The following is a 115,343-nucleotide window of genomic DNA, read 5'->3' as shown; positions in this document are numbered from 1 at the left end:
GATGCTGCAGGCGGCCCCGGCTTTCGCGAACCACGGAACGGATTGAAGTTGTTCAGTCTTTGCGCGGGTCATAGTAGCTCTTCTGGTTGAGGCTCAGGCCCCACAGTTGGAACATCTTCGGGTGGTTGCGCACGATCAGCCATGCGCACACTGCGAGCGTTGGAAACGCGAGCATGGCGAGGAGTCGAAACCCGACGAGGAAAACCGTCACGCAGACGAATACGATCGCCATCCATGCTGAGAGGTCCAGTCCGAGCTTGGCTCGGGGCCGATTGAGCGCCTGATTGATTGGTGACGGTTCTCCACGACGAGGCATAGTCGATGCACCTCCTACATCGACTGTCCGGTCAGAGAGCCGATCCAACCGGCACCCCAACCAAGCACTCCAGCGCCGAACAGCGCGCCGAAGAGACCAGGGATGGCGTCCTGAAATCGCCCGGACATCATGCGGATGCCAGCAAAGATCAGACCGCCAAGACAGATCACAGCACCCGCGTACATCGCGAAGGTCTTGAAGGTGCCCATCAGGGTTTGAGCACCGGAGAAGTCCATCGTGCCTTGCGCGTGCGCTACGGCTGTGAGGGATAGAACAAGGAGGCTGGGGAACAGAACCCGAACTGCAGGGAGAATCCGTTCCTTGACGATCGCCCGAAAGGCCGTACGGATCGGGCGAACACTGTGGGATGAGCCGAGATGAATAGGCAACCGAACGGTGCCTTCATCCGATCGGAGTATGGGGTAAGGACGAGTCACGTTTGCACCTCCGCTAACTTGAGCAAGTCAGCATGGCGCAAAACGTAAAGTCTGCGGTCACCGCGAGTCCAATAACTTTTGGAAAGGTCACTATTCCGAAACGGAATAGGTCAGTTAGTCGGCATACGTTCGCAAGGCGATTTCACGGCCTTCGGATTGGCGAATCAGAGCGGCTTTAAGAACGGTGGAGGGCTCGACCGTAAGAGAGAAAGCCGTCCCGTCCGTGAACTCGAGATGGAGTTCCTGGCCGCCGGAATCGCTGGTCGCAAGACGTAGGCGATGCACTGTCTTTCCCGTGACTTCAGCACATTCAATCAAGGTGTCTGCCACACGTTTCTCCGTGAATAGACTCATTGCCAAGTGTGTCCCTTATTAGGGGATTGTGCAAGTTGCTACCCACACTTGAATCATGGGGATGCGTCAGGAGTCTGGGATAAGGAGATCGCGGAAGGCGCGCACTGCGCCATTCCAAGATACTTACGACGCTATCCTGCAGCGATTGATCGTGGCCCGGCAAGAGGCTGGATTGAATCAGAGAGAAGTTTCTCTGAAACTCGGGTTCTCCCACTCATTTCTTTCGAAGTGCGAAACCGGAGAGCGTCGCATCGACGTGATGGAGTTTCTGCAACTGGCGGAACTCTACGGGAAGTCCCCGGAGTTCTTCCTCAAGGGCTGAGCAGTCGCTTTAGGGTGTCAGTAAGACATCCATTCTCATGGCCAGGTCCAAGACGGGCGGAATCGCCGAGCCATCCGACAGCAATAGATCCGTGGTTGATCCAACGGCAATCATAGACGGGGTCTTGCATCGGTCTTCGAAAAGAACAATCGCCTCAGCGGGATCTGCTTGGCGGGATGTCCAGAGCAGACCTTCCGCAGCGGGAAATTGGTCATGAAGAGCGAGTGCCCACGCTCTCGTGTCGGGATATTCCGAACCGTCACACTCGATAAGTTCTTTGCGCGAGATTCCGAGCTTGCGCAGGGAGACAGGTGATAGCTCGATCATCTGGAGATCGCGGATCAGAGACAACTGCGAGTGAACCCTGCTGGCAACATGCGTAGCTTTCGAGATCATCTTCGGCCCTGCGACGAACGGCACATCGTGAAAGACGGTTTCCATGAGGGCACAGTCGAGGGACGTGCCCGCATAGAGGGTCGGAATGACCGGCCCGGCAGCAGAGATGAGAGGGCTGAATCGCGCGCTGGCGAGCTTGGAAGGATTGAATTGCAGACTGTCGTAAATCCGCGGATGGACGCGGTAGAGGGTCTTCCCACTACCCCAGGGGATGATGTCGGCTGCGAGTTTGCCTGACGGAGCGTGGATGACGATCTCTCCTAGCCGTGCTGGACGCCAGCGGCCTCGGTTTCCGCAGCCCGGAGTACATCCTGTGGTTTTGACTTGAGCAGGTCCTTGGGAGCCTTGCTCTTCAAATAGCTGTTCGGGCTGGCGAACCAGAAGGCCTTCTGCCAGTCGTCTTTCTCCTGGAGCACGCCCAAGATCTTCTCCATGATGGGAAGCGGCTTTGCACCATTCTGGAGTTCCAGAGCATAGAGGGGATAGAGATCGACACCCTTATAAGGGATCGCAAAGATGAGGCCCGAGTTCTTCCAGCGGTTCGGCTGAGAGCTGGGGTTCTTGCTGCTGAAGTGACCGATCTCTGCGATGTCGGCTGCACGAGCGAAATCCTCGCTCTCAATCACCTTCGTCATCGCCTGGGCGAGCATCTTGGCCTCCAGCACCCGGCTCGAAGTCAGGGGGAGTGTCGGCGTCAGCGCTTCGATGATGGCATCCCAGCTGCTTTGCTGCTTTTTCTCGATCATGACGTCAGCAACTTCCGACGCACGCCGAAGGAAGCCAAAGAGAGCTTTCGTCCTCTCGTCGTCGGGGCGGGCATGGGAGACGAAAACCAGTGCCTGCGCTTCGGACTTCTCAAGTCCGTGGGCAAGGTCCTGAGCCTCTCCTTGTTCAACATTCCAATTCAGATTCCGAGGTGCAAACGCGTGAGCGGGCATGGTGGAAGGAACCTCCATGCGATATAGGTTATCACGATACATAAATCACTTCCATCGCATTTATGGTGACGGAAGAGTGAAATCCAGAGACCCGTGGGGCTAAAACCCAAACTCTGAAATCGACTCCCGATAGACTCCCAATGGGGTGTCCGAAGGGTACTTTTGCGTACTTTTGGGTCGCCATTTGTGCCAGAAAATTCAACAACATACGCGAACTTCCGGTCGCCCATAACCCAAAGGTCGTAGGTTCAAATCCTACCCCCGCAACCAAACACACAATTGAATGGTTTCGAGAGAGTCGGAAGGTCGGTTCACTCCCATTTACTCCAAGCATATTTACTCCACGCATGAAAAAGAGTTATTTTAGGCGCTCGCCCGCAAGGGCTTGAGCACCATTGTGGCTTACTTTCCGGTGGCTTCGTTTCTACACCTCAGGGGTCGTGTTGCGTTAGGTTCGGGGTCGCGGATGCTCGCGTGAGCGGGTCTCCAGCCGTCGCCATTCTTCATGATGCTCGTGACACCAAGACTTGACGGGTTCGGTCTTAAGGTCGAACGCTACAAAGGTGTGCGCTGTTTCCTCCGGGGGTCTCAGGTTTGCACGATTGGCAGTTTGCCCGTTGGATCGCCATTGTTGGTACCCGGCGGGTTATGGCAGGAATTCTGTCGCTTACTGCACGCTTCGATGCAGACGCTGCTTCGCGAGGCGCTGGTCTCACCAGGTGTGATCGATGATCACGCATGCTTGATACGTGACCGCCGTGATCGTTCGACGCGTGAAACCTCATAGGTTTGCTTCGAGAAAGCCTGTTTCCGAGCCGCTTGCGCCACGGCTGTTGGTAGCGATATCGGACGGGTACCCGCCGGCCTCAGCGGGCAGAGTGCTCCTGTTGAGGTCACGCGTCAAGAATTTCTTGACAGGTCCAAAAGCACACCGTTATAAATCGGCCGCTGGAAAGATGGAATCGATTCCATAACTGACCGAGGCCGGAGGCTACACCATGACGGTTCTGTTCGACCCACACTTGTTATCGCTTGATCACGGCAGAAGACCGTGGAAGCGCCCGACTTGCAAGCTGATTCTTCCGGCGCTCGCTACGCTTGCGCTGCTCGCCAGCCCTTCAGCGTATGGCCAGCAGGACACAAGCACCATCCGCGGCACGATCACGGATCCATCGGGCGCGGCGGTGCCAAACGTGCGCGTCACCGTGACGGATACAAAGACAAACCGCTCCTTTGTCACCAAGACTGACGGACAGGGAGAATACGTGGCTCCATCACTTTCCGTCAGCGTTTACAACGTGCAATTTGTAGGGAACGGGTTCAGCACCACCAACGTCGAAGGGATCGTGCTGCATGCCGATGAGACCTTCAACGAGAGTGCGACCCTGCGGGTGGGCGGGGTCGCCGAGACGGTCAACGTACAGGCCGCTGCGGTCCAGGTAAATACGGAATCCGGCACCATAAGCACCACGATCAATGCGGAGCAAGTAGCAAAGCTGCCGTTGAACGGACGTGATGTCACAAGCCTGCTGACCCTTGTGCCTGGTGCGATTCAAAACACGGGGAGCTCCGTGAATGGAGACTCGCTGGGTGGCTTTCCGAGTGGGCAGTTCGGCGCGAACATGCTGGTGGACGGTACCGATGCCACACGCGTGGACGGCAATGTCACCTTCAGCACGTTCGGACGTGGCAACGCCCGCGTCACGCGCTCGAGCATTGACAACGTGCAGGAAGTGCGCGTGTTGTCGTCCGAGTATTCGGCCGAGTATGGACGCGCTGTCGGCGAGATCGTCAACATCATCACCAAGTCAGGCAGCAATCAGCTCCACGGGGAAGTGTTCGACTTCTTCCGAAATGATGCCCTGGACGCCGAGAACTACTTTTACAACGGCACGCACACGCCGCTGCGCCTGAACCAGTTCGGCGGGAACCTGGGCGGCCCGATCCTCACCGACAAGCTGTTCTTCTTTATGAATTACGAGGGTGTTCGCCAGCATATCAGCACGCCAGTGACCGGAACGAACCTGGTGCTGAACCAGCGCATGCGGGCGATGGCGGTTCCGTCCATGGCTCCTGTACTGGCGAAGATCCCGCTGGGGAACGCGGGCCCTGCGCCAACGCAGAATGGCGTCATCTACAGCTACTGGTTCGACCTGATCAATGGCATCACCACGAACGACATCAGCGAAAACACCGCGGCGCTCAAGCTGGACTATGTTCTGAATGCCAAGAACAACTTTGCGGTGCGGTATAACTACAACGCCAGCGATACCTACGGTGTTTACGGACTAGCGGTCGGGCAAAGCGCGGATGCTCCCGAGTTGACGCAACTTGGAAAGGCAAGCTGGAACTACATCGGTTCGGCAAACTTTCTGAACGAGGCGGGCTTCGCGATCAACAGCCCGCATTCGCACCAGAGTGGTGGGGAACCAGGCTTTCCGCTCTTCGGGTGCAACGGCTGCCAGGTTGGCATTGGCAGTGTCACGCCGAGTCCGCAGCTCTTCCAGTCCAGCGAACCTTCTATTTCCTACCAGGCGCTCGACACGGCGACCCTGGTCAAGGGGCGCAACCAGTTCAAGCTCGGGTTCGATATTCGGTGGAATAACGTAGGCCGCGAACTGGATACGCAGGATGCCATCTACTACGCACCGGGTCCGGCGGTTCCGGCGGCGGGCACAAACCCCTGCACCGCGACCAACACACCGGCAGGCTGCTACACGCCCAGCGGAGGACCAGAGGGCTTCCTGAACAACACCGCGACCGGCTGGACCCGTCTCGGCTATCCCCTGACGCACGTGCGCAACGCCATGATGAGTTACTTCTTCAACGACGACTGGAAAGTGACGCAACGGCTTGCGCTCAACCTCGGCATTCGCTACGAGTACAACACGGTGCTTCATGGCGACAATGCCGGGTTTCAGAATGGGAGTTTAGCGAACCTGGCGAACGTTTCTGCAAGCTATCCCGCATCGGCATCGCTGATCCCTGCGAGCACACCACTGTATGCCGCGAATCCCTATGACTTCTCCCCACGCGTTGGCTTCAACTGGGACCCCTTCGGCAAAGGCAGGACAACGCTTCGCGGTGGCGCAGGCCTGTTCTTTCTGCCGATCGCCGCCGGTGCACCGCTCAACGTCGCGCAGAACACCGTGACCAATATCAGCATCGCAAACCTGACGACGGGTGCGTACCAGTGCACACCCGCGCTGGTGACGATCTCCTATCCTCTGCCGGTGCAGGCACCGAACTGCTCTCCGCAGCCGCCGGTAAGTATCACGGTGTTTGACCCGCATCAGCACGATACCTACTCCGAACAGTGGAGCCTCTCTGTCGACCAGCAGGTGGCCAGGAACGTGGTGCTGACGCTTTCGTATCGCGGCAACCGGGGCTTGCACGAGGCGTCGGGCGGCAACTTCAACCTCGAGAACCCAAACGATCCAATTTCCGCGGCGAGCAACACGTATCACAGCTATATCAATGATTCGCTGGGTTCCGTCAATTACTCGGGAGCCGAGGCGTTCTCGACCTCGGAAGCATTCAATGCTTCCATCAAGGCCAACACGCATGGGCTGAGCGTGCAAGCGAACTATAACTGGCAGCACGAGTTCGACGATTACATGGGCCTGTTCGAGGCGTACCAGGATCCCCGCAACATCAAGGGCGATTTCTCACAAGGGGACATCGATATCCGCAACAACTTCGTGATGGGGTTTGTGTACAGCGCGCCGCGCATTCCCAAAGTGCCGGAACGGCTCGGTGCGGGGTGGCAGGTATCCACTATCACGCAGGGGCGCTCGGGAACGCCGATCAACTTCGGGTTCTCGGCACTTGCGAACAATCCGTTTGTTGGTTCGCTGCGGCCTGACTGCGAGGCCGGGCTGAACACGAGAGCGTCGGACTTCAGCCTGCCGAACAATCAACTGAGCTCCGCTGGTTTCTCGACACCTTCCGCCACCGGCGGTAACTGCCCACGCAACCTTGGCCGTGGACCCGGCTTTATTCAGCCGGACGTCAGCCTCCTGAAAACGACTCGCCTGTTCGAGCACGCATCCTGGGAATTTCGCGCCGAGCTGTTCGACATCGTGAACCATCCAAACTTCTCTAACCCGTCGGCGAGCCTGCAGTACTCCGCGACGAGCACTTTGCCCTCAGCCGGCCTGCCGGTCACACCCGGGTTCAACTATGGCATCAGCACCGGTACGATCGGATCGCTGGTTGGCATTGGCACGTCGCGACAGGTGCAGTTCTCGTCGAAGATAGTGTTCTGAGTTACCGGGCGATGTGCTGGCGGCGTCGCCCGGTCCGCGCGCACTCCTTGGGAGCGCTGCTTATGGTGCTTGCTGCTGGCAGAACTACAGGATCATAAAGAGATGGAAAGGTGCCTGGTGAACTTTACGCTCATGCGAGGTGTCGCTCTCGCCACGTGTTTGTTGTTGCCTGCAATGTCGCATGCCCAAGCGACCACTCCGGCTTCTGCCGGCGACTGGGCTGAACTCGCTTCTTTTCATTATGGTGTCGGCGCCAACATTGCATATGGCACGTTCGGGAACACCACGGTGCATCTGGATGTGTGGGAGAACCATGCAGCGAAAAAACCTGTTCCGACATTGATTTACATCCATGGCGGCGGCTGGGTATTCGGAGACAAGGGCGGCTCGCCAAACTCGTTTCTGCCCTACATTGAACGCGGGTGGGACGTGGTCAACGTGGAGTATCGCATGGCGAGCAGTGCGTCGGCGCCGGGGGCGGTGCAGGATGTTCGTTGCGCGCTCCGCTGGGTGTACAACAATGCTGACAAATACCACTTCGACACCAACCGGATTGTTGTCTCGGGGCACTCCGCCGGCGGGCACCTTGCACTTATGACAGGCATGCTGACCGAGGCTGCCGGGCTCGATGACGCATGCCCTGCCGATGCGGTTACGCCTCCGATGAAGGTTGCAGCCATTGTGAACTGGTTCGGCATCTCCGACGTCAATGCCATCCTTGCGGGGCCTGACCGCAAGACGTACGCCGTGGCGTGGCTGAGCGGAGCGCAGGACAAGCAGGCTGTTGCCAAGCAGAGTTCGCCACTGACGTATGTGCACGCAGGACAGCCGCCCGTGATCACGGTCCATGGCGATCACGACAGTGTTGTGCCGTACTCGCAGGCGCAGAAGCTCAAGGCGGCCCTCGACCAGGTGGGTGTGCGGAATGAACTGGTGACAATTCCAGGTGGGGATCATGGGAGCTTCAATGACGCCGAGACGCTGCGGGCATTTCGCGAGATCTGGAAGTTTCTCGATGCGGTGGTTCCGCCTCCGGCGAACTGAGTCGGCCATGCCCGCTGTGTATTGGCAGCGGGCCTCGAAACAGTGCGAGCGCGCGGAGTGAGCATGGCACTGTGGCTGCAAGAGCCGAGTGAGAGGATGCATTGAAGACGAAGCCGCCGGTGGATGCTTGTGATAGCCGGGCAGCGGCGGTGATGGTGGAGTGATGCTGCCACAGGATACGAACGGATCAAGGCGACCTGCGTGGATGACGCGCCGCGAGATGCTGAAGCGTGTGGGTGCGTCGGCCGCCCTGGCTGCACTCCGGCCCGGGTGCCTCGTTGCCGTGACGGCCGATCAGCACACGCCGATCCTGTACTACATGGACGGGTATCACGGGGGCGTGCGTGGCCACATGCCGGAAGGCTGCTGGCGCGACATCCTTCAGGCGCTTGAGCACACTCCAGAGTGGAAGCTCTCGCTTGATGTGGAGGCGGACTCGTGGAGTACGCTCGCGCGGGAAGACCCATCATGCTTCCGCACCCTGGCGACGATGGTCGCAGCCAAAGGGCCGGGCGCACGTGTGGAGATTACCGGGGGCACTTTCTCGCAGCCGTACGGCTGGGCGATCTCGGGCGAAAGCAACATCCGTCAGCTGCAGCGAGGGCTGGAACTGATTCGCCGCAGCTTTCCGCAAGCGCGTGTGGAAACATATGCGGTGCAGGAGCCCTGCTGGGCTTCGTGCCTGCCGCAGATCCTGCGCTCCTTCGGCTTTACGGGAGCGTCGCTCAAAAATGCAAGCACCGCATGGGGCGGCTACACGCAGGGCTTCGATGCGGAGCTTGTGCACTGGATCGGCCCTGATGGCTCGTCCATACCGGCGGTGCCGCGTTACACGCAGGAGCACCTGCTGCACGTGTGGGAGACCGAGGCGACGGAAGTCAGTCCCGACTATGCAGTGCGCTGTGCGGAGCATGGTATCCCGCAACCCGCCGGCATGTGTTTTCAGGACCTGGGGTGGGCCGCCCAGCCGCGCGTTGCGGCGCCCTGGGTGCGCTTCGCGACGTGGCGCGAGTATATCCACGACATCGCACGCACAGAGCCGGTCGATTGGAAGTTCTCGATGGAGGACATCCTGACGGCGCTGCCATGGGGGGACAAGACCCTGCATCGCGCAAGCCAGCAGGTGCGCGAGGCAGAAGTGCAGCTGATCCGTACTGAAAAGCTTTGCGCCATGGCTTACCTGTGGGCCGCCGCGGCATGGCCCACGCAGCTGCTTGAACATGCCTGGGACCAATGCATGTGGTCGCAGGCACACGATGCGTGGATCACGGTGACGACGCGCAGCGGGCGCCAGGCCTGGGCGTTCCAGGTAGCTGCTGAAACGCTGGCAGCGTCGGATACGGCCGCTCAGCTTCGAGACGAGGCGATGACATCGCTGGAACGCACCGCCGGTCCGAAAGCTGACCCGGAACGCGGCGTGCACTTCATCCGTGCCGTGAACACGTTGGCGCATGCGCGGGATGCGATCGTCGAGATCACGATGTCTGCTGACCCGGGGACACGTGCGTTTACGGTGCTGTGCGCCGACGGAAGGGTGCTTGCCTGCCAGGCGAACGTGAGCCGGTGTTACCGGGAACTGCCGCAGACAGGAGCGCTGCGTGAGCCTGTGATGGACACGAGGCTCGCCGCTTCCGGAGCCTCCTCGATCAATGCAGCGACGCTGCTCTTTCGGGACACTCTCCCGGCGTTCGGGTGGAAGACATACCAGGTGCGCGAGCACCAGGATCCGGGTCTCGAGACGATGCCGCACAGCATCTCTGTGCGTATCGAGGCGGACGGAGACGTGTGGGTTGAGAGCGATCTGTATCGCGTGTGTTTCCGTGCCGCGCAGGGAGGCGCTATCGCGAGCCTCTACGCGAAGCAGTTCGCCCGGGAGATGTGCAGGCAGGGCAAGCTGCTGAACGAATTTCGCGGCTTCTTCGCAGAAGAGAAGCAGTGGCACACCTCGTCACAGACACACGCGCAGTTAACGGTGCTCGAGCACGGGCCGCTGCGGGTCAAGGTCGAGGCTCTGGGCACGCTCGGCGGGTGTGCGTTCCGCGCGGTGACGACGATTGTGCAGGGGCAGGCACGCATCGATTGCGACGTGTTGTTTCACTTCGATCAGGACACGTGGATCGGTGATCCGTGGGAGATCGCGCCAGAGGATCGCAACAGGGAGCGGCGGCGTTCCTCCAACGATGGCCGATTCAAGTTGCAGGCGATTTTTCCTATGGCGCTCTCGCAGGAGGCACTCTACAAGAGCAGTGCCTTCGACGTGTGCCGTAGCCGTAACGACTCCACACACTTCCAGCGCTGGGATGAGATCAAGCACAACATTCTTACGACGTGGGTGGACCTGTACGACGAGCAGCAGAAGGTGGGCCTCGCTCTTTTCTCCGATCGCACCACTGCGTATTCGCATGGCGGGGGCGAGCCTCTCGGCATCATCCTTGGCTGGGGAGGCGAAGCCGGCTTCTGGTGGGGCAAGTGTCCGCTGCGTGGAGAGCAGGAGTCGCACTACTCCATTCTTCCGCATCAAGGCGCCTGGTTTGAAGCAGGACTCTGGCGGGAGAATGAAGCACTGCAGGAATCCATTGTCACGCAGGAGATGGACAAGGTGCCCGCAAGCGACGAGCAGACCGCCTCGCTGCTACGCATGGACTCGCCTCGCGTGTCGCTCACGAGTGTGGTTGTGCTGAGGGATGAACTGCAGGCCAGGCTTTTCTGCGCCGCGCCGGAAGCAGAGACCTGCCACCTGGAATTCGGGATGCCGGTCCGCGCAGCGCAGCTTGTCGAGCTCGACGGCCGCGTGATGGAAGCGCTGCCTCTGCGAAGGACGGGCGCAGGGAAGACAGCTGTGCAGGTAACGATGCCGGCCTTCTCCATACGAACGATCCGAGTTATGCTGGCGCGCTCGAAGCCGACGGCGAAAGGAACGGCATGAGCCTCGATCGATGCCGCAGAGCCCTGCTCTTCGCGCATGGCTCTGTCGGGAGCGCGGCCCGCATCGTATCTGCCTTCCGTGGTACCGGTACCTCCATCGTCTCCGCTGTGGAAGCGCCACGCTGTTTCGTTGCGCAAGTACCTGCAAAGGCACAAACACAGTTGCAGTCCGATGGGGCCAGGCCCGTGTTCCGGAACGCAAGTGCGTTATGGTATCGTTACGCCAAATCTGATCCACCACTTACGAGGTCTGAGAAAAGCACATGTCTCGCCTGAAAACTATCGCCGCTGTTCTTTTCGGTCTGGTTGTCACAGGAGCTTCCGCGCAGCAGAGCCCGTTCTACCTGCACGACGGGGATCGCGTGGTTTTTTACGGTGACAGTATCACCGATCAGCGGGTGTATACGATGATCGTCGAGACCTTTGCGATGACGCGCTATCCAAGCCTCAACATAGGCTTTGTGAACTCCGGCTGGGGTGGGGATCGAGTGAGCGGCGGTGGGGGCGGTCCAATCGCGCTGCGACTGCAGCGGGACGTGGTTGCTTACAAGCCAAGCGTGGTGACGGTGATGCTCGGCATGAACGACGGCGGGTACAAGGCGCCGACGGAAGAGTCCGACCAGGCGTACTTCGACGGTATCAAGCACATTGTCGAGACTATCCGGACCGATGTGCCGGGCGTGAGGATTACAGCCATCGAACCCTCGCCTTACGACAACGTCACCCGACCGCCGGCGTTTCCTGTCGCCGACAACTACCCGTATAACAACGCACTGATCGGATACGGACAGTGGCTTGCGGAGTATGGACATACTGCCGGCCTGACGCTGGCCGACGCAAATACGGAGTTTGTGGAGATGCTGAAGAAGGCCAACCAGGCAGACCCCGACAACGCCGCAAAGATTCTGCCGGATCATATTCATCCCTCGTTCGGCGGGCACCTGATGCTTGCCGCGCAGATATTAAAGGCCTGGAACGCGAGGCCGGTCGTTGCCGCGGTCAGCCTCGACGTGAAGGGCTCGAAGATCACCGTGAAGGAGAGTGAGCACACGAAGATCTCTGCTTTGGATGGTGCCAACGGCGTGCGCTGGACCGAGACCGACGAATCACTCCCGCTGCCCTTTGCGCAGTGGGAGACGATGTGGGGCGGCGGAGCGACTGTGCCGCTGGTCATTCATAGTTCCGACATCACCACCGCCCTGAATCAAGAGACCGTACGGGTCACGGGCCTGAAGGATGGCGTCTACGGACTGCGGATTGATGGGACGAAGCTGCGCACCTTCACGAGCGCGGAGCTGGCCGCTGGGGTAAATCTTGCGCCGCTGGCGACGCCCATGTCGGACCAGGCGTTCAACGTGTATGAAGCGGTGGTGCAGCACAACGATCTCCACTTCGACCGCTTTCGCCATGTACAGGTTGCGCTTGACGCGGACAAACTGCCGGAAGCAGACCAGGCTTCGCATGCCATGGACGCACTCGAAGCCGCAGTGGTGAAGAAGGCCAGGGCATTGGCGGTTCCCAAGCCGCACACGTTTGAGCTTGTACCGGTGCAGTAACCGCTGCTGCTTAGTGCAGACATCCACGCATCGGTGTCGTGTTGCGCGCGCAGTGCTAGAGAAAGGTTTGTTTCCCATGGTTCTGAAACCAACGCTGTCGGCGTCTCGCGCCGGCCTCACGGGACATTTGCGGCAGATCCTGACGGGTGCAGCAGCCTTGCTGATGCTGCCAGTTGCGCCACACGCGCACGCACAGATGCAGCAGTCCGCGAACGGTGTGCAGGTGCATGCGGGCAGTGACACAGCGATCATCGAACTGGCAGGCAGGAACCTGGTGCATGTGCACGTGCTGCCAGGCGGACAGGAGAGCCCCCGTGCACTTGTGCTGGATCCGAATCCGACAGTGCCCGACCTGAAGTCCATTGGAGGATCGATCCAGCTTGCGGACGCCACTCACGCCGTGCTCGACGCACCCGCGGTGCGTGTGCGCGTGGACACGAGCCACGGTGCCGCGATCGATTTCTGTGACCCGGAGAACCACTGCCTGCGTCTGGATGATGTGTTCAGCGCTGCCACGCGGGACGAGTTGCCCCTTGAACTGGACCACGCACAGTCTTTGTATGGCATGCGTGGCCTGGAGTTGCTCGACAGCGGTCGCGACCTCACGCGCAACCAGGGGGCCATTGTCGCAGCAGGCGTGCAGGGCGATGGCGGCGCTCCCTTTTTTTTCACCAATCATCTCGGCGTGCTTGTGGACGCGAGCAGCGGAACGTTCAAAGCGACGGGGCCATCTGTTCGGTTTTCCGGCAGCGGACGCAAGGATCTCGAGTTCTACGTCGCATTTGGACCGCCCATGACAGTGGTGTCTGCGATGGTGAAGCTTTCCGGTTTGCCGCCCATGCCGCCGAAGTGGACTCTTGGTTTCATCAATAGTCAGTGGGGCACGGACGAGGCCGATCTGAAGAAGATCGTCGCGGAATATCGACAGAAGCAGATCCCCCTCGATGGCTTCATCCTGGATTTCGACTGGAAGGCATGGGGTGAAGACAACTATGGCGAGTGGCGATGGAACAGCACAACGGGCGCTGGTGCTGCAGGTCCTGACAAGTTCCCCGATGGCGCGTCGGGTGCGTTCGCGTTGGACCTTGCGAAGCAGGGGGTCAAGCTTTCCGGCATCCTCAAACCCCGCATCCTGCTTTCTCCGGAGGGCGCCCCGACAGCGAGAACGGAGGCTGCGGCATATGCAGATGCGCATAATCTCTGGTTTCCGGATGAAGCCCAACAGGATGACTACTTCACAAAACGTATGGCGCGCAATCTGAACTTTGACCTGGCGGAGACAAGGCGCTGGTTCTGGGAACATCTCAAGCCGGCGTTTCAAGCGGGCATGGCTGGGTGGTGGAACGACGAAGCCGACTCTTCGAGCGTTTCCTCCGCTAGCAATCTCCAGTTCCTGAACATGGCGCGGATGCTGTATGACGGGCAAAGATCGGTTGCGGACCAACGCGTGTGGTCGCTGAACCGGACCTACTTCCTTGGCTCGAATCGCTATGGGTACGCGGTATGGTCCGGCGACATTGACTCCGGGTTCCCATCCATGGCGTATCAGCGTCGTCGCATGCTGGCCGCGATGGATCTGGGCGCGAGCCACTGGAGCATGGATACAGGGGGTTTTCACGGACATCCCACTCCGGAAAACTATGCCCGCTGGATGGAGTTTGCGGCTTGGGTGCCTATCGATCGTGTGCATGGCGACTTCGGCGAGAAGCGTCAGCCGTGGATGTACGGGCCCGTAGCGGAGGCTGCGGCGACCCAGGCGATCAAGACACGCTACGCGTTGCTGCCGTACCTCTACTCGTATGAGCATGGTGATCATCTGACTGGTATCGGCGTTGTGCGGCCGATGTTCTGGATGTTTCCTGATGACGAGGAAGCGTCGCGGCTGGATTCGCAGTGGATGTTCGGGGATGCGTTTCTTGTCTCGCCGGTGGTCACTCCCGGAGTGACGAAGCAGAGGGTTTACTTGCCGGCGGGCATGTGGCACGACTTCAGCTCCGGTCAGCAGATTGAAGGGAACCGCTGGTACGACGCGCCGGTCAATGCGCAAACCTGGGGTGACACTCCCGTATTTGTGCGCGATGGATCCATCATTGCGTCGCAGGAGCCGCAGCAGTATGCCGGGGAGCGTCCTGTGGACGAGGTGACGCTGGATGTGTTCCCGGCGGCTCGCAATGCGGAGTTCACGTACTACGACGATGATGGCGTGAGTTACCGGTATGAAGCGGGCGGCTATTTCGAACAGGGCATCTCGGTCCAGCAGAACAAGTTCGGCACACAGCTGCATTTCGCAACTGCATCCGGGACCTTGAAGCCGGCGCTGACGCACTATGTTGTTCGAGTGCATCAGCATGCGCGCAAGGTCACGCTGGATGGACGTACGCTCGCGACGGCTCCTGCCGCAACAACGCAAGGCGACAACACATGGCGAGCAGGAACGGACAAGTATGGCGACGTGACGGTGTTTCGTGTACCGGCGGGAACGAAACTCGACGTGACGATCCACTAGCGTGCCGGAGCGCGGCAAGGGTCTGCTCAGCCGTGCGGCCATGGACGCATGCTCGATGAGGCATGCAGAAGTAACCCTGCACGTGCTGCTGTTGTTGTGGTGGATGGGAAACGGTGTGCGATTTGCGACGGCGCGGAGCGACGCTCAAAGTCGATGGCAGCGCCGCCGATTGTTGTACGGCAGGATGCGGGGAAGCGATACCATGTGCCATGTCTGCCTGTCGCGAGCCCGGCAGTGCCATCGACCTGGAGTGCGCCGCTGAGTAAGAGCAACAATCGTCCGACATTGCACGACGTCGCCAGAATTGCAGGCGTGGGCACCACCACGGTCTCGCGGGTGATCAACGGCGGGGATCGTGTGGCGCCCGAGATGCTTACGCATGTGCGCAAGGTCATGAAGGAGTTGGGCTACCAGCCGAACCAGGCTGCGCGGGCGTTGAAGAGTGCACGCTCCAACACAATCGGCCTCATTATTCCTTCGATCACGGACCCCTTCTTCGCGAGCTTCGCTTCGATTGCGGAGCAGATGGCTCGCGAGCAGGAGTACGCGATCATTCTTTTGACTTCGCAGGATCATGCGGAGCGCGGCGCGATCGATCTGAAGATCCTGGAGCGTCATCGCATCGATGGCCTGCTGATCGTGCCTCCAAGGACAGGATCGAGAGCGCTGCTGGACCAGCTGACGCAGCTGGCGGTGCCGCTGGTCGCGTTCGACAGACCCCTGATTGGGCGCAACTGCTCGCGCATTCTCTGCGACAACCTGCAGGCAGCGATGATGGCAACGAAGCACCTGGTGGCCCACGGACGCAAGCGCATCCTCGTTCTGGGGGAGACCCACGCCTCTACACGATTCAGCAGCGGCTCGCAGGCTACCGGAAGGTGATCGAGGAAGCTGGTCTCGAGGAGCACGTCGAGATGGACGCTGGAGGCGATGCAGCGGCAGAAGCAGCGATCGGTAAGCACATGAAGATGAAGGGCGGCATCGATGCGATCTTTGGCTTGTACAACCAGGCCACGATCAAGGCGTACGAGGTGCTGCAGAACAAGAACATCAGCGTGCCGGAGCGCGTCAGCCTGATCGGCTTCGATGACTTTGCGCTTGCCTCGACGCTGCGGCCGTCGATTACTGTGGTGAGCCAGGCCGTTGAGGAGATGGCCCGCGCAGCGACCCGGCTGCTGCTGCAGCATATGAGCGGCGAGCTGACCGCTCCACAGCAGGTTGAAATCGGCGTGCGGCTGATCGTGCGACAGTCCTGCGGATGCACAGCGACCGCCAGGGTGTGAGTACAAACCGCATCGCTGCTCCGGGGTAGCAACGGCTCGGCGGCCGGTCAGCGCATCGAGGTCAATGGGTAGGTGGTCCTGTAGTCCTATATGTTCTGTAATTGCTGCAGACCGGGTTTTCGAAAGCGGATGACGCGCGGCTGGATACACGGCATTGGCCGAGGTCCTGAGCCCTGATCTAAACCCGACCATCACGCGTGCGGTTGCGATGGTGCGGCTCCCGGGAGAAAAGCGCCCCTCATGTGCAAAGCCGGCCCGGTGCCGCGATTCGCATTGCCCAGCAGATAGCGTTATGGGACACTCTATGCATTCCTTGCGCGCGCCGCGCACTTTGCGGCGGCGCGCATCTGTATCGATCGCTAGTAGGAAAGTGCAGATGAACGAAGCTGAGTCTCGCGCCAGATCAGTTGTTCGACTTATCGTGTTGTCTCTTCCTCTATTGGCATACAACTGCCCGTCGCTTTGTTATCAGGCGGCGAGGGCAGCTGACGGCGTTGAGAGTGCCGAAATGCACCAGGAGACACCAACGAAGCATCTCGCCGCTGACGTTGTCTCCGTATCGCCGACGAAAGATACGGGACGCTGGAAACTGCAGGATATCAGCGTTGGATGGATTGGCCGGAATGTAACACTGCTCATGCTTGTGCAGGAGGCGTACCACGTAGATGGGGCGCATCTCCTGAACCTTCCCGCGTGGGCGCGCAGCGACCACTACGACATGGACGCCAAAGTAGCTGCGGCGGATGTAGCAGTGTTCAGCCAGATGAGCTATGACCAGCATCGCGTCCTGCTGCAGGACGTACTTGCTGATCGCTTCAAACTGTCCGTGCATATTGAAAGCCAGGAGCGGCCGGTGTATGCCCTGGTCGTGGCCAGGGGCGGGGCGAAGTTAGGGAAGCCGCGTCCTGATCAATGGTGTGCACAGCCAGCACAGCAGGGAAGAACATTGTTTGTGCAGGCACGCGCTGGATTGATGAGCGTCGAATGTATCAGGATGAGCGGACTGGCGGACGTGTTATCGCGGGGAAATGATCGGCCGGTGATTGATAAGACGGGGATCTCCGGTTTCTACAATGTTGATCTACGTTGGATGCCCGAGGCGGATGCCGCGAAGGCGCAGGCTGTCAGCTCATCGACGGAAGAGAGCGGACCCTCCCTGTTTACTGCTCTTCAGGAGCAACTCGGATTGAGGCTGGATCCGCAAAAAGGGCCGATTCCCTTTCTCGTGATTGATCGCGTCGAGCCACCTTCCGCCAACTAGCAACCATCTGTTCCTCGACCAGGACGCTTGATTTGTTGCCATCAGCTCTCCCGTATGCCAGCAGTGGCGGCAGGAGCCCTTGTCCGGTTGCTTTATCGACGGTCTCAAGGCTGGCTCCACATCTGCAGGAGGGGGAGCCAGCCTGTCTTCTCCTGAATATCTTGTTGCTGAAGATCGTAACAAGCAGGGCGCCCTTTCAGGTGTTTGCGCCGGAGGCCCACAAACTATAAGTGGGGCGTTGCAAGTTTCTTTCTGCTTTCTCGTGTTTCGACGCACATTGGGGTTTGCGTGAGCGGTGGCTTGAGGCAGAATGGTGCGCATGAGCGCTGGCACTGCTTCGCCGCCATCTACTCCTTCTTCTAAAGCGCGCTACGTGGCCTGGATCGTGCCCGTCGTGGTGATCGTGGCTGCGATCGTGCTGGTGCTGGTGGTTGCGGGCCGATGGAATGCGTGGACGGCGCGCGGCGACAGGCAGAGAACCACGGACGCGTACGTGCATGCGGATGTAGTGCCACTCAGCACCCGCGTGAGCGACACCCTGCGTGCGATCCGGGTGCAGGATTACCAGACTGTGCGCGCGGGGCAACTGGTTGCCGAGCTTGACGATACGGACTATCGTGCCCAGCTTGCACAGGCGCAAGCCGCGCTCAGCGCCGCGCGTGCTGCGCTGCATGACAACCAGGTACAGAAGCAGGTGCAGGCAGCAAAGATTGCGCAGGCGCGGGATCAGCAGCGAGAAGCGCAGGAAGCGGTAACCGGCACAGCGTCTGCCATCGCGGGGGCGGATGCGCAGGTGAAGCAGGCCGCGCAGGAGCGTGCCCGCCAGGAGGCGCTGTTTGCGCAACAGGCGACGACGCGGCAAACGCTGGAGAAGGCTGTGTCGGCTGCTGAGCAGGCCAATGCCGCGCTGGGCTCAGCGAGCGCCAGCCGCTCCAAGGCCGAGGCTGCTGTGCTTGCTGCGGACGCGGCGATCACCGAGGGCGAGGAAGGGCAACAGCTGCTGGACGCAAAGGACCAGTCACTCCGAGCCGACATTGAGGGCAAGGCAGCAGCGGTGCGCGGCGCCCAGGTGCAGGTGGATTACACGCGAATTTACGCTCCTGTGGACGGCCGTGTCACCGAACGCAAAGCGTTCCCGGGGCAGCTCATCTCGCCGGGCATGGAGGTGATTTCTCTGGTCGAGGGTGATGTCTGGGTGCAGGCCAACTTCCAAGAGACGCAGCTCGTCCGCATGCGGGTCGGCGACGCCGCCGACGTGCGCGTCGATGCGGTACCGGGCCGAAGTTTCCACGGCAGGGTTGTGCAGATAGCCCCGGCGAGCGGCTCACAGACGGCGCTGCTGCCGCCCGACAATGCCACCGGAAACTTTACCAGGGTGGTGCAGCGATTACCGGTGAAGATCGCGTTTACGGACGAGCGAGGCACCACGGATGTGCTGCGCCCCGGCTTCTCCTGCGAAGTGACCGTGCACCCATCGGCAACAGGGAGAGGTGGCCGTTGAGTTCGGTGGCACAGTCGGCGCATGCGGGCACTGCACCCACGCCTGCTGCCGCTCCCGCCTCGATCCCGTGGCTCGGCATCGGTGCCGTGCTGATCGGGGTAAGTATCTCAGTGCTGACAGGTCAGTTGCTAAGTACCGGGCTGGCCGATGTGCGCGGCGCCATGCACCTGAGCGTGGACCAGGGTGCATGGCTCGGTGCCGTCTTCAATGCGGGACAGATGTTTACCGGGCCTATGACCGTGTACCTTGGCGGACTGATGGGACCCCGGCGGGTTTTGCTTTGGGCGACACCCCTGGTGTTCCTTGGCAGCATGCTCGCGCCGTTCGCTCCAGGCGTGGGCTGGCTGCTTGCCCTCACCGCCATCACGGGGCTCGGCGCAGGCAGCTTCTATCCATTAACCCTGACCTTTGTCGGCCGGAGCCTTCCTCCGAGGTACGTGCTCTTCGGCGTTGCGGCGTACGCGTTTGACGTCCTTGCGTCGCTGCATGTCGGCAGTTTCCTTGAGGGCCTTTATATGCAGTACCTGTCGTGGCACTGCATTTTCTGGACCGCCTCGGTGCTCTCGCCGCTTATGTGGATGCTGGTCTACTTCGGTATGCCCCCAACGACGGCGCCGGGCATTGAGCAGGCAAGGCTCAGGCCGACGTGGTCCGGCTTTGTGTACGCCAGTGGTGCGTTTGTGTGCTTCTTTCTGCTGCTCACCCAGGGCGAACGGCTGGATTGGTTTCACTCGGGGACGATCGTGGGACTTGCGGCCGGAGGAGTTCTGCTGCTGTTTGCAAGCTGGCTGCGCCATGTGCTGCGCCCCAATCCGCTCGTCAATCTCCGCTTCCTGTTTCGCCGCAACATTGTGCTGTTGAGCGGCTGCCTGTGTGGCCTGCGCTTTTCGCTGCTCTCGTCGGCGCTGCTGGTGCCTGACTTTCTGGGTGGCGTTCGCTCGCTGCTGCCTTTGCAGGCCGGTGTCGTGCTCGCCTGGGTCGGCATCCCGGCTTTGCTGGCCGCGTTGCTGGTGTCGCGCCTGCTGCTGCGCGTGGACCCGCGCCTGGTGCTGGCTACCGGCTTCACCTTGACTGCGAGCGCCTGCCTGTGGAACGCAACGCTCAGCTCCGAGTGGTCGCGTGGAAACTTCTTTCCCGGCGAGTTAACGATCGCAATCGGCGCTGCGACCACAGTGTGTGGACTGATCGGGTGCATCGTGCTTGAACTTGTAAACTCGGGAGCCGCAAAGGACCCGATCAAGACGCTCACCATGGTGGCCTGGTTCCACACCGTGCGACTCTTTGGCGGACAGTTGATGACGACATTGCTTACGCACCTGCTGACAGTGCGGGAGAAGTTCCACTCCAACATCCTTGGACAGTCGGTCTCGCTTGGCAGCCCGCTTGTGCGCACGCAGGTTGGCGCGATGTCCCACATGCTGTTGCCTGCAAGTCCGGGCTCTCAGGCAGCGCTGGGCCGGGCCGGCGCGCTGCTGGGTGGTCGCGTGCACACGCAGGCGCTAACGCTGAGCATTGCGGATGGCTATACAACGGAAGCACTTGGATTGATTGTCTGCCTCGTGCTGATCGCATGCTTGGGCCGCGAGCGTTTGCAGTTCCGCGATCTTGCGGCCTCGCGAGGTGCTGCATGAACGCCGGGCGCAGCCTTGGCAGACCGCGGCAGGTGGTTTTGAGTGGATCCCTTTGCTTGATCCTCCTGGTGGGGTGTGTGCGCTGCACGGCGGCCGAAGCACAGGCGCTGGCACCCGCGCCCGCTCCGCACGCTGCGGCGGTCGAGGCCACGTTCACGCTGACCCAGATGATTGATCTCGCCCTTGCGCGGAACCGCGATCTGCACATGGCGGCGGATGTGACCGACCATTACCAGCAATTGCGCGCGGAGGCGCGTGCCGAGTACTTTCCGAAGATCGGCAATTTCTCCGAGGTAAGTCACATCACCGATCGCCAGGGGATCGTTTTGCCTGCGGGGGTATTCGGCACCCCGCCGGCGACAGGCGCCATCCCGGCGGAAAGTATTCGCGTTGACCAGGGTGCCAGCACTACTTACTTTGCAAGCACACAGATCAAGCAGCCACTTTCGCAACTCTTTGCCATTCGCCAGGCGAATCGCATGGCTGAATCCGATGTTGCGACCTCCCGGCAGAAGGAGCAGGAAACGCGACTCGAAGTTGCCAACACCGTGCGCAGCCTGTTCTACGAGACGCTGGTCTCCGCAAAGAATCTTGAAGCGGTGGAAGCCCAGCTTGCTGCGCTCAAGGAGGCTGAGCATGAAGCTATTGCGGCGACAGCACTCGGCAGCACACTGCGCTCGGACACGCTGGAGGTCGAGGTCGACCAGGCCAAGGCACTCACGGCGGTAGCGCAGGCTCGCGCAAACCTGCATGCTTCGCAATTAAAGCTTTGCGACACCGCGGGGATCGCGCTTGATACGCGGCTGGCGCTCTTGCCCCCGGACCCTCCGCCATCGGGCTTCACCGGTTTCCCGTCGAGGGAAGAAGCGCTGCAGCTTGCGCTCGCGCAGGAACCAAGGGTGTTGATCGCCGAGGAAGCCGTCACCAGGGCGCGGGCTGCGGTCAAGGGTGCGGAACTGGCGTACGTTCCCGGCATCTCTGCGCAGGCGCACGAAAGCTACCAGAGCGGCATCGCATTCTTCGAGCACAACTATGGCGTATTCAGCGGCCAGGTCACGGTGGACCTCTTCGACGGCGGCACACGCAATGCAAAAATTCGCGATGCAAAAGCATTGCTTGCCCAGGCTGAAACTGCGCTGGCTGCCCAGCGTGAATCGACACGCATCGCTGTTGAAGTTACCTATGACCAGGTGGATGAGGCGATGGCCGACCTGGAAGCCAAACAGATGATGGTGAAGGCGCAGCAGGAGAACGAACGCCTTGCTGTTGCGTCGTTTGACAATGGTGAGCTGTTGCCCTCGAAACGGGATACGGCCACGGCAGCACGTACAACTGCCGAGGCAGCGCTGCTCGAGTCCACGCTCAACCTCGCGCTCGCGCGCAGCCAGATCCAGCGTGTGCTTGGGGAGATTCCCCGCTGATGAATCAGGTGCAGCATTTTTCCGGCCAGTGACTACCTGATGAGTTGACGCGTTTTCGTAGGTCGGGCTCCGCACCAGCAGCGCCCTTGTGAGCCTACGCGTCCTGGTCGGTGCTTGTGGAGCTTGATACGACGCGCTCACTCTTCGCTACTCTCGGCAGATTGCTGGTGTGCCTGGGAGCTTTTAAAAGGGGCAAAGGTACTCCATGGACTTGTATTACACCGGTCAGGATTCCCCGACGATTCTGGCTGCAGGTCACTGGTTTCCTGCAATGGCGAGTAACTTACAGCGTCCAGGCGAACGATTCGATGGTCGATGGCGGAAAGCAGATTGCTGCCATCGTCCATCTTCTGCTCCTGCCCGGCTGCGCGGTTGACCCCTGGGTGGCGCCACTGGACACGCATGCCCATCCTGTATCGCTTGAGGCTCCCACGCGCGGCGTTGGACTTCGATGGCCTGAAAGCGCCACGTCACAAGAGTCAGAGATGGCAGCGCTGTTGTCGATCGTGGTTGCCTCACCCGCTTTGTGTCGGATCCGTGGCGATGTGTGGCCAGCGCCGGGGCGTTTGGTTGCGTAAAAGTCAGCTTCGTAGAATGCCGAGTTGCCATAACGGTTTGCGCCGGGCTCCACGGTCAAGGCGGAACGGTGTACGCTCCCGGGTCTATAATTCGACGCGGCATCGAAAAGGAGACCTGACGCTCAATGAGCGGCAGCCCCGGGTGTGCTTCTGTTCATCGCACGCCGCAGGGCGCACCCGATCCGCCGCCGCTGTTGTCCGAAGCAGGTAGGCCGCTAGCCTATAAGCAGTTCGGCTGGCACGCCGTGTCCTCGCGTTTCAAGGACGCGATGCCGGAGGCGATCCATGGTCGATGCACACAATGCCGCAGGTACACACGGCAACGCGCCTGTCGAATCGAACAAATGCGCGGGCAGGCTCCATACCCGGTGGTTCCAGCTGACATCGCTGGTTCTTGGTCTCGCTGTTTTCACCGGACCGACGATGCCGCGTGCAGAGGCACAGGCCGTATTCGGTTCGATCGTGGGTACTGTCACAGACCCAACTGGCGCGGTTGTCCCCAACGCGGCCGTCGTGATCACGGACACAAGCAAGGGCACGAGCCAGTCAGTGCAGACCAATGCCAGTGGGAACTACACGGCATCGCGGCTTATCCCTGATGTGTATTCGGTCAAGGTCACGGCACAGGGATTTGCGCCCACACAGGCCGACGGCATCGCAGTGTCCGCAAATACCTCGCCCGAGGTCAACCTGATCTTTCAGCCGGCTGGCTCAAGCCAGAACGTGACTGTGACGGCAGCGCCTGCTCCGCTGCAGTCGGACCGCGCTGACGTGGCGACGGTGCTCAGCGGGCGCCAGTTGCAGGACCTGCCGAATCAGAATCGTAACTTTACGAGCTTTGCGCTGTTGATACCCGGGGTGCAGCGTGGATCCTTCAACATTGCGCCGACCGAAAATCCGCAAGGCACGCAGTCTCTCGAGGTGAACGGGTCCAACTACGGATCGCTCGGCTACTACCTCGATGGCACCGACAATCGAGAGCCGATCGATGGCATCATCGTTGTCAACCCGACGCTTGATTCAGTTAGTGAGTCGCAGGTGGACACGGAGAACTTTCCAGCCGAGTTTGGCGGCGCGATCGGCGGCTTTGTCGCGGCGCAAACCCGCTCTGGCGGCAACGATGTGCACGGCGCTGTGTTTGAGTTTCGCCGCAGTGCGGCGCTTGAAGCGCGCGACCCGTTTACGCAGTTTCAACCGAATGCTGTCACCGGCAAGTACATCCCGGACGCGCTGTATAACCAGTTTGGCGGTGCGGTTGGCGGCCCGATCAAGAAAGACAAGGTCTTCTTCTTCGGCGATTACCAGGGAACGCGCCAGAAAATCGGCACCAGTCTGCAGCAGACGGTGCCGACACTCGCCGTGCGGAATACTTGCCTGAACGCAGCCTCGGCGACCTGCGACCTGACAGACTACGGCCAGGGTGTGATCTCCAATACGCTCGTCACGCCGCAGGGGCGTGCCTTGCTAGCGGCACTGCCCGCACCCAATGCCGGCTCCGTGACAACCGTCGCAAATAACTACCAGAACTCCGGCAGTGGCAATGACAACGGCGATCAGGCGGACATCCGGCTGGATGACCAGGTGACGGCACCCCTGCATGCGTTTGCCCGCTACGACTACTCGCGCTTCTCGCTCTTCGGGCAACCGGTGTTTGGCGCCGCCGGCGGTACCGGCTTTGGCCTGGGCTACACAACCGGCACCGATACCGTGCAGAACCAGAGTGCCGCGACCGGCTTTGACTATGCGTTGAGTGCAAGCCTGCTGACGGATTTCCGGTTTGGTTTTCTGGCCTACCATGTCTCAGAAAACAAGATAGACAACGGCACCGCGCCCGCAAGTGCCATTGGTCTCCCTAACCTGAACACAGGACTGCTCGACTCCTCCGGCTCACCCACGTACAACGTCACGGATGGCACGCTCAGCAACTTCGGCAACCAGGGTTGTAACTGCCCGCTCAAGGAAAGCGAGCAGGTCTTCCAGGTTGACAACAACTGGACCAAGACGTTCGGCAATCATGCGATCCGGTTCGGAGGCGATCTTCGGTACGCGCTCAACCTGCGCGACGCGAGCGACTCGAACCGTGCCGGGCAGTTGACCTTCAGCAACACAACGGGTGCAGGGTCCGGCATTGCGGCCGTGCTGGAAGGGCAGGTGGCACAGTTCCAGCGCTTCGATGTGTACGATTCCAACGCCGCGACGAGGCAAAAGCGCGGCGCGTTCTACGGGCAGGACAGCTGGCGTGTCACACCCAGGCTGACGCTGAACTACGGCGTTCGCTGGGACATCATTTTTCCAGAAACGGTGAATACCCCGGGGAACGGCGGATTCACTGTACTGCAGGATCGCGTGATTCGCATCGCGGGTGTGGGTGGTATCGGCACCAACGGCGGCGAAAACGTGGATCTTACCAATCTTGGCGGCCGCTTCGGTTTTGCTTACCAGGCAAGACCGGGCACCGTGATTCGTGGCGCCATCGGGCAGGTCTACGACGACGTCGGCTTCTTCGGCACCATCTTCGGCTCGGCGCTCGCGCAGAATGTTCCCGTGGTGAACTCGGAGAACGTCGGCAGCACCAATGCGACCACTCCTACCTACACGTATGCGACACTGCCGGCGCAGGTCGGGCAGATTGCAATCCCGGCCAACGGGCTTATTCCGCTCATTAACGGCCTGGGCTACAACGTGCGCCCGCGCAACCACCTGGTCCTCCCCAAGGTGAACCAGTTCAATGTGAGCGTGCAGCAGCAGATTTCGCAGAACATGACGTTCACCATGGCTTACATCGGCAACATTGGCGAACGCGTGTACCCGGGTGAGACCGAGGGGTACAACGTGAACGAGTACGTGTTGCCGGCGCCGACTACAAACCCCGCTGTGCAGGCCGCCGAGCTGGCAGCGCAGAACCAGCGCCGCCCCTACTACCTGCCGCCCGTCAACGGCGTGGCCCAGTGCTGCACGCAAAATATCAACTCGGTGGCGCCCGCTGCACGCGAGACCTACAACGCGTTGCAGACCAAGGTGGAGCAGCGTTTCGCGCATGGCTTCCAGCTCCTCGCAGACTACACATGGTCACGCGCGCTGAACTACGGCTCCACTTACTTCGCAATCGATCCTTCGGTAGAGAAAGGACCGAGCGATACCAATCGCAACCAGGTGTTCGTGCTGAGCGGGGTGTACGAGCTGCCGTTCGGTAAGGACAAGAGGATCGGCAACACTTCCAACCGCGTCGTGAATTACGCGATCGGCGGGTGGCAACTGGCCGGGACCACTACCTGGGAAAGTGGTTTGCCTTTCACTCCTACGTATGGTGAGTGTGGAGCAGACCAGGATGTGGACAGCAATTTCGGAAGCCCTGGTACCTCGAGCGATTGCCGCCCGAGCGTCGCCTCGCAGGGATCGGCCCAGGCGATTGTGCACCATGCCTCCGGCTATAATCCTGCGACGCACAGCCGCAGTATATTCACGCCCGTTGCTCCGCTGGCAGAGAACGGGGCGCAATCCGGAGCGTTCCTTCGTCCTGCTTTCGGCACCATTGGCGATATCGGGCGTACTTCGTTTCGCGGGCCGACGGAATATTTTGCCGATGCTTCACTCTTCAAAAACTTCTCCATCACGGAGCACGTGAAGGGCCAGTTCCAGTTCCAGGCTTTCAACGTGTTCAACCACGTGCCGCTTGGTCTGCCCAGCTCGACGGACGCACGATGCATCGACTGCAGCCCGGCCAGTGCGGCCTTCGCGAGTTCGGCAGCCGGCCAGATCACCAGCGTCGATAGTGCCATCGCCGGCAGCGGTCAGCCGTACATGCGGCAGCTGCAGTTTGGAGCGCGCATCACCTTTTAGGCTGCGCACACACCGTGACATGCCCGCACGCTTACCAGCGTACCGAGATGGTTTGCTGCTTGTAGCCGGCGCCATCTGGGAAACGCACCTGCAGCGTGTCGAGTGCGCTGGCCGCGTCGGTGCTTTGCGCAGACTGTGCGCGGCTGGCGAGCAGTGCATCGCCGCTGAGTGGAGCCAATGCAGGCATGGGCGCCTGGCTGAGCAACGTCGCGCCTTCCGCATGTGCGGCACGTATGCCGTTCAAGCGCAGGGGCAGCGAGTAGACAGTTCCACCCTGTGCCTCGAGCACCCAGGAGGCGCTATGACCATCGGCGTGCTGCTCAAGCACTTTGAGTTGCTGCGTGGCTGCTCCTGCCAGCGGCAGCTCTGCAGGGATGTCCAGCTCGGCGCCCGGCAAAGGGATGCTCAGCTCGTCTTGCTTGGTCGCGGCACCCGCAGGACCCTGGAGCCGGGGCAGCGGCGCTCCGCCTGCTGCGTTGCTTTCTGCCGTCACCTGTACGATCAGCGCGGTGCGCCTCCGTTGAAACTGAAGCGTTACTCGTTGCCCGTGGGCAACGGGCACGTGGCGCAATGTCGCGTGCTCCCAGGTGGCGGGGAGTTGCGGAGCAAGCGTAAGTGTGTTGCTACCTGCGTCGAAGCTGACGCCGAACAGCCCTCGGAGCGCTGGTGCGATCACCATCGCAGAGGACCAGAGCTGGTGCGTGGTTGAACGGCCGAAGGGTTCGAAATACTGGCCCGAGAGCAGCTCTGTTACCGCGCCAAGATCCTGGGACCAGGTCATGTCGGCGTTCTGCATCAGGTGCGCATAGCCGGAAAGCGAGCGCCCGGTGCGGTACTCCGCGAGCGAAGCCCACCCGGTGAAGAGCGGCCATACTGAGCCCTGGTGATAACTCATCGGGTCGTAAATGGATTCGTGCTCGCCAAGGTCGCGTGTGCCCCAGTCGGTTGAGAATTCGTGCGAGGCCCAGCGGCGAAACATCCCTTCGCTGCCGTCAAGGGTGAATGTTCCGTCCCACCAGGCCACCGATGGATAAATGGTTGCCGTGGTGTCCAGCATGGGCTTGCCCGTCGCGTCTTTCCCGTTGTCGCTGAATGCATACATGCCCCCACCTGCATCGCTGGCCGGTTTGTACTCCGCGCGCAGCGTGGCAGCGACCTGCACGGCGCGAGCGGCTGCTGCTTCGTTGGGCTTACCGGCAAGCGTAGCCAGTTGCGCATAGGCGAGGCTCGCCTGCTCATCCAGTGCCGCAAGGTAAACCTCCTGGTGCGGCATGCCGCTGGGCCAACTCTCTACCCAGCCGGTACCCTGCGCATTGTCGTAGATGCCGTCGCCGTTGCTGTCATGGGTTGTTTCAAACAGCCACGCCTTGTGGACCTGCTCCCAATGCTGTTGCAAATACGCGGTGTCGCCAGAGCGGGTCGCGTAATCGCGAAGTAGCATCAGCAGCAGAGGCGTTGAGTCGGCGGCCGCGTACTCGTAAGGAAGTTTCGGCCAGTTCACAAGCTCGGCTGTTTGCGAGTACTCGTGCATGATTTTGCCGTCGGCTCGTTGGCGCTTCAACAGAAAGTCAAGTTCCTGGCGCGTAAGGCTGAAGTCTCCATAGCTGTCGGCCGCGTAGAGAGTGTAGAGCGAGTCTCGACCGAAGAACCATCCAAAGCCGGGGCGAGTGGAATCTCCAGAGCTGTACAGCCCGGCGATGAGGCCCATCTCGTCGCCGTATTCGGAGCTTTGGTGCCGCACGCGCAGCTGGTCGATGGACACCTCAGCCCACGCAAGCGCCTGATCGATGCGCGGGTCAGGGGTCTCGGCTGTGACACGTGTCTCGAAGAATTTCTCGTAGTACTGGGCTGTTGCCTCGTAGAGAGCAGGGACGCGGCTCCCGGTAAATGCGAGCTGCCGGGTGAGCGACTCTTTGCTCGCATCCACCACCGATGTGCCACTGGCCATCAGCAGAGGGAAATAGTGGTCCCTGTCGCGAGCGGGGTCGTACTGCAGAACGAGTTGCAGCGGATAGTTTTTGGGTCGCTCCTGATAGGGGGCGAGAATGCCCGGCTGTGTGCCGGGCATGGCGATCGCGCCTGCCAGTTCAGCGGAGTCGCTGTGCAGCAGGTAGTAGCCGTCTTTGCCGGCAGTCAGTGGGACCCACTCAGGAGAAGGTGCGTTGTCGTTGGGCGCGGGCCACATGCGCTTGAGCTCCGGAGTAAAAGAAAACGTCAGCTCTACCGGCTTCGTGGAGTCGATCTGAAAGAGAGCAACAACGCCGGGATGGGCCGAGGCGTTTGTTGTGCTTGTCGCGCTGCCTTCCCCAGCCTCGCACCGCGGTGCAAAGAGGATCTCGCGCACGGTGAATGCGGCGTGGGCAAAGGTGATGGTGGTGTGATCCGGCTGCACCGAGATCTCCGCGGACTGCTCGTTGACGTCGATGGGGACGGTGTAGTCCTGCAAGCGCGCGGTGATGTGCATGTGGCTCAGAAGCTTGACGGGCCACGTCCAGGCTTCGAAGCTGCCGTCGCCCTGGCCCACAAAGGCGCCGCATGCCCCGGCCACGGTAAATGGCTGCGAAGCCGCGGTGCGCTGGTGGATCACGAGACCGCCTACCTGAGCAGGGGCAGCAAGGGAGAAGGCAGGAACCGAGGCCAGCCAGTTTGCAGGAGTAGCTGGTAGCTGGCCCAGTGCGGGCGTCGCCGCAAGGAGCAGCGTGATGCCTGCGGCGATGTGCCGACGGGAAATACCGGAAGCAGGATGAATTAGGTTCCGCTGGAAAAAGCATTGAAGCCGTTGTTGGCGGGCGCTCGTTTTCATGCCTGCTCCCTCTTGATCGCGCGTTCTGATCACATACGTCCATGCTACGGCTTTTGTGCTTGCGTCGGAGTGGAAGTATGCAATGCGGCGGGGAAAGCAGGAGCACCTGGCATGGCCCATGCGCTGGTGGTTGGCGCTTACCGCGGTTTGAGTAGTGGGAGAACAAAGCCGGTAAAGGATAGAGCGTTGCATTGCAGGCGAGCACCCTTGTCATTGCGCCGGCGTCGCTTTCCGGAACGGGCAGGCAGATACGCGCGGGTCAAATCCGTAATGCCCGCAGCCGGGACACTGTAAGCTATCGAACCGAATTGCTTACAGCGGCTGCACTGTAATGCGGTCATGTTGATGCGAAGAAAGGGGCTGAGAATTGTCGACGCGGATGTGGTGAACGGAAACGTCATTTTGACGTTCTCCAACGGGTCGACTGTGTTGTATGACGCAGCAATTCTGTACGCATCACGAGCCAGGGAACCAAACGTGGAATTGGCGACACCCGGTTGGGCGAATCGCTTCCTCGACTTCGAAGATGCGGAATGAACCCACAGCAAGTCTTCGGCTTCAGCGGCTGTGTCCATGCCCGCGTCTGCTCCATGCCACCAGCGAGAGCTGTGCGGACACCAGAGTGCATGGGCAACACACTCGAGGTGGTGTTTCCGGCTCTTGTCAGGCGATGGAACTTAGCAGGGTACCGACATTATTTTCTGCAACATGGCAGGCGTTTGCGCAGCCTGGCGGGCGTCTAGCTTCTGCCGTATTGCTCATCGCTGACGTGCTCCAGCCATTCGACCGCTTTGCCATCCAGCGACTCCTGCACGGCGATGTGCGTCATGCTGACTTCTGATGAGGCGCCGTGCCAGTGCTTTTCGTTGGGCGCAAACCAGACGATATCGCCGGGGTGTAGCTCCTCAGTCGGGCCGCCCTCGCGCTGTGCCCGGCCGAGCCCCGCGATAACAAGCAGGGTCTGACCAAGCGGATGCGTGTGCCACGCCGTACGCGCTCCGGGTTCAAAGGTGACGGTTGCCCCACTGATGCGTGCGGGAGCCTCGCCCTGAAACGGTGCGTCTATGCGCACCGTGCCTGTGAACCAGTCTGCCGGTCCTGCTTTGGACGGCTTTGTGCCGACTCGATTGATCTGCATATGTGTCTACCGTACACGAGCCTTCCGCGCTCCGCGAAGCAGCGGGCTGCCTGGCAAAGCCAGCTGCTTCGACACACAGGCATGGCCACTGAAGACCTTGCTGGGAGTGGAGTGCATACGGACGGAAGAGACGCAGCGAAGCAAGGCGCTAAGCGGAGAACGACACGTAGCCGCGGCCAAGATAGAGCCGGAAGCTGTCTGGGGTCGAGCCAGCAAGAACCTGCAGCGGCGTAGGCCGCGGGAGCGCTGTGTCTCTCGCAGCTTCGAGTTCGAAGAGTGTCGCCGCACTTAGATCCAGAAGCAGGAACTTGCCGTTGACGATGCCGCAGCCATAAGCGCCGGGATGCACGAGGTTCGACCCGAAACGTGCCGGGGTATCCAGCAGGAGGTACGCCTGGTAACGCTCCTGTACGCCGCTGCTGTAGCCCGAGGTATCGACCAGGCCGGACAGTACAAAGCCTGACGACAACCTGGCGCCGCCCGTATTGCGGAGCTGCACGGGAGCGACACGGCCCGCGAAGAAAACCGTGGCAGGGAACAGTGTGGAGGCAGCCGTATGGTTGATGGGGCCGGCAGGGACCGCCTGGTTTGTGCTGGCCGGAGTGGAGGAGGTTTGTGCCCGTGCAGCGAGGGTGGCTGTTGCGCCGGTGAGTAAAGCCCCCTGCAGCGTGCTCTTGAGGAAACGCCGCCTAGCCCACATGCGGCACCTCAACAAGCAGGCTGGTGGTGTTGCTCGATGACTGGAGGAGAGCGGACCTGCCAGGTGGGCAGTGATCGAGATTCAGCATCAAGACTCCTTTGCGGTTGGAAGCAGACCAGTTATACCTGCCGGTGCTCGCAATGAGCAAGCGTGGTAATTGCAGTTGTGGCGATGACATTTTGGCTGGTCGTGAAAGATGATCCCCCACGTCTTAGCGACGTGGGCGCGTCTTATGCGGATGCAGCGTCTGCAGGTAGGCGACGAGCGACGCAATCTGGTCTGCATCGAGCAGGTCGCTGAATGCAGGCATGCTCTTGCCGCCGTCGTGTATCTGGGACACGATCTGCGCAGCAGTAAGTCGCTTGCCGACATTGAGCAGGGCGGGCGCGCGCTCGGTGCCCTTGCCGTTCTCTCCATGGCAATGCTCGCAACCGGCGGTCGCGAACTGTTGCTGTCCTTGGCTGGCAGGAGTGCTCGCGGGTGAAGCGGGCGCGGTGGCCTGCACTGCTGCCGCCGAGGCGAACGCCGGGCACATCATCACGAGCGCGAGAAAGCAGAAAAGCGCGAAAGAGCGTTGGGTCATCTGGTTGGATCCGGGGCGACGTGGCCGCTGCGCAAGCCGCTTTGAGCTGCGGCTTGCCAGTGCGCGCTTACTGCATGGTTGCACTGAAGGAGGTGGGACGAGCTGCCGGGTCGGCGATGGTGGCTCCGTTGTGATCGAGGTCATGCACATGCCAGGGTACGCTTTCCTGCGCGACCTCGCTGTGCTTGCTCAGGTACTCCAGAGCATAAACGCTGGCGGTGGGGTCGTCTTTCTTGTCGGCGAAGTACGCAGCCTGTTCCTGCGCCTTGTCCTTGAGACCCGTGCGGCGATAGATGATTGCAAGGTTGTAATGCGCTGCGAGGTCATCGGGATCGATCGCCTGCACGGCTTCGTACTCGGTACGCGCCTGCTCGTACTTGTGTTGCTGGTAGTAGCAGAAGCCAAGCTCGCGGTGGGCGTCGCGCGAACGAGGAAACTGCGCGGCGACAGCAAGCAGATCCGTGATGGACTGATCCATGTTGCCTTCGTTACGTTCCACCAGCGCAAGGTAGTAGAGGGCACGCGCTTTCGGCGTCGAGTCTGCCGGGGCAAGCTGCAGGGCTTTTTTCAGGTTGGGCAAGGCGTCGGCGTAGCGCTCCCACTGAATGTCGGCGATGGCAATGTTGGTCAACGCATCCGGATAGTCAGGTCGGAGTTTCGCAACGTGCTGGAAGGCGGCAACACTCGCGGCATACTGCTGTGCATCCAGCAGGCCGACCCCGTAGTTGTTCCAGCGCATCCACTCCTTGTTTTCATCGGGGCCTGGTGTAGCAGCCTTGTTCGCGCCCGGGTAGAAGGTGCGCGACGCGCTCACCATGTCCACCGTCTGCTGCTCGTAGTGGCGGTCCGCTGGTTCCTTCATCCCGAAGTCCATGAAGTGCTGATTGAAGCGCCGATAGCGTACGGTCGCGGTCGCGGTGATGCCGCCCTCCATCTGTGCGGGAAGCGTGAAGCCGTAGCGCACAATCTGCGAGCGGCCTGACTGGATTGTGTTGTTGTAGGCGACGACGCGATTGTTCCAGACCTCGTGGTGCCCGTTGAGCTCGCCCTGCTTGTTGATGAGCCGGTTGGTGAACGAGTGCGCGGCAGGGTCCAGGTCTTCATTGGGGCGAATGCTGCCGCTCGACGCGATGAGCTTGCCGTGTGCATCGCGCAGGGTGAACTCCACCCAGCTCTCGTACATGTCGCGCTGCTCGGGCACGTGGCTGTGCGCGATGCCCTTGTTCTGGATCACCACAGAGAGCACCGCGTACTGGCCCGGCGTGAGCTGGTAGTTGGCGAGGCCAAGAGGCGCAATCATCGGGCTGCTGGTGCTTGCCGACTGAGTGGGCGCGGTCTCCAGTCCGAACAGGTCGATGTTGAAGACGTTGTTGCGCAGGAAGCGCAGCACCGCCTCGGCCTGATCCGGGTACTTGTAGTACTGCGGCACGACCGTGTTGGCGCCGAGCCAGCGATGCGAGGCGAGCGTGCCATGCTTGGCGCCGTAGTCGACGCCCTGCAATGGGTCCCGCTGCATGTGGCAGGTCTGGCAGTTCGAGACACTGTCTTTGACATAAAAGGGGAGCGGCGACTGCTTCGCGAACGAAGAGTTCTGCCACTCGTCGTAGAGCGAAATGGCGCGCTGCCACTTGTAACCATTCAATGTCTGCGGCAACGCCGCCTTGTGGCAGCTGGCGCAAAACTCGGAGGTGCGATAGAGCGGGCGCATCACGGCGGCCGAGTGGCGATCCAGATGGGCCAGGATTTCGGCATCGGTGACAGGACGCTGGATCGGCGCTCCATTCTCGTCCATGAGCACGGCGGGCACGCCCATCACATAACTGCCGGTGCCGCGCGTGTCCACCTTCTGGATCGAGTGGCAGACCATGCAGGTGACGCCATCCTGGTCGTAAGGGCGCTTCAAGGGCTTGCCTTCAGTCAGCGCACCGGCCATGGTGGCGACGGGGTCATGGCAGCCTTCGCAGTGGCGGGTGAAGCCGACACCTTTCTGATCCGTCAGCAGGTTGACGTTGCGCAGGTACCAGGGTGCGCGATTGCTGTTGCTGTGGGCCGATTCACGCCACTCCTTATGACTTTCCTGGTGGCAGTGGCCGCAGTAGGCGGCAGTCGGCACGGTCTTGGGGTCGATGAACTCGCCAGTATCGGTCGTGGCGTTGGACGGCAGAAACGGGTGGTCCTTGCCGTAAAGGTAGTGATAGGTGGCATCGACGCGAGCAGAGAACTGGTGGCGCGTCTCCTGAGCAACATCGGCGGTGCTTTCCGCCTTAACCACAGCCTCGGGCTGCAGCAGCAGAGGCAGCCTCGACGTGCCGAGCCAGCCGGCTGCTGCGAACAATGCAAGCAGCAGGAGTGCTCTGGAGAGCCTGCCGGAGGCGGGCGACGTTGAGTGGAAGGCAAGGCGTGGCATACGTGGCGAGGAGATATTAGTACTGTAACGCCATCGTTGTCAGCAAACATCCCCTTTGTCTTACCGGGATGAGGCGGGTGCCGCACCGTACAGCGCGGGATCTATGCTCGGCACTGCCTCACCCGTCCCTTCCTTGAGGGTGAGGATGCGATCGACCGCATCCGGCACAAACTTTTCGATGTGTCCGTCCGGCCAGCGCACAAAAAGCGCCTGCACCGAACTGCTGGAACCCAGCCCGAAGTGGGGTCGCGGATCGCTCGACGATGCGAAGCTCGCGCCCGCGAACATGTCTTCGCGCTGCACGTGACCACCGGCCGACAGGGTGACAGTAGCTCCAATGGCACTGCGGGGGCTTTTACCACTCCCGACCAGTTGCAGTTCCAGCCAGTGGCTGGAGCGTGCGTCCGCGTCCACATTGCGCAGCAGGGCCGGCGCGGCATCCATGTTGTTGATCACGGCGTCGATGTGTCCGTCGTTGAAGAGGTCGCCAAAAGCCATGCCACGCGACGGCATAGGCGTGGCCAGGGCGGTACCGGCAACCGCGGGCACCGGCGCCAGGCGCTTGCCGGCCTCGTTGTGGAACAGCAACGGGCGCTCGGCCCAGGTGGTTCCCCAGGTGTTCTGGTCGGCATTGCTGTAGACGTGGCCGTTTACAAAGAACAGGTCTTTCCAGCCGTCGTTGTCGTAGTCGAAAAAGCCAGTGCCCCAGCCCAGGAACGGGATGGTCATCTCGGCAGCCGTTGTTCCATACGAGACGTCGGTGAAGTTGGCATCGCCATCGTTGCGGTACAGCGGCTTGTAGTCGTCAGAGAAGGTGGTGTTGAAGACGTCGAGCAGCCCGGCATTGCGCTGGTCGCCGATCGCAATGCCCATCGATGCCGTTTCTCGGCCTTCCTTGTTCAGGGCATAGCCGGAGGCGTAGCTTGCGTCTTCAAATGTGCCATCTCCCTTGTTCAGGTAGAGGTAATTCGGCGTGGAGTCATCCGCGACGAGCAGATCGGGCTTGCCGTCGTTGTTGACGTCAATGAAGACGGAAGAAAGACCGTAATAGCCAGGCTTGTCAGCCACACCGGCTTTCTGGCTGACGTCGGTAAATGTGCCGTCCCCGTTGTTGTGGAACAGGTGGTCCGGCTCGCCCGCCAGGCCGCGTGGGCCGCAGTAGGTGCGCACTCCACGGTACTGGCAGAAAGATGAGACCGCGTCGTTCGGGTTGCTGCTGGGTTGAGCCTTCAGGTCGTAATGCACGTAGCCGGGCACGAACAGGTCAAGCCGCCCGTCGCCATCGTAGTCACCCCAGGTGGCACCGGTGGACCAGTTGCCGAGCTGCACGCCTGCCTTTGCCGCAACGTCGGTGAAGGTGCCGTCGTGGTTGTTGTGGTACAGGCGGTTCTGGCCGAAGTTGGTGACGTACAGGTCGGGCCAGCCGTCGTTGTCGTAGTCGGCAGCCACCGCACCGAACCCCCACCGGCCGTTGCCGACCCCGGCCGCAGCCGTCACGTTGGTAAAGGTGCCATCGTGGTTGTTATGAAACAACGCAGCCTGCGGGGCAGGTTCAGTGCCGTCCATCGCTGCCTTTGTGGAGCCATTCACAAGGTAGATGTCCAGCCAGCCGTCGTTGTCATAGTCGAGCAGCGCGACGCCGGAACCGATGGTCTCAAGGATGTACTGCTTGGACGGGGTGCCCATCTGGTGTTTCCACGAAGCGAGCCCGGCTGCCTCAGCGATGTTCTGGAAGATGATCGGTCCGGTTTTTACGCTGCCGCCGGCAGTGATCGGCAGCTTGCTTGCGTCCAGGACTGGCGCGTACACGCCGCCCGTTACCGAGCCGCCATGCGCTGGGGCTTGTGCCCCTTCCTGCGGGGCAGATGTACCGGACTGCGCGTTCTGCGCTGAGGATGTCGTGGCCGGCCCCCATGGCATGGCTCCAGCGAGCGCAAGCAGAAACGCTGGTCGGGTCAGCCATCGCTTGCTGGGTTGGCGGTGCATAGGGGCTCCTTGTGCCGGCGCTGGAGTGCTTGTGGCTGTAACCGTGCAAGTGACCGCGCGAGTCGCCACATCATAGCGCGGATGGCTGCCCGCTTGCGCGAGGCAGGCATTCGGAGCGGGTTCTGCTGGTTGGCTGGCTCTCCTGGTGCGACCTTCACACCGTCAACATCACGTTGCCCCGCGCAGCTCCGCCCCATTGAGCAAGCGAACGGGGGCGCATCTAGCCTTACATGGAAACTGACTTCGATACATTGCCCAGGGAAAGCACGAACGCTGCCGGTATTCCCAAGTCCACCGTCATCCCACTCATCACGCTGGTCTCGATCAGCCTTGCCGCGCTGACCGCGGTGATCATCATTCTTGGACGCGAGAAGTAAGACCCACCCTCCCCGCTCGACTCAGCCGGCCGGCGACCTACGCGCCCCACTTGTAATATCAATGTTCCTACCTGAGCTCCCCCTCACCGGGGAGCTTTTTGCCGCCTCGCATCCTCCTGCTACTATCTGGTTGCAACGAGCGGAACTGCCTTGTCCCAGCCACCCGAACCATCGCCACCTGCAGCACGGTTCGACCTTGAGGCCATTGCCCGCGCTTTCCCGGGCGAGGCGTCTACGATGCTGCTCGATCGCTACCTGGTCGATCGGGGGGAGTCGAGCGCGCGCGTCTTTCGCGTGTACCGCGCGACCCCCGCGCACTTTCATCGGCACTGCGATGAGCACCTGTACGTCCTCTCCGGCCGCGGCACCTTCTGGACGGTAGATCGCGCAACCGAGAGCGCGTTCGCCCCGGGCCACTTCCTGTTCTTCGGGCGCGGCACGGTGCACGCAATGCCGACCCTGCTTGAGCATCCGGTGGTCTTCCTCGCCATCGACACACCGCGGCGCCACCCCGAAGACGTGTGCTTCATCGACACGGAGGATGGCACCGCGGCTTCGTTCATTAAGCCCGCATAGCGGCGGGGGCGAACCCCTGCACCGCAGGCTGGTATCGAGGCGTGATTGCCTCTACCATGGGCCATTCCTATGCAGCCTCATGACGACGTAAGCGCACAGCCCGCACCCACTCTCTGGCAATCGGTCCGGGAAGCGGTGCGCGGTTCGCACCAGGACTACACCACCGGCAGCCTGAACCGATCCATCCTGCTGCTCGCGATCCCCATGGTCCTGGAGATGGTGCTGGAGTCGCTGTTTGCCGTGGTGGATGTTTTCTGGGTGAGCCGGCTGGGCTCGGACGCCATTGCCACCGTGGGGCTGACCGAGTCGCTGCTCACGCTGGTCTTCGCGATTGGGATCGGCCTGGGCATGTCAACCACCGCGATGGTCGCCCGGCGTGTAGGCGAAAAGGACCCGGATGGCGCGGCGACCGCGGCGGTGCAGGCGATCCTGCTCGGGCTGGTGACCTCGCTGCTGATCGGGATCCCGGCGTTTCTGCTGGCGCCTCGGCTGCTTGGATGGATGGGCGCCACGCCTGCCATCATCGCCATCGGCTCCGGCTACATGCGGATCGCGCTGGGTGGGTCGGCCGTGGTGCTGCTGCTTTTTCTCAATAACTCGATCTTTCGAGGCGCGGGCGATGCGGCAATTGCGATGCGTTTGCTGTGGGCCTCGAACATTCTGAACCTCATCCTGGACCCGTGCCTGATCTTCGGGCTGGGGCCGTTTCCGCGCATGGGTGTCACGGGTGCGGCGCTGGCGACGTTTACAGGGCGGGGCATCGGGGTGCTGTACCAGTTCTACCGTCTGGGCAAGGGCACAGAGCGGCTTCGGATCCTGGCACGGCACGTCCGCTGGCACGGCGCGGTGCTGGCCAAGCTGGCCAGCGTTGCGAGTGTGGCGGTCGTGCAATTTCTTATAGCCCAGGCGAGCTGGATCGGGCTGGTGCGGATCGTGAGCCTGTTTGGCGCGCCTGGCCTCGCGGGCTACACCATTGCAATCCGCATCGTGATCTTTGCCATCCTGCCTTCGTGGGGACTGAGCAATGCGGCAGCCACCCTGGTGGGGCAGAACCTCGGAGCCGGCGAGGTGCGCCGCGCAAGGGTAGCGGTGTGGCGCACAGGCTTGTGGAACATGGTGTTTCTGGGCTTGGTAGGCCTCGTGTTTATCGCTGCCGCCGGACCGATCGTTGCGCTGTTTACGCAGGATCCTGCCGTGTCGCGCACCGCGGTCGACTGCCTGCGGATCGTAAGCTGCGGCAACATTGCCTATGCCTATGGCATGGTGTTGATGCAGGCGTTTAACGGCGCAGGCGATACGCTGACCCCGACCATCGTGAACTTTTTCGGCTTCTGGATGCTGGAGATCCCTCTCGCCTGGTGGCTCGCCATGCATACCAGGCTGCACGTCGACGGCGTATTTGTCGCGATCGTAGTGGCACAAGCAGCCATCGTGCTGGCGAGTATCCTGTTGTTTCGGCAAGGGCGCTGGGCTACGCAGAAGATCTAGGCAGGTGTTGTTCTCGAGGATTGTTCCATGGCGACGACCCTGCCTGCCCGGCGCTTCTCGTCCGAACGGGAAGCGTGGAATGGTGCGTGTCCGCGATTCCGCGGCGACGGGCCGAAGCCACAAAGTTCGGAACACTCCGGTCCCGCGCTGCATTGTGGTGCCTGCACGATACGAGCAAACACCCGCAGAGCGGTTGCGGGCATGTCAGCCGCTTGAGGCCAGCGCTTTGACAATCCAGGGTTGCCGTCCCAGACTGGTGCAGGCGATTGCAGTTCGAGATGCGCGACCACAAATTGATGGAGATGGATCGATGAAAAATGCGCGATGTTTGTTTACGTTGAGCCTGGGGTGCCTGCTGGCTGCAGCTCCTGCGGCTTCGCCAGCACAGGGTATGGGGCAGATGAGCGGGATGGCGCAGACGGATAAGAAGCCGCTGCCCAGCCCGCCCGCCGACGCCATGGTGACGCTCGAGGGCAAGGCCGTGAGCATTCACTACAATGCGCCTTCCATGCGCGGACGCGCGATCATGGGCGGCCTCGTTCCGTACGGCAAGGTCTGGCGGACTGGTGCCAACCCGGCAACGCTGTTCAAGACGGCAACGGACCTCAAGATCGGCGGCACCATGGTTCCGGCCGGCACCTACACGCTGTACACACTCCCCTCGGAAGGCACCTGGAAGCTGATCGTCAACAAGCAGACCGGGCAGTGGGGGACTGAGTACAACGAACCTCAGGACCTGGCCCGTATCGACATGAAGAAGAGTACGCTGTCGACCCCGCAGGAGTTGATGAGTATCAGTTTCGAAAAGACCCACGGCAAGAGCACGGAACTGCATGTGCGCTGGGAGAAGACGGACGTCTGGGTGCCGGTGGTCGCGCAGTAATCGGCTGAGCATCTCTGAAAACGCGGGGTGAGTGGCTGACCCTGTCGTGAACACGAACGCGCGGCGGCCCGATGGCTGCTGCGCGTTTTCGCTGCGCGGTGTATCCCTGCCATGTTGTTCTGCCCAGCACCTCTGCGGCATGGCGCGCATGCTGGCGCCCTACGCAAGAGCCCGGAATTCTCTCCAAATTGTTGCAACGTTCAAGGCAGCGCCCGCCGTGCGCTGGTAGCGTCGCCCTGCAACCTCACCGCGTCATTCGCCCGCGCGAATGCGTCTGCAGTGCACGTTTCACACCAGCGTGATGCCCCGCACGCCGCACGAAAGGACCGCCATGCCCTGGATGCTCTCTCGCCGATATTGCTTGGAACGCGCAGGCTATTTGCCGCTTGCCCTCCTGGCGCTGACCACCGCCACAGCCGTGGCCCAGACGCAGACCACGCCAGGTGCTGGCAATGCGCAGGCGGTGCTGACCGCGAACAACGCGCCGCTGGTGCAATCCGCGTATCACTTTCTCCAGGCGCAGATCGGCCGCCTGAGCGACGACAATCTTCGGACGCAAACCTACGACGCGATCGTGAACCCCGACACCTGCGTGCTGCACCGCGCCAATCTCAAGCCTGCGGACCGGCAGGCGATTGTGGCGACGCTGCTGGCGCAGGGCCTGCTGAACAAGGCAGACGACGCGACCTTTCCCGGAGGGTTGATCGCGGGAGTGTTTCCACCCGTGCTCAATGACAATTCCGCCTGCCCGCACCTGCCGCAGCCGTTCTACTCCGCGCCCGGCTCCAGCTTCGGTTCGCACCACTCCTACCCTGGCGGACTGCCTGTGCATGAGTCCAACAACGAAACCGCGGACATCAATCTCGCCTCGGAGTACCACAGCGTTTACGGTCAGTACGACGCGAACGGGCTGGACTTCGTAAACGCTGACACTATTGCGCATCCGACACCGCAGAATGTCGCTGCACTCGCGCCGTACCTGTCGCCTGACCTCATTGTCGGCGCGCCCTTGTGGCATGACTGGGCAAAGAGCATCGTTTTCCAGTGGAATGCAGATGGCACGGAGTTCCAGGAGTTGAGCATCGGTGGCGCCGGTGCCAGCATGGACGACTACGGGCAGGCGGGAGATGCGCGCACCGGCGGCCACCACATCCTGTCGATTGCAGAAGCGATGAAACGGGGCCTTTCTCCGGCATTTTTGATCACGCAGGCCTCGGCGCACTCTGCACCCACCAGCGGTAACGAGTTCAAGGTGGTGAACTGGATTCGTGCGGCTGCAATCATCGCGCAGCAGGACCCCCTCGCGAAGGGCTACCTGATCAAGGATGGCAGCGGCAACTATCGCCTGCCCGCACTTGAGCAGACGGGCGAGGTGGACCTTGTCGCTGCAGGACAAACCAACATCCTCACCGAGTACGAACTGCACAACCTGTCCGACTCGGACTTCACGTTTTCAGGGCCTTCAGTGGCAGCGGTGCAGCTGGTGCTTGCCCAGGTAGCGGGTTCATTCGGCTACAACGCAGCGGACACTGCGACGTACAACAACAAGTTCCGCAACGTGGTGCTGGCGAACTTCAGCGCGGAGCGGCTGTACGCGGTGTACAGCGCGAATGGACTGGATGGCGTGCGGATTGAAGTACAGATGCTGCGTAGCAAGGGCAGTCTGTAGCAGCTTGTTCGCGACGATGCCGGAGAAGAGGGCAGGCTCCGGCATCGTCGCGTCTTTCCGGGGTCAGCTGGCGAAGCTGATTGCATCGGACTTCTTGCCGCCAACAAGCACCAGCTCTTCGCCGGGCGCGTCACGACGCGCAACGTCCTGGTAAAAAAACGGCTGCCACTGCTGATCCATCTGCAGCGTGCCCTTGAGGTTCGACAACGAGTTCCACAGGCGACGCCGCAGGCGCATGTGCCAGCGCGGATCTCCCTTGGCTACGGCGGCAAACATGTCCGCTTCCGAGGGGAAAAGATCGATACGGCATCCCGGGAAGCTGGCGGCTTCGCGGGTCCATCGTTCGCCTTCCGGGTAGAAGGAAACGGACGCTTCAAGATCGGGATGTCCGGGTTCCGGAACCGGGGCGCCCGTCCAGTGCGCGTAGAGCAGGCCGGCAAGGTCTGGCTGCCCGGCGACCGCGAGTGGTCCGAGCTGGGTGAAGCGCGGATTAAGTTCGATCAGCAGCGGTTCGCCTCTGCCGTCAATCATGAAGTCGAGACCGAAGCAACCGGATAACTCGAGCTCACGCGCGAGGAGGCGGGCAGCCCGCGTGATGCGCCGGTCGTTCATCAGCTGGATGACGAGCGAAGGACCGGTCTTGCCCTTGGTGACCACCACGCGCGCCTGCACTTCGCCCAGGATGCGCCCGCGATCGCAGACATACATCGAGTTTGCGGGCACCCCCGCAATCATGGCCTGCGCCGTGATCTCCGGTTCCGGCAGGCAGCGGAGCTTCGAGAATGCAGCATAATCGCCATTGCGCAAAAGGCAAAGCAGCTTGCTGCTGAGGCTTTCCGGCTCGAGCAAGCGGGCATACACCTGTTGCGCCTCTTCTGCCGTGCGCACTACCCGCACTCCGCTGCCGCCCCAGGTTCCATCTTTTTTCATGATGAAGCTTGTCTCGCCCGACTCGGACCAGCTGTTGAGATCAGAAGGCTGGTGGATCAGCTCTGTCTCGGGTACCGCGATGCCGAGGCGATGCGCCAGAGCGAGCAGTTCGAAGCGGGAGCGCACGAAGGGCTGAAAACGCGGGTTGCCAAGGGAGCGCTCAACGAGCGGAGCAAGCGATGGATGCTGTTCCATCACCTCATGCAGAGCCCATACGGCAAGATCATCCGCAGGCAGAATGAAATCAGCGCCGCTCTTCTCAATGGCATTGCGTATGGAGCGGACCCGGCCGCCCACACTGTAGGAGAAGCGTTGATGCACGCCAGGCAGGTAGGCCAGGTGAGACTCGCTCGGGCAGAGCACAGATATTTTGCAGCCGTACCACGACAATCGCAGGGCAAGACGCGTGACATGCAGCCAGGTCTGCGTGGTAATAACCAGGATCGAAATGGAAGACTGCATCCGCACTGCCTCGGTTCGCAATAACGTCAATTACCTTATCGGCTGTTCTCGATCTTAGAAGAGTGAGATCGGTTACCCGGGCGGTTTGCAGTAATTGTTACCCGTTTTTTACCGATAAGGTAAAAAGCTCACACTTTATACTGGTCGAACACGCAGGAGTTTATGCAGATACCGGAAACAAATGTCGCAATCATCGGAGCAGGGCCGTACGGGCTCTCCCTCGGGGCTCACCTGCACTCGATGGGCGTGCCGCACAGGATCTTCGGCAGGCCCATGCAAAGCTGGCAGCAGAACATGCCGGCGGGCATGAGCCTGAAGTCGGATGGCTATGCCTCAAGCCTGTACGACCGCAAGCGCTCGTTCACCCTCGAGCACTACTGCGCGGAAAAGGGGCTGCCCTACAAGCGTACCGGAATGCCGATCCCGCTCGAGACTTTTGTCGGCTATGGCCTGGAGTTTCAGAAGCGCCTTGTGCCGCAGTTGGAGCAGGAAGATATTGCCTTCGTCGAGAAACAGGGCAAACGCTTCCTGCTGCGCACAGTTTCAGGCGAAGAGTTCTTCGCACGACGCGTGGTGCTTGCCGTAGGGATTACGCACTTTGGCTACATGCCTGCTGAGCTGCAGGGGCTGCCGGAGTCGGCGGTGACGCACAGCTACTCGCATGGCGAAGTAAGCCAGTTCGCCGGCAAGCGGGTGCTGGTGGTGGGTGCAGGTGCTTCGGCGGTGGATCTTGCTGCGTCGCTCGCGGATGCGCATGCGGACGTGCACATCATGGGTCGTCGTCCCAAGATCGGCTTCTACATGCCCGAGATGGACCCGCGCCCTTTGAAGCGTCGCGTGCTGTTTCCTCGGTCCGGTCTCGGGGTTGGCTGGGAGTACGTGATCTGCGTGGAAACACCACTGCTGTTCCGCGCCTTGCCGGAGTGGTTCCGTCATCGTGTGGTACGACGCCACCTGGGGCCTATCCCGGGTTGGTTTATGCGGGACAAGGTCGAGAATCGTATTCCCATGCACATGAGTGCCCGTATCCAGAGCGTTGAGTGCAAAGACGACAAGGTCCATGTGCATTTCAATCAGCCTGATAAGACTGCGCAGGAGTTTGTGGCCGATCACGTGATTGCTGCCACCGGGTACAAGCCCAACATGCAGTCCCTGCGTTTCCTCGATCCCGCGCTCGCTGCCGCGGTGAAAACGGCCGAGGGCACGCCCGTACTGGGTGTGAACTTCCAGACCAGCGTGTCGGGGCTGCACATGATCGGTCTGGCGTCGGCAAACTGTTTCGGGCCGGCGCAGCGATTTGCAGTCGGCGCCAAGTACACCTCTTGGCATCTCTCGCGGTACCTGAAGCTGCGCTCCGTGGGCCGACGATCGCAGCGCCCCGCCCCACGCGCGAGCGCCGAGGCGCAGCCAGCGTCCGGCGTGTAACTTGGCGGCTTTCTGCTGTGCGGGCCGCGGGTAAAAGATACCAACATGGTTGCAAATAAGAAGGAGCCGTTACGCGGATGCGTACCGGCCCCTTCTCTTTGCGCTTGCTACTGCGTGAGCTTGAAGCTGTAAGCCGGCAGACCAGCCGGTGCCTGTCCAAAAACTGACAGCTCCAGGCCATCCTTGGTCTGGTGGAAGGGCACGGCGGCTGTGCTGCCAACCATCGTAGCGTGGGCTACGTGGAAGCCGCTCGCATTGCCCAGTGTGTGGATCAGCAGCTTGCCATCCTTGGGCCATCCCATCGCCGTTGCATACAGCGCGGAGCCCTTGGCTGTGAAGCGAAAGTCCTGCGCGGTATACGGCTTGAGCTTTGCATCGTTGAAGCTACCGCTCACGAGTTGCGTGGGGCCTTCGCCGTAGGTTGACCACGCATGCGTTCCGTAGATGGCTTCTCCGTTGCGGTGCAGCCAGTCACCCAGCGCGCGCAGCACACTCTGCGTTTCCGGGGTGATGGTGCCATCGGGCTTCGGCCCTACGTCGAGTAGGAGGTTGCCATTCTTGCTGACGATATCGATGAGCTGCCAGAGGATGGTGTCGGGTCGCTTGTAGGTGTCGCCCTTGATATAGCCCCAGCTCTCGTTGGTCACGGGCGTGTCCGTCTGCCAGTGCTCCGGCTGGATCTTGTCGGCCTGCCCCCGCTCGATGTCCATCACCGTCGTGTGTGGCGGGAACGCATCGTTCTTGCGGAACAGCACGACCTTCTGCCCGTGTTCACTCGCCTGGTTGTAGTAGAAGGCTGCGAAGCGCTTCAGGTACGGCTGGAACTCCGGCTGCTCAATCCACCAGTCAAAGTAGATCAGCTCCGGATGATACTTCTCGACGATCTCCGCCGAGCGGGCGAGCCAGTCGTTCAGGTAGGCAGGGTCGGGGTGCCCGGTCTGGTCTTTCAATGGATCGGGACCGACGTGTGCAGGTCCGTAGAACGCCGCGTACTTCGGGTCCTGCACGTCGGAAGGATGTGCGCGGCCGCCGTTCAGGAAGAAGTAATGCTCCGCGCGATGCGACGAGGCGCCGAAGTGAAGCCCATCGGCAAGGATTGCGGTGCGTAGTTCGCCGATGACGTCGCGCTTTGGTCCCATCTTCGCAGCAGACCAGTCTGTCAGGTCTGAGTTGTACATCGGGAAGCCGTCGTGATGTTCCGCAACGGGGATGACGTATCGTGCCCCCGACTCTTTGAACAGGTCAGCCCATTGCTTGGCATTGAAGCCCTCTGCCTTAAACATGGGCAGAAAGTCCTTGTAGCCGAACTTGGTCTCAGCGCCGTACGTGTCGGTCTGGTGCTTGTACTCCTTGGTGCCCTCGAGGTACATGTTGCGCGGGTACCACTCGTTGCCAAACTCGGGCGTGGAGTAGTTGCCGAAATGAATGAAGATGCCGAACTTCGCGTCCTGGTACCAGGAAGGGATCTGGTACTTTTCGAGCGAAGACCAGTTGGGGGCGAATGGTCCCTTGCCGTCCATCACATTCACATCGTGATCGAGCTTGGCGCGTGGCCCGTCGTACTTGGCGACTGCCTTTTCCCAGACCAGGTCGTCGGCGTTGGGCTTGCCAACGGGGGCAGGATCCGGAGTCTTCCAGACATCTTTCTGTGCTTGTGCATGCAGTGCAGTGGGTGCAAGAAGGAGCAGGCACGCGGAGGCGGAGAGGAGAGTGCGGGACGCGCGAAGGCTGGCCATGTCGCCTCTATTTATATCGCAGCGCAGTGACGCAGGGGGCACCCATGCCTAGGCGGGAAGAGCAGCCAGTGCTTCCACCGGCTCCGGCCGCACGCGAAAGTCAGCATGCGCCTTTGCGAACAGGATGGTGCTGTCCTGCGCGACCACATAGGTGGCTGGCAGCGGCAGCCGGTAGCTTGGCTCCCCGTTCATAAACGGGATGTTGACGAGGATGGAGCGGTAGTAGCGCTGCAGGTAGGGCGGCACGGTGTACACCAGGCCGAACTGTTCAGCGACGTGCGCGCCGGGGTCCGCGAGCACGGGGAAGGGAAGCTCGTGCTGCGTGGCAGTGAACTCGTTCTGCCGAGCGGTCTGCGGCGAGATGGCGATCAGCAAAGCATGCTGCAGGCGCAGTGATTCATATTCCGCGCGCCACGCTTCAAGCTCATTCACGCAGTAGGAGCACCACCGGCCACGGAAAAAGTCGATCACCAGGGGGCCAAGTGCCAGAAGGTCCGTTGAGCGGACGAGTCGCCCGCTGCCGTCTTCGAGTGCGAACTCCGGCGCACTGGCGCCGACCGGCAGGATGTGGTCTTCGATGCCCGAAGCAAACAGCTCTGCAACCGCCTGCTCGCCGGGCGCAAGCCGCTCGGGCTGCACCAGCTTGCGCGTCCGCGCCGTGATCGTGTCGAGACGATCCTGCAGCGAAAGCCTGTGCATGCCGGAGCCTTCGCTGTCTGCATTATGCGCGCTGTGCTGGTCGTCATCGAAGGGCATGGAGGGTTACCGGCCGAGGCCTTTCATACCGCCCATCATGCTCATGGCGCGGCGCTGCATCGCTCCGCCGCCCTTGCCCATGCCTTTAAACATCTTGCGCATCTGCGCGTACTGCTTCAGGAGCTGGTTGACTTCCTGCACGCTGGTGCCCGAGCCATCGGCAATGCGCTTGCGGCGCGAACCCGAGATGATCTCGTGGTTGTTGCGCTCTTTGTTGGTCATCGAGTTGATGATGGCCTCAACACGATTGAACTGCTTTTCATCCACCTGGTCGGCCATCTGCTGCATGCCCTGGAACGGGCCGACGGACGGCAGCATCTTGATAATGGACTGCAGGGAGCCGAGCTTGCGGATCTGGCGAAGCTGGTCGCGGAAATCTTCGAGCGAGAAGCCATCGCCCGAGAGCACCTTCTTCGCAAAGTCTTCCGACTTCTTCTTGTCGAGGGTGGACTCGGCGCGCTCGATCAGCGACATCATGTCGCCCATACCGAGGATGCGGCTCACGATGCGGTCCGGGTGAAAGGCTTCGAATGCATCGGGCTTTTCGCCGGTACCGATGAACTTTACCGGCTGCCCGGTGATGTGGCGAATCGACAGCGCGGCGCCGCCACGGGCATCGCCATCCATCTTGGTCAGCACGGTTCCGGTAAGCGCCAGCCGGTCGTGGAAGGCCTTGGCGGAGTTCACGGCATCCTGGCCCGTCATGGCATCGGCCACGAACAGGATCTCCTGCGGAGCAAGCAGGGTCTTCAACATCGCCATCTCGTCCATCAACAGGGAGTCGATGCCGAGGCGGCCGGCGGTGTCGACGATGAGCGTGTCGCAGCCGGTGTTCACGGCTTCACGACGTGCTTCCTTGGCGAGCCGCTCCACCAGGGCAGGGCCTGCTTCCTCGCCCTTGGTGTCACCCTCGTACAGCTTGGCCTTGATGGAGTTGGCAACAACCTTGAGCTGCTCGCGCGCGGCCGGGCGATATACGTCGACCGAAACCAGCATAGGACGGTGACCGCCCTTTTGCAGCCATGCCGCCAGCTTGCCGCTGGTGGTGGTCTTGCCCGAACCCTGCAGGCCCGCCATCAGGATCACGGTAGGCGGCCGGGAGGCAAACTGAAAACGTGCCGTGTCCTTGCCCAGCAGCAGCACCAACTCATCGCGCACGATCTTGACAACCTGCTCGGTAGGCGAGAGCGCTGTCATCACCTCGGTGCCGAGAGCCTTGACGCGGATGTGATCGATCAGCTCCTTGACGACGGACAGGTTCACGTCGGCTTCAAGCAGGGCGAGGCGGATCTCGCGCAGGGCTTCGTTGATGTTCTCTTCGGTAACGGTGCCCTGGCCGCGCAGGTTCTTGAAGGCGCGTTGGAGCTTGTCCTGCAGATTCTCAAACATGAGTTTTCCAGTGGTAAAGGCGCTATGAGCGTCTAGTTTACCAGTGCCGTCAGCTCAACGGCCCCGCGCGAGCTTACGTGCGGCTAGAGCTGGGCAGCGGGCGCATTGTGGTGTAAGCCGCCGGCGAGGCGACGCGTCAGTCGGTGGTAGCGTCGCGCCCTGGCAATGTCGATGCCGATCTGCGCACGCAGGGCCTCAGGCGAGGGAAAGCGCTGCTCTCCACGAAGCCGGTGCAGAAATGCAAGCTCCAGCGGCGTGGACTCGGTGAGCTCGAGTGGTGGCGCGGTGTCAGGATCGAAGTCGAGCAGGTGGCTCTCGATGGCGTAGGAGTCCTCGCCGAAGGTGGGGCGATTGCCCGCATTAGTGATGGCCGCGAAACGACGCGGAGCCATGCCGCTCTCCTGTCCCGAGGCACCGATGGTGAGTTCGGTGACGTAGACGCCGTGACCGGGCTTCAACTCAGGGTAAGCGGCAAGATTTACGGTAGGCACAAGCAGGCGGGTGCCGATGCCACGGCCGCGCGCCGGGCGCGACACAATGGAGAACGGACGCCCCAGCAGGAAGCGGGCCTGCTCCACCTGGCCAGTTGCGACCAGGCTACGGATGCTGGACGAGGATACGGCCACCCCGCGACGACGCAGCACCCCGTGCGCGACTACGGAGAAGCCCAGCTCCGTGCCCAGGGCGCGCAGTTCGGCAAGGCCGGCGCTGGCCTGGTAGCCGAAGCGGAAGTTGTCGCCCTCGTGCACGGCGATCGCGCGTACCCCGTCCACCAGGACGCTGGTGGCGAAGTCGCGTGCGCTTTGCAGCGAGAAGGCCGGTGTAAACGGCAGCACCAGCGTGGCATCCACCCCGGTCTCGGCCAGCAGTGCCAGTCTTTGCGGCAGGGGTGTAAGCAGCGGGGGAGCATCCGCGGGGCGCAGGACGCGCAACGGGTGCGGGTCGAAAGTGATCACCACGGCGCGCGCGTTCTGTGCTTTGGCGCGGGCACAAACATCGCTCAGGATGGCCTTGTGGCCACAGTGCACGCCGTCGAAGTTGCCGATGGCCACCACGCTGGGGCGGCCGGCATGGCCGGGGTTCAGGGCTGCGGAGACCTGGTCGAGTCCGTAAGACACAAGCATGCTAGAGCTCGACCGGGATCTGCTGCCCGTCGTAGCACAGGCGAATATGCGCGGGCAGCGTCGCCTCGGTGGCGGCGTGGGCCAGTTCATGCGACATGTGCGTGAAGAAGGCTCGTTTGGCGCCGATGCGTTCGATCCAGCCAATCGCCTCCTCGACATTGGCGTGGCTGGGGTGCGGTTCATAGCGCAGCGCATCGAGGATCACCACGTCCACCCCGCGTAGCAGCGCCAGGCTGGCATCGGGGATCTGGCTCATGTCGGTGAGGTAGGCTGCAGAGCCGAAGCGGTAGCCGGCAATCGGCAGGCGCCCGTGCCACAGCGGTACGCGTTGAAACCGGGCATCTGCCACAGCGATGGACTGTTCGCCCTCGATCCGCTGGATGGCGACCCGGGCCTTGTTGGGGTAGGGCGAGGCAGGCGAGAAGGTGTAGTCAAAGATGCGTTCCAGCACCACGGCTGTTTCGTCGTCTGCATACAGTGGCAGTGAGCCGGGGCGGTGCCGGAACGAGAGTGGACGCAGGTCATCGAGACCGAGAATGTGATCGGCGTGCGCGTGCGTGTAGAACACGGCATCGATGCGCCGGATCTGCTCGCGCAGCGCCTGCATGCGGAACTCCGGACCGGTGTCGATCACCACGCAGTGCTGGTCCAAGTTACCGGCGCTCGCGGGCCAGCGGACGGCTATGGACGGGCGGGTGCGCGTATCGCGGGGATCTGCGCTGCTACAGGTGGCACAGGTGCAGCCCAGAATGGGTACACCCATGCTGGTGCCGCTCCCGAGCACCGTGATTGTTGCAGATTGCGCCATGCGCTAGCGCAGGATACCGCCGCCACCCGGCGGCGGGGGCTGATGGGCCTGCCGGCTGATGGCATTGGTCAGCTCAAGAAACATCATGCGCAGTTCAAACGAGATGCCCTGGAGTAGCTGCTGCTCGTGCTCGCTCAGGTTGCCCTGGGTTTTTTCCCCAAGCACGGCGAGCATGTCGATGGACTGGCGAGCGCCCAGGATGTCGATGCGGGGCTTTTGCCCCGGTTCGGTGCCGGCTCCCATGGCCATGATGGCCGAGAGGTAGAAGCTCTGGATCACGTGCTCAAAGCGGACCGGGCCCTGCTGCTGTTGCATGTCCGGGTTGGCCTGCGCCAGCATGGCATCGATTTCGCGCGCGCTCTGCTGATACGCGGCGTCCTGTGCGGCGGTCTCCGCGGCGCTGCGCGGTTGGCCGACCAGTTCGTCGCCATCCGAGACCAGCCCTGCCAGGTCATCTTCTATCGGGCCGTCTCCATCCACGTCTGCGCCTGCATTGGCTCCAGGACGGCTGAACGGGGTTACCGAGCCAGCCATCTCTTCATCGCCCAGGTCGTCGGCGTCTTGAATCGCTGTTCCGGTTGTGGCGGTGGCATCGCTGCTGGCCTGTGGGGTGCGTGGCGGCATGGTGACCACCTTGGCGCTCGACCACTCCTCGGTCGCAAGAGCGCCCGACTGCTGCGCAGGTGCTTCGGCCTGGGGAGTCAGATCCGTGCGGGGGAGTTCTTTTTCGGGCTCGACGAAGCCTTCGCGAATCTCGCCTTCTGCAGTGAACTTGCGCTTATCAACAACAACAAAGGCGGGCGGCTTTTCTGCCATGGTGGAGGTTCCCTTTCAAACGTTTTGAAGCGGCGCGTGCAGCAGCGCCTCGGCGCTGCCACCGGCGTAGGTGAGCGACGAGGAGGCTGTGGCAACGGCTTCGGTGCGCACGGTGCCCAGCGCGTAGATGCCGGGTGTAAGCACTGCGATTGGCGCAGTTACCGATGTGATGCTGGTGAGCTCGCCGACCGCGGTCTCCGGTTTGGCGGCGGAGTACAACGCCGTACCCACAGGCGGTAGCTCGCCCGACAGGCGAAACACGCGGATACCCCGGTGTACCGTGGCGCGCGAACGAATCCGTTCCACGATCTCCTGCCCGAGGTAGCACCCTTTATTGAAGTGCAGCGCATGCATCTGCCCGGTCTCCTGGGCGAGGGTTTTCTCTTCGATGTCCACGCCATACCTCGGGATCCCGGCAAGGACGCGAAGCGACTCCACGGCCTGCGAACCGCACGGCGCAGCCCCGGCGGCGAGCAGTCGCTGCCACAAGGCAGCGACACCTGAAGCCTCGACCCAAAGGACAAACTGGTCGACCGGGCCGACGAGGCTCCGCGCAACCAGGAGGCCATCCTGTTCGACGAAGCTTCCCGGCAGGGGTGCGTCCTTGAGTACACCTGCGCGCAGGAGCAAGGCACCAGCCTCGGGGCCGGTCAGTCCCAGTGCCGTCCAGCCTGGTTCGCGCACCAGTTCCACGTCGTCCATGATGATGAAGCGGTCGAGGTGAGCCGCCACCCGGGCGGCTTGTGATTCGTCGGTGGAAAAGAGCAGCGCCTCCGGCAGGGCATAGACGGTGCCGTCACCTTGGATTCGACCCTGCGCGTTCAGTAGAAAAGTGTAGTTATGCTGGCCGGGCTCGAGGTCTTTCACCGTGTTGGTGATCATGCCGTTGAGCCAGCGGACCCGGTCCTCGCCGGAGATGCGAAAGCGCGCCAGGAACCCCAGATCGTAGACGCCCGCGGCTGTGCACAGCGCTTCCAGTTCCGCAGTCGAGGAGGAGAAGGATGCCGGGGTCAGCACGCCGGCGAACGGGGCTGAAGGTTCGTCCAGCACACGGGCAAGCGGCGTCAACTCGGCCTGGACCTGCTCCGGAACGGTGGTGGTCTCTTCGATCATCGGGAAATACCGGCTCGTCCAGTGTGTTTCAACAGGCCTTATTATAAGCAGCCCCCAGGTCTGGTCCGCTGGGGCTACCATGCCGATAGAGCCTGCATGTTCTCCTCCCCAAGGACTACTCCCCCACTGCTCCATCCTCTGCAGCACGTTTGGCGGCCCGCGCGCGTTCTGCGACCGCTGATCGTGCTGCTCATCGTCACGCTGGGTCCCGCTTCCGGCGACCTGCTTCGCGGGCAGAGCTCGCCACAGGCTGCTCCCCAGGGCGTTCCGCAGGTGAAGAGCCCCCCGCACGACGAGGCGCCAAGCTCACCTAAACCCCGCATCAGCGCAGCGCAGGCCCGCGAGCTGTTTCGCTCGGTCGACACGATCCTGGCCTTTGATGCGCGGGACACCGGGTTCCCCGTGCGCCAGAGCGTGAAACGCCGGCTGCTGACCAGGGACCAGGTGGTGGCCTACCTGAAGCAGAAGATGGACGAGGACAAGGACACGGCACGGATCGAGCGCTCGGCCATCACGCTTGAGAAGTTCGGGCTGCTGCCCCAGCATTTTTCGCTCAGGCCCTTCCTGCTCAAGCTGTTGGGCGAACAGGTGGCCGGCTTCTACGACAGCAAGACCCGGACAGTGAACCTGCTGGACTGGCTCGATGCCGACACCCAGAAGCCGGTGCTGGCGCACGAGCTGACCCACGCCCTGCAGGACCAGTACCAGGCATCCCGCCACATCGACCTGGACAAGTGGGAGAACACCAGTCCGGATGGCACGGCCCAGAATATCGACCAGGATCGCGAACATATCCGCACCGATGAGACAGACTCGGCGCGCGAAGCAGTGCTGGAAGGCCAGGCCATGGTCGCCTACCTTGACTGGGGACTCGAAGGCAAAGGCCAAACGCTGCGGACCCTGCCGGATTTCTCGCTGAGCAGCCTGGACGCCGCGGCAGGTGCGGATGACTCGCCGGTGCTGGCCAGCGCCCCGCTGGTGATGCGGCAGTCCCTGCTGTTTCCGTACCAGGAGGGCCTGGTGTTTGAGCAGCGGCTGTTGAAGGATCGCGGCACCGCGGGCGCATTTGCCGAGGTGCTGCAGCGGCCGCCTTCGACCAGCTGGCAGATTCTGCACCCGGCAGGCTTCGAGCATGGCGACCCCATGCCGCTGCTGCAGATGCCGGATCTGCACCCGTTGCTCGACCAGGACTGGGCGCCGTACGACGTGGGCGTCATGGGCGCGCTTGATGTGCGCATCCTGGCGGAGCAGCTCGGCGACAAGGGCGCAGGCGCGGACGCTGCCCTGGCGTGGGATGGCGGCGTGTACTACGCGGCGCAAAGCCGCTCGGCCACAACCGCTGCCGCGCGCGACAGCACGGCGTCAATCGCGATGGTGTACCTGTCACGATGGAAGACGGCCGCGGCGGCGGCAGCGTTTGCACGCGTCTATCGCGACAGCCTGCCGAAGCGCTACCCGGGTCTGAGGCAGGAGCCGCATGCCGCCGAGGGACCGGCGGCAGTGTATGCGACGGTGGAAGGGCCGGTGATCGTAGATCAGCGCGATCGCTACGTATTTGTCAGCCATACGCTGCCTGTAAACGCGGCAGAAGCGGTCGAGGCGCGCATGTTGGCTGCGCAGACAGGAGCGCAGACCAGCGCGGAGGCACAGCGCAGTGAGGGTGATGCGGCATGGGCGCAGGCGGGTCACGCCACTGGCCTGACCGCTCCACTGCGCGCGTTCTTCGCGCAGCAGGGCATGCTGTCTGCCGGCATGCCACGGGTATACTGTGCGAGGCGCCGCGGCCTCTTGCATCCTGAGTGAGCGCGGCCTTCAGGAGCACGCGTTTGCAGCAGCAGGCAGAGATCGGCATCATCGGCGGCAGTGGCTTGTATGCCATGCCCGGCTTAACAGACGTTCGGGAAGTGCACGTGTCCACGCCCTGGGGCGAACCAAGTGACCCGCTGGTGCTGGGTACGCTTGATGGCCGCAGCGTGGCTTTCCTGGCACGCCACGGCAAAGGCCATCGGCTGTTGCCGAGCGAGCTGCCGTTTCGCGCCAACATCTACGCACTCAAGTCGGTCGGCGTGGAGCAGGTCCTTTCTGTCTCCGCCGTGGGCTCGTTGAAGGAAGAGCACAAGCCCACCGACTTCGTGATCCCGGACCAGTTCATCGATCGCACCTTCAATCGTGTCGCCACCTTCTTTGGCGAGGGCGTTGTGGGTCACGTTGCATTCGGCGATCCGGTTTGCGGCGTGGTGGCCAAGACCCTGACCCAGGCCTGTACGGATTCCGGTGTAGTGGGCAAGCCCGGCGGCACCTATGTGTGCATGGAGGGTCCGCAGTTCTCGACCCGCGCGGAGTCCAAGCTGTATCGCTCCTGGGGCGCCGACATCATCGGCATGACCAACCTGCAGGAAGCCAAGCTCGCGCGCGAAGCCGAGATCTGCTACGCCACGCTTGCCATGGTGACCGATTACGACTGCTGGTTTGAAGGCCATGACGATGTGACCGTCGACCAGGTGATCGCCGTGATGCACCAGAACAGCGCCAACGCGGCACGGGTGGTCCGGCAGGCAGTGGGGTTGTTGCCGAAGGAGCGTAGCTGCGGATGCGCAACCGCCGCGCAGTACGCCATCATGACCAGTCGCGAGATGATCCCCGCGGCGACCCGCGAGAAGTTGCAACTGCTTTTCGGCAAGTACTTCTAACTCGCAACAGCGGTACCCAGGAAAAGAGCAGGTATGAGCATTCTGGTTGTGGGCAGCGTTGCGTTTGACGGCATCGAGAGTCCTTCGGGTAAGCGCGACCGCATTCTTGGCGGCGCTGCCACACACTTCGCACTGGCCGCTTCGTTCTTCACGAAGGTGCGGGTCATTGCCGTGGTTGGTGAAGACTTCAAGGCGGAAGAGCAGGCCGTGTTTGATCGCCGTGGCATCGATACCGAGGGCATCGAGCATGTCGCCGGCAAGAGCTTCTTCTGGCGCGGGTCCTATGTCGACGACCTGAACAGCGCTGCCACGCTTGCCACGGAGCTGAACGTGTTTGAAACGTTCTCTCCCAAGATCCCTGCAAGCTACACGGATTCGCAGTACCTGTTCCTGGCCAACATCGATCCCGTGTTGCAGGAGCGCGTGCGCACGCAGTTGTGCGACGTGCGGATGGTCTGCGGCGACACGATGAACTACTGGATCGGGGCGCACCGCGAGAACCTTCTGCTCGTGATCAAGCACCTCGATACGTTGCTGATCAACGACGGCGAAGCGCGACTGCTGGCAGGGGAGAACAACCTGCTGCGTGCGGCAAACAGGATTCTCGAGCTTGGCCCCAAAAGCCTGATCGTGAAGCATGGGGAATACGGCGCGACGGCTTTCTTCAGCGAGCGTTCTTTCCCTGGGCATGGTGGTCCCCAGTCCGTCGCTTTCCGCGTGCCCACCGTGCTGCTCGATGAAGTGGTGGATCCCACGGGAGCAGGCGACTCCTTCGCGGGCGGCTTCTTCGGATCGCTTGCCGAGTCGGGCGAGCTGACGCCTTCTTCGTGGAAGCGCGCGATGTTCTACGGCGCGACCATGGGTGCGTTTGCCTGTGAGCGCTTCGGCACCGAGCGCGTGCAGTCACTGACACGCAAAGAGATCGACAACCGCTTCGCACAGCTGCGCGCTCTCTCACACCTGGACTAAGTGAGTGTCCGCTTGAAGAAAACCGCCAGCACGCATACTCCTGTTGCTTCCACGCTGGGGCAGGAGTGTGTGCTGGCGGCATGCGCGGCAGCAATCCTTTCCTTCATCGCACTGGCTTACTGCGCGCGTCATGGCATGCTGCTTTTGTACGGCGATGCGGTGGCGCACCTCCACATCGCGCGCCGGCTGAGCGACTCGTTGTACCCGGGCTTTCGCCAGCTTGGCTCCGTGTGGCTGCCGCTGCCGCACCTTCTGATCTACCCATTCGCACGCAGCATGGAGTTCTGGCAGAGCGGGCTGGCTGGTGCGCCGCCGTCGATGCTGGCGTATGTGCTTGGCGTCGCCGGCGTGTATCGGCTGGCGCGGGTTGCGCTCGGTGGCGCCGCGTCGTTTCTTGCGGCACTGTTTTATGCCGCAAACCCCAGCCTGCTGTACTTGCAATGCACGGCCATGACCGAGCCGATCTTTCTAGCCGAGATCATCTGGGCTGCGGTCTTTGTCACGGAACACGGGCGGGCCACGCTGCAGCCGCCCACCGCTGCGCGCGAACGCATCCTGCGCAACACGCTGATGGGCGCGGCGCTGGTGCTGTTTGCCGCGGTGTTCACACGCTACGACGGCTGGATCGTTGCGGCGCTGGCCTGGTGCGTGCTCGCATGGAACACATGGAAGTCCGGAGCGTGGCGCGGACGATCGGGCGGCGCGTTCCTGCTGTGCACGGCGATCCTGCTGGCAGCGCCGGCCGGCTGGCTCGCGTACAACGCCAAGCAGTTCGGCGATCCGCTCGACTTTATGCGCGGCCCGTACTCGGCTAAGGCGATTGACGCGCGCACCAGCGCGCATGGGGCAGGGCACTACCCAGGCTGGCACAACATGCCAGTGGCGCTGCTGTACTTCGCCAAGGCCGCGGAGCTCGACGCGACCGACCGCTGGGTTGCCGATCTGCTGATGCTTGCCTCGCTCGCGGGCACCGCGCTGGCGCTGCGTGCGCGGCGAGGTGTGGCTGGCGCGTTCCTGCTGCTCTGGCTTCCGCTGCCGTTTTACATGTACTCGGTTGCATATGGCTCGGTGCCGATCTTTCTGCCGCGCTGGTACCCGCACGGCTGGTACAACACCCGTTATGGCATGGAACTGTTGCCGGCGTTTGCGCTGAGCCTGGGATGGCTCGCGGCCGCTGCACTGGCACGGGTGAAGCAGCGCACGCCGCAGTTCGTAGCGCCCGCGGTGGCAGCCATCGCGCTGCTCTTCGTGGTGAACGATGTGGTGCTGATCCGGGAGCGGCCGCTGGTGCTGGGCGAGGCCTACGTGAACTCACACACGCGCATCCCGTTTGAGACAGAACTAGCGCATGCGCTCAGCGCGCTGCCGCCCGCCGGGCTGATCCTGATGTACACCTCGGACCATGTAGGCGCTGTGCAGCAGGCGGGTATCCCGCTGGTGCGCACGGTCAATGATTCGGACTGGTTGTTGTGGCGCAAGGCACTGAAAGATCCGGCGCACTCGGCAAGCTACGTGGTGGGCCTGGATGGTGACGCGGTGGCCGCCGCAGTGCAGGCGCATGGCGAAGGCCTAACGCTATTAAACGTGATCTGCTCCACCGGCCAGCCCTGCGCGCGTATTTACAAATCAACAGTGCCGCGCACTTTCTAGCGCCAGCACCAGGAGACAGATGCTCGAGTACAGCAAAGCACACGCCTGTGGCAACGACTTCCTGATCGTGGAGCGTGCCGCCGGCGCCGCTGTTGCGCACGATGATCCACAGGAGCACGCGTTGGCCGTCGCCCTGTGCGCACGCACCACGGGTGTGGGTGCGGATGGGGTGGAGTTCCTGGAGTGGACTGGCGAGCGCTCCGGCACGATCCGCCTGCGCAATGCCGACGGCGGCATCGCCGAGATCAGCGGCAATGGCACGCGTTGCGTTGCGGCATGGATGGCGCACCGCAGGCAGGCGGAGCCCGGCGACGCATTCAAGCTGCAGACCGATGCGGGCGAGCGGGTGTGCTTCGTGGAAGCCCGCGATGGCGCCGAGATGCGCCTGCGTTCCGCGATGGGTATACCGCTGGTGGAGCGCGCAAGTGTATCGCTCGATGAGGACGCGATCCTGGTGGAAGGCGCCGTGGTGTCAACCGGCAACCCGCATTTTGTGATCCGCGTGGAGGATGCAAGCTTTCGCGCCTATGGCATGGACTGGGAGACGCTGGGTCGCGCCATCTGCTTTCACCCGCAGTTCCCGGCGCAGACCAATGTGGAGTTCGTGCACGTGCGCGCTCCGGGTGAGATTGCGATCCGCATCTTCGAGCGTGGCGTCGGGCCGACGAGTTCCTCCGGCACCGGTACCTGCGCCACGGCCGCGGCTTCAATGCTGCTGCATGGCTGCAAACGCAGGCTTGCGGTACACGCGCCTGGTGGCATGCAGACGGTGTCATGGCCGGGCGATAACGTCGAAATGGAACTGACAGGGCCGGCCGTTCTGATCGCGACGGGTCTCGCATTCATGCCCGGTGACAACCGGAAGGTATCAGCTTGAGCAGCGAACACGACGAACGGGGCGCCACCGCGCAGCGCGCCGGAGTCGCTGTGCTGACCGAAGGAGCAGCCCAGCGCAAACCGCTCGCGCTGCCGACTCACCCTACCGTGGCGATCGTGGCACCTGCGAGCAGCGCACAGCAGCAGCGGCTCGACGCGGGAGCCGCTGCGCTGGAGAAGCGCGGCTGGCACGTACGCTTTGGTGCGCATGCGCAGGGCAGGCACCTGCCCTACTTCAGCGCCGACCCTGCGGATCGGCTGGCCGATCTGCACGCCGCGTTTGCCGACCGCTCAATCGATGCGATCCTCTGCACACGCGGCGGGTATGGCAGCAACTACCTGCTGGCCGGGATTGATCTCGATCTGGTGCGCGCCAACCCCAAGCCGCTGCTTGGCTACAGCGATCTCACCGCGCTGCAGAGCTGGCTGCTGGACCAGACAGGACTCGTGCAGTTCCACGCACCCATGCTTGCCGCGGACTTCTACCTGCCCGACGGGGTGGACGAGCCAAGCTTATCGGCGGTGCTCTCGGGGCGTACCCATACCTATGGCGCGGCCGAAGGGCTGCGCTGGCTGCGTTCTTCGCGCTCCGCGATCGCAGCACAGCACATTGCCGAAGACGTTGCGGTGGAAGGCGTCCTGCATGGAGGCTGCCTGACCCTGCTCGCCGCTTCGCTTGGAACTCCATTCGCGCCGCAACTTGAGGGCAAGCTGCTGTTTCTTGAAGACGTAGGCACCAAGCCGTACCAGATCGATCGCATGCTGCGACAGCTCGTACTGGCAGGCAAGCTCCGAGGCGTGACCGGCATTGTCTTTGGCGAGATGCAGGGCTGCGCCTCGCCGGGCGCGCCGACGGACCTGTTTGAGCAGGCGGTTCTGCATGCCCTGCGTGACTTCCCGGGGCCGATCGCGACCGGGTTGCGGTCGGGCCACGTGTCGCGCGCCAACGTGACGCTGCCCCTCGGGGTGCGCGCGCGGCTCGCGGGAGCAGGCGAAACACCCACCCTGGAGCTGCTTGAGCCAGCGGCTGCCCTGCGCGTCTGAGCCGGGCCGCCCGGCGGCCCGCAGGCAGGTGCGGGGGTATCAACGAGGACTCCCGTTTGCAGTTCGCCTTTCATGCATACGGCCGGCGAGACGCGACGACAGGGTGGATGTGCGAAGCTAAAGGCACAAGCAATGGACGCCGCGACCCTCGCCCCACAAACCTCTGCAGATCAGCGCAAGCACATCCACCTCATCGGCATCTGCGGAACGGCCATGGCATCGCTGGCCGGGCTGCTGCAGCTGAAAGGCCACCGCGTCACCGGCTCCGACCAGGCCGCATACCCACCGATGTCCGACCTTCTGCGGTCGCTCAATATTCCGGTGGCCGAACCATTTGGCGAACGCAACCTCGAGCCGCGCCCTGACCTTGTGGTTATCGGCAATGCCCTGTCGCGCGGCAATGCCGAGCTTGAGTACGTGCTTGATCAGCGCATTCCGTTCACTTCGATGGCGCAGCTGGTGCGCGAAGAGTTCGTCGTGGGACACGAGTCGCTCGTGGTCTCGGGCACGCACGGCAAGACCACGACCACCAGCATGCTGGCCTGGATTTACGAAGTGGCCTCGCGCACGCAGCCCGAGCTTGCGCCTTCGTTCCTGATAGGTGGTGTGGCGGAGAACTTCGGCACCAGCTTTCAGCTGCGTGACGGCAGGCCTTTCCTGATCGAGGGCGATGAGTATGACACGGCCTTTTTCGACAAGGGTCCGAAGTTCATGCACTACTTTCCGGACGCGCTAATCCTGACCCATGTGGAGTTCGACCACGCGGACATTTATCGCGATCTGGACGCCGTGAAGACCGCGTTCCGGCGCCTGGTCAACCTTGTACCGCGCCGCGGCCGCATCATCGCGTTCGACAACGCACCCAATGTGCGGGATTGCGTGGCGAACGCGTTCTGCCCCGTGGAGTTCTACGGCTTTGGCGAGGATGCCCACTGGCGTGTGAGCGAGATGACGCACGACGGAGGCCGTTCCGAGTGGAAGCTGAGCTGTGGAGACGAGCCCTGGGCCACGTTGCGGCTGCCCATGGCCGGCGAACACAATGCACTGAACGCGACTGCCGCTGCGGCACTCGCTGCAGGGCAGGGCGTGCCGGTGGAAGCAATCGTCGAGGCGCTCGAGACGTTTCAAAGCGTAAAGCGCCGCCTGGAAATTCGTGCAGTGGTGAACGGCGTTACGATCATCGATGACTTTGCGCATCACCCGACGGCGATTCGCGAGACGTTGCGTGCACTCCGCGCCGCATATCCGCTGGCTCGTTTGTGGGCGGTGCTTGAGCCACGCTCCAACACGCTGCGCCGCAATGTGTTTGAGCGCGAGTTGTGCGAAAGCCTTTCGCTTGCGGATCGCGTGGTGCTCGCAGGCGTGTTCAAGTCAGAGACCATCCCGGAGGGTGAGCGTCTGCATCCGGAGCAGCTCATCGTGTCACTTGCCGAGCAAGGGCATGAAGCCGCGCTGTACGCTCATGCCGATGACATCGTGGACGCAATCGCGCCCGAACTCGGCTCCGGCGATGTGGTGGCAATCCTCTCAAACGGCGGCTTCGATGGCATCTACGAAAAGCTTCCTGCGCGCATCGCCGCGCTGTGCCGGCAATAAGTGCTGAGAGCCCTGCTGCTGCTGGGAGTGTGGGTGCTGCTGGCGATCCCGGTCGGGCTCGTGGCTCTGCCCTGGACCGTGCTCACCCGGGATGCTTCGCTGCTCTACCGTTGGGGCGTGTGGATCGCCACCAGCGGGCTCGCCGCGGCAGGCGTGCGGTACCGCGTCCGTTTCGATGTGCCTCTTCCTGACACCGCCTGCATCTTTCTTTCCAATCACGCCTCCAACCTCGATCCACCGCTGCTGGTCTCCGTGTTGCGGCCGCATCGAACCGCGATGTTGATCAAGCAGGAGTTGTTGAAGATTCCCCTGCTGGGCTGGGGCATGCGGCTGGCCGGCTTCGTGGCGGTGGCACGCTCCGGCAGCGTGGAAGACGCCAAGCGTTCCCTGATGCTGGCTTCACAGGTGATCCGGTCGGGTATTTCCATGACGGTGTTCGCCGAGGGCACACGCTCCCCCGATGGGCGGCTGCTGCCGTTCAAGAAGGGCCCGTTCTTCCTTGCAAAAGAGTGCGGCGCACCCGTCGTGCCGGTGACGCTGATCGGCACAGCAGCGCTGCTGCCGAAAGGCAAGTTCCGGTTGCGAAGCGGCACAGTGGATGTGGTGGTGCATGCGGCTCTGGACCCGCGGGACTTTGCAGATCGCGACGCCTTGAAAGACGCGGTGCGCGCTGCGATTGCCTCGGCGCTCCCGGCGACCGCCCGCTAGGCGCGTCGCGCCTTCAGGGCTTGATAAAGGCGTTGTAGCCGCTGTCTGCCAGTCGCGCCCGCATGGCCTTTGCCTCGGACACCGAGTGGAACGGACCCACCTGCACATGAAAGAACGGATCGCCCGTGGCTGTGCGCACCATGGCTGCAAAGCCGTCATGACGCAATGCCGACGACAGGGTCTGAGCATCGGCCGCATGGCTGACCGCCGCGATCTGCACCATCAGGTTCACCACCGGGCCTTGGGCTACGGGAGTTGGCTCAGCCTCGACCGCCGGAGCAGCCGGGGGCCTTCTTGCAGGGATTGATGCTGCCACGCCGAAAGGCTTTGCGTCTGCGCTGCCCATGCTTGGTGCTTCACTCAACGAACCCGCGCCCGGCCGGGCAGCGCGCGACAGCGCTTGTTGCGGCGAGGTACTTCTCGGTGCCGCCCCTGCCTGCGCGGTGTCACTGGGGGCCAGTACTCCTGCTGTGTCGAGGCTGTGCCCGGTGTGGGCTTTGCGGCTGTGGACGGAGGTGTGGCGCCCAGCGTAGAGCTGCCCGGCGTGGTCCTTGGAGCATTTCCACCGCTGCCCATGGAAGCGTTGCTGGCATTGTCTGTGCCATCCTGCGTATCGTCGTCCGGAATGCTGCTGGCCGCAGCCGCAGCACTCCGGCTTTCAGGCGTCGGCACCGTCGGCAGGGAAGCGGTCCCTGCGCCTGCCTGCAAGGGCATGTGCACCGTACGCGCCGAGCTATAGCCGAAGCCGAAGCAAACCGCGCAGATCAGCGCCAGAGCGAAAAAGATTCCCAGCAGGGCTGGAGCGCCGAGCACAAGGTCGTTGCGTGGCGCCTCGTCTTCCAGAAGGGTGTGCTCATGCTCCAGCGCCTGCCTCATCCCTGCTTCTCCTCCGGCGGCGGCGCGGCAGCGCCGGTCACCGCGGTGACGGTTCGCTGCAGCAGCGAGAGCATTTCAATCGGCAGCGGGAAGATGATGGTGGTGTTCTTTTCCGCACCGATATCTCGCAAGGTCTGCAGGTAGCGCAGCTGCATGGTGGTGGGCTGCTCCGCCAGCAGCCTGGCGGCATCCACGAGCCGCTGCGCTGCTTCAAACTCGCCATCGGCATTGATGATCTTGGAGCGTTTCTCGCGCTCGGCCTCGGCCTGGCGTGCCATGGCGCGCAGCATCGACTCGGGCAGATCCACCTGCTTGACCTCGACGCTGACAACCTTGACGCCCCACGGCTCGGTGCGACCGTCGATGATCGTCTGGATCCTCTGGTTCAGCGCGTCGCGGTGCGAAAGCAGCCCATCCAGATCGACCTCACCCAGCACTGACCGCAGCGTGGTCTGCGCGAACTGCGAGGTCTGGTACACGTAATTCGTTACTTCAATCACAGCCTTGGCGGGGTCCAGCACCCGGAGAGTGATCACGGCATTCACCTTGAGGGTGACGTTGTCGCGGGTGATCACATCCTGCGATGGAACCTCCAGGACCTCCTGGCGAAGCGAGACACGCACGATCTGGTCGAAGGGGCGGAACACCAGGATCAGGCCCGGGCCCTTGGGCGGCACCAGCGCTCGACCCAGCCGGAAGATGACGCCACGCTCGTACTCGCGCAGGATGATGACCGAGCTGAAAAGATAGAAACCGACAATGACCAGGGCGGCGATGGCAAAGATATTCATGGGTTGAGGCCTCTCGCTCCGACAGAAGTGTACCGCAGCTACTGTACGCTGCCGGGTCTGGCCCGCTGCTATGTCATCGGTTCGACAACCAGGGTGAGCCCGCGCACGGCGGCAACCCGAAGACGGGTGCCGACCGGGACCGGAACAGCACTCTCGCCGAGCCAGATCTCGCCACGTACCAGCACCTGGCCCCGGAACCGGGTCTCCGGGTGAACGGCAGCAGCGCCGAGGGCGCGGGTCGCTTCGTCGAAGCCGTTCTGGACCACGGCGACGGCCCCGACCATGGACGAGGGACCCGTGAGCACCTTGTTGCGCCGCGCGCGCAGGGCGATGCGCACCAGCATGGTCGTGATCAGCCCAAAGCCGGTGCCGACGCCGAGCGCCGTGGCCACGCGTACGCGCAGCTCCGGCACGGGGCCCTGCACCAGCGTGAGCATCCCGACCACCAGGCATGCCACCCCCGTCATGGCGAGGATGCCGTGGCTGGGTACTTTGATCTCGAGCAGCAGCAGCACCAGTGCCGCGACAAGTAGCATCACCGCGGTGTAGCTGAGCGGCAGCAGGTTGAGCGCGAACAGTGCCGTCATCACCATCAGCGTGCCCACCGCGCCCGGGATGATGGTGCCCGGTACGTTGAACTCGAGATACACCAGCAGCACGCCGCCTACCAGCAGCAGCAACGCGAGATTGGGATCGGTGAGTTTGCCCAGGATGCGTTCCCGTATCGAGGGGAGTGCGTCGACCAGCCGCGCGTTGCGCAGATGCAGCACCACCACGCGTCCGTCCGGGCGCGTGACGCTCTGCCCGTCCAGCGAGCGCAGCAGCGAAGGTACGTCTGGAGAGACAAGCGTCAGCAGGCCCAGTTGCATCGCCTCGCTCTCGGAGTAGGACTTCGAGTTCACCACGGCATCCTGGCCGGCGGCGAGATTGCGCTTCCGCATTGCGACGAACGAGCGCAGAAAGGCGGTCGCGTCATTCTCGAGCTTCTGCTTCAGGATGGGATCGAGCTTTGCGCCTTCGATGATCGGGTGGGCGGCGCCCGCATTGGTTCCCGGCGCCATCGCTGCCACGTCGGCGGCTTCCAGCAGGAAAAATCCAGCGGACCCGGCACGGCTGCCGGCAGGAGCGACGTACACGATCACGGGCACTGGTGAAGCCAGGATGCTGTGCACCATGACGCGCATGGATTCCAGCAGCCCGCCCGGGGTGTTCATCAGGATCAGCGCCGCACTGGCGTGCGCGGCCGCGGCCTCGTTGAGCGTGCGATCCAGGTACCAGGCGCTGACGGGCTGGATCGTCGAGTCCAGGTGAATGACCGACACGGTGGGTTCCGCAGGGAGCGATTCCGCGGCGTGGGCCCGTTCCAGAAGGCTTCCTGTGACGAGTGCTCCCAGGAGCAGGAAGACGCCGCAGACCCACAGATGCAGCGCGGACAGGTGGCCATTTCTCGAGGTGTTCGTCCGTGCGTCCATCCACGTCGCAGCAGCAACGCGCGCGCGCAGCCGCGTCCACAAGGTATGAGCCGCCTGCAGCACTACTGCACCTGCCCGCCACGCGCAGTGATCGCCGGTCGCAGACCGCGCGCTTCGGCGTTGTTGGCATCGAGGCGAAGGGCGGACGCAAGCTCCGTCGCAGCAACCGGCACCTGGTTCGCTGCCAGGGCAAGGCGAGCCAGCACCACGTGCGCGGCCGCATTGTCGTGCAGTTGCAGTGAGCGTTTGGCGAGCTGCGCGGCAGCATCGTGGTCGCCGGTACGTTCGCGCACACGCGCCAGCCCGCAGTACGCATCGGCCGACTGCGGATCCACGGCGATCGCGCGGTTGTACTCGCGCTCACTCTCCACCAGCAGCCCGGCGTTCAGATAGCGATTGCCCTCCGCCAGCAGCGCGGTGACCTGCTTGGCCGGCGGCTGGGTTGCCGCGCGCAGGGTCTCCATCTGCTCCAGCTCAAAGGCGGCCTGCCGAAAAGCTGCCTCGTCGTAGGAGCGCTTGATGCGCTCAAGCGGCAGGTTGGTAGCCGCGGGAGTTGCACTTGCAGGCTGGCTGCCCGGCGGCGTGGCAGGTGGCAAAAAGCCGGGGTTGCGCAGGTTGTTGTTGAAGGTCTGGATCTCCGAATCGGAGGGACGAAGCTGCAGCGCGGTTTGTGCTTCTTTCTGCGCGTTTGCCGCGTCACTTCGCCTGGCATAGGCGAGCGCCAGGTTGAAGTGGTAGTCCGCGTCCTTGGGGTCGCCCGCGATCGCCTGCTGAAACAGCGGTGCCCCATCCTTGCCGCGTCGGGCGCTGGCAACTCCCTGGTTGTTGACGACCTCGGGCAAGGGCAGGCGCGTGCTCACAAAAGCAAAGGCGTCTTCGGCAGGGAGGTATTTGCCGGTGTAGAAGTATGCGAGCCCGCGATGAAAGTCCGCCTGCAGCGCATCGGGATCGTTGCGAGTGAGATGGCCGTAGGCGGTCGCCGCGCCCTCGTAGTCCTGCGCGGCAAAGCTTGCATCGCCCAGCGCCAGCCAGGCTGGTCCGTAAGTGGGGTCGAGGCGCACCGCATCGCGCAAACGACGCAGGCGGTCTTCGGGCGAACCCTGCACCAGTCCGCGCACATAGTCTTCAAACGCGTCGAGCCGGAGTTTGCTGTCGGCGGCGACAAAGGTTTCTTCGGCCACCGGGTACGTGGGGTCGAGCTGCCGCACCACCCGCCAGGCCAGCGCATTGATCACGTCAGGCAGCCGGCTCAGGTCGGCCGACTCGACCAGTGGGGCGCCTTCGCGCAGGTCGGCCATGTCCAGCACGCGCACGGTGGCTGTGATGCGTGTGCCATCCACCTGGTAGGTGCCGAGCAAAACGGAGTCTGCGTCCAGCGTCTGCGCAAGGCGAAGCGTGCTCGCATGGGTCGGCTGGAAGTCGGGCGGAAGGCCGAGGTGGTCGAAAGCGTAGGCGCGGTCGTTTCGGCTGATCGGCAAAAAGCCTGCGGCGGCGAAGCGCCGGTTCAGGATCTCCGGAAAGGCTGCGCCGATCCAGTCGACGCTGGCGACTGTGCCTACATTTTCAAAGGGAAGCGTCAACAGCAGTTCGCCATGCGCCTGGGCTGATTCAGCGGTGGCCATGCCCGGCTGCGGGCGTCCTGCGGAGGAGGGTTCGGGCGCGCCGCTGGTCTGCTGGGCGTGCAGTGTGGATGCAGCCAGCCCGGAAACAGCGAGCAGCAGCGGAAGCAGAACGGGCGTCGGTGCGAAACGCGGCAGGGCTTACTCCTTGCAAGCCGCGACTGGGGTGGCCGGCTCGCTCCTGATTATAAGAGGGGCGCGAGGCGGGTCAGCTGGGGGTGGTCAAAACGCAGCACCGAAGCCCAGAGGCCACCGCGATGCTGCTGCCACACCACGGAGCCACCCAGCAACTGGGCGACGCTTTGGGCGTCGAGGTCGTGGTGCAGGGCGAAGTACCGTTCTTCCTGTTGCTCGCCCCAGCGGCCCAGCGAGAGGCTCAGCCCGGGCGGCGCGTACTTGGTCGAAAACACGATCGCGGTCGAATACGACTGGCGCTCGCCTCGGGGGCCTGCCACCACCAGGGCCTGCAGCGCCGGCAGCGAGAAGTTATCGATAGGCACCACGGCGACCGGCGCATGGACATAGCCAAGCTCCGGCTTGCGCAGCCCATCGGTGACGGGCCAGGCGGACAGCACCGTGCTGTGCGGATAGCTCGTCTCGACCACGGCGATCGCCTCCTGCTCGAGCACGATGGCATCCCGGTAGCTCAACGTGTCCTCGGGAGCGACGCGGTAGGGAGGTGGCAGCATGAGGCCGCCAACGAAGGCAGCGGTGCCGAGCACGACGAACCAGGCCCAGTGGCGGAAGCGTGCGTACACCGCTGAAAACGCGAGCAGCAGCACCAGCGGGTACACAGGCAGCAGGTACCGCGTGAGCAGCGCGCCGCCCAACACAGAGAACAGCAGTGCATTGGCGACGATCACAACCCAGAGCTGAAGCAGCAGGTCCCGATGCAGGCGGCCGCGCATCGGAAGCACGGGCAGCAGCAAGCTGCCGAGTGCAACGGCCACCGGAACAAACAGGTTGAGGTGCGCCGTGAGGTGCAGCACGCGATGTGCCAGCGCCAGCAGGATGCGCGTCCCCGAAAGCGTGGCGCTCGCGTTGTAGCGGAGGTATTCCGGGTTGCCGAACATGAAGCCCGTACGCCACCGGTGGTAGGCAAACCAGGTGGCCAGCGGCAGCACCGGCGTCATCAACGCGAAAGCCCGCTCGATCCGCGGCCAAACGAGTGGCCTGCTACGCACACTTCGACGCAGGAGGCCGATCAACTCCCAGGAGGCAAGCGCCAGGGGCGTGCCGATGGCGATCTCCTTGGTGAGCCCGGCAAGGGTGAAACAGAGGGCCGCAGCCCATACTGACCGCCGTATGGATCGTACGGATCGCTGCGACGCCGCACCACTGCAGGCAAAGCGGAGCCCCCACAGCGTGGCGGCTGCGGCGAGTGTGTCGGCGTGTGCCAGGCTGCTTTGTGTAAACCAGACGGGGTAGGCCGCGGTAAGCAGTGTCACGGCAGCGGCGGCAGTGTGGCTTTCAAGCGCGTCGAGTACGATCCGGTACACCGCGACGAGGGCCGTTGCGGCTGCCAGGCACATCGCGACCCGCGTGACCAGGGGAGCGAAGCCAAACAGCTTCCACGCTGCTGCCAGGTACAGCGACAATCCAGGCGGGTGTGCATTGGTGAGGGTCGAGAAGGGGATCAGCGTGCCGGTGCGGAAGAAGTCGTACGCGGCGGGGATGTAGTAACCGGCTTCGTCCCAGTAGTAGGGGAGGCGCAGCAGGGAAGCATGCGCAAAAACAAGCACCGCGGATACAAACGCCCAGATCAGGAGAAGCTGGAGGGCAGACGCCGGGCCGGTGCGCCTCGGCGCTGCACGCTCCTGTGAAGCTTTAGGCAAGCGGTATTTACTGGACCGGGCGCGGGCCGACCGGCTCGAGCGCAATCTGTCCAAAGGTCTGCTCATACTGCGCAAGGTTCTGACCGAGGATGTTGAACAACGCCTTGGCCTGCTGCGGGCTCAGGTAGATGCCCTGCTGGTTCTCGATGACTACGTCATCGGGCGAGGTGGGGTGCGCGAGGCCAAAAAGGAGGAAGATGTCCCAGACGCTGACACGGACCTGAACGCTGTTCGCGTAGGTCTCACGGTAGTTGGCGCCCTGGGTTACGGCAAAGGTTGGCTGATTGGGTGAAGAACTCATAATGCAACTAGACTACACCGCCCGGGCGCGCGCCCGGAGGTGTGCAAGGTTTGGTGCGAAAGGGGGACTTGAACCCCCATGGGTTACCCCGCCAGATCCTAAGTCTGGTGCGTCTGCCAATTTCGCCACTTTCGCAGTTCGAAACAACGAGCTGTGCGACCCCTTGAGACATCCACGGCATCCGGCCATCGTGCTGCACCTAGGCGTAGAAGTGTGCTCTTGAGAACCAGCAGCGGCTCGCGTTGCGGCCGAACTTCGAGGGGTGCCTCCCGATCGGGCTGCTTGTGACAGCATCTCCCGCGGTTCACCCATCGAACTCCAGTCCTAGCGTACTGGCGAAGGCGGCGCGGAAGCAAGAGCAGCCGCATTCTCGTGCTGACTCGTTCGCGCACAACACATGCGGCCGGGTTCTGCTGTCGTGCCAGGAGACGGGTATCGATCGTGCACGCGCGATATTGCATGAACACCGCACGAGGCCAGCGCTGCCTCGTGCTTGCACAGCGCCGCAACGCCCGCGATAGACTCTCTGGCATGCGCAAGCCAGTGATGTTGTCGGTGCTTCTCGCCTTCGCCATTCCCCTCGCAGTGGCCCAGAATCCTACTGCCCGCACGACGGATGCTTCCCAGCCAAACCTGCCGGCCCAGCCGGCGCCCGCACCCAACTACCTCTCGCCGGAAGTGCACCCCGATCACTCTGTCACCCTGCGCATCGCTGCTCCCAACGCGAAGGAGGTTTCGGTGAGCATTGAAGGCGCCAGCCTGCCCATGGCCCAGGATCCTGCCGGCCTGTGGAGCGTGACCACCGAACCCTACACGCCCGAGATTTACTCCTATCGATTCCGTGTGGACGGCAGCTACGTTCTGGATACACGCAATCCGACCATCCAGATCAACCTCCAGGAGCTCGTCAACACCTTCACCATCCCCGGCAATCCACCCAGGCCATGGGAGACCCAGAACATTGCGCATGGTGCGGTCACGCACTACGTGTACCCCACTAGCGTCGTGCTCAATGCGCCTGCCGATCAGGACGAGTACTACGTCTACACCCCGCCAGGCTTCGACCCCAAGGCCAAGACGAAGTACCCGGTCCTGTATCTCCTCCACGGCTACTCCGATGGCGCCGACGGCTGGCTCTCCGCCGGCAAGGCTAATGCCATCTTTGACAGCCTGATCACCTCGGGCAAAGCCCGGCCGATGATCGTGGTCATGACCCTCGGCTACGGCAATCTCGCCGTGCTCAAACCCGGTCGAACGCCTGCTCTCAACACCCAGAACACCGAGCTCTTTCAGCGCATGCTTCTCACTGAAATCATCCCTAGGGTGGAGGCGGAGTATCCGGTCCTCAAAGACCGCGACCATCGCGCCATCGCAGGCCTGTCCATGGGCGGCGGAGAGAGCCTGATGACCGGGCTTAACCACACGGACACCTTCGGCTGGATCGGGACGTTCTCGGCGGGACTCCACGCGGAGACGCTTGCAGCCCTGCCCACGCTCGCCCCGCAGAAGGCCAATCTTCATCTGCTGTGGATGGCCTGCGGCGTCGATGATGCGCTGCTGAAACCGAACCGCGACGCCATCGCCATACTCAAGGCCCAGGGTTTGCCCGTCACCGCGGTGGAGACGCCCGGACACCACCAATGGCCGGTCTGGCGCGATAACCTGATTCATTTCGCCCCACTGCTGTTCCAGCCGTAGGCTCAACTCGCTGTTGGTCGAGCCTGCGGCCACAAGACCTGCGTAGTGCCGGCACAAATTTCTCCGCCAGGCAAGGTACACGTTCTCAACCGCAGGTCGTCAAAGGCGGCCCATTCTTCCTGCCCTATCGACATCGCTCTGCCCTCGCGCTTGCGGGCGGTCCAACCATGTATTCGCATGCTGCCATGCCGCATCAAGGTTGCAGCATCTGAACGAACGCGGGTTGAAGACCAGGGAGCGTCAAGCAATGAAGTGGAGTGAGGCAAGCAAGGGGATCATGGTGGAGGCGGTTCGATCCGCGGGGCGCAACGACATCACGGGTCGGGCGGCGCAGCTCGCGTACTACTTCTTCCTCTCGCTGTTTCCCGCGATGATCCTGGTCGCTGCCTCGCTGGGCATCCTGGCGGGCGAGGGTCCAAAGCTGCGCGACGAACTGCTGGGCGGCCTCGGCACGGTGCTGCCGGAGACCTCCTTCGCACTGGTGCGCGACTCGTTCACCCAGATTGTGAAAAGCAGCAACAACGGCGGCCTGTTCACCTTTGGCGCGCTGGCCGCGCTGTGGTCCGCCACTGCCGGCGTTTCCGCGGTACAGGACGCGCTTAACTCCGTTTATGAGGTGACCGAGGGCAGACCGTACTGGAAGCGCAGCCTGATCGCAATCCTGCTTACCCTAAGCTTCCTGGTGCTCGCGCTGGCAGCAGGGGCCGCCACGCTGCTGGGCGCGTACCTGCCACACCTGCTCGCATCCACGAAGCTGAGCGCGGCAGCATCACTGACATGGCACGCTGCGGAGTGGGTCGTCATCCTCTTCCTGCTGAGCATGATCTTCGCCGTCACCTACTATCTCGGCCCGGATGTGGAACAGCCCAAATGGCGATGGATCACTCCCGGTGCGGGCGTGGGCATCCTCACCTGGATCGGGGCTTCGCTTGCGTTCCGTATCTACCTGCACCACTTTGACAGCTACACCAAGACATACGGATCGATCGGCGCGGTGATGATTCTGCTTCTCTGGCTCTACGTGTCCGGCCTGGCCTTGCTGTTCGGCGCCGAGATCAACAGCGCGGCCGAGAACCAGAGCGCGAAACAAGGCAATCCCGATGCGAAGGAAAAAGGAGAGAAGGTACCCGGGTGAGATCGTTGCTCACGCGCCAGGTACCTCGGCTTGGCAGGCGCGAGGACTGTTCCGCAAGCGCACTCGCTCGCTCAGAACTTCGCGCGTGGCGGGCGCTCTGCAATCAGGCAAGCGCCAGGTGTTAACTCGGCTCCATCTCGCGCTCCACATCGCGCTCGACATCCTGCGGCGCCCAGCGAATCCACTTTAGATCCAGCACGAAGAAGGCATAGAGAGTAGGCACAAGAACAAGCGTCACCAGCCCTGAGAGCAGCAACCCGCCTATTTCGGCGTAGCAAAGCGGCTTCCAGAGTGGGCCGCCATGCGCAGCCAGTGGGACCAGGGCGAGAGTCGTCGCAGCCAGCGTGACCAGCACCGGACGCGCACGCAGCAGCCCGGCATTGAGCAGCGTGTCCAGCAAGGGCTCGCCCTGCGCCTGTTGCTCCTCGATGCGATCGAAGAGCACGATGATGTGGCTCACGATAACGCCGATCAGACTAGCCACCCCCAGGAATGCCATGAAGCCAAAGGGCTCACCCATGATGGCAAGCGCAAGAAAAGCACCGATGCAGCCGAAGGGTATGGCGGCAAAGACGATCAGTGGCTTGACGATGTTGCGGAACTGCACCATCAGCACGAGGTAGATGGTCAGCACGGACGCACCAAGCGCGATTGCGAGGTCGCCGAATCCGCTGTTCTGCGCCTTGTCCTCACCTTCAATGCTGAGCGAATATCCAGCGGGGAGATTCCTGGTTAAGCTGGTGATCGCCGGCCTTGCTCGCTTGAGCACAGTGGAAGCTAAGCTTCCGTCGGCTGGGTAGCAGGACACCGTGATGGCCGGCGAACCGTTATAGCGACGCAGCAGCGCGGTTTGTGGAGCGAGTCTGTAAGACGCGATATCGCGGAGGGGCACGGGCGATGTGCCGCCCGGGCGATAAACGTACTGGTTTGCTGTGTCCGTAAGGAACGCGCGCTCGCCATGATGCTGGCGCATAACGATGGGGAGCGTGCGATCTCCTTCGATCAGGCTGCCCACGGGTAGTCCGCTGGTGTTCATCGCGGAAGACCGCGCTACATCCTGGTTGGTAACACCGGCCCTGGCTGCCTTGTCCGGATCCACGGACAAGGCAAGGTCCGTGCGGCCGCCGCCCCAGTCATCGCGAACGCGGAGCGCGCTCGGGTCGCGCTTGAAGATGCCCTGGAGCTGCGCAGACAGATGCAGCAGGGTTTCCGCGTTTGGTCCCACGATACGGACAGCAACCGGGGCGCTGATTACTGGTCCTGTCTCGAGCTGCCGCACGTCGACCCGGGCCCCGGTGACTCTGCGGGAGATCTCTGCCTGCAGCAGCGGCACCAGCGCGCTCGTATCCCGCTTGTCCATCGTCTCGATCAGGATCTCTGCATAATTCGGATGCGGCGGCTCCGGCGCCACCGAGTCCCAGAAGCGCGGACCGCCTCCACCGACAAATGTCGTCAGCGACTTGAGGATGGGAGTGCCCGGATGCGGTCGTTTATGATCGGCAGCGTAGGTGTCGGAAACGCTCTTGATGATGTCTTCGACCTGGGTGCTGGTCGCTCGGGTTTCCATCACCGTGGCTCCCTCAGGCAGCCACACATCGGCATAGGAAAGGTACTGCAGGTCATACGGGAAAAACGCGGAGTTGAGACGCGACGAAGCGATGCCGCCAACACACAGCAGGAGTAATGCTATTGCCAGCACTCGCTTGCGGTGCGTGATGGCCCAGCGCCCCGCGTTGAAGTAGCGAGAGGCGAATCCATGCTCGGGCTTTTCAGCCAGTAGCGGCAGCGTGTCTTTGCCTGGCTCCCGACGGAGCAAGAGGTGACCCAGCAGCGGAACGAACGTCTTGGACACAATGCGCGACGCCACCAGCGAGCAGGTAATGACCAGGGGAAGCGAACGAATGAAGTGTCCAATATCACCGCGCAGCAGCAGAAAAGGAAGGTACGCGAGGATGTTGGTAATAGTGGCAAAGAGAATGGCTCGCGATAACTTGGTCGGTCCAAGCCAGGCTGCGATCGCCCGCGGTGTACCGGCTGCGAGTTCACGCTCAATTGCATCGCCGGCGACCACCGGGTCATCGATAAGTAGTCCGAGCGCGATGATCAGGCTTGCGATGGCGACCTGCTGCAGGCTGACCTTGACCAGCGCGGCCATGGCAAGCGTGAGTGCCAGTGTGATGGGGATCGATGCCGCCACGAGCGCGGCAGAGCGCCAGCTCCAGAAACCCACCAGCGACACCAGCACAACAAGAATCACAGCTTCCCAGAGCGAGGCCATGAACAGGGAAACGTTCTCCTGCACCTGGCGCGGCTGGTCCGAGGTACGTCGGATGACGAGATCCTGCGGGAGCAGCTTCCTCGCTTGTTCAAGCTTTGCGTTGACTGCTTTTGCGAAGTCTCCGATCTGGCGGTCGGCTCGCATGTTTGCGGTGATCGTGACGGCAGAACCCTGCCGCCAGTTGCCGGCTGCATCGCGATAGCTGAGGAAGTTCAGAAAGACGGGTGGAGCCTCGTCACTCCGCTCCACACTGAAGACGTCGTTGAGATGCGCGGTACCACCGGCTTTGCCTTTTGGAAGGGGCAGCATCGCGAGGTCGCCGACGCTGTGCAGCGGCCCCTGCGCTACGACCTCAGTACGCGTGCTCGCACCGATCTGCCCACCGGCGATCACTGTGTTGCGATCGTGAAGCAGGGTCGGCACGACCAGGGGATTCAGATGGGCCGAGACAAGGCGCTCAGGGTCAAAGGTGAGATAGACCTGTTCCGTTGCAGACTGTGTCCGTGCCACTTTTGTTACCAGGCGCACGGTCTGCAGGCTGCGCATGATCTCGTTTGTAAATACATCAAGCTCGCGCGAGTTGTATCGGTCCGGGCTCAGCTTCCGGAGCCGGCTCTCAAGCTCGGAGGGTTGGTGCAGGACCACTGCGGGCCAGATCCCGGGGTTGAGGTCGCCGGCACCCACGCGGTGCACTCCATACTCCGCTACGGCCTGGCTGATCTCCGCTTCGCTTCGCGTGGAGGTTCCATCGAGGAACACGGCCCCCGGGGTGACGAGTACGCGAGGATCAAGAACCAGTTGCCTGCGCACGAGGTTGCCGGACAGCTGTCGCACCATGTCGGCGAGGTCAGTCGTATCGATATCCCGAGGCGTAGCGAAAACGACGGACACGCCATTGCCCGGGTCCCCGGCGCTCTTCCTCGCGGCTTCAATCGCAGGTTGGATCTGCTGCGCGCGGCGCCGGAACTCCACGTCCGGCTCGGGCGGACTTGCAACCGTGAGCATCAGCGTCGTGGTGTCGCCGTAATCGTTGAAGTATTGCACCGGCCCGGCGCCATCAGGCAGCCCCGCTACCTGCGCCAGCTTGACGCCGACATCGTCGAACTCTTTCGCTGTGTCCTTAACGTGAAACTCATCCAGCGTGAATTGAAGGATGGCCTCGCCCGGACGGGATGCCGAGCTGATGTCGCTGACCATGTCGCTTTGAGAAATCACACTTTCGACACGCCTTGTCACCTGCTGCTCTACCTGCTCCGCACTCGCGCCGGGCCAGTTTACGATCACAAGCGCTTCGCGATTGGGCGTCACCGGGTCTTTCAGCTTGGGCATGATGGTGTACGCAAACACGCCCGCTACCAGTACAAGAACGCCCAGCAACCATGCGATGGAAGGATGCTCCACGAAGAAGCGGGGGATGTTGTGGCTGCTTTGCCGGGGTGCCGGATCGGTGTGATTCAGGATGTGGCTCCTTATTGCGGCCGAGGGTGCAAAGCTCCAACGCGAGACCCGCGGAAACCGATTTCACCTGGCGACACGAGACGGCGCTGACAGCCGCACCGGTTGACTCAGTAGATGGCAAATTCGGCAGGGAAGCGCACACGCTGTGCATTTACTTTGTTGGTCGCGTGGGTAAGCACGGGAGAGACGGACATGCCCTCCGCGCGGCAAGCCAGCAGGAAAGAACCGGCAAGCTGCCCCCTATGGTCCACCATGCCTGCTGTGGCGCAAAAAGAAGTGTCAGTGCGTCCTGTGTGCCGGCGTCGCGACCGGTGTGAGCTCCAGGTAGTCCACCGGGGCTGGTTCACCACCCTGCGGCGTAGCAGTCAGTTGCAACGTGTCTCCGGGACTCAGCGCAAGCGGCATCCAGTGCGTCCAGCGCGTTGCGGTCGTGCCGCTCATGTTGTTCATTGGGAGATCATCATCGGCTGACCACTGGCCCACGCTGTTTCCGTTGAGCGTCAGCGTGAACCGGGAAGCGCCGTCATGGTAGTCGTAATAACCAACCGAGAGGCGATACCAGCCCGCGGGCCGGTCCAAAACCGTGCTGGCCGTGCAACGGGTCGTAGCGCAGGTAACTGCGTTGCCGCCGCTGGCCATCTCTGAAGGTGTGGCGGCATGGACCTGGTACCCGTGCAGCTGCATGGATTCTGCTTCGATCCGATCCGGCAGATGCCCAACGCGGCCTTGCGCGTCTGCGACGCCAGACTGCTGTGCGAACCAGTTCGTGATCGTGTCGCGCCAAACAATGGCGAACCCTGCCTGTCCACGCTGCAGCGCCAGCACCTTGCTGTAGCGCTCGGCATCGATGTGGCGCGCGAGGGATTGCCACTCCGACACAAGCTGCATCGCCTGTTCTGCTCCGTCATAGTGCGTGTCGTACACGTGCTGCACCACGCTCTCGCCCGAGTGGAGCCGGTAGGTGTAAGGCACGTGGTGCATAAACAGCAGCAGGGGCTCGGGGCATTGCGCGATATCTTCATACTGTGCCGCAAGCTCCCGCGGATACTGCCCCGTGTAGCCGGTCCCCGTCGCCACTGTACGATCCATGCCGATGCCCTGCGCATCGGCGCGCAGCCACTGGCCCCACCCGTTGTGTTCTGCAGACGCAGGTCCCGGGCCGAAGTGTGGCCCAATGATGTCTACCAGTGTGCCGAGGCCGAGCGGTCCCGTGTAGTTCTCGTAGATGGACCAGGAGCGAAGCTGCATGTCTTCAATCACATGATCCACAAGCGGCTTGTTGCCAAACGACTGTCGGGTCCATTCATCCACGATGCGCTCGGAGCTCAGGCCGGGGTTCCACGCGAGCCGGCCGAAGCCATACAGGTTGGCCATCGCGAGTGGATGCGCCATCCAGTTCGTATCCAGCCCAACATTGGCAACGCCGATGAAGCCGCCCACCGGCCGGTGAAACAACTGTCCCTCCACAATGGACTGTAGTGGTGCGCTGTGCCCATCTACCCGCATATCGGTGTCCAGGTACGTCTTCCATTGCGGCACAAGATACACAAGGTGACGCTGCTGTCCCGTGTATTCCTGCGACACCTCAAGCTCGATCGCCTCGTCTGTTTTTCGCAGTCCGGCAAAGAGTGGAGATACGGGTTCGCGTACCTGGAAGTCGATCGGGCCGTTCTTGATCTGCAGAATCACGTTGTCGGCAAAGGTGCCGTCGAGCGGGTGAAAGATGTCGTACGCGGCCCGTGCCCGGTCCGCCTTCAGGTCGTTCCAGTCAAGGTGATGGTTGTAAACGAATGCGCGATACAGCACCACGCCGCCGTGAGGCTTGAGCGCTGCGGCGAGCATGTTGGCTGCTTGTGCGGGCGTTCGCCCATACTGCGATGGACCGGGCTTCCCCTCGGAGTCAGCCTTCACGGTGAAGCCCGCAAAATCAGGAATCTTTCGGTACAGTGCTTCGATCTGCTCGGCCCACCAGCGTGCAACAGCAGGGTCCAAGGGATCAAAGGTATCGAGCCCGCCGATTGCTTTCGGGCTTGAGAAGTCCACTGCCAGGGACACGCGAACACCAAAGGGGCGCAGCTCTGCTGCGATGCGCGCCACACCGTCCACAATCTCCGGCGTGAGCATGCGTACATCTGCGTTGACGTTGTTGATCGTGATGCCGTTGATCCCTACCGACGAAAGCAGGCGGCCGTAAAAGCCCACGCGACCAAGATCGGACCGCACCCGGCCGTTCTCGAAAAAGATGGAGCGTCCCGCGTAGCCGCGCTCAATCGACCCATCGAGGTTGTCCCATTCATTGGTCCATCGAACCTGCGCCGCTGGTGTCTCACTGCGAGCGACGCGTATGCGCTCGCCCATGGCAAGCATGCGCAGCATAGCGAAGCTCCCGTACAGCACGCCACGCGCATCCGCGCCTGCAATCAGGTAGCCCCCGTCAGACGGCGCCAGGGTAAAGCCCTCTGCGCCGGGCAACGCCGGTGTGGTTGCAAATAGCTTCGCTGACTTGAGGTCGCCGATGGTCCCGAGAACAAAGGCCGGACGGCTACCCGGTGCAACCACCACTTGCAGCGTAATGCCGCACATGCCTGCGAGGCCCTGCTGCAGCTCCTGCGCCGCCCTGGCAATGGTGGGCTGCTCGCCGCCGAGCACTACCAATCTGGTTGGCAGGTGCTGGCACGCCGCGCGGCTCGCGCCGGTAAGTGGTGCATAACGCAGCCAGCCGGCCGAGCCATCTTCTGCGCCCGCCGAGTGCGAGCCAGCCAGCAACAGAACGCAAATGGCTGCCCGGAGCATCGCCTTGCCTTTGCGTGCCGTCAGCTGGCATTGTTTCAGTCGATCAATGGCGATGACTTAGTCTCCTGACTTGGAACGGCGATTGCCGCGGGCCGAGGGAATCAGGCTCGCATGAGGGGAAATCATTCTGTCCACGGGTACGCATTGCGCCATCGCTTGGTAGCCGGCCGGAGAGGGATGCAGGTGATCGCCGGAGTCAAACGCGGGCAACAGCTGACCCGGGTGCGCAGGGTCGGCGACAGCGTGATCGAAATCGGCAACCTCATCGAAGTGCCCGGGTGTGCGAATCCATTGGTTGATCGTCGTGCGATCGCTCTCGCTCTGCGCATCGGGGTGATAGTAGTTCGAGTTCCCATCGGGAAGGATCGTGCCGCCGATCACCGCGATACCGTGGGCGTGGGCGCGATCGATCATCTGTTGATAAGCGCCCAGCAGATTCCTTACAAGCGTGGCGTGCTGGGCAGCGCTCGCCTCGCCGTGCGCGGTCAGGGTTCCTAGATCGTTGATGCCTTCGAGGACGATCACGACAGCAGCACCCGAGCGGGCAAGCACATCGCGATCAAAGCGGGCCAGTGCGTTCGGACCAAGATCGTCCAGCAGCACCCGGTTGCCACCAATCCCGACGTTGACAACACCCACGTGCTCTGTTTCCGGCGCGCCCTGCAGCCTGCTCGCAAGCACATCCGGCCAGCGGTCGTTCGCGTTGGTTGTGGCTCCGTGCCCGTCGGTGATGGAGTCGCCGAAAGCAACAACGCTCAGGGACCGGCTGCCGGTCGCCACATCCACCTCAGCGATCTGGTACCAGTGTTCCGTCCGGATCGCGGATGCAAGAAAGGGCTGTGCCGCTTGCTCTCCATGCACGTAGTACGAGGTGGCACGGGATCCGGGATGCCCGGTCTGCGCGGACGGTGCCTCGTCATAGTGAATCGAGATGGCAAGGTCGGACGAGGGAGCAGCCGCGAACGGAACCGGGTCCGACCAGTATTCTGCACCCGCCGGTATGGTCACGTCAGCCTGGCCGCTGAACAACAGGGAAGCGTCCGTGGCTGGAACGATGGCGCTGTCTGCCGGAGAGCGGGCTTGCGCCACGTGAACGGAGGTGAGGTGCAGCGGCGCCGTTCCAAAGGCGTTTGAGAGCTTGAGCCGAAGCGAAGCTCCACCTGCGGAAAGATGCACGATCTGGCGCAGGGTCATGTCGCGGTAGTCATGCGCGGCCAGGGCATTGCGCGGCTCCGGCGTCTGCTGCGCGGCTGCCCACGAGGCGACCCATTGTGTGGGCGCTGTTTGGGCCTGGCACCACGAGGGGCCGAGCGCAAGCAGGAACAAAGCACCCCTGCTTACCGTCCGCGCGCGCCCTGTGCAGCGATGCCCTGCGGATGGCTGAACGGGACAAGCCGCGCAGCGACGCAGTCGCAACGTGGTGGATCGTGCAAGTCTCGAAAGCGCGGCGCACAAACAAAGCAGGTATGCGCGGCCATCGGCAAGACCTGCGTCGTTGCCAAACGTCATACCGCCTCCGTGCGCACGCAGAAAGATCATGCACGCTCACATACATCGCGTGTCGAACTTAAGGCGACGTCACGGATACTGTCAGGCGCGGCAGACTGCGAAGTCAAGAGTGGAAATCCCAAGAGCTTTGCCGGGCCTGTACGATTTAGGTGCGCCCTCCTACCGGTAGCTGCAGGGATCGTTCGGCAGATAGGGGTTTGCAATCTGGGTTGAGCTCGCTCCCTTGATCGCCGTCTGGGCTAACTCCTGCAGCAGGATAGCGTTGGCAGAAGAGATACCAAGCTGTTGTGCGACTACCTCAGTGCCACCGAACGTGGTGACATCCACAGCGGTAATCTGCTGAAAGAGCACAAGGCCGCTCAGATAGGCGCCAAGCGTACTTGCATACACGTAATCCTGCGCATTGTTGTCCGGTGTTTCCAGGGGCTGCGGTCCGGACCAGAGTTGTGTTGCCATCCCTGTGCTTGCGGCAACCGCTCGCACCCACGCTTCTCCAACAGGAGCGACAGCGGTGATGTTCCCGTCCAGCTCCGCTGCGCGGTAATAGACATCGTGATACTGGACACCGATGTTGCCGAGGGTAGCGGTAAGGGTGTTCGCCGACGCGGTGGAGTCGGGCGGCCCGCTCACCGACAAAGCTGTCGCAAGACTGGGCCACGGTTCAAAGAGGTAGACGCTGGCTTTGGGTGCTGCCGCGTGCACACCCTGTTCGATTGTCTGCACGCTGTCGCAGAAGGAGCCTGGGCTGCCGGCGTACGTTGGAAGGAAAGGCTGCGCCGGGATCAGGTTGGCGTAGTTCTCCTGCAGCACTACCGAGTCCCACTTGGACTGGTTGACCACTGAATGTGCGGCCGCGTAGTTGGCGGCCAGCGTGGAGCTTGCGATCGCTTCGATATGCACGTCGTAGTTAAGTCCCGCTTCTGCAGCGAGTCCGGCGAAAATACCAGGGACGCCGCCCCACGGGCCAGACGGCACTTCAGCGCGCGCACCGGTTTGACCGTAGTTCTCATCGACGACCAGCGAAGAGCCCGTAGACGCGTTCTGCGTGCCGCCACTATTGAACTGCTGTACCTGGGAGGACTGGGCGCTGGTAAAACCGTCTCCGACAAACAGGATGCGCTGGGGCGGTACCACGAGGGGGATCCTCACAAAGCCGCAGCCATTCAAAGTCAGAAAAGCCGTTCCACAGAATGCCGCAGTCATGACGCTTCGATTCTTGCTCATTTTCACTGATATCCATGTGCAGCTTCGGAGCTCGTCCCCACTGCGTTCCGTGTCCAGTGCGCAGCCTATCACTCGAAAACCAGGAAGAGATAGATGCCGCCGGACTTTGATCTCAACGCCGCAAAGCAACTGTTACATTTCAGGGCATTTGCCGCGAAATCCCGCAACACTCGAAAGTAACTGCGAGATAGAAGGTCGTGCTGTGGTTGCTACTCGGAAGCCATCCTGGCCGCGGGCGCTTCTGTTTCCTGACGAGGCACAGCCGGAGCAGGCCTTGAGTGATTCCTCCAGACTGTGAAACACGTACGCCGGAACAATGTTGCGTCCGGCCAGACTGCAAACCAGCAGCCCGGCCGGTACGCCGCGTGCCGCCATCCCTGCGGCTGGCACCTTCTCCCCCTCACTGGCGCTTGTGTAAGTAAGGTACCTATCTCCGCTTGAAAGGTTTTGCCATGGCCGCTGCGTCTGTCGCGCCCGTCGGGACCCTCTCCGACACTCCGAACCTGGAACTCCCAGAGATCCAGGGAAACATCCTGGCCGGCTTCAACAAGGATCACCAGCGTTTTCTGTTTCTCAGTATTCACGACGCAGACTCCGCCAGACGATGGCTGCGTGACCTTGTCGCGAAAGGGCAGGTTTCGTTCACGCCTGCGGTCAAGGCGTTCAACGAAGAGTACAAAGCCGAGCGCCGCAGGCAGCAGGGCAGGGAAGAGAACATGCCGGTGGCCGCATGGCTCAACATCGCATTCAACTATCCGGGGCTGGTGAAACTGCAGGCAGCGGACGTGGCACAGCTTCCCGAAGACTTCCGGCAAGGCATGAGCGCCCGTGCCGCTATCATCGGCGATCTGGATGGCAACGCTCCGGCGCAATGGGAGCAATGGGCGCAGGACCGCGAACACTTGCACCTGCTGGTCATGCTTGCCGCCGACGTTGCGGCCACGCTGGAAGCCAATGTTGCCACACTGCTGGCGACGCTGCCGGGCAGTGGCATGACGCTGTGTCACGACGAGTGTGGCGAGAACCCGGTGAGTGGTTCCGGCAACGAGCATTTCGGCTTCAAAGATGGCATCTCGCAGCCGGGGATACGCGGCTTTACCCCCTCGACGCACACGCCTCCGCCGCAAACTACCGCGCAGGGCATCCCGGGGCAGGATCTGCTCTGGCCTGGAGAGTTTGTGCTCGGGTACCCCACGCAGATCGCCGAGCGTCCGGCGGGCACCTGGGACGGGCCGAACCCTGACCCTGGACCCGTGAGCAGCGGGGGACCTGCCTGGACGCGCAATGGATCGTTCCTGGTCTTCCGCAAACTGGCACAGGATGTTGCCGGCTTTCGCAACAGCGTTGGCGCGACCGCCAGGACCTTGGCAATCGATCCCGAGGTGCTCGGCGCCAAGATCGTCGGACGCTTTCGTAGCGGCTGCCCCATGGAGGCGCTGTCTGACCCTGTGAGCGGCAGCCCAGGCACGGCGCTGGGCGACCCATCCAGGTCGAACCCTGCGCTGCTGTCGCCCGAGCACATCAACGACTTCGAGTATGGGGAGGATCTGTCCGGGAGCCTTGTGCCGCGCTCGGGCCACGTGCGCAAGGCATACCCGCGGGACGAGCAGTTTCTGACCAGCGCGGGAGCCGTCGATCCGAACAGCGCCCTGCATGAAAGCGCGACCCAGACGCACCGCCTGATCCGCCGCGGCATTCCGTATGGACCAGAAGTGCCCATCCCTGAAAACGGCAGCCTGGGCGACACCTTCCACGAGGACGGCGAACAGCGTGGCCTGCTTTTTCTCGCCTACCAGAAGAGCATTGCTGCACAGTTTGAATTCGTTCAGAATGCGTGGGTCAACAACCCCGACTTCCCCCAGCCCGGCGATGGCGTCGACCCGGTGATGTCGCAGGTCTCGCCCGCGCCCCTGGTGTGTCCATTCAAAGCGGGCGCAGCGCCGCAGTCGATTGAGTTGCAGCACTTCGTTTCCACCAGGGGCGGCGAATACTTCTTCCAGCCTTCCCTCGCTGCGCTCAAGCTGATTGCAGGGAGTTGAAGCGTGCACCAGAAACGCGGTCCCCATCGCAGGCTCGTCGACCTGGCGCTGACCACCTCCGTTGAAGACACGGAGTGAGCCAGGCTCCCCGAGGCGCCCCCCCGGCTCCTGGTACCTCCCCCATATCGCTTGTCCGACGGACCAGGCTCGTCGCTCGCCGAGCCTGCTTTCAACCGTGCGTGTCCCTGTGGGCGCGAGCGCCACGCCACTTCAATGGAGGAAAGGCGGCATCCATGAGCGTCGAAAATGCAGTCGGAAAAAACATCGTGATCTGCTGCGATGGCACGGGCAATCAGTTTTGCGAAACGAACTCCAACGTCGTCCGGCTCTACACCTGCCTCAAGGAAAACCGGGAGCAGGTCACCTACTACCATCCCGGCGTCGGGACGATGGGCTCTCCGCATCGCAGCACCCGGGTCGGAAAGAAGCTTTCCCAGCTCGCCGGCCTGACCATGGCCGCGGGCTTTATCCCCAACCTGCAGGACGCTTACCTGTTCCTGATGCGTAACTATGCCGCGGGCGACCGGGTTTACCTCTTCGGCTTTTCGCGGGGCGCGTATACCGTGCGCGCTTTGACGGGTGCCCTCAGTATGTATGGTCTTCTCTGTCCCGGGAACGAGGGGCACCTGGCCTACCTGCTGCAGATGTTCTCGGATGCCAGCCGAAAAGCTTACGCACGCGGAAGGAAGCGGCTGGGCACCGACCCGCTCGCGGCGGCCTTTCGCGATACTTTTTCGCGCGAGATCACCATTCACTTCGTGGGCGTTTGGGATACCGTGTCCTCCATCGGCTGGGCTTACAATCCGGTGCGCCTGCTGTTCGATGGGCAAAACCCACTGGTCCGGAAAGGCAGGCATGCCATCTCGATTGATGAGCACCGCTGCTATTTCCAGAAGAACCCCTGGGGCGACCCATTGCCACCCGAAGAGACGCCGCTGCTTGCCGCCCAGGGCACCAGGCAGGACATCGTGCAGGCGCATTTTGCCGGGGTGCACTCCGATGTCGGCGGCAGCTACTTGCAGGACGAAAGTGCTCCGGCTCTCGATGCGTTCCAGTGGATTCTGGAAGAAGCACAAAGCGATGGCCTGCTGACCGACAATGGCAAGCGCGACGTGGTTCTTGGGAAGCCCGCGCCCGGGCATCCTGACCTCGAGGTGCTCCACGCGTCGCCCCCACCGTTTACACGCCTTCACGAGTCGCTGCGCGGATTCTGGTGGGTGCTGGAGTTCCTGCCGCACCGGTACATCGACGAGCGTGGTTCCCACTGGCAGCTGATGCCGCTGGCGCATCGTCGCGAGATTGCGAACGGAGCCCTGCTGCACCCCAGCCTCATAGCCCGGCTTGCGGGAGATCGTGCCTACCAGCCGCCCAACCTTGATCGCTGCTACGTGCATGCCCTGCGCGACTCGCCCGTATCCCTGCCGGACGCCTCGCTCGAGTGGGAACTCGCGCAGAAGCGCTTCGGCGTGTACCGGCCACCTACGCATGTGCGGGTCCCATCAAGCAGCCTGGCAAAGATCCTTGAGTTCGCTCCTTTCGCCTCGCGCAAACGGCGCCTGCGGTCATTTGCCCGGTGAGCCGGTCTGCTTGCGAAGGCACGCCCCCGGGAGACCTTCGCAGGCAGATGGATTCCGCGCGAAAGACCCCGGCGACAGGCGTTATGGCAATCATCAGCCGGGTTGCGCTCCGGATTGCATCCAGATACGCTCGTGAAGCGGCAAGCGCGGCGAGGATAGAATCATACGCAGATGAAGGAAATTTACGAGACTGAAGCGCCAAACCCCTCATTGGCTTCTCCGCTGCATGGGCTCGGGGCGCTCTCGTTCGGCTTTTTTGTCGCGATCCTGTTGAAGCGCAAACGGCTGATCCTTGGTTGCGGACTGGTGACGCTGGCGCTGTCGACGGCTCTTGCCTTTTCTCTTGCTCCCAGCTTCTCCGCCACTACCTCCTTTGTTCCCCCCGGATCCAGCGGCGCGTCCAGTTCAGCCGCGCTGATGGGGCAGCTCTCAGCCTTGAGTGGGGGTGCCAGCCTCCTGGGCGGCCGGAGCCAGGGAGACCTGTACGTCGGCATCTTAAAGAGCCACACCATCGGGCGTTACATGGTCGATCGCTTCAATCTCGAGCAGGTCTATAAGGTCAAGAAGGAAAGCATCGCCGAGAAAGCCCTGGCACAAAGAACCCTGTTCGAGCTGGGCTCGAAAGATCCAATTGTTACCATTACTGTTACGGATGGAAGCCCGCAACGTGCGCGCGATCTCGCGAACGGCTATCTAGACGCGCTGCAGCAAACGTCTGGCCAGCTTTCCCTGAGCGAAAGCTCCCAGAGAAGATTGTTTTTCGAACGCCGCCTCGCCAAGGAGAAGGATGATCTGGCGGATGCCGAGGTCGCGTTGAAGCAGTCAGAAGAGCACACTGGCCTGATTGCCATGGGTGTCCAGACCAGCTCCGCGATCCAGACGGCTGCACAGCTGAATGCCGCCATCACGCAGCGTCAGACCCAACTGTCCGGGCTGCTCATGGGGGAGTCGGACGAAAACCCGGATGTGTTGCGAATGCGCAGTGAGATCAGCAGCCTGCAGGCGCAGGTCAAGCGCATGCAATCCGGGGCCAGCAAGGCTTCTTTCGGGGAGTTCTCTGCGGCACGCGCGCCGGGCCTGGAACTGGAGTATATCCGCCGCGCACGCGATGTGAAGTATCACGAGACTCTCTTCGATGTGATCAGCAAACAGTACGAGGCTGCGCGACTGGATGAGGCGAAGGATGCTCCTTTGCAGGTGCTCGATCGCGCCACCGTGCCCGATCTCAAGTCCGGGCCGCATCGTTCGATCATCATGCTCATCGGTCTGCTGATCGGGCTGCTGGGCGGCGCCGTGTGGGTTCTGATACAGCAGGCCCGACGGCCGGAAACGCTGGCCACTTAAGCAGGGTTGAGGCGCGCTACCATCGTGGACGTGAGTGTTTTCAGGAGTTCTATCCGCCACATCCCCATGAGTTCGCTCATGGACAAGGCGTTCGACTGGTTCTTCTACACGTTTGTCTTCATCACGGTGTTTCTGCCCGGCGGCTCGATCTACGGTGTCAACTTCAAATACCCGCTCTATGTAGGATTGCTGCCATTGGCAGCTTACGCTCTGTTTCAGCGCAGGCAGGCGCATGCAGGGCAGCTGGCTTTGCTGTTGGCAGTCCCGGCCATCCTGTCCGGATGGATGATCCTCGGTCTGAGCCACGGGTTCAGCGTGCCCAGTGTTGCGCGCCAGTACACAGACATCCTGCTGACACTGCTTCTATGCTGGCTGGCCGGTGTCTCGTGCGACCAGAAAGATGTTCGACGCCTGGCCTTCCTTAAGCTCATCCTGTACTCGGAGCTTGCGACGGCGGTACTCAAGATCGGCCTGATTGTGTATGCCGTGGTGCGCGGTATCCCGGTGGTCCAGATGGTTTTGTGGCTCGACACGGTCTTCGGTGTCGAGCTGATGACCATGGACCTGGGTGCACTGTTTGGCCGGGTGCAGTTCATCTCCGACGAACTTATCCCCATCTGCATTTTTATACTTCTGCGCTACCGCGATCGCCTCCGTATCAGCCACATCTGGGCCGCGTTGATGATCGTTCTGCTACTTGCCTCGGTGCTGTTCAGCTTCTCACGCTACTTTTGGGGGTTCACTGCCTTCGCCTTTTTCCTGGGCCTGGTTCTCGGCAAGCGCGATAAGTTCCAGGCTGTTCTGGTCGCAGTTCTTGGCCTGACGATCCTGGCGAGCCTTCCGGCGCTGGTGGCGGTGTACAAGTTGCGCTTCTCAACAGAGGTCGCCGGCGGGTCTGACCAGCAGCGCAATGCGCAGATACCGGCACTGGAGCATTTCTTTATAGAGGCTCCGATCTTCGGACATGGGCTTGGCAGCTACACCACGGAAGACATCCGCGGCACGACAGAAGCAGGGCGTGCCTCCTACGAGGTTCAGTTGCTGGCTTTGCCGGCACAGATCGGCCTTGCCGGTATGTGTTTCTTCATCGTGCTTGGCGCTTTTTATTATCGGGCACTCTGGTGGAAGAGTTCGCTCCACCTAAGTGACCAGGTGAGCCTGCTCTTGCTGCTGGCCTTCTGGCTCGCAGCAGGTCTCACCAACCCTTTGATCTTTCACCCCATCGCGGGCGTGAACTATGCAACCCTCGCGACACTCTCCGCAATGGGCCTGAAGGGCCGCCCTTTCGCGAGGCGCTCAGCATCACTCTTACACGCAACAGGAAGCGAACATGACCTGGTCTGAAGAAATGCAGAAGCCGACGATCTCGGTTGCTCTTTGCACATACAACGGAACGCGCTTTCTTCAGCAACAGCTGGACACAATTGCGGCTCAGACGCGCCAGCCGCTGGAACTGGTGATCAGTGATGACCGTTCCACGGATGGCACCATCGAGATGCTGGAAGCATTTGCGCGCACGAGCAGCTTCCCGGTGCGCATTCATCAAAATGCCCAGCAGTTAGGCTCGACTAGAAACTTCGACCAGACCATCCGCTTGTGCCGGGGCGAGTACATTGCGCTCAGCGATCAGGACGACCGCTGGGTGCCTGAGAAGCTTGCGCGGCTAGGTAAGTTGCTCGACGAAGATGCCGGCGCCGGTATGGCTTTCAGCGACGCTTCGCTGATCGATGACACCTCGCAGCCGACCGGCGGCTTGCTGTGGCAGTCCTTCCGTTTTCCCGAGCAGGTCCGCGAGCGGTTCGCGCACGATCCCGGCGCAGTGCTGCTGGAGCGGCCCGTCGTGACCGGGGCAACAATGCTGTTCCGACGTTCCTTGCTGCGCCACTTCAAGTCCATCCCCACGTCCTGGGTGCACGACGGATGGATCACCTGGATGAGTGTGCTCTGGTCGAAGCCGCTGTTTACCGCGCAGCTTTTGACCGAGTATCGCGTGCATGCTTCGCAGCAACTCGGGGTCGGCGAAGTGTCTGTGATGGGTCGCGTGGCAGAGATGCGGCACAAACAGCGCGCGACGTACGCCAACATGGCGAGTGAACTCGAGGTTCTGCTTGCCTATGTTCAACAAAGCCCGCAACTGGAAACACGCGAGCAGTGGACGGCTGAGATCGGCAGGGCGGCTTCCTTCTTCAGGATGAGAGCGGAGGCGCCCACGCATCCGATCCCGCGCCTTTTATTCCTGGTGCGCCACTTCGCGCAGTACCGGAATATGTCTGCGCCTGCGTGGCGTATGCTTTCCCGCGATCTTCTCATGGGTGGTGCAAAGCAGCGCTAACGTCGTAAGACATGCGGCTCTCCATCTTCAACGGGTGAGCATGGCGACTGCACTCACTTTCTAAACAGAAGATCTCGCAGAATATCGCCCAAGCCGGCAAACCTGAGGTGAGCAGCGCCTGCATGCTTTCGATAGCGCGATAGTGCTTTCAGGACGGGAATCAGCCTCGCCACGCGTGACCGAGGAAGTCGCTGGCGAAACTCAAGGAAGGCAAGAACCGCCTGGTACTGCCCGAGGCGAGCTGTGCCTTTTGCCGGCAGCTGCTGTTCGGCAAAGTGGCCGCACAACGCTCGCGCAGCCGCCGCCGCGACACCGAGGCGACTCCAATGGTTTACCTGCTCTCCCCAAAGCTGCATCCAGTCTGCTCTTGCTTTAGCTACGAGCGAAGGGTGCTGAACGGGACCAATCTGTTGGGCCGCGTGCTTTCGATAGCAGATCAGAGGCGCATTGATCTCCTCGATCTCAGCGAACAGGGGCGTGGCTGCAGCTATCCACTCGTCATGAATCCAGCCACGCCCGACGGGCAGGCACTGGTCCCGCAGGCTGGTCCTGAACATGGCCGTTGCCCCGGTAACAAAACGAGTCCTGAGGCACAGCGTGTAGTCCTTCTCGTGCAGTGCTCGCCTGGAGCTTTCCGCAAATCCGATGCTCTCCCAGAGCTTAGCCGGCAGTGTGCGCCCTTCCTCGTCGATCAACGTCGCATCAGAAAACACCAGGCCGGCTTCGGAAGAGGTGATCAGCTTTTGCTCCGAAACAGCCAGCCGGTCACGATGCCAGACATCATCCTGATCCGACAGGGCGATCAGATCGCCGGTACACAGGAGTATGCACTGCTCAAAATTCCTCGTAGAGCCGAGGTTCCCTTCGTTGACGACCACCCTCACTGAAAAAGGCGCATGCCGTGCGAATTCCTCAAGGAGCCGCAGTGTCTGATCCTGGGAGCGGTCGTCGCAAACAACTAGTTCGTCAGGCATCCTTGACTGGGCCAGGATACTTGCAAGCTGTTGCGGCAGGTAACGCTCCCCGTTGTATGTGCACATGGCAACGGAGATGCGGAGTGGCCGCTCGGGCGCATCGTCAACGGTAGTTGCCGCGCCCGTTCGCAGGCTAGTGGATTGCATGGGCTTCTGCCTCTTGAGGCGAGAATGGCGACTTCAGGTACTTCCCGCTCAACACGCGCCTCACCTCAAACTCCTGCGGTCCCAGCATAAGGATCAGGAAGGACAGGATTGTAGACAGGATGACTCCAACCGGGCCGAGCACCTTGACGAGATGGATCGAAAGAAAGAGATTGGCTGCTGCTGCGGCAACCGCTACCGAAGCTTCCAAACGAAGCCTTCCTGTTGCGGTCAGCACGATCGACTGGTTCGTTGTAGCGGAGACGAGTACTGCCCACAGCGCCATGCACCAGAGCAGCAAGGCCCCCGGAACCGCTGCAGGACCCGCCCAGATACGGATGATCGTTCTGCCGCCAAGTGCCATGGCAAGAGCAATGGCGCCCACCAACAGGAGACTGCCACGATTCGCCTTGCGGTAGATCCTGCGCATCCAGTCCAGGTCCCGGCGGTGATAAGCCTCGGAAAAAGCGGGCCACAACGATGGAGTCAGCAGGCCCTGCATCAGGCTCGCATAGCTGATGAGCCTCCAGGCTACGCTGTATGGCGTGACTTCGCTCGGCCCGAGATAGTGCGTAATGACGAGATTGTCCGATTGGAAGACGACGATGTTACAGAGCTGCAGGATGAAAAAGAGGAGGCCATCTCCAACAAAGCTGCGTGCCAAGGTAAGTTGGGCAAACTGCGGCAGAGGCTTGAGCGCCGGCTTGTGCCAGACAAAGAGCCACACGTTGAGCAGCGTGGTGCCGGTGAGCAAGGCAACGCAGAATGCAGCCATCAATGTGACGATGGAGCCCTTGGTCGCGACCACAACCAGGATGGCAACGAGCCCCAGGAAGTTGTTGATCATCGCAAAGTAGTTGGCGAGATGGTTTTGCTGGTAGCTGGACAGGACGCGATTCGCGAGGCTGAGCGGAAGTCCGACGAGAAAGAAGCAGATTGAGATACCGACGCATGCCTTGGCGCGTGCAACAAGCTGGGCATCCGCAAGATGGAAGATAGCGCCCCAGTCCGCGACGCGCCAGAAGAAGTAGGCGATTAGCCCGATGCAGCCGGCAACCAGCATGGTCAGCCAGAAAGCAGTGGCAATGTAGCGCTGTGCCTGCTCATCGTCTCGATCCGCATACGCCTTGGATACCAGGTTGGTCAGGGTGTTGGCAATGCCGAGGTCTAACACCGAGAGCATCACCACCGAGGTGCTGATGGTGACCCAGACCCCGTATTCCAGCTGGCCCAGGTAGCGCAGGGTGAGTGGCAGCGTGACAGCACTGATGAGCAGTCCAGCGCCGCGCCCAACCAGGCCGGAGAAGCTTCCGTGCAGAATGCTGGCAAGGCGTGGATCGTTCGCCAGCCGCTCACGGATCCTGTGGATCAAAGACAAGGTATCTCCTTCAACTCGCCGGCCATGCCCATTGTAGGCAGTTGTCGGTCGGGGAACAAACTGCCAAGCGCGCTGCGCTGACCCTTGGTTCCGGGCGCGCGTTTGCGATGCCGCCGCTCAGGGGGCTGCCCACAGCCGAGTTGATGGGTGCGTCGTATGTTTGCTCTAATCAGTGAGTGCAGATTCTGAACACAAGCCTTTCCGATGTAAAACTGCTGCAGCCCAAGCGTTTCAGTGATGAACGTGGATGGTTCGCCGAGGTCTTCAACAGCTCCGTTTTCGAGCAGGGTGCGCTGCCTTCTCGTTTTGTTCAGGACAACCAGAGCTACTCCAGGCAAGGTGTGTTGCGCGGCCTGCACTACCAGGTGCAGCAGCAGCAGGGCAAGCTTGTGCGTGCTGTTTCCGGACATATTTGGGATGTCGCTGTAGACCTCCGCCGGAATTCTCCCGAGTTCGGTAAGTGGGCAGGCTTTCACCTCACAGCCGAGGAGGGGAACATGCTTTGGATTCCCGAGGGCTTCGCGCACGGGTTCCTGGTGTTGTCTGCCGCAGCTGAGGTTCTCTACAAGACCACGAACTTTTATGCGCCCGGGGCCGAGCGCTGTGTGCGCTGGGACGATGCCACCCTGGCGATCGAGTGGCCGCTCGGGACGCTTGCCCGGCAGCCGATCGTCTCCGGCAAGGACGCTGCCGGCAGCCTGCTCCAGGACGCGGAACTGCCAGCCGTTTAGCGGCTTCCGGAGCACTCCGGCATTCGCTGCCAGCAAGATCTCACCAGGTACGATCCGTCGCAGCCACAAGCGCACAGGCATGCCCGCAGTCGGGACCAGCGTACGTTAGTCCCGGCCGGCCAGTGCTTCTGTGGTGCGGTACTGCGGTTCGCGCACGAGTTCTTCCATGGTCTCGCGCAGCGCCTTCTTCCAGGAAGGCATGGTGAACCCCAGTTTTTCGCTAAGCCGGGTGCACTCCATGCGAGAGTCCAAGGGCCGCTTTGCCGGCGTTGGATACTCAGCGGTTGTGATCGGTTTGAGCTTTGCGAAGTGCGGTGCGTGGCTTGCGCGCGAACCGCGCACAACCGCTTCCATCTCCATGCTTCGTGCAAGCTCGATGAACTCCATGGCAAAGCCATACCAGCTCGTTTCCCCGCTATTCGACGCGTGGTACAAACCACCGATGCGCTCCACCGCCGCGGGCAGCGACAATGCTTCATCGCGAGCCATGGCTTCCGATCGGAGCATCGCATGCTGTGTCAGCTCGGCCAGGGTACGTGCCGAGGTTGGTGCTCCAATCTGATCGGCAACGATGCTCAACTCGGCGCGTTCGCGCGCCAGCTTCAGGATGGTCAACAGGAAGTTCTTGCCGTGCGTGCTGTACACCCAGCTGGTACGAAAGATGAAGTGGGCAGCCATTGTGTCCGCCAAAGCTCGTTCGCCCGCAAGCTTGCTGCTCCCGTAAACGCCCAGCGGTCCGGTCGCGTCGTTTTCCTGCCGCGGTGCGCGTGCTGTTCCGTCGAAGACGTAGTCCGTGGAGAAGTGAATCACTGCTGCGCCGAGTGCGCGCGCTTCCTCTCCCATGATCCGCACAGCCTCGGCGTTCAACAGGAACGCCGTGTCTGGTTCTGACTCTGCGCGGTCCACCGCGGTGTAGGCCGCAGCATTCACAATCCAGCGCGGTTTTGTGCTGCGGATCATCCGGCGCGTTGCGTCCAGATCGGTGAGGTCCAGTTCGCTGCTGCGGGGAGCGATTACCTGCCATGTGCCTTGCAGCCGCGCAAGCGTTTCTGTACCCACCTGGCCGCTTGCGCCGAGCAGTAGAACAACATCTTTCTTCATGTTCATCGCACCGTGCACGTTCAGATATGTTGCTCTTCGAGCACGATCTGCTCTTTCAAAATGCGCTTCAGGTAATTGGCATAGCTGCTTTTACCGATACGGTTCGCCACGGCTTCGAGCTGTTCGCCGGTGATCCAACCCTGCCGGAATGCGATCTCTTCAGGGCAGGCGATCTTGAGGCCCTGCCGGTGTTCGATCGTATGAATAAAGTTAGCTGCTTCGAGCAGTGAGTCGTGCGTACCGGTGTCAAACCATGCGAAGCCGCGGCTTAACAGCTCCACGTTGAGTTCGCCGCGCTCCATGTACACGCGGTTCACATCGGTGATTTCAAGTTCGCCGCGATGCGACGGCTTGATCTGCTCCGCAATCTTTACAATCTGTTCGTCGTAAAAGTAGATCCCGGTGATCGCGTAATTCGACGCGGGCTTCGCAGGTTTCTCCTCGACGGAGATGACGCGCCCCTTCTTGTCGAACTCCACCACCCCGTAGCGCTCCGGATCGCTTACCGGGTAGGCAAACACAGTCGCGCCGTGGGTACGCGCGCCGGCGCTTTCCAGAATCTTGGGCAGATCGTGGCCGAAGAAGATATTGTCGCCCAGCACCAGGCAGCAGCCCTCACCATCAAGGAAGCTTTTGCCCAGTAGAAAAGCCTGCGCAAGCCCTTCAGGCTTCGGCTGCACCGCGTACTCCAGGTGGATGCCCCACTGGCTCCCATCGCCGAGAAGCTGCCGAAAGCGGTCAACGTCTTCAGGTGTGGTGATGATCAGGATGTCCTTGATCTTGGCCAGCATCAGGACTGACAGCGGGTAGTACACCATCGGCTTGTCATACACCGGAAGCAGTTGCTTGGAAAGTGCGTGCGTGACCGGATACAGCCGTGTGCCGGAACCCCCGGCAAGAACAATGCCCTTCATTAAGCACCTACGCTTTCACTGGTCGAGCGGTGCCCGTAGTTTTCCTGTAGCCAGTTCTGATACGCCCCGCTGGTTACATCTTCGGTCCACTTCCTGTTCGCGAGGTACCACTCTACAGTCTTCCTGAAACCGGTTTCAAATGTCTCGCGCGGCTTCCATCCGAGTTCTCGCTCGATCTTGCTCGCATCAATGGCATAGCGCCTGTCGTGTCCCGGGCGATCTTTGACCATGCGAACAAGTCCGGCATGCGGGCGATAGGGCGAGTTCGGCAGCAGTTCATCCAGTGCCGCGCACAGCGTATGGACGACCTCAAGGTTGGTGCGCTGATTGCATCCGCCCACGTTGTACGTTTCACCGACGCGGCCTTTGGCCAGGACTTCCCGGATTGCCAGGCAGTGGTCGCCCACGTAGAGCCAGTCGCGCACCTGCTGCCCGTCGCCGTACACCGGCAGCGGCTTGCCTTCCAGTGCATGCGTAATCATCAGCGGAATCAACTTTTCCGGGAACTGGTACGGCCCGTAATTGTTGGAGCAGTTCGTCAACAGGGTGGGCAACTGGTACGTGTGGTGCCAGGCGCGCACCAGATGATCGCTTGCCGCCTTGGAGGCAGCATACGGGCTGTTGGGTGCATACGCCGTTGTCTCTGCGAAAGCCGGGTCTTCCGGCTCGAGCGTACCGAAAACCTCGTCGGTCGAAACATGCAGGAAGCGGAACGAATCCCGATCTTCGCCGGTGAGTGTGTCGTAGTGCGCGCGAGCAGCCTGCAGCAGCTCAAACGTGCCGTGGATATTGGTGGCCAGAAAGGCGCCGGGTCCGACGATGGAGCGATCCACGTGGCTCTCGGCTGCAAAATGCACAACGGCGCTGAACCGGTGCTCGGCAAACAATGCTTTCAGCAGCTCGGCATCGGCAATGTCGCCGTGCACAAACGTATAGCGGGGATCGTGCTCGATCGAAGCCAGCGTCAGCGGATTGCCTGCATATGTGAGCTTGTCCAGGTTGACCAGCGGCCGCTGCTCCTCGGCCATCCAAGCAAGAACAAAGTTGCTGCCGATGAATCCGGCGCCGCCTGTGACAAGAATCGGTCGAAGCATGAACAAGTAGCCTTTCAGTAGGGAGGTTTTTCGATCCTGCGTCGTGAAGAGTGTGAACGAAGCGCGCGTGCGAAAGCGATCAATGATCGCTGGGCACACTCAGCTTTGGGAACCAGGTGAGTTGAAACGAGGCAGTGGTGTTGGCGTGCGTGCGGGGTGTCAGCTGCCGCGAGGTGTCGTAGATGGGTGCCTTCCAGCCTTCGTACTGTGCCTGTGCAGAGAGTTCGAGTTCCGGACGCAGTCGCTTCACGATGGAGACCCCGTATTCATCCTGCGTGGTGCCCCCGCTGACAAAGTCTTTAGCCGCTTTCACGCGCCGGTAGCTGGCCTGGATCTGTTCCTGCGGCGAGAGATGGTAGGTAATCCATGCCTGTCCACCTTTATCCTCGCGCCCAATGGCGTCTCCCATCAAGAGGCCCTTGTTGGTGTATCCCTGCAGTTGTACCCCTTCTGCATACAGAAACTGGCCCGCGGTGCTGCGACTGGTCGGCGGATCGGTGGAAACACCCTCCACCCGGATGTCGAGATGCTCCAGACGGGGCACCCGGGCCAGGTAGATGCCGGGCCGGACCGCAGCCCGCCGCGGCGCGCTGATCGGGCTCACATCGTCATGCGATAAGGAGTCTGAATAGAGGGTAACCCAATTGCGTAACCATGGTAACCGGTAGCTGAAGTCGAACGAACCGAAGCGCGCGCCCGGGTCCTGGCGCGTGAACTTCTCGGCAACCGGGATGTTCTGCACACTGGTGAACGAGCGCCAGAAGGATCCGATCGTGATCGGCACATGGCCGCGACCTCCCCAGATCACGGAGCGCTCAAAGCCTACCTCAACATTGGGCGTCGGCTTGAAGTTGATCTTCTCCACATGCATCCAGGGATCATTCGGGTCGGTGTGGCCTTTCAGGCTGCCAACAAAAAACTCGTAGCGAATGGGTCCAATCAGGGACGAGAGCAACGGGACCTTGAGTGGCTCTACCCGGTCAATCTGGAAGGCGTACATGGCCTCGGCATTGTTGCTGAAGGCGAACGCGCCCCCCTTGGCCGGTCCGAGCCAACGGTCCGTCTTGCCGAATGAGATTTGGTGCCCGATCAGGTTGTAGGAAACATTGGCTTCCAGGATCCGGAACACGTCCGTCTGTGCGATCGGGCCCAGCGGAATGGTCGCCTGGTTGGGATTGGTCGCATACGGCGTCTCATCCAGGGTCGCCAGTGTCGTGGCGAGGGCCTGGTTGTAGCCGGTTGCGCCGGGGGCGTGCTGGTACTCGCCGCGCGCGTAGAGCGACCAGCGCCCTCTGGAGGCGCCGCCACTCACACCCAGGATCCCGTTGTACCCCCGCTGGTACGGCCGGCCGTAATCGTTGATGATCGTCTGGCCCAGGTGGAAGCTGTCCCGCAATGGCAGCCCGCCGATGACCTCGGAGCGTGTATACACGCTTTCCACGGCGGCGCTCGGGCGGGATGGGTTCTGGTCTGCGCGCCATGTTTTATTGAAGGTGGCCGTCAGTGCGTCGTAGATCTGGCGCGCCTCTTCGCTGGGAACACCGCCGGCGGTGCCGCCGAAGGTGCGACTTGCGGAGACGATGCCGGAACCTTCAAAGCTTTCGGCCGAATCATCCAGCATATTTTCGACGGAAAGCCGCGTCCATGGTCTCAGGCCGAGATAGGCTGTATCCACATAGCCCAGGGCATGCAGGCGATCCATGGCGCCGTAGGTCCAGCTGTCAAGCGGAATGTAGGCGGTAAGCGGCAGGGAAGAAGGCTCAATAACCCGGCCACCCACGATCAACGGGCCTGCCTGTGTGGTGATCGCTGAAGCTGTACCCGGCGAGGCCACCTGCGGTGTGGATTGTGCGTTGGCTGCCAGGTTCCCGCAGAAAGAAGCGGCTGCAAGCAGCGGCCAAAGCCGTTTTTCAATCCATTGCAAGCGGTTCACCTTCTACTTCAGACCTGCCAGGAGTGCGGTTGGACCATCGCTGATCGAAATGGCTCCTGCGCGAGAGGTGAGCTACGGCTGCTCTCAGGGGTCTTCGCGCCGAGCAACAGCTTCAATGCTGCCCCATATCCTGGGCCATGTGCTTAACGGCACACAGCTTCGTTACTTGCTAGTATTACCACGAAAGAGTCGAAGCATCCGGTACGGGTGTGAGCCTCCTGCGCTTCTCACGCCCCGTGGTCAGGCTGCAGTGGAGGCATCCTGCAGGCGAACCAGGTTCGGGCGCACGGCCAATCGAGCAGGGCTTCACTGCCCCTAAAGAATGGCGGGTCTGCTGTACCAGGCACTGGCGCGGCCGGTGCGCAGCGCCAGCACCAACAATCGATACCAAAGAAAGACCCCGCTGGACATCCTTGAGTCTATGACGACAATGCCCCCCATTTGTTCGCAGTGATCGTGCTCTACAAGCAGAAACCGCAGGATTCGCCCAGCTACCGGAGCCTGCTCGACGCCCATGCCGCCAATCAAAGCAGCGGCATGCAGTTATCCGTTCTGCTGGTGGACAACACGCCGCGAGCATCCTCCGACATGGCTGCGGACATGGAATTGCTGGCCGACTTACCAGCCTGGGTGGAATACCTGCCTTGCCCTGAAAACCTTGGCTTGGCGAATGCCTATAACCGCGCTCTCGAGCGCGCATTGCGCAAGGGCGCGGAGTGGCTGCTGACGCTGGATCAGGACACGGAGCTCCCCCTCGATTTCCTGTCCAGGCTTGGGGCGATCATCGAATTGGTAAGGTCGACTCCCCGGGTGGCTGCGATTGTGCCGCAGGTCAGCGCCGGCGCGGTCAAGTTATCCCGAATTACTTTCTGCTTGGCGCCATGCCCCGCTGGTTTGCTGACGGCTACCGGGGAGTGCCGGTGCACCCTGTTTTTGCGTTCAACTCCGCATCGCTCGTGCGGGTGGATGCGCTGGCGCAGATGGGCGGATACGATCCCTACTTCTGGCTCGACAATAGTGATGCCCGCATGTTCCGCAACCTCGCGTTGTTGGGTAAACAGGTCTTCGTCGCTGGTGACATCCGCGTGCAGCATGAGTTCTCCATGAAGTCGATGCAGGAGAGCATGTCCCCATGGCGCTACCGGCAGGTGCTGCTTGCCGAGTCGGCCTTCTGGGATCGTGAAATGAACGTTCTGGCAGGCTTGGAACGCACGCTGCGCCTGGCGCTTCGGATGGTGAAGCATCGCCGTCGTGGAGATGCCAGGGAACTGCGCTCGATCACCGCGGCATTCCTTCGCCTGCGCTTGTTCCGGTCCCGCGCCCACAGGCAAGAGCTCTTCCGCAGATCGGTCGAACTGCACCTTGGAGCAGCCCTGCCCGGAACAGCCCTGCCACCCAGGCCACCCCGGGTTTCCATCTGCATCGCCGCCTGCAACGCGAGTTCGTATGTTGACTCGCAACTAGCCTCAATTCTCCCCCAGTTGGGTCTACAGGACGAGGTGGTGCTCGTTGACGACGGCTCTGCGGATGATACGGCTGAGCGCGTGCGCGGCCGGCAGGACCTACGCATCCGGGTCGTCGAACACGCCCGCTCCATGGGCACTATTCCCACCTTCGAGGCTGCGCTCCGAAATGCCACAGGCGACATCCTCTTTGTGGCACAAGGGACGGGGACTTGGGCGCCCGACACGGTCGCACGCTTCATGCGAGCATTCCACCAGCACCCAGCAGCCAAAGTTCTGCTGGGCGCATCCACAGCCGACCTTGCCGTGAAAGCGCTGCAGCCCAGGCAGTTGCAGCGTGGCAGCCGTTTTCGGAGCGCGTTCCTGCGGCTCCTGCGGAAAAACCGGGAACGGAATGAGGTGATGGCTCTGCGATCAGGAGTGCTGCAGCAGATCCTGCCACCGGCCTAGAGCCAAACCTCCCGCAAGGGCGCCTGACTCGGCAGGTTGAGAATGGAACCCGACGAGTCAGGGCCTAGCGAACCCTTTGCTGCTGGACTGGCGAGGTTCGAACCACCTCGGTGGCGAGTTCGGCGGGGCGTCGCAGTTCCTGCTTCGCCTGCAATGGATGGGGAATCATCTCAGTTACGCGCTGAGCGCTGCTGGCCAGCCACTGGTCGGCGCGTGCACCCTGGATCGGTGCCCGGGCAGACCGCTGATCACGTGCCGTGCACTCCGCCCTCCAGAAACATCCATTCATGCTGAGACGCCGGCGCATCGCGAGGCTGAGTTGCGCTTCCTTGCGCCCCAGGCGGTAGCCGATGAGCTTGGTCAGGGTGCGAAGCAGTGCTGACGGGATCAGGCTGGGCTCATGTTCGAGGAGGTAACGAAACTCCGAGATGACGAACCGCTTGCCTTCGCCATTGGCTGTGCCGAACATCTCAAGCATGAACGGTTCCCGCGCATGCGTCACGCCTACGTCGAAATAGCGCTGAAACTCCTGCGCAACGGTGAAGCCGTGCGAGTGGTACACGGTCGCCTCGGCTACGTACGCAGACTGCCAGCCCTCGATGTGCATGCGCCCGATCGCGATCGACTCTTCGCTGCAGATTGCACGTTGCGGAAAGCCGCCCACCGAGATCAGGGCGCTCCGGCGATACGCACAAAAGGAATTCGACGCGAAAATGGATTTGAAGCCCAGCGACTGCCTGTCGGCAAATGAACGCAGGCGTGACACGGGCGGGTAGTTGAAGAGTCGGGCATGGACCTCGACACTGCGCGCCTGGGGCCGGGGGAGTTGTCGTCCATACGCGGCGCCGACGGCTGGATTCTCCAGGGCCTTAAGCAGGATCCTGATCGCATCGGGCTGTGCGAGCACTGCATCCTGCGTCAAATAGACCAGGAACTCCGCTCCACGCTCCAGCGCAACCGCGACCTGGCGGGTGCCGCCGTGATCGAAGCTGTCTCGCGATATGGAATGTACCCGAAAGCCTGCGGCAGTCGCCTTCTCGAGTGTGCCGTCATTCGAGGCAGAATCAAGAATCAATACGGAGTGCGCGGGCAGGCCAAGATCTGCAAGGTTCTCAAGAAGCGCAGCGCTGAAGGCGTCCCACAGTCTGCCGGGGTTAAGCGTAGGAACGACGATGCAAACACGCATGCTTCTTAAAATCCTCTCCTGATAACCACCATAGCGACGAAATCCAGAAAGGCCGGACTCCCAAGTGGGCAACCGCATACCTCATCACCTACTGAGATGCTTGATTTGTAGATGCCCCGAAACCAGGTATTACCATTTACGCAGTGTAGAGCCCGTTACAATACTTCCGAGCCTGGAACCATTCCGGCAGGATGCCTCGACACACCCCATGACAAAGCTGCTTCGCCCCACTCTATACGCTTTCCTCGCCTTTCTGTCACCCGGGGCATCGCTGCTTTCCGGACAATCCCTAGATGGTAGCTCAAGTAACACAGGTCAGGTAACTTCGCAGGCGCAAACCTCCTTTCCACAGGTTCCAGCTGCGGCTTCTGGTGCTACCGAGCCTGGCTACGGCACTTACGCCCCGTATGCGGATCAGGCAGGTGGCCGGGGTATGGGGCAGAATGGCAGCGACCCGTATGGGGTGGAAGGCGCGTATCCGAACACAAGGCTGACGAACCCCGGCCAGCATGTCGATGCGGCTGGGCTCGACCGGCAGAATGGCACTCAGGGCAACCGTCCAGAACCCCAGGCGCCGCCGCCGCCCACCGGCTTCCAGGTACTGGTCCAGCAGACCACCGACCAATGGCTGCCGCTCTACGGGCATGATCTGTTCCGGGATCCTGGCACCTTTGCGTCGCTGCCGGACGCGCCCCCGACAACCGATTATGTGGTGTCCACGGGAGACCAGGTGCTGGTTCGCATGTGGGGACCGGTGACCATGAACGAGGCGCTCACCGTGGACCGCTCCGGCAACATCTACCTGCCGCAGGTGGGCACCGTCCATGTGGCCGGTTTAGCCTATGCTGCCCTAACAGGCCAGATCCGCAACGAAGTCAGCCGCGTATTCCGCAACTTCAACCTGTCGGTGGATCTTGGCAGGCTGCACTCCATCCAGATCTTTGTCACTGGTCAGGCCAGGCGGCCAGGCAGCTACACGGTAAGTTCGCTCAGTACGCTGGTCAATGCCGTCTTCGCCTCGGGTGGCCCTTCCCCAGTCGGTTCTTTGCGCAGGATCGAGCTTCGACGGGACGGCGCGGTGCTGACCACCTTCGATTTCTACGACCTGCTGCTGCACGGGGATAAATCCAAGGATGTGCACCTGCTGCCAGGCGACGTCATCTTTATCCCGCCTGCGGGTCCGCAGGTTGCGTTTGCCGGGCAGGTAAACGTTCCGGCGATCTTTGAACTGCGTGGATCAGAAACCCTGGGAGCTCTCCTGTCGCTTGTCGGCGGACCCACGGCTGTTGCTTCGGCAGCCGGCGTGTCCGTGGACCAGATTGTGCACCACTCCTTCCGCGAGGCCCGCACGCTGCCGCTCAACGCCGCAGGTCTTGCGACGCCTCTTCAGGACGGGGAACTGCTAATTCTCGGTAGCATCTCCAACCGCTTCGAGAAGACGGTGACGATTCGTGGCAATCTGGCCAATCCCGGTCGGTTCGCGTGGCACCCGGGCATGCGTCTGAGCGACATCATTCCGGAAAAGGCTGCACTGCTCACCACTCGCTACTGGGAGGTTCGCAATGCCGAAGGCACCATGCCGATGCACTTCGAGCCCCTGTCGAGCAACGCCAACATGCAGTACGCTCCCGGTCAGCAGGGGCAGGCGGCCCAGCCAGGTCAATTCGGTCAGTCTGGCCAGATGGGCCAGATGGGCCAGGCCGGGCAATCGAATCAGAACCAGCAGGCGTCTGCAGGTGTGCTGGACCGCACCCTCACGAACTCTTCCATAATGCCGCAGGGTAGTTCGACAAACAACCTGGGCAGATCAGTGAACAGCCTCCCGGAGGGAGGCGGTGTGCTCACGGCAGGCGCGGCCGACGGCGGCTCGAGTGTGCAGGCGAACCCGTCCGACCCGCGCATTGCTGTGGCTACTTCGCAACTCACCCGCGTGACGATCCCGGCGCCGGAAATTGACTGGACGTACGCCGTGATTGAGCGCACCAACCATGAAACGCTCAAGAACGAGCTTTTCCCGTTCGACCTGGGCAAGCTTGTCCTCGACCATGACCAATCGCAGAACTACCCGCTCGAGCAGGGGGACGTGGTCACCATCTTCTCGCAGGCAGACTTCAACGTGGCGCAGGAGCAGCTCACCAAGTACATCCGGATTGAAGGCGAGGTGGGGGGGGCCGGTGTGTACAGCGTGCGCCCCGGCGAGACACTGCAATCGCTGGTGGCGCGGGCCGGGGGGCTCACTCCGCAGGCTTACCTGTTCGGCTCGCAGTTGACGCGCGAGTCAGCAAGAGCGCTGGAGCAGCAGCGCCTGAACCAGTACGTCGACAAACTGTCCATGGAGATGGAGCGATCTGCTGCGAACGAGTCTTTATCCCTGGCCGGCAACGGCAACGATGCTTCTTTGCTCACATTGGAAGAGCGGATGCTCGGGCAGCTACGGCAGCAGCGGGCGACTGGACGCATCGTGCTCGACTTCAAGGTGGATTCGCAGGGAGTCGCATCCATTCCGCCGCTTTCTCTTGAGAACGGCGACGTCCTCCTGATTCCCAGCCAGCCCCAGGTTGTGAACGTCGTGGGCTCGGTACCCAGCCAAAGCTCGTTCCTCTATAAGCCCAAAGCCACGGTGAAGTACTACCTTGCGCAGGCAGGCCGCCCGGACCGCGACAGCGACCCCAAGCATGCGTTTGTAATCCGGGCCAATGGGTCCGTGCTCAGCCGCCAGAGCAGCGGCTTCTGGGGAAACACGTTCGACGGGCTTGAACTCGCCCCGGGCGATACGCTGGTTGTCCCGTCCAAGCTTTTCAAGATCAGCACGCTGCGCACGGTGCTGGCGGCTACCTCGGGCTTGTCTTCGCTGGCAGTCATCGGGGCCTTGGTCAATTAACGCACTCCAGCAGGAAAACAGCCGCGACTTCGGTCGCGGCTGTTTTTCGTTGCGGCCATCTTGACCCTCGTATCAGGATGGCTTTTGCCGCGGAGTGCCGTAGGGCGTTCGCGTCGCTTCCGGATTGCAAATGCTGACCGCCTCAAAGCCTGCGTGACGGAGCGTAGCGACGCGCCTCGCTTGTGAGCAGCAGGCAGACCACCGGTGCAGTTTCCGCGGAGGTAACTTGTAGCTCAGAAATAAGGCTTGCTAGCCATGTTACTAACTGGTACGTTTCGCTCAAGCAGGGGTAGGGGTACGCAAACCCTAAACACCCACGCGAGTAATACTTTCTTGCGGCTTTGTACTGCATCAGACAGAGACCCAGCTATGCAGCGACCAATATTCCACTTACAAACAAGGAGTCCGAGTGATGCCTATGGAAAACCCGAATCGTTTAGAAGTCGAAGCAGGGAAATTCAAGAAGAAACTCTACGTCGCGCCGTCCCTCGTGGAGTATGGGGATGTCAACAAGCTCACCCAGGACGCCGATCCAGCCATAATCCTCAGCGTCACGCTTATCACCACTTAGTGAACAGCATCGCGTTTGGCGTAGAGATCGCCAGCAATATCGATCTGGGGCCACTGCCGGAAGCAGTTCCGGTGTTTCCGGCTGTGGTGTTCCGCCATCGGCAGGTGCAGCACCTGGGAGGTTCGGTGTTGGCGGATGCGAGCTTCCAGACCCAGGGCAGGGTTCTCTCCTTTGCCCACAGCGGAGCACGGGCGCGCTCGCGCGTGCAGGACCTACTGCAATTTTCCATTCACCTGCAACGCGGCCTGATTCTATGCACGTCCACTGCGGACGCGACGCCTGAGCTCGTGCGCTACTGGTTTCTGCAGAAGGCTTTGCCGCTCTACCTGTTGCTTAGCGGATACGTCGAAATGCTCCATGCCAGCGCCATTGCCGTCGGGGATCGCGTAGTCGGATTCCTTGCTCCATCCGGCACGGGAAAGAGCACGATGGTGCACCACTTTCTGTCTATGGGGCACGCGCTGATTGCCGATGAGCACCTGATGGTGCTGCCTGGCACAACCACGGTTGTCCCGACCATTCCTTACCTGCGACAGAGGCGGATCGCCGAGAGCCTTGGCGACTGCGCTGCTGCATACTGTGCAGCCCCGCGACCGTTGCAGGCCCTGTATCTTCTGCAGCGCGCCGGGAAACAAGAGCCTGTGCGCATCGAGCAGCTTTCCGGCGCAGCTGCCGGCGTGTCGCTCTGCATGCAGAAGCAGTTTGAAACCAGGCTCTTCTATAAGTCCGACACATTGGCACACGTTCCCCCGCTGCGGCTCAAGCGGCTGCTTGCCTTGGCAGAGACCGTACCCGTGAAACGGATCCATGTACCACGCGATATGGCAAGGCTGCACGAGTGCTACGCCGCCATTCAGAAAGACCTTGAGTAGCCCATGCTGCAGTACCAGACGATCGGTTTCGTGTACACGCGCACCTGCCCGCTCTCGTGCAGGCATTGCATCATTGAGTCCTCGCCGAAGGCACAGGGCAAGATGAGCAAGCGGGCAGCCGAGCAGTACCTCACGACCATCGCCCGCTTCAGCAAGCAGGTGTGCTTTAGTGGGGGCGAGGCGTTGCTTTACTACCACGAAGTCGTCGACCTTATCCGGACCGCGAAAAGCCTGGGCCTGCTGACGAGCGTTGTTTCCGGAGCAGGCTGGGTGCGCACCGACAAGGCACACATCGCACGCGAGCGCGTGCTGGGGCTCAAAAACGCGGGCCTAGACAGCGTCTGCCTCAGCTGGGACCAGTATCACGAGGAGTTTTCTCCGCGCGAGAACGCCGAGTTGCTAGCTGCGCTGGTGGTGGAGCATGGAATCGCACTCACCATACGGGGAGTTGCGCCGGCCACCCAGCCCAAGCCTTACCCGACCTACATGTTTGACCAGCCGGCCGAGTTCCGTAACCTGGTGCAGCTTGGCTCCGCCCGGCAACTGCCCGCCGCGCACTTCTTCGCTTTTGAGGAGCCGCCCTACGGCACCTGCGACACCGTGTTATCCCCGGTGATCGAACCCGATGGCAACGTGTATGCCTGCTGTGGTCCGTCCCGCTTCAGTCATGAGAGTTCACCGCTCGTGCTGGGTAACACCAACGAAGAGACCCTGGACGCCATTCTTGATCGCGGGATGCGCGATCCTCTGCTGCGAGCCTTGAACCTTGTGGGCCCGCGCGGGCTATACGAACTGCTGAAAGCCACCCCTGAGTATGCGCAGTTCTTTCGCAAGCGGGATCACTACGGCAGCATCTGCAATGTGTGCATGGACATGACCGATGTTCCTGAAATCGTTGCGGCCCTGCGCGCGCGCATGAGCGACATGGAAGGCAAGGCGATGCTCGCGGCTGCGGAGATCAGGCACAAACTGGGTCGCGTTCAGAACTTACCTGCGCCGGCACCCCGTAAGTTACAGGAGGCTCATCATGTTGGCTGATATGCACCTCGTCATTTCACCCCATGTGTTTTCGCAAAGGCTCGGAGAAGAAACAGTGCTGCTCAACGCAGACAGCGGCGCCTACTTTGGCTTGACGCCGGTCGCCAGTCGCGCCTGGGAACTGATGCAGGAGGGTGTTGGCACCAGGGAGATCCTGGCGAAGCTGGAAGCCGAGTTCGACGCACCGTCCGCACAGATCGAGCAGGATCTGGAGGTATTCCTGCTGAAGCTGCGCGAAAAAGAACTGGTCGCTTTCTGATCATGCCCGCGGACTTGTCTGCACGCCCGGAGATGCAGTTCCTGCTCGCACTGTTATCTCAGGGCGCGGTGGGTTCAGGAGTCTCCGAACCAGGTGAAGAGACACCGCTGGATGGCACAAAGCTTCGCCACCTGGCACGGACGCATGGTGTCACGACACTGGCGAACGCACGGCTCGGTGAGGGGCGGTGCGCGGGCCTGCTGTCGACCACTGTTCGCCAGCAGCTTGCCCAGGATGCGCGGGAGTCCTCCTTCTTGGCCATGGCACAGGTGGCTGCGCTGGCGCAGATCCAAGCTGCGATGGACGAAGCGGGGGTGCCGCTGATCGCGTGGAAAGGCCCATCGCTGTCCGCGCAGCTTTATGGCAGTTACGCGCTGCGCGCCTCGTGCGATCTTGACTTCCTGCTGATGGCAAAAGATGTGCCCGAGGCGATCCGGATTCTTGCGCCGCTGGGCTTCGAGTTGGTCTCCTCCTTGACCTCGAGCGCTGCCGCTGCGCGGGCCTGCAAGCTCCATTGCGAAGTGCATCTGCACCGCAAGCACGACCGCGTGCACCTGGAGTTGCACGACGAAGTGATGCCGCGCATCTACGGCCGCTGGATGCCCATGGAAGGGTGCATGCGCCGGTCCGTGTGGCTCGCGCTGGATGCGCATACGCGGGTTCGCACGCTGGCAACGGATGACCTGTTGCTGTCGCTTTGCTCGCATGGCACCAAGCATGGCTGGGACTCTCTGAAGTGGGTGTGCGACGTGGCGGGTTTTCTGGCGCGCTACGGGGAAGCGACAGACTGGACAGGATTGCTGGCCGATGCCCGAAAGGCGTCTGCCCTGAAGTCGCTGCTGGTGGGGATCCGTCTGGCGGTCGAGGTACTTGGCGCCACCGAGCCGGAGCCAGTGCAGCGCTGCACCTATGCCGAAGCCGAGGTGCGGGCGATCGTGCGGACCACCGCACGGCGGCTCAGCAGCGGCGACACCACGCGGTTGAACAAGCGGGAAACCCTGTCGAGCGCCCTGAACACTGTGCCCACACGCTCCGCGCGGGCCATGTACCTTGCGCGCCGCATCACCACGGTTACGGAGCACGAGATAGAAGCGCTCCCCCTGCCGACCGCTCTGTACCCGCTGTACTACCCGCTGCGCGCACTGCGGCTGACCGGGAAGGGTATACGCGCCGGCTGGGAACGCCTTGGCGGAGCCACGAGCAAGTAGCGATACTGCATTACGCAGGGGAAACGCGCCATGGCTGTTCGGAAACGAAGAGGGTCGCTGCTTTCGCCACGACGCTGGTTGCTGCTGGCGGAGAGCCTAGTGGCGCTTGCGTGTGCGCGCGTGGGCCTGCGTTGCATGCAGGTGGCTGCGTTGAGCGCCACGGGATGTCGCGTGTGCGCAAAGCTCCGTATCGATTCCCAGCAGATCTCTCCACAACAGGCAAGGGAAGCAGCAGCGTGGGTGCATCGCGCAAGCAGGCTGATCCCGGGAACACAGTGCCTGCCGCAGGCGCTGGCGACACAGTGGTTGGTGGCCCGGCGCGGGGGATTTTGTACCTTGCATGTGGGCGTGGCCCGGCGCGACTCTGCTTTTCGGTCGCATGCGTGGGCGACCATGGGCGATGCAGTACTGATCGGTGGCGGCAATGCACCCCGACTCTACCGGGAGATCCTGCGAGTGGAGGGTGCAGCGCCAGCCGCACGTCCTGATACAGCGCCTGCGGCCTGGTCCCGCTAGCTCGCCGACTCGCTAAAAGGTATAGCGCACACCAAAGTCCGGGTAGATCGGCATCTGGCTCACCTTGGTAAAGGCGCCATACTCGGCGACACAACCGGGGATACCCACACACCTTGGCTGCCACGCAAGCCCCTCGAAGTTATCGCGGTTCAGCGTGTTGTTGACCCCGGCGTAAAGGTACGCCTGGTGCGCGCCAAGGCGAACAATCCTGTCAAACTGAAGATCGAGCCGGCTGTATGCCGGGCCGCGATCCGCGTTCAGCGCCGTGACATCGTAAATGCCACGATCCTGCTCCAGCGAGGGCTGCAGAAGGTAGGGAGTGTACGGGCGTCCCGAGGTCTGCTCATACCGCGTGCTCGCTTCGTAATGCGCACCCGAGCGCCAGATACCAAGCACGTTCACAACCAGCGGGTAGTCGAAGTTTCCCGGCCTTTTGACGCCATCGAGCCCCGCGTACTGCGTTTTTGCGTAGGCCACATTGCCCAGCAGGAATAAGTGCGATCCGAAACGCTGTTCGGTACTCAGCTCGATGCCTTGTGCCACGCCACGCCCGCGGCTGACCATGGGCAGCCAGATGAACTGCTGCCCCAGCGTATCGACCATGTTGGCCAGCGACAGTTGCGGAAACTCGGTGGATACCGGGTAATCGCGGTAGTCCTTTCGGTAAGCCTCAACGCGCAGGAAGCTGTGCGTGCTGCTCCAAAGGTCACCGCCAACGATCAGGTGCCGAGCGCGGATGGGCGCAAGTGAACGACTGACGGGGAAGGCAAAGAAGTAGATCGAGGGTGGAAGCTGCGCGTACTCACCAAAGGCTGCGTGCACGGCCTGGTGCTCCCCGAGCCGATAGCTTGTTCGCAGACGCGGCGTGAGCCTGGTGCTTCCATCGAGCGAGTACGTCTGCTCGCGGGCTCCTCCTGTGATGTTCCAGCGATCCGATGCCTGCACAGAAAGCTCCGCATATGAGCCGGTCGCACCCGTGGCATTCTGCGCCAAGAATGAGGTGGCGTCGCTCGCCTCCGGGTTCGTTGAAAGCGGCGACAGCTGCCCGTTAGGCTGCATCACGTTGTAGTGGACGCGGTTCAGCTTCGCCTGCGACCCGGCACTGAGCAGCATCGTGCGGCTGATCTCGACCCTGGTGTCGTACTGGAGCAGGGTCATGCCGTCCGCGTTTCTCTCCCGGTAGAGCGTCGGGTACGAGGCGCTCAGGGTCGTCTTGCCGCAGGTCGATGCAGCCCCGACACCTTCGGCTGTCTGTTGTTGCTGGTCGATGTCCGAGCCCTGTTCGGAGTCGCTGAGGGACAGCGACGTCGTTGTTCTGGCAGACGCACTGCGGCTCCAGCGGATGCCGTTGGTTGTGCGCCATCCGCTGTACTGGGTCTGTACCAGGTTGGTTTCCCACGGGTCGGCAGAGCACGGGTTAATTGCAATCGAATCGGAACCGCTCAGGCTCAGGAAGGACAGTTCGCCGCGATCGCCGAGCTTCCAGTTGCCTTCACCCATCATGTTGGTGAAGGTCGGCACGCCATTCAGGCCCACATCGTTTGTGACCATGTTGAGCAGGCTGTGGTGACCGGAGATCAGCACATCGCCCTGGCTCCCCAAGGGACGCTGCAGCAGGCCACCCAGGCCTACATAGCCGACCTGTGCCTCGCCATGGGTCTCTGCGCTGGGGCCCAGTTCACGCGGCGCAATGCTGAGTACGGACGAGAGCCGCTCATCGTAGGCCGCCCCATAGCCACCGCTGAGCAGGTCCACATGGCCGATGGTCGCGGTGTCGACCATGGAGTTCAGGCCACCGGTCGACCCTTGGCTGGTGATGTGGTTGATGTTGGGCACCTCGAACCCGTCAAGCAGGTAAAGGTTCTCGAGCGGGTTGCCCCCGCGCACCAGCACATCGTTGCTGACATCACTGTTGAAGACCACCCCTGGTAGCACTTGCGCATAGCGGGAAAAGTCGCCGTAGGTGCCCGCCGAGGCTTGCACATCAGCGGCCTCGGCTCGAGAGGACGAGGCTTCGCGCTGGGTATTTGTATCCGTGACCTGGATGCTGGTGCCGACCACGGCCGGCCGGATCATGCTGCCGCCACGTGCCGAGGGCAGGTGCGTCACGTCTTCATCCGCACCGGCGAGCAGGGCGGCGGGTGCACCGATCTTGCCGCCACTGGCAACAGCATTCTGCGCCTGACTGTTGCCCAGGGACAGGCATGAAAGTTCAAGGCACAAAAAGGCTCTCATCATTCGCGGCGATACAGGCATGCTGGCTCCCAAAGGGTGTTTGCCAGGAACACTGCAACCCTGTTGCCGAATGGAGTGCTGCGGTTACCTGCGTCATCGCCTGGTTCGGGCCCACCCCACGAAATGTGGTGGCTCGGCCGGGCAGCCTCGTGCAGCAAGAATCAAGACCTCGCTTTGGCCGCTGGCTGCATCTATGCAAAGGGAGAACGAATATGGCTGAAAATATTGATCACGAAAAAGTAAAAGCAACGTTGAGCAAGTTGGTGGATGTTTTGAAGGACAGCCACAAGGGCTTCACAGAGCTGGGCAAGCACATCAAGGACGAGCCCACGCGCCTGTTTTTCCTGAAAGAAACGCAGGAGCGGGCCAACTTCGCAGGTGAACTGGAGAACGAACTGCACCGCCTCGGCGTGGCCGATGTGCACCAGAGCGGCATGGTTTCGGGCACCCTGCATCGTGCATGGGGCGAGCTCAAGGCGAACCTGGGCGGCGGCGATCACGCATTGCTGGCCACCGCCGAGCAGGGCGAAGATGTAGCCAAGAAGGCGTACAAGCTGGCACTGGAAGAGCATCTCCCGGCGGACATCCGCGACGTGCTCACCCGTCAGCAGACGCATATCGTTGCCTCGCACGATCGAGTCCGCGACCTGCGTGACGCCAAGGTTTCCTCATAACCCTGAGCTGGATGAGTCGATGATCAGAACGAGATGAGGGGCGCCGGTACATGCTGGCGTATTTCTCATCTCCGCGAAAGACAAGGCCTGCGCATCCGCGCAGGCCTTTTTTTGTACCGGGGATGACCAGGTGTCAGGCCATGAGTTTGTCCGGCGTAATTGGCAACTCCCGCACGCGCTTGCCCACCGCGTTGTAGATCGCATTCGCAATGGCTGCCGCGGCGCCCGTGATGCCGATCTCTCCTACCCCACGCGCACCGAGCGGCTCGAAGTTCTTATCCGGGATGTTCAAAGCCGCCACGTCGATGTCGCCCAGGTCAAGGTTGACCGGTACGTGGTACTCCGCCAGGTTGTTGTTTACGGGGCGGCCCGTGACCTTGTCGATGTGCGTCTCCTCTTCAAGCACCAAGCCGGTGGCCCATACCAGTCCGCCGATCAGCTGGCTCTTGGCCGTCCGCTCATTCAGCAGTGTGCCTACGTCATAAACCGCCGTGAGCCGCCGCACGCGCGCCGTGCCCAGCGTCTCGTCCACGCTCACCTCGGCGAACACCGCGCCCCATGAGTGTTGTGAGAACTCCTCGGTGGATTCACTCGGCTCGGCGGACCCCTTGGCTTCTACCGGCTGATTGTTGTTACGCTTCACCACTTCTGTAAACGCGATGCCACTCTCCGGCGCCGCTTTGCGGAAGAGCTTGCCACCTTTGAAGTCCAGCTCGTCGGGCTGCAGATTATGAAAAGGGGAAGCCTGGTTGCCGATCTCAAGGGTGACCAGCTTCAACACCGCCTGCTGCGCGGCTGCCTGTACGGCTGGTGTAACGGAGGCTGCCGTCTGCGAGCCGCCAGAGACCGGACCCTGCGGCATCTTGGTGTCACCCAGTTCCGCATCGACAAGGTCGATCGGCATGCCAAGTGTGGCTGCCGCGACCTGCGCCATGATGGTGTAGGTGCCGGTGCCGAGGTCCTGGGTGCCCGAGATCACAGTCACGCGACCGTTCGCTTCAAAGCGAACAGCAGCTTCCGCCTGCGAGCGGTTGGCCGGGTAAGTCGCGGTAGCCATGCCATGGCCAATCAGCAGGTGCCCTTCACGCTGCGAGCGCGGTGCCGACTGCCTCTTGCTCCATCCAAAGGTTGCAGCGCCCTGTTTGTAACACTCCCGCAGGTGTTTGCCGGAGAAAGGCTTGTGGCTGGTGGGGTCAGCCTCGGCGTAGTTCTTGAGCCGCAGCTCGATTGGATCCATCTTGACTTGTTCCGCCAGTTCATCCATCGCTACTTCCAGCGCGAATGTGCCGGTTGCCTCACCTGGCGCACGCTGAAACGTCGGCGTCCCCACGGCCAGCGGCACCAGCTTCTGCGAGGTCGTGATTACGGGCGCTTCGTAAAGCATGCGTGTGGCCGATGAGGAGGGTTCAACGAAGTCCTCGATCATGGACGTGTGCGAGTAGCAGTCATGCCGAATCGCCGTGAGTGTGCCGTCGTGCTTTGCCCCGAGCGTGATGTGTTGATGCGTCTGCGGACGACCGCCGACCGGCCCGAACATCTGCGAGCGCGCCAGTGAGATCTTGACCGGACGCTTTGCCACCTTTGCGGCCATCGCCGCCAGCACCACGTGTGACCACGTGGAACCCTTGGAGCCGAAACCGCCGCCGGTGAACGGGCACAGAACGCGCACATTGTCGTTCGGAATGCCCAGCGTCTTTGCCACCGACTGCTTGACGCCGAAGATGTACTGTGTCGAGTCATGCAGCGTGAGCATCTCACCATCCCAGGCTGCGATGGTCGCATGTGGCTCCATGGGATTGTGATTCTCCATCGGCGTTGTGTACACCTGGTCCACGCGTACCTCGGCACTCTCGAAACCCTCCGGCACATTGCCTTCGGAGAGCATCGGCGGCACCTTGTTTTTGCCCGGATGCGCCTCTGCGAAACCCGCTTCAAAGTCCAGCTTAGGAGCATCGACCTGGTAGCGCACGGTGATCAATGCAGCCGCGAGATACGCTTCCTCCAGTGACTCCGCTACAACCACGGCGATCGGCTGGTTGTTGTAGTGCACATCGGCTGTTTGCAGGAGTTGGAGCCTGCGACCGGCTGGTGGATTGACCCCAGCTTCGCCGTTCTTGGGCAGCCGCGGTGCGTTCGATGGGGTCAGGATCGTGACCACTCCCGGTGCGCTTTCGGCGGCGGTGGTATCGATCCGGGTGATCTTGCCATTGGCAATCGTGCTTGTGACAATGACGCCCTGCGCGACATTTGAAACCTTGAACTCAGCGGCGTACTTTGCCGCTCCTGTGACCTTGGCGCGGCCATCCAGGCGAATATACGGGGCACCGATGGTTGCGCTGCTCATGCCTGCTCTCCTGCTGCGATCGTCAAGGCGCGCACGATCGATTGTTTGGCCATGGGAACCTTGAAGGCGTTGTGTTCGTAAGTCTTCGCATTTACGAGCGCAAGCTCGGCCGCCGCACGATAGCTACCCTCGTTTGCGGGCTTGCCGATCAGTAACTTCTCCGCTGCTTCCGCACGCCAGGGTTTATGCGCGACACCGCCCATTGCGATGCGTACGCTGCGAATCGAACCATGCTCGACCTCGATCGCAGCGGCCACGGACACCAGCGCAAACGCGTACGAAGCACGGTCTCTTACCTTGAGGTAATGCGAGTGTTCCGCATACGGCGATTTGGGTAGGTCGATCGAGAGAATCAATTCGTCGGCCCGCAGCGAAGTCTCGATCTGGGGCGTATTGCCAGGGAGCCGGTGAAACTCGGAGAACGGAATTCTGCGCTCGCCTCGTGGTCCACGCACACGCACTACTGCGTCCAGGGCAGCAAGCGCCACGCACATGTCGGAGGGGTGTGTCGCAATGCACTCGGCACTCGTGCCAAGGATGCCGTGCACCCGGTTGTAGCCGTTGATAGCAGCACAGCCGCTGCCTGGCTTGCGCTTGTTGCACTGCTCGTACGCCGTGTCATAGAAGTAGTAACAACGGGTCCGCTGCAGAAGGTTGCCGCCATCTGTTGCCATGTTGCGCAACTGTGCCGAGGCTCCTGCAAGGATGGATTGCGCCAGCATGGGGTAGCGTGTGCGTACCAGCGGATGCGATGCGGTGTCGCTGTTGCGCGCGGTAGCTCCCAGGCGCAAGCCGCCATCCGGCAACTCGGTGATCTCCGCCAGCGGCAGACGATTGATGTCGATCAGTTCCGAAGGACGCTCGACGCCCTGCTTCATCAGGTCCACTAGATTGGTGCCGCCGCCGAGCAGCTTCGCGTTCTTGCCATGTGCGAGCGCATCGACCGCGGTATCGGCGGCGTCAGCGCGTTGGAATGAAAATGGGTACACGGGAGAATCTCCTTGCCTGCAACTCAACGCGAGAGCGAAGGCGGTTGTTCAGCTTTGCTGCGAGTGCTCGCGATAGGCCTGCTGTACGGCGGCGACGATGCCGGGATACGCACCGCACCGACAAAGGTTGCCGCTCATGCGTTCCTTGATCTCTTCGACGGAAAGCTCCACCGGGCCTGGGTGTTGCAGGTTCTCGGTCACGTAGCTTGGCTCGCCCTTCTTGACCTCGTCGAGCAGCGCCACTGCGGAGCAGATCTGCCCTGGCGTGCAGTAACCGCACTGGTAGCCATCGTTCTCAAGGAATGCGGTCTGCACCGGGTGCAGCGCGTCGCCCTTTGCCAGTCCTTCAACCGTGGTGATGGAGTCCCCATCATGAACAAGCGCCAGGGAAAGGCAGCTGTTGATGCGGCGCCCACCGGCAATCACGGTGCACGCGCCACACTGCCCGTGGTCGCAGCCCTTCTTGGTGCCGGTAAGCTCAAGCTGCTCGCGCAGAAGGTCGAGCAGGCTGATACGCGGATCCACCTGCAACTCCTTGTGCTCGCCGTTGATCGTGAGGCTGAGCGGCAGTTTGCGCACCGGCTCCACGGCGCGGCGCTGTTCCTGCGCGTGCGCCGCGCTACCGGGAACAGTAGTGGCTGCCAGGCCGCCCGCGAGCAGTGCGGTGCCCTGCAGGAAGCCGCGACGTGAGATCGCCTCGGTGCCAATCGCGTTGTTGCTGGCCGGCGTCCATGGCTCCTGCGTGGCTGCAACCTCGTTGTCCTGCCTGTCGCAGGGGGCGCCGTTCTTTTTGCCCTTGGATCCCTGCCTGGCGATCTCGAAATCGTCGCTCATTTTTAATCGCTCTCCTGAATAGGTGGCGCTCTCATAGGCTGTTGTATGGGTAAGCAGAGCGTTCTGCAGCCCCGAACGTCGGCACTTACGCACGCGGCCCTGGATTGCTGCCATGTGGATAGATGCCGCGACTCGCAACAATGCGAGCGCAGCAGTAAGGCTGGCAATGCCGTGGCGAAAAGCACTCAGGCGAATCGATATGGAACAGCGAGTTGCATGTAAAAGGGCCCGGCAAGGATGCCGGGCCCTCGAGTGAAGACAAGCTTCACTACTGCTTGTTGGTGCCTCCGCAGCTTGCGCCATCCACAAACGACGTCAGCGCGAGGTTGGTCGCGGCAAGCGTACGGCTGTAGCAGTGGCCAAGTGTGTCGGTCGACTGGTAGCTGGCGTTGCTGTTGATCGAGCGCGTGACCAGCGCTCCCGCCGGGTTGAGCGTGTACTGGTCCGTCGACCCCACGACCTCCTGCGAGCCGCTGCTCAGTACCGGCACGCCGTTCAGCAGCTGCTGCAGGTACTCGAAGTCCTGCTGGTACGCGTACACATACAGGCCGCCGGAGCCGTCCGCATTCTCATAGGAGTTGTAGTTGAAGGTGAACGGGTAGACGCTGGTCTGTTGCTTCTCAGCCGTGACACCGCCGCTCACCGTATCAGTCACCGCGTAAGCAGTAGATACCTGCGCAATGTTCTGGGTGTAGACCAGGTTGTTGAAAGTGATCTGCTGATAATTGCCGAAGTGCACCTGCTCGTTGATGGTGGTCTTCACCAGTCCATGCGAGGTGTTGAGGTAGCCGCCTAGCTGGAAGTTGCGGACAGAGCTGACCAGCGTGGTTGCATGCGTGGTTCCGCTTGCATCCACCGGGGCGTCTGCCTGGACGCCGGGCGTGGGCGCGGCATCGAGCGTGTTGGTCGTCACGGCGCCGGTCACCTGCGCTCCACCATGGTCCAGGTACAGCAGCAGGGTTCCGGTCACGTCGAAGTAGGAGTCAGCATTGAACACGCCGATGGCCACGGTATGCTGCTGCCCATTCGAAAGAAGCCCGGCGAAGGGCGTCAGGTCCACCAGGTACGGCTTGAAGTTGAGGGTCTGCACTCCGGTGATCGGCTCCCACAGCGAAGGGTCAATGCCGCCGGTGTAGATCCATGGGTAGACAGGGGCAATGCCTGCGGGCTGGCCATCCACGTAGACCTCGGTCTCGCGGAAGCCGGTATTGCCGCAGTTCTCAAGCTGCGTGGCCACGCTGCTCGGGGAGCAGGTGTACCAGAACTCGTCGCCGGACTGGCTCTGCGAAATGAGCTCGAGATAGGCGCCTTCGACGTTCTTTGGCAGGGTTGGGAACGTGCCGGTCAGCCGGTCCGCCGTGGTGTTCAGCGAGGTGGACGCGTTGGTCGAGGAGAGCGGCAGTACCGAGTCCGGCTCGGCCGGGGCCGGATCATTTGGCCCGGCGGGATAGAACTGCAGCACGGCCGTGCCGGTGATGATGCCCGTGTAGTCGACGCCGCCCGAGGTACCCACGAAGTTGAAGAGGTTGGCTTGGCCCGTCTGCGTGCTGGTAAGCAGGGCGCTCAGATTGGTGACGTCGCGCTCCACGTGCCACGAGGGGCTCAGCGCGGTTCGCGGTTCGGCCGTCGTGCCGAAGTAGATGTTGGCGCCGCCCAGGAAGAACTCGGCGGTGCGGTCATACTGCCGGCCGGCCGAGACATTGAAGTCGGCGGAAAAAACTACCTTGCTCCAAGGGCCCTTGCAGTTGGCCGGGGGCGTGTAGCTGTACGGCTTGCTGCTGAAGTCGGTGAACTGCTGGTTGGTCAGCAGTGACACGGTGCAGGGGGTGGTGGAGGGACGCTTGACCGGTGGCTCGGCCGTGACCGGGTTGGAGGAGCCGATAACCGGGGTGGGCGGCACGGGCGTCTGCGCAAACAGGCACGACGACAGCAAGGCGGTAGCGACGCAGAGCAGCGACGTGCGACGAGCGGGGAAGATGTGCAAGGGGCCTCCG

At 62.0% G+C, this 115,343-nt stretch carries 88 protein-coding genes, 1 tRNA gene and 1 pseudogene (1 of these 90 running past the window's edge); 45 read left to right on the top strand and 45 right to left on the bottom strand.

The annotated features are described in order from the left end of the window. The 4 genes from D1Y84_RS03490 to D1Y84_RS03475 all read right to left on the bottom strand — a co-directional run. On the bottom strand, window positions 1-72 hold the 5' portion of the coding sequence (locus D1Y84_RS03490) for a VirB4 family type IV secretion system protein (RefSeq protein WP_124847290.1). It extends 2,295 nt beyond the left edge of the window; the window shows 72 of its 2,367 coding nt (coding positions 1-72); the start codon lies at window positions 70-72; its stop codon lies beyond the left edge, outside the window. After that, window positions 53-316 (bottom strand): VirB3 family type IV secretion system protein, encoded by a 264-nt coding sequence (locus D1Y84_RS03485; RefSeq protein ID WP_124847289.1) that lies wholly within the window; start codon window positions 314-316, stop codon window positions 53-55. The genes D1Y84_RS03490 and D1Y84_RS03485 overlap by 20 nt, the downstream gene beginning before the upstream one ends. Before the next feature lie 14 nt (window positions 317-330). Further along, window positions 331-630: a hypothetical protein gene (locus D1Y84_RS03480; protein ID WP_233581543.1), complete on the bottom strand. Its 300-nt coding sequence runs from the start codon at window positions 628-630 to the stop codon at window positions 331-333. 237 nt (window positions 631-867) lie between these two features. Further along, a complete protein-coding gene (locus D1Y84_RS03475; RefSeq protein WP_124847288.1) occupies window positions 868-1,083 on the bottom strand; it encodes a hypothetical protein in 216 nt (71 codons plus the stop codon). Window positions 1,084-1,162: 79 nt separating this feature from the next. Between D1Y84_RS03475 and D1Y84_RS18625 the strand changes: the two genes are divergently transcribed. After that, complete coding sequence (locus tag D1Y84_RS18625; protein WP_370245695.1) at window positions 1,163-1,429, top strand: helix-turn-helix domain-containing protein; 267 nt, start codon at window positions 1,163-1,165, stop codon at window positions 1,427-1,429. A gap of 9 nt (window positions 1,430-1,438) precedes the next feature. Here the strand turns inward: D1Y84_RS18625 and D1Y84_RS03465 are convergent, their stop codons facing one another. Further along, window positions 1,439-2,038: an RES family NAD+ phosphorylase gene (locus tag D1Y84_RS03465; RefSeq protein ID WP_255424373.1), complete on the bottom strand. Its 600-nt coding sequence runs from the start codon at window positions 2,036-2,038 to the stop codon at window positions 1,439-1,441. 47 nt (window positions 2,039-2,085) lie between these two features. Further along, window positions 2,086-2,805: a hypothetical protein gene (locus D1Y84_RS18305; RefSeq protein ID WP_233581069.1), complete on the bottom strand. Its 720-nt coding sequence runs from the start codon at window positions 2,803-2,805 to the stop codon at window positions 2,086-2,088. 956 nt (window positions 2,806-3,761) lie between these two features. Here D1Y84_RS18305 and D1Y84_RS03460 point away from each other — a divergent pair. The 12 genes from D1Y84_RS03460 (at window position 3,762) to D1Y84_RS03405 (ending at window position 26,577) form a co-directional block, all read left to right on the top strand. Then, the gene (locus D1Y84_RS03460) at window positions 3,762-7,031 is read left to right on the top strand and encodes a TonB-dependent receptor (RefSeq protein ID WP_124847285.1); all 3,270 of its coding nucleotides are present in this window, start codon (window positions 3,762-3,764) and stop codon (window positions 7,029-7,031) included. A 174-nt stretch (window positions 7,032-7,205) separates the two neighbouring features. Further along, a complete protein-coding gene (locus tag D1Y84_RS03455; protein WP_233581062.1) occupies window positions 7,206-8,075 on the top strand; it encodes an alpha/beta hydrolase in 870 nt (289 codons plus the stop codon). 163 nt (window positions 8,076-8,238) lie between these two features. Continuing rightward, entirely contained in the window at window positions 8,239-11,001 is a 2,763-nt protein-coding gene (locus D1Y84_RS03450; RefSeq protein ID WP_124847283.1) for a hypothetical protein, read from the top strand. A gap of 262 nt (window positions 11,002-11,263) precedes the next feature. After that, window positions 11,264-12,556 (top strand): SGNH/GDSL hydrolase family protein, encoded by a 1,293-nt coding sequence (locus tag D1Y84_RS03445; RefSeq protein ID WP_124847282.1) that lies wholly within the window; start codon window positions 11,264-11,266, stop codon window positions 12,554-12,556. Window positions 12,557-12,632: 76 nt separating this feature from the next. Beyond that, window positions 12,633-15,062 (top strand): TIM-barrel domain-containing protein, encoded by a 2,430-nt coding sequence (locus tag D1Y84_RS03440; RefSeq protein WP_124847281.1) that lies wholly within the window; start codon window positions 12,633-12,635, stop codon window positions 15,060-15,062. 48 nt (window positions 15,063-15,110) lie between these two features. Beyond that, entirely contained in the window at window positions 15,111-15,944 is an 834-nt protein-coding gene (locus tag D1Y84_RS18620) for a LacI family DNA-binding transcriptional regulator (protein WP_124847280.1), read from the top strand. Beyond that, window positions 15,941-16,345, top strand: a complete 405-nt coding sequence (locus D1Y84_RS18615; protein ID WP_199726348.1) for a substrate-binding domain-containing protein — start codon at window positions 15,941-15,943, stop codon at window positions 16,343-16,345. Before D1Y84_RS18620 ends, D1Y84_RS18615 begins: the two co-directional genes overlap by 4 nt. 376 nt (window positions 16,346-16,721) lie before the next feature. Next, window positions 16,722-17,606, top strand: coding sequence for a TIGR03435 family protein (locus D1Y84_RS03425; protein WP_158615296.1), 885 nt, complete (start codon window positions 16,722-16,724; stop codon window positions 17,604-17,606). A gap of 319 nt (window positions 17,607-17,925) precedes the next feature. Beyond that, complete coding sequence (locus D1Y84_RS03420) at window positions 17,926-19,107, top strand: HlyD family secretion protein (RefSeq protein ID WP_158615295.1); 1,182 nt, start codon at window positions 17,926-17,928, stop codon at window positions 19,105-19,107. Window positions 19,108-19,112: 5 nt separating this feature from the next. Next, window positions 19,113-20,738 (top strand): MFS transporter, encoded by a 1,626-nt coding sequence (locus tag D1Y84_RS03415; protein WP_233581541.1) that lies wholly within the window; start codon window positions 19,113-19,115, stop codon window positions 20,736-20,738. A gap of 56 nt (window positions 20,739-20,794) precedes the next feature. Continuing rightward, window positions 20,795-22,159: a TolC family protein gene (locus tag D1Y84_RS03410; RefSeq protein ID WP_158615293.1), complete on the top strand. Its 1,365-nt coding sequence runs from the start codon at window positions 20,795-20,797 to the stop codon at window positions 22,157-22,159. Between the two features lie 863 nt (window positions 22,160-23,022). After that, on the top strand, window positions 23,023-26,577 hold the full coding sequence (locus tag D1Y84_RS03405) for a TonB-dependent receptor (RefSeq protein WP_233581061.1): 3,555 nt from the start codon (window positions 23,023-23,025) through the stop codon (window positions 26,575-26,577). A 31-nt stretch (window positions 26,578-26,608) separates the two neighbouring features. Here the strand turns inward: D1Y84_RS03405 and D1Y84_RS17840 are convergent, their stop codons facing one another. The 7 genes from D1Y84_RS17840 to D1Y84_RS03370 all read right to left on the bottom strand — a co-directional run bounded on the left by D1Y84_RS17840 (window position 26,609) and on the right by D1Y84_RS03370 (window position 36,194). Further along, entirely contained in the window at window positions 26,609-29,380 is a 2,772-nt protein-coding gene (locus tag D1Y84_RS17840; protein WP_158615292.1) for an amylo-alpha-1,6-glucosidase, read from the bottom strand. A 137-nt stretch (window positions 29,381-29,517) separates the two neighbouring features. Then, window positions 29,518-29,955 (bottom strand): hypothetical protein, encoded by a 438-nt coding sequence (locus D1Y84_RS03395; protein WP_124847274.1) that lies wholly within the window; start codon window positions 29,953-29,955, stop codon window positions 29,518-29,520. A 164-nt stretch (window positions 29,956-30,119) separates the two neighbouring features. Then, window positions 30,120-30,518 carry a cupin domain-containing protein gene (locus D1Y84_RS03390; protein ID WP_124847273.1) on the bottom strand — a complete coding sequence of 133 codons (399 nt, stop codon included), beginning with the start codon at window positions 30,516-30,518 and terminating at the stop codon, window positions 30,120-30,122. A 148-nt stretch (window positions 30,519-30,666) separates the two neighbouring features. Further along, window positions 30,667-31,218 carry a hypothetical protein gene (locus D1Y84_RS03385; protein ID WP_124847272.1) on the bottom strand — a complete coding sequence of 184 codons (552 nt, stop codon included), beginning with the start codon at window positions 31,216-31,218 and terminating at the stop codon, window positions 30,667-30,669. Window positions 31,219-31,429: 211 nt separating this feature from the next. Then, window positions 31,430-31,801: a cytochrome c gene (locus tag D1Y84_RS03380; RefSeq protein WP_158615291.1), complete on the bottom strand. Its 372-nt coding sequence runs from the start codon at window positions 31,799-31,801 to the stop codon at window positions 31,430-31,432. 67 nt (window positions 31,802-31,868) lie between these two features. After that, window positions 31,869-34,208 carry a tetratricopeptide repeat protein gene (locus tag D1Y84_RS03375; protein WP_124847270.1) on the bottom strand — a complete coding sequence of 780 codons (2,340 nt, stop codon included), beginning with the start codon at window positions 34,206-34,208 and terminating at the stop codon, window positions 31,869-31,871. Between the two features lie 60 nt (window positions 34,209-34,268). After that, the gene (locus tag D1Y84_RS03370; protein ID WP_233581059.1) at window positions 34,269-36,194 is read right to left on the bottom strand and encodes a CRTAC1 family protein; all 1,926 of its coding nucleotides are present in this window, start codon (window positions 36,192-36,194) and stop codon (window positions 34,269-34,271) included. 230 nt (window positions 36,195-36,424) lie between these two features. Here D1Y84_RS03370 and D1Y84_RS17835 point away from each other — a divergent pair, with 230 nt between their 5' ends. The 5 genes from D1Y84_RS17835 to D1Y84_RS03350 all read left to right on the top strand — a co-directional run bounded on the left by D1Y84_RS17835 (window position 36,425) and on the right by D1Y84_RS03350 (window position 41,187). Next, a complete protein-coding gene (locus D1Y84_RS17835) occupies window positions 36,425-36,571 on the top strand; it encodes a hypothetical protein (RefSeq protein WP_158615290.1) in 147 nt (48 codons plus the stop codon). A gap of 150 nt (window positions 36,572-36,721) precedes the next feature. After that, on the top strand, window positions 36,722-37,147 hold the full coding sequence (locus D1Y84_RS03365) for a cupin domain-containing protein (RefSeq protein ID WP_233581057.1): 426 nt from the start codon (window positions 36,722-36,724) through the stop codon (window positions 37,145-37,147). 69 nt (window positions 37,148-37,216) lie between these two features. Beyond that, window positions 37,217-38,635, top strand: coding sequence for an MATE family efflux transporter (locus D1Y84_RS03360; protein WP_124847269.1), 1,419 nt, complete (start codon window positions 37,217-37,219; stop codon window positions 38,633-38,635). A 310-nt stretch (window positions 38,636-38,945) separates the two neighbouring features. Then, on the top strand, window positions 38,946-39,518 hold the full coding sequence (locus tag D1Y84_RS03355; protein WP_124847268.1) for a DUF2911 domain-containing protein: 573 nt from the start codon (window positions 38,946-38,948) through the stop codon (window positions 39,516-39,518). Window positions 39,519-39,897: 379 nt separating this feature from the next. Next, window positions 39,898-41,187 carry a hypothetical protein gene (locus D1Y84_RS03350; protein ID WP_124847267.1) on the top strand — a complete coding sequence of 430 codons (1,290 nt, stop codon included), beginning with the start codon at window positions 39,898-39,900 and terminating at the stop codon, window positions 41,185-41,187. A gap of 63 nt (window positions 41,188-41,250) precedes the next feature. Here D1Y84_RS03350 and D1Y84_RS03345 read toward each other — a convergent pair whose 3' ends face one another. Further along, window positions 41,251-42,579, bottom strand: coding sequence for an ATP-grasp domain-containing protein (locus D1Y84_RS03345; RefSeq protein ID WP_124847266.1), 1,329 nt, complete (start codon window positions 42,577-42,579; stop codon window positions 41,251-41,253). A 162-nt stretch (window positions 42,580-42,741) separates the two neighbouring features. Here D1Y84_RS03345 and D1Y84_RS03340 point away from each other — a divergent pair, with 162 nt between their 5' ends. After that, complete coding sequence (locus D1Y84_RS03340) at window positions 42,742-44,004, top strand: NAD(P)-binding domain-containing protein (protein ID WP_124847265.1); 1,263 nt, start codon at window positions 42,742-42,744, stop codon at window positions 44,002-44,004. Between the two features lie 107 nt (window positions 44,005-44,111). Here the strand turns inward: D1Y84_RS03340 and D1Y84_RS03335 are convergent, their stop codons facing one another. From D1Y84_RS03335 to D1Y84_RS03305, 7 genes are all read right to left on the bottom strand, one after another. Continuing rightward, a complete protein-coding gene (locus D1Y84_RS03335; RefSeq protein ID WP_124847264.1) occupies window positions 44,112-45,740 on the bottom strand; it encodes an alpha-L-fucosidase in 1,629 nt (542 codons plus the stop codon). 48 nt (window positions 45,741-45,788) lie between these two features. Beyond that, the gene (locus tag D1Y84_RS03330) at window positions 45,789-46,496 is read right to left on the bottom strand and encodes a peroxiredoxin-like family protein (protein WP_370245693.1); all 708 of its coding nucleotides are present in this window, start codon (window positions 46,494-46,496) and stop codon (window positions 45,789-45,791) included. A gap of 6 nt (window positions 46,497-46,502) precedes the next feature. Continuing rightward, a complete protein-coding gene (ffh, locus tag D1Y84_RS03325; RefSeq protein WP_124847263.1) occupies window positions 46,503-47,885 on the bottom strand; it encodes a signal recognition particle protein in 1,383 nt (460 codons plus the stop codon). Window positions 47,886-47,968: 83 nt separating this feature from the next. Continuing rightward, a complete protein-coding gene (locus D1Y84_RS03320) occupies window positions 47,969-49,009 on the bottom strand; it encodes a bifunctional riboflavin kinase/FMN adenylyltransferase (RefSeq protein ID WP_124847262.1) in 1,041 nt (346 codons plus the stop codon). 1 nt (window position 49,010) lies between these two features. After that, entirely contained in the window at window positions 49,011-49,772 is a 762-nt protein-coding gene (locus tag D1Y84_RS03315) for an MBL fold metallo-hydrolase (RefSeq protein WP_124847261.1), read from the bottom strand. Between the two features lie 48 nt (window positions 49,773-49,820). Then, entirely contained in the window at window positions 49,821-50,633 is an 813-nt protein-coding gene (locus tag D1Y84_RS03310) for a DUF1844 domain-containing protein (RefSeq protein WP_124847260.1), read from the bottom strand. Window positions 50,634-50,648: 15 nt separating this feature from the next. After that, on the bottom strand, window positions 50,649-51,746 hold the full coding sequence (locus D1Y84_RS03305) for a folate-binding protein YgfZ (protein ID WP_158615289.1): 1,098 nt from the start codon (window positions 51,744-51,746) through the stop codon (window positions 50,649-50,651). Between the two features lie 96 nt (window positions 51,747-51,842). Here D1Y84_RS03305 and D1Y84_RS03300 point away from each other — a divergent pair, with 96 nt between their 5' ends. From D1Y84_RS03300 to D1Y84_RS03265, 8 genes are all read left to right on the top strand, one after another. Beyond that, the gene (locus tag D1Y84_RS03300) at window positions 51,843-53,549 is read left to right on the top strand and encodes a hypothetical protein (RefSeq protein WP_124847258.1); all 1,707 of its coding nucleotides are present in this window, start codon (window positions 51,843-51,845) and stop codon (window positions 53,547-53,549) included. Between the two features lie 23 nt (window positions 53,550-53,572). Next, window positions 53,573-54,436 (top strand): S-methyl-5'-thioadenosine phosphorylase, encoded by an 864-nt coding sequence (gene mtnP, locus D1Y84_RS03295; protein WP_124847257.1) that lies wholly within the window; start codon window positions 53,573-53,575, stop codon window positions 54,434-54,436. A gap of 33 nt (window positions 54,437-54,469) precedes the next feature. Next, on the top strand, window positions 54,470-55,405 hold the full coding sequence (locus D1Y84_RS03290) for a PfkB family carbohydrate kinase (protein ID WP_124847256.1): 936 nt from the start codon (window positions 54,470-54,472) through the stop codon (window positions 55,403-55,405). 12 nt (window positions 55,406-55,417) lie between these two features. Next, window positions 55,418-57,055, top strand: coding sequence for a hypothetical protein (locus D1Y84_RS03285; RefSeq protein ID WP_233581055.1), 1,638 nt, complete (start codon window positions 55,418-55,420; stop codon window positions 57,053-57,055). 19 nt (window positions 57,056-57,074) lie between these two features. Beyond that, complete coding sequence (gene dapF, locus D1Y84_RS03280) at window positions 57,075-57,932, top strand: diaminopimelate epimerase (protein ID WP_124847254.1); 858 nt, start codon at window positions 57,075-57,077, stop codon at window positions 57,930-57,932. Then, window positions 57,929-58,975 (top strand): LD-carboxypeptidase, encoded by a 1,047-nt coding sequence (locus D1Y84_RS03275; protein WP_233581053.1) that lies wholly within the window; start codon window positions 57,929-57,931, stop codon window positions 58,973-58,975. The genes dapF and D1Y84_RS03275 overlap by 4 nt, the downstream gene beginning before the upstream one ends. A 132-nt stretch (window positions 58,976-59,107) precedes the next feature. Beyond that, window positions 59,108-60,571 (top strand): UDP-N-acetylmuramate:L-alanyl-gamma-D-glutamyl-meso-diaminopimelate ligase, encoded by a 1,464-nt coding sequence (mpl, locus tag D1Y84_RS03270; protein WP_124847253.1) that lies wholly within the window; start codon window positions 59,108-59,110, stop codon window positions 60,569-60,571. Then, complete coding sequence (locus D1Y84_RS03265; protein WP_124847252.1) at window positions 60,572-61,279, top strand: lysophospholipid acyltransferase family protein; 708 nt, start codon at window positions 60,572-60,574, stop codon at window positions 61,277-61,279. Window positions 61,280-61,292: 13 nt separating this feature from the next. Here D1Y84_RS03265 and D1Y84_RS03260 read toward each other — a convergent pair whose 3' ends face one another. From D1Y84_RS03260 to D1Y84_RS03225, 8 genes are all read right to left on the bottom strand, one after another. Next, the gene (locus tag D1Y84_RS03260; RefSeq protein ID WP_124847251.1) at window positions 61,293-61,625 is read right to left on the bottom strand and encodes an SPOR domain-containing protein; all 333 of its coding nucleotides are present in this window, start codon (window positions 61,623-61,625) and stop codon (window positions 61,293-61,295) included. 14 nt (window positions 61,626-61,639) lie between these two features. Next, window positions 61,640-62,155 carry a hypothetical protein gene (locus tag D1Y84_RS03255; protein ID WP_124847250.1) on the bottom strand — a complete coding sequence of 172 codons (516 nt, stop codon included), beginning with the start codon at window positions 62,153-62,155 and terminating at the stop codon, window positions 61,640-61,642. Then, window positions 62,152-62,946 (bottom strand): slipin family protein, encoded by a 795-nt coding sequence (locus D1Y84_RS03250; protein ID WP_124847249.1) that lies wholly within the window; start codon window positions 62,944-62,946, stop codon window positions 62,152-62,154. The genes D1Y84_RS03255 and D1Y84_RS03250 overlap by 4 nt, the downstream gene beginning before the upstream one ends. 68 nt (window positions 62,947-63,014) lie before the next feature. After that, window positions 63,015-64,418, bottom strand: a complete 1,404-nt coding sequence (locus D1Y84_RS03245; RefSeq protein WP_124847248.1) for a nodulation protein NfeD — start codon at window positions 64,416-64,418, stop codon at window positions 63,015-63,017. 62 nt (window positions 64,419-64,480) lie between these two features. Then, the gene (locus D1Y84_RS03240) at window positions 64,481-66,040 is read right to left on the bottom strand and encodes a lipopolysaccharide assembly protein LapB (protein ID WP_124847247.1); all 1,560 of its coding nucleotides are present in this window, start codon (window positions 66,038-66,040) and stop codon (window positions 64,481-64,483) included. 182 nt (window positions 66,041-66,222) lie between these two features. Continuing rightward, window positions 66,223-67,872 carry a glycosyltransferase family 39 protein gene (locus D1Y84_RS03235; protein ID WP_233581051.1) on the bottom strand — a complete coding sequence of 550 codons (1,650 nt, stop codon included), beginning with the start codon at window positions 67,870-67,872 and terminating at the stop codon, window positions 66,223-66,225. A 7-nt stretch (window positions 67,873-67,879) separates the two neighbouring features. Next, a complete protein-coding gene (locus D1Y84_RS03230; RefSeq protein WP_124847245.1) occupies window positions 67,880-68,173 on the bottom strand; it encodes a DUF3467 domain-containing protein in 294 nt (97 codons plus the stop codon). Window positions 68,174-68,224: 51 nt separating this feature from the next. Then, window positions 68,225-68,308, bottom strand: a tRNA-Leu gene (locus D1Y84_RS03225). Between the two features lie 396 nt (window positions 68,309-68,704). Between D1Y84_RS03225 and D1Y84_RS03220 the strand changes: the two genes are divergently transcribed. Continuing rightward, on the top strand, window positions 68,705-69,871 hold the full coding sequence (locus tag D1Y84_RS03220; protein ID WP_124847244.1) for an esterase: 1,167 nt from the start codon (window positions 68,705-68,707) through the stop codon (window positions 69,869-69,871). A 247-nt stretch (window positions 69,872-70,118) separates the two neighbouring features. Further along, window positions 70,119-71,006 (top strand): YihY/virulence factor BrkB family protein, encoded by an 888-nt coding sequence (locus tag D1Y84_RS03215; RefSeq protein WP_124847243.1) that lies wholly within the window; start codon window positions 70,119-70,121, stop codon window positions 71,004-71,006. A 121-nt stretch (window positions 71,007-71,127) separates the two neighbouring features. Here D1Y84_RS03215 and D1Y84_RS03210 read toward each other — a convergent pair whose 3' ends face one another. The 4 genes from D1Y84_RS03210 to D1Y84_RS03195 form a co-directional block, all read right to left on the bottom strand. Further along, complete coding sequence (locus tag D1Y84_RS03210) at window positions 71,128-74,685, bottom strand: efflux RND transporter permease subunit (RefSeq protein ID WP_124847242.1); 3,558 nt, start codon at window positions 74,683-74,685, stop codon at window positions 71,128-71,130. Between the two features lie 336 nt (window positions 74,686-75,021). Next, the gene (locus tag D1Y84_RS03205) at window positions 75,022-77,535 is read right to left on the bottom strand and encodes an alpha-glucuronidase family glycosyl hydrolase (RefSeq protein WP_124847241.1); all 2,514 of its coding nucleotides are present in this window, start codon (window positions 77,533-77,535) and stop codon (window positions 75,022-75,024) included. Window positions 77,536-77,592: 57 nt separating this feature from the next. Then, window positions 77,593-78,861 (bottom strand): SGNH/GDSL hydrolase family protein, encoded by a 1,269-nt coding sequence (locus tag D1Y84_RS03200; protein WP_233581050.1) that lies wholly within the window; start codon window positions 78,859-78,861, stop codon window positions 77,593-77,595. 342 nt (window positions 78,862-79,203) lie between these two features. Then, the gene (locus tag D1Y84_RS03195) at window positions 79,204-80,268 is read right to left on the bottom strand and encodes a hypothetical protein (RefSeq protein WP_124847239.1); all 1,065 of its coding nucleotides are present in this window, start codon (window positions 80,266-80,268) and stop codon (window positions 79,204-79,206) included. 452 nt (window positions 80,269-80,720) lie between these two features. Between D1Y84_RS03195 and D1Y84_RS03190 the strand changes: the two genes are divergently transcribed. The 5 genes from D1Y84_RS03190 (at window position 80,721) to D1Y84_RS03170 (ending at window position 87,560) form a co-directional block, all read left to right on the top strand. Further along, window positions 80,721-82,307, top strand: a complete 1,587-nt coding sequence (locus D1Y84_RS03190; protein WP_124847238.1) for a hypothetical protein — start codon at window positions 80,721-80,723, stop codon at window positions 82,305-82,307. 233 nt (window positions 82,308-82,540) lie between these two features. Continuing rightward, window positions 82,541-83,884, top strand: a complete 1,344-nt coding sequence (locus tag D1Y84_RS03185) for a DUF2235 domain-containing protein (RefSeq protein ID WP_124847237.1) — start codon at window positions 82,541-82,543, stop codon at window positions 83,882-83,884. Between the two features lie 171 nt (window positions 83,885-84,055). After that, window positions 84,056-85,228 (top strand): GNVR domain-containing protein, encoded by a 1,173-nt coding sequence (locus D1Y84_RS03180; protein WP_124847236.1) that lies wholly within the window; start codon window positions 84,056-84,058, stop codon window positions 85,226-85,228. A gap of 78 nt (window positions 85,229-85,306) precedes the next feature. Beyond that, entirely contained in the window at window positions 85,307-86,572 is a 1,266-nt protein-coding gene (locus D1Y84_RS03175; protein ID WP_124847235.1) for a hypothetical protein, read from the top strand. Continuing rightward, window positions 86,559-87,560, top strand: coding sequence for a glycosyltransferase (locus tag D1Y84_RS03170; protein WP_124847234.1), 1,002 nt, complete (start codon window positions 86,559-86,561; stop codon window positions 87,558-87,560). The genes D1Y84_RS03175 and D1Y84_RS03170 overlap by 14 nt, the downstream gene beginning before the upstream one ends. Before the next feature lie 53 nt (window positions 87,561-87,613). On the opposite strand, the gene D1Y84_RS03165 is transcribed toward D1Y84_RS03170, so the two are convergent. After that, a complete protein-coding gene (locus D1Y84_RS03165; protein ID WP_124847233.1) occupies window positions 87,614-88,681 on the bottom strand; it encodes a glycosyltransferase family 2 protein in 1,068 nt (355 codons plus the stop codon). Then, window positions 88,668-90,056 (bottom strand): lipopolysaccharide biosynthesis protein, encoded by a 1,389-nt coding sequence (locus D1Y84_RS03160; RefSeq protein WP_124847232.1) that lies wholly within the window; start codon window positions 90,054-90,056, stop codon window positions 88,668-88,670. The genes D1Y84_RS03165 and D1Y84_RS03160 overlap by 14 nt, the downstream gene beginning before the upstream one ends. 176 nt (window positions 90,057-90,232) lie before the next feature. Between D1Y84_RS03160 and rfbC the strand changes: the two genes are divergently transcribed. Then, window positions 90,233-90,787, top strand: a complete 555-nt coding sequence (gene rfbC, locus D1Y84_RS03155) for a dTDP-4-dehydrorhamnose 3,5-epimerase (RefSeq protein ID WP_124847231.1) — start codon at window positions 90,233-90,235, stop codon at window positions 90,785-90,787. Between the two features lie 105 nt (window positions 90,788-90,892). Here rfbC and rfbD read toward each other — a convergent pair whose 3' ends face one another. The 4 genes from rfbD to D1Y84_RS03135 form a co-directional block, all read right to left on the bottom strand. Beyond that, window positions 90,893-91,888, bottom strand: a complete 996-nt coding sequence (rfbD, locus tag D1Y84_RS03150) for a dTDP-4-dehydrorhamnose reductase (protein ID WP_124847230.1) — start codon at window positions 91,886-91,888, stop codon at window positions 90,893-90,895. Window positions 91,889-91,908: 20 nt separating this feature from the next. Beyond that, entirely contained in the window at window positions 91,909-92,802 is an 894-nt protein-coding gene (gene rfbA, locus D1Y84_RS03145; RefSeq protein WP_124847229.1) for a glucose-1-phosphate thymidylyltransferase RfbA, read from the bottom strand. Beyond that, a complete protein-coding gene (gene rfbB, locus D1Y84_RS03140) occupies window positions 92,802-93,896 on the bottom strand; it encodes a dTDP-glucose 4,6-dehydratase (protein WP_124847228.1) in 1,095 nt (364 codons plus the stop codon). Before rfbB ends, rfbA begins: the two co-directional genes overlap by 1 nt. Window positions 93,897-93,975: 79 nt before the next feature. Beyond that, complete coding sequence (locus tag D1Y84_RS03135; protein ID WP_233581046.1) at window positions 93,976-95,829, bottom strand: capsule assembly Wzi family protein; 1,854 nt, start codon at window positions 95,827-95,829, stop codon at window positions 93,976-93,978. 450 nt (window positions 95,830-96,279) lie between these two features. Between D1Y84_RS03135 and D1Y84_RS18830 the strand changes: the two are divergent. Beyond that, a pseudogene (locus D1Y84_RS18830) lies at window positions 96,280-96,591 on the top strand (glycosyltransferase); the annotation flags it as partial. 119 nt (window positions 96,592-96,710) lie between these two features. After that, window positions 96,711-97,742, top strand: coding sequence for a glycosyltransferase (locus D1Y84_RS03125; protein ID WP_124847226.1), 1,032 nt, complete (start codon window positions 96,711-96,713; stop codon window positions 97,740-97,742). A 64-nt stretch (window positions 97,743-97,806) separates the two neighbouring features. Here D1Y84_RS03125 and D1Y84_RS03120 read toward each other — a convergent pair whose 3' ends face one another. Further along, window positions 97,807-98,928: a glycosyltransferase family 2 protein gene (locus D1Y84_RS03120; protein ID WP_199726345.1), complete on the bottom strand. Its 1,122-nt coding sequence runs from the start codon at window positions 98,926-98,928 to the stop codon at window positions 97,807-97,809. Between the two features lie 433 nt (window positions 98,929-99,361). Between D1Y84_RS03120 and D1Y84_RS03115 the strand changes: the two genes are divergently transcribed. From D1Y84_RS03115 to D1Y84_RS18825, 7 genes are all read left to right on the top strand, one after another. Continuing rightward, entirely contained in the window at window positions 99,362-101,809 is a 2,448-nt protein-coding gene (locus D1Y84_RS03115) for an SLBB domain-containing protein (protein WP_158615287.1), read from the top strand. Between the two features lie 412 nt (window positions 101,810-102,221). Then, the gene (locus D1Y84_RS03110; RefSeq protein ID WP_124847223.1) at window positions 102,222-102,380 is read left to right on the top strand and encodes a lasso RiPP family leader peptide-containing protein; all 159 of its coding nucleotides are present in this window, start codon (window positions 102,222-102,224) and stop codon (window positions 102,378-102,380) included. Continuing rightward, the gene (locus D1Y84_RS03105) at window positions 102,380-103,252 is read left to right on the top strand and encodes a hypothetical protein (RefSeq protein WP_124847222.1); all 873 of its coding nucleotides are present in this window, start codon (window positions 102,380-102,382) and stop codon (window positions 103,250-103,252) included. Before D1Y84_RS03110 ends, D1Y84_RS03105 begins: the two co-directional genes overlap by 1 nt. Before the next feature lie 3 nt (window positions 103,253-103,255). Next, window positions 103,256-104,290 carry a radical SAM/SPASM domain-containing protein gene (locus D1Y84_RS03100; RefSeq protein ID WP_124847221.1) on the top strand — a complete coding sequence of 345 codons (1,035 nt, stop codon included), beginning with the start codon at window positions 103,256-103,258 and terminating at the stop codon, window positions 104,288-104,290. Beyond that, window positions 104,280-104,549: a PqqD family protein gene (locus tag D1Y84_RS03095; protein WP_124847220.1), complete on the top strand. Its 270-nt coding sequence runs from the start codon at window positions 104,280-104,282 to the stop codon at window positions 104,547-104,549. The genes D1Y84_RS03100 and D1Y84_RS03095 overlap by 11 nt, the downstream gene beginning before the upstream one ends. A 2-nt stretch (window positions 104,550-104,551) precedes the next feature. Beyond that, window positions 104,552-105,757, top strand: coding sequence for a nucleotidyltransferase family protein (locus D1Y84_RS03090; RefSeq protein ID WP_124847219.1), 1,206 nt, complete (start codon window positions 104,552-104,554; stop codon window positions 105,755-105,757). A gap of 30 nt (window positions 105,758-105,787) precedes the next feature. Then, on the top strand, window positions 105,788-106,273 hold the full coding sequence (locus D1Y84_RS18825; protein ID WP_124847218.1) for a lasso peptide biosynthesis B2 protein: 486 nt from the start codon (window positions 105,788-105,790) through the stop codon (window positions 106,271-106,273). Window positions 106,274-106,285: 12 nt separating this feature from the next. On the opposite strand, the gene D1Y84_RS03080 is transcribed toward D1Y84_RS18825, so the two are convergent. Next, complete coding sequence (locus D1Y84_RS03080) at window positions 106,286-108,496, bottom strand: TonB-dependent siderophore receptor (protein ID WP_158615286.1); 2,211 nt, start codon at window positions 108,494-108,496, stop codon at window positions 106,286-106,288. Here D1Y84_RS03080 and D1Y84_RS03075 point away from each other — a divergent pair. Beyond that, the gene (locus D1Y84_RS03075; protein WP_233581044.1) at window positions 108,478-109,182 is read left to right on the top strand and encodes a PA2169 family four-helix-bundle protein; all 705 of its coding nucleotides are present in this window, start codon (window positions 108,478-108,480) and stop codon (window positions 109,180-109,182) included. The two genes, D1Y84_RS03080 and D1Y84_RS03075, sit on opposite strands and share 19 nt — an antisense overlap. Window positions 109,183-109,315: 133 nt before the next feature. Here D1Y84_RS03075 and D1Y84_RS03070 read toward each other — a convergent pair whose 3' ends face one another. The 4 genes from D1Y84_RS03070 to D1Y84_RS03055 form a co-directional block, all read right to left on the bottom strand. Continuing rightward, window positions 109,316-111,526: a xanthine dehydrogenase family protein molybdopterin-binding subunit gene (locus tag D1Y84_RS03070; protein ID WP_124847215.1), complete on the bottom strand. Its 2,211-nt coding sequence runs from the start codon at window positions 111,524-111,526 to the stop codon at window positions 109,316-109,318. Further along, window positions 111,523-112,515, bottom strand: a complete 993-nt coding sequence (locus D1Y84_RS03065) for a xanthine dehydrogenase family protein subunit M (protein ID WP_124847214.1) — start codon at window positions 112,513-112,515, stop codon at window positions 111,523-111,525. The genes D1Y84_RS03070 and D1Y84_RS03065 overlap by 4 nt, the downstream gene beginning before the upstream one ends. A gap of 48 nt (window positions 112,516-112,563) precedes the next feature. Next, complete coding sequence (locus tag D1Y84_RS03060; protein ID WP_124847213.1) at window positions 112,564-113,349, bottom strand: 2Fe-2S iron-sulfur cluster-binding protein; 786 nt, start codon at window positions 113,347-113,349, stop codon at window positions 112,564-112,566. 268 nt (window positions 113,350-113,617) lie between these two features. Further along, on the bottom strand, window positions 113,618-115,333 hold the full coding sequence (locus D1Y84_RS03055; protein WP_158615285.1) for a peptide-N4-asparagine amidase: 1,716 nt from the start codon (window positions 115,331-115,333) through the stop codon (window positions 113,618-113,620). Between the last annotated feature and the right edge of the window lie 10 nt (window positions 115,334-115,343).

Source organism: Acidipila sp. EB88, assembly GCF_003858395.1.
In the GTDB taxonomy this organism is placed as follows: Bacteria; Acidobacteriota; Terriglobia; order Terriglobales; family Acidobacteriaceae; genus EB88.
This window is presented reverse-complemented; position numbering and strand designations above follow the sequence as displayed.

Excerpts from the sequence above, each read along its gene's own strand:
- D1Y84_RS03450 (WP_124847283.1), top strand. The coding sequence starts at position 8,239 with ATGCTGCCACAGGATACGAACGGATCAAGGCGACCTGCGTGGATGACG.
- D1Y84_RS17835 (WP_158615290.1), top strand. The coding sequence starts at position 36,425 with ATGGAAACTGACTTCGATACATTGCCCAGGGAAAGCACGAACGCTGCC.
- D1Y84_RS03375 (WP_124847270.1), bottom strand. The coding sequence starts at position 34,208 with ATGCCACGCCTTGCCTTCCACTCAACGTCGCCCGCCTCCGGCAGGCTC.
- D1Y84_RS03345 (WP_124847266.1), bottom strand. The coding sequence starts at position 42,579 with ATGCAGTCTTCCATTTCGATCCTGGTTATTACCACGCAGACCTGGCTG.
- D1Y84_RS03390 (WP_124847273.1), bottom strand. The coding sequence starts at position 30,518 with ATGCAGATCAATCGAGTCGGCACAAAGCCGTCCAAAGCAGGACCGGCA.
- D1Y84_RS03175 (WP_124847235.1), top strand. The coding sequence starts at position 85,307 with ATGGACAAGGCGTTCGACTGGTTCTTCTACACGTTTGTCTTCATCACG.
- D1Y84_RS03420 (WP_158615295.1), top strand. The coding sequence starts at position 17,926 with ATGAGCGCTGGCACTGCTTCGCCGCCATCTACTCCTTCTTCTAAAGCG.
- D1Y84_RS18305 (WP_233581069.1), bottom strand. The coding sequence starts at position 2,805 with ATGTATCGTGATAACCTATATCGCATGGAGGTTCCTTCCACCATGCCC.
- D1Y84_RS03125 (WP_124847226.1), top strand. The coding sequence starts at position 96,711 with ATGCCCCGCTGGTTTGCTGACGGCTACCGGGGAGTGCCGGTGCACCCT.
- D1Y84_RS03305 (WP_158615289.1), bottom strand. The coding sequence starts at position 51,746 with ATGATCGAAGAGACCACCACCGTTCCGGAGCAGGTCCAGGCCGAGTTG.
- D1Y84_RS03370 (WP_233581059.1), bottom strand. The coding sequence starts at position 36,194 with ATGCACCGCCAACCCAGCAAGCGATGGCTGACCCGACCAGCGTTTCTG.
- D1Y84_RS03260 (WP_124847251.1), bottom strand. The coding sequence starts at position 61,625 with ATGGGCAGCGCAGACGCAAAGCCTTTCGGCGTGGCAGCATCAATCCCT.
- D1Y84_RS03120 (WP_199726345.1), bottom strand. The coding sequence starts at position 98,928 with ATGCGTGTTTGCATCGTCGTTCCTACGCTTAACCCCGGCAGACTGTGG.
- D1Y84_RS03290 (WP_124847256.1), top strand. The coding sequence starts at position 54,470 with ATGAGCATTCTGGTTGTGGGCAGCGTTGCGTTTGACGGCATCGAGAGT.
- D1Y84_RS03405 (WP_233581061.1), top strand. The coding sequence starts at position 23,023 with ATGGTCGATGCACACAATGCCGCAGGTACACACGGCAACGCGCCTGTC.
- D1Y84_RS03070 (WP_124847215.1), bottom strand. The coding sequence starts at position 111,526 with ATGAGCAGCGCAACCATCGGTGCCCCGTATATTCGCCTGGATGGCCGC.
- D1Y84_RS03360 (WP_124847269.1), top strand. The coding sequence starts at position 37,217 with ATGCAGCCTCATGACGACGTAAGCGCACAGCCCGCACCCACTCTCTGG.
- dapF (WP_124847254.1), top strand. The coding sequence starts at position 57,075 with ATGCTCGAGTACAGCAAAGCACACGCCTGTGGCAACGACTTCCTGATC.
- rfbA (WP_124847229.1), bottom strand. The coding sequence starts at position 92,802 with ATGAAGGGCATTGTTCTTGCCGGGGGTTCCGGCACACGGCTGTATCCG.
- D1Y84_RS03165 (WP_124847233.1), bottom strand. The coding sequence starts at position 88,681 with ATGCAATCCACTAGCCTGCGAACGGGCGCGGCAACTACCGTTGACGAT.
- D1Y84_RS03455 (WP_233581062.1), top strand. The coding sequence starts at position 7,206 with ATGTCGCATGCCCAAGCGACCACTCCGGCTTCTGCCGGCGACTGGGCT.
- D1Y84_RS03205 (WP_124847241.1), bottom strand. The coding sequence starts at position 77,535 with ATGCTCCGGGCAGCCATTTGCGTTCTGTTGCTGGCTGGCTCGCACTCG.
- D1Y84_RS03395 (WP_124847274.1), bottom strand. The coding sequence starts at position 29,955 with ATGGACACAGCCGCTGAAGCCGAAGACTTGCTGTGGGTTCATTCCGCA.
- D1Y84_RS17840 (WP_158615292.1), bottom strand. The coding sequence starts at position 29,380 with ATGAAAACGAGCGCCCGCCAACAACGGCTTCAATGCTTTTTCCAGCGG.
- D1Y84_RS03335 (WP_124847264.1), bottom strand. The coding sequence starts at position 45,740 with ATGGCCAGCCTTCGCGCGTCCCGCACTCTCCTCTCCGCCTCCGCGTGC.
- D1Y84_RS03220 (WP_124847244.1), top strand. The coding sequence starts at position 68,705 with ATGCGCAAGCCAGTGATGTTGTCGGTGCTTCTCGCCTTCGCCATTCCC.
- rfbD (WP_124847230.1), bottom strand. The coding sequence starts at position 91,888 with ATGAAGAAAGATGTTGTTCTACTGCTCGGCGCAAGCGGCCAGGTGGGT.
- D1Y84_RS03185 (WP_124847237.1), top strand. The coding sequence starts at position 82,541 with ATGAGCGTCGAAAATGCAGTCGGAAAAAACATCGTGATCTGCTGCGAT.
- D1Y84_RS03460 (WP_124847285.1), top strand. The coding sequence starts at position 3,762 with ATGACGGTTCTGTTCGACCCACACTTGTTATCGCTTGATCACGGCAGA.
- D1Y84_RS03170 (WP_124847234.1), top strand. The coding sequence starts at position 86,559 with ATGACCTGGTCTGAAGAAATGCAGAAGCCGACGATCTCGGTTGCTCTT.
- D1Y84_RS03485 (WP_124847289.1), bottom strand. The coding sequence starts at position 316 with ATGCCTCGTCGTGGAGAACCGTCACCAATCAATCAGGCGCTCAATCGG.
- D1Y84_RS03100 (WP_124847221.1), top strand. The coding sequence starts at position 103,256 with ATGCTGCAGTACCAGACGATCGGTTTCGTGTACACGCGCACCTGCCCG.
- D1Y84_RS03195 (WP_124847239.1), bottom strand. The coding sequence starts at position 80,268 with ATGAGCAAGAATCGAAGCGTCATGACTGCGGCATTCTGTGGAACGGCT.
- D1Y84_RS03300 (WP_124847258.1), top strand. The coding sequence starts at position 51,843 with ATGTTCTCCTCCCCAAGGACTACTCCCCCACTGCTCCATCCTCTGCAG.
- D1Y84_RS03245 (WP_124847248.1), bottom strand. The coding sequence starts at position 64,418 with ATGGACGCACGGACGAACACCTCGAGAAATGGCCACCTGTCCGCGCTG.
- D1Y84_RS03355 (WP_124847268.1), top strand. The coding sequence starts at position 38,946 with ATGAAAAATGCGCGATGTTTGTTTACGTTGAGCCTGGGGTGCCTGCTG.
- rfbB (WP_124847228.1), bottom strand. The coding sequence starts at position 93,896 with ATGCTTCGACCGATTCTTGTCACAGGCGGCGCCGGATTCATCGGCAGC.
- D1Y84_RS03315 (WP_124847261.1), bottom strand. The coding sequence starts at position 49,772 with ATGGGTGTACCCATTCTGGGCTGCACCTGTGCCACCTGTAGCAGCGCA.
- D1Y84_RS03075 (WP_233581044.1), top strand. The coding sequence starts at position 108,478 with ATGAAAGTTCAAGGCACAAAAAGGCTCTCATCATTCGCGGCGATACAG.
- D1Y84_RS03445 (WP_124847282.1), top strand. The coding sequence starts at position 11,264 with ATGTCTCGCCTGAAAACTATCGCCGCTGTTCTTTTCGGTCTGGTTGTC.
- D1Y84_RS03190 (WP_124847238.1), top strand. The coding sequence starts at position 80,721 with ATGGCCGCTGCGTCTGTCGCGCCCGTCGGGACCCTCTCCGACACTCCG.
- D1Y84_RS03425 (WP_158615296.1), top strand. The coding sequence starts at position 16,722 with ATGAACGAAGCTGAGTCTCGCGCCAGATCAGTTGTTCGACTTATCGTG.
- D1Y84_RS18620 (WP_124847280.1), top strand. The coding sequence starts at position 15,111 with ATGCTCGATGAGGCATGCAGAAGTAACCCTGCACGTGCTGCTGTTGTT.
- D1Y84_RS03310 (WP_124847260.1), bottom strand. The coding sequence starts at position 50,633 with ATGGCAGAAAAGCCGCCCGCCTTTGTTGTTGTTGATAAGCGCAAGTTC.
- D1Y84_RS03230 (WP_124847245.1), bottom strand. The coding sequence starts at position 68,173 with ATGAGTTCTTCACCCAATCAGCCAACCTTTGCCGTAACCCAGGGCGCC.
- ffh (WP_124847263.1), bottom strand. The coding sequence starts at position 47,885 with ATGTTTGAGAATCTGCAGGACAAGCTCCAACGCGCCTTCAAGAACCTG.
- D1Y84_RS03380 (WP_158615291.1), bottom strand. The coding sequence starts at position 31,801 with ATGACCCAACGCTCTTTCGCGCTTTTCTGCTTTCTCGCGCTCGTGATG.
- D1Y84_RS18625 (WP_370245695.1), top strand. The coding sequence starts at position 1,163 with ATGGGGATGCGTCAGGAGTCTGGGATAAGGAGATCGCGGAAGGCGCGC.
- D1Y84_RS03340 (WP_124847265.1), top strand. The coding sequence starts at position 42,742 with ATGCAGATACCGGAAACAAATGTCGCAATCATCGGAGCAGGGCCGTAC.
- D1Y84_RS03110 (WP_124847223.1), top strand. The coding sequence starts at position 102,222 with ATGCCTATGGAAAACCCGAATCGTTTAGAAGTCGAAGCAGGGAAATTC.
- D1Y84_RS03215 (WP_124847243.1), top strand. The coding sequence starts at position 70,119 with ATGAAGTGGAGTGAGGCAAGCAAGGGGATCATGGTGGAGGCGGTTCGA.
- D1Y84_RS03180 (WP_124847236.1), top strand. The coding sequence starts at position 84,056 with ATGAAGGAAATTTACGAGACTGAAGCGCCAAACCCCTCATTGGCTTCT.
- D1Y84_RS03250 (WP_124847249.1), bottom strand. The coding sequence starts at position 62,946 with ATGAATATCTTTGCCATCGCCGCCCTGGTCATTGTCGGTTTCTATCTT.
- D1Y84_RS03255 (WP_124847250.1), bottom strand. The coding sequence starts at position 62,155 with ATGAGGCAGGCGCTGGAGCATGAGCACACCCTTCTGGAAGACGAGGCG.
- D1Y84_RS03115 (WP_158615287.1), top strand. The coding sequence starts at position 99,362 with ATGGGGCAGAATGGCAGCGACCCGTATGGGGTGGAAGGCGCGTATCCG.
- D1Y84_RS03385 (WP_124847272.1), bottom strand. The coding sequence starts at position 31,218 with ATGTGGGCTAGGCGGCGTTTCCTCAAGAGCACGCTGCAGGGGGCTTTA.
- D1Y84_RS03320 (WP_124847262.1), bottom strand. The coding sequence starts at position 49,009 with ATGCTTGTGTCTTACGGACTCGACCAGGTCTCCGCAGCCCTGAACCCC.
- D1Y84_RS03060 (WP_124847213.1), bottom strand. The coding sequence starts at position 113,349 with ATGAGCGACGATTTCGAGATCGCCAGGCAGGGATCCAAGGGCAAAAAG.
- D1Y84_RS03095 (WP_124847220.1), top strand. The coding sequence starts at position 104,280 with ATGTTGGCTGATATGCACCTCGTCATTTCACCCCATGTGTTTTCGCAA.
- D1Y84_RS03090 (WP_124847219.1), top strand. The coding sequence starts at position 104,552 with ATGCCCGCGGACTTGTCTGCACGCCCGGAGATGCAGTTCCTGCTCGCA.
- D1Y84_RS03440 (WP_124847281.1), top strand. The coding sequence starts at position 12,633 with ATGGTTCTGAAACCAACGCTGTCGGCGTCTCGCGCCGGCCTCACGGGA.
- mpl (WP_124847253.1), top strand. The coding sequence starts at position 59,108 with ATGGACGCCGCGACCCTCGCCCCACAAACCTCTGCAGATCAGCGCAAG.
- D1Y84_RS03240 (WP_124847247.1), bottom strand. The coding sequence starts at position 66,040 with ATGGCCACCGCTGAATCAGCCCAGGCGCATGGCGAACTGCTGTTGACG.
- D1Y84_RS03330 (WP_370245693.1), bottom strand. The coding sequence starts at position 46,496 with ATGCCCTTCGATGACGACCAGCACAGCGCGCATAATGCAGACAGCGAA.
- D1Y84_RS18825 (WP_124847218.1), top strand. The coding sequence starts at position 105,788 with ATGGCTGTTCGGAAACGAAGAGGGTCGCTGCTTTCGCCACGACGCTGG.